Source organism: Parasedimentitalea denitrificans, from assembly GCF_011813015.1.
Taxonomy (GTDB): Bacteria; Pseudomonadota; Alphaproteobacteria; order Rhodobacterales; family Rhodobacteraceae; genus Parasedimentitalea; species Parasedimentitalea denitrificans.
The window spans coordinates 40329-134036 of sequence record NZ_QHLQ01000013.1 but is presented as its reverse complement, the minus strand read 5'-3'; the positions used below and the strand labels follow the sequence as shown (position 1 = coordinate 134036).

The following is a 93708-nucleotide window of genomic DNA, read 5'->3' as shown; positions in this document are numbered from 1 at the left end:
AATCCAGGCCAAAGCCGCAGCGTGAAACAGAGGCGGGAACACATTGTCCCGTTATACGGACACGCGAAAACTTCGAGTTTTTCAACAACATTAGCCCGAAACGAGCTTCCCAATTTCGTTGACGCGTCCCTGTGGAAAGAGGCTGCCTCAGAGTGTTATTGAGACCAGCATTGGTGATTTGTCGCGCTGCGTGAGTTTCCTAGTCTTTAACTGCAGAAGTCCAGCGTCATCTCGACATTGCCGATATCGGGACCATAGAACCGTTCGACGTAGTAATACGGCTCGCCCTCGTTCACGGGCATCCAGTAGGTCCCGTCGTTGGGGGCCTCGGCGCTGAATGTGACGATGATGTTACCATCGTCGTTCGGAGACGTGTTGTAAGCGTTGTAGACGTCGATCCGGTCCGGAAGCGTGTTTCTTGTGAGCGCGCTGTACCGGGTGATCGACCAGAACTCGCTGACGGCGTTCTCATAGGGAAGCGTGACCTTGTACGGGCTCGAGCCGTTCAGAAGCTCACCGTCGCAGTTGTTGAAAATGCCAGTGTAGAAGGCGTGATGTACCGGCAAGCCCAGATGTCCGACGATCGCCGCGGCCCGAACCCTCGGGTCGTTTGAACCCGGCTCATTGCTGTCGATCGGGCCAAACATGCCGGTGTTGTCCGTGATACTCGTTGCAAAGTATTCGCCAGCCCACTCAAACATCCTTTGGTGATCTTCGGCGCTATACGCCATGTCCGGCTCAAGTATACCTTGGTTTCCGCCATATACATTATGTGTATCGAGGGTGAATGCGATGGGGTCTTCAAACCCCAAAGTACCCACTTCTCCTTCGATGGAAATCTGATCCTGGATGGCGAGTGTATTTGGCAGGTCGTCCGGGGTCTTGACCTGGGTTCGGATGAACACGTGCGGATAAAGGCTCCGATTGTTGATTTTCTGTCCGTCAGGAATTTCGCCGGACCAATCGTCATGAACGAAGACGTACCTGCCAGCAGGCCGGATTTCTTCATAGATCACGTAGTGTTCCTGATCAGTCACCATGATCGAAAAGTACCTATCTTCGGGCACCTCTGGCATCGTGATGACCACCGGGCCGTTTGTGAGGTCGACGACAGCCTTGGTGTAGAGATGATCCAAAGCCGGGGTCACGACCGGGTCCGTTCCCTCGGTCGGGAGGGTCTTCGTGTGAAGAAGGACGTTCGTCCCACCCGCCTCAGCCGCCGTCTTCTCCAGATAATCGGCGTGGTGGACGACCTTGTATGCATGTAGCTGAGGTATCGACGGCTCGAAGGCTTTTGCCATGGATGGTCCAAGCATCAGAACCATGCAAGCGCTGGAGATGGCTGCGTTTATTAAGTTCGATCTAGCAGAAGACATCGTATTCCGATTCAAATAAGTTCTTCGAATTTAGCTTTTTGGGGCCAAACGGCTTCGGGAGAACGTGGCAGAATGCTCGATGAAGCACAAGAAAATTTACCGAAACAACGAACTCAAGCGCAGAGGGCACAAGACTTGACCGTGCACTTTGTCTGTGACCCAGCACGCCTCAAGCTTTCAAACTTCGGCATTGCGGCAAACGCTACAAATGCCCTCATGACCGACATTGGCCGAAGTTAAAAAATGAAACCCTTCGGGAGAATGTTTTGGGAGGTTTTTTGAATAATCCGGCACCAAATGACCAAGGCTGACACACGTAGACATCAGTACTTCTAACAAAAAGGCCCCCAAATCGGGAGGCCTTCTTCCTTTTCACTACCAATAACTTAGCTGTGAATAGCGCCGTCACCACAGGCCAAGGCCGCCTCACGCACCGCCTCGGAATACGTCGGATGCGCGTGGCAGGTTAGGGCGATGTCTTCGGCGGAGGCGCCGAATTCCATGGCTACGCAGATCTCGTGGATCATGTCGCCGGCGCCGGGGCCGATGATGGCTGCGCCCAGCACGCGGTCGGTTTCCTTGTCGGTGATCAGCTTTACAAAGCCCTCACCCTGGTGAACCGCCTTGGCGCGGCCGTTGCCCATGAACATGAACTTGCCGATCTTCAGCTTGCGGCCCTCGGCCTTGAGCGCGTCTTCGGTCTGGCCCACGGTGGCAACCTCGGGCGTTGTGTAGACCACGCCGGGGATGACGCCATAGTTCACGTGGCCATGTTTGCCTGCCAGTACTTCGGCGACCGCCATGCCTTCGTCTTCGGCTTTGTGGGCCAGCATTGGGCCTTCGATCACGTCACCGATAGCATAGATGCCTGGAACGTTGGTGGCCCATTTGGCATCTGTCGCGATCTGGCCGCGTTCGGTCATTTTCACGCCCAGTGCGTCCAGTCCCAGACCGTCAGAGTACGGCCTGCGGCCAGTGGCAACCAGCACCACGTCGGCGTCGATAACCTGCTCTTCGTCTGGTTTTTTCTTCAGCGCGTATTTGACCTTGGCTTTGGTTTTTGAGGCATCAACGCCGGAAACTGCGGCACCCATGATGAATTTCAGGCCCTGCTTTTCCAGGATCCGCTTGAAGGCCCGCTGGACGTCTTTGTCCATGCCGGGGCAGACGGCGTCCATGTATTCAACCACGGTGACCTCGGCGCCCAGACGGGCATAGACCGAGCCAAGCTCCAGACCGATGACGCCAGCGCCGATGACGGTCATTTTCTTGGGCACCTTGGGCAGGTCAAGCGCGCCGGTGCTGTCGACCACAACGCCTGCGTCGTTGTCGACGGTGACGCCGGGCAGCGAGGACACAACCGAACCAGAGGCAATCACGATGTTCTTGGTCTCGTGTACATCATCACCAACTTTGACCTGACCAGCGGCCGGGATCGAGGCCCAGCCTTTCAGCCAGTCGATCTTGTTCTTCTTCATCAGGAATTCGACACCCACGGTGTTCTGGCCGATGACGTCTTCCTTGTAGGCCTTCATTTGCTTCCAATCGACCGAAGGCGATTTGCCCTTCAGGCCCATCTTGGTGAAGTTATGTTCGGCTTCGTGCAGCATATGGGTCGCGTGCAGCAGCGCCTTGGAGGGGATACAGCCCACGTTCAGGCAGGTGCCACCCAGGGTTTCGCGCCCTTCGACGATGGCGGTTTTCAGGCCCAGTTGGGCGCAGCGGATGGCCGATACATAGCCGCCGGGGCCTGCACCGATGATGATGACGTCATAACTTGCCATTGATAAATCTCCTTTTGCCCTGTCAGGGCCTGGTCAATACGGTTGCGCCACAGGCGGGCAGGTCAAGGTGCCGTGCCACGCGCGGGCGGTGTTTGTTGTCTGTTCCTGCCAGGGGCCGGGGTCCAGGATCTGGACATAGGCGGCACCCTCGCCGGGTTTGGTGTTTGGGCCTTCACCCACTAGCCAGACCAGTTCTGCGCGTTTGGCGCAAGAGGGGCAGGTTAGCTGTTCGGGGTCGCGATAGGCCATGTGTGTCTTTCAGTGGTGATCGGGGAAGGGGCGCTGCCCCCGGCCCATGTGGGCCTCCCCTGGGATATTTGGGGCCAGATGAAGGGTTTTCAGCGCCATTTGTCGGGTTCAAACCAAGGCCAGAAGAAATAAACCCGAGCCATTTCATCGTCACTCAGGTTTTCTCCGTTCAAAGAATGGAGGCGGTGTCGTTGTTCTTGTGCGTGAATTGGCGACCTGATCCCGGCAAAAGCAGCTGACATTGCAATGAGGAAAAAGGCGCCTTGGATTACACCAAACAAGGGCGCGTATAAAAGCGACCTTGCAGGGACTAAAACAAGGAGGATTGCCATCGACACTATGTAGATCCGGGTGTGCCAACGCGTCCACAAACGTGTGAGGAGAGGTAGCTCAAGGGAGACATAGATCGAGACCAGCCCTGCGCCTAGCAGTGCCATTCTTATGGTGTTCGGATATAGTTGCACGCTTGCGATCGAGTAGGCACTGTCGATTACGAGAAGAGAAAATATGAGAAGGAGTGCAGTGTACTTCAAACGAACCTTCGGTATGTTTGCACGCCTATTTTCGTCGAGTGTCTGCCGGACCAAATGCTCATATGCTTCTGAAAAATCCATATCGGATTCTTTTGCTAAACGAACTGCTTCGCGGTGCACTTTCGCAGAGTCGACAGTCATGGCTCTCTCCAGCTCCCTCTCTGCAACGATGGTGATATTCCAAAGATGCAGAGAGGCAAACTATAGCTATCCTTACAGATCCATCAACAAGCGACGTGGATCTTCCAGCGCTTCTTTGACCCGCACCAGGAAGGTTACGGCGCCTTTGCCGTCGACAACGCGGTGGTCATAGGACAGCGCCAGATACATCATCGGACGGATCACAACCTGACCGTTGATCGCCATCGGGCGGTCCTGGATCTTGTGCATGCCAAGGATACCCGACTGTGGCGGGTTCAGGATCGGCGAGGACATCAGCGAGCCATAGACACCACCGTTAGAGATCGTGAAGGTGCCGCCCTGCATTTCAGCCATCGACAGCTTGCCGTCACGGGCGCGTTTGCCTTTTTCCGAGATCGCTTTTTCGATATCCGCAAATGACATCGCATCAGCATCGCGGATCACCGGAACAACCAAGCCAGTTGGGGTGCCGGCCGCAACGCCCATGTGGACGAAGTTTTTATACACGATGTCGGTGCCGTCGATTTCAGCGTTGACCTCGGGGACCTCTTTCAGGGCATGACAGCAGGCCTTGGTAAAGAAGGACATAAAGCCAAGACGGGCGCCGTGTTTCTTCTCGAACTGGTCTTTGTACTGTTTGCGCAGCGCCATCACCTCGGTCATGTCGACCTCGTTATAGGTGGTCAGCATCGCGGCAGTGTTCTGCGCCTCTTTCAGGCGGCGGGCGATGGTCTGGCGCAGGCGGGTCATCTTGACTCGTTCCTCGCGCGACGCATCGTCAGCGGCAACTGGTGCACGTGGGGCTGGTGCGGGAGTTGGAGCAGCCGGAGCAGGGGCTGGTGTGGCTGCAGCGGCGGCAACCGCGCGGGCAACGTCGTCTTTCATGATGCGACCATCGCGGCCAGTGCCAGTAACAGCAGCGGCAGACAGACCGGCTTCGGCCATGGCTTTTTCCGCCGATGGCGCATTGGCGACGTCTTTGCCTGCGGCGGCCGGAGCAGCAACTGCAGCGGGGGCAGAGGCTGGCGCCGCCGCTACGGCTGCACCAGCACCCGAGATCACGCCCAGTTTGGCGCTGGCATCTACGGTGGTGCCTTCGGCGGCAGTGATTTCAGTCAGGACACCAGCAGCGGGGGCAGGGACCTCGACGGATACTTTGTCGGTTTCCAGCTCACAGAGCATTTCGTCCTGCGCCACGGCGTCGCCAACCTTCTTGAACCAGGTTGCGACAGCAGCTTCGGTCACGGATTCACCCAGTGTCGGGACCATGACGTCGGTTGTACCAGCACTTGCACCAGCAGCGGGCGCGGCGGCTGGAGCGGCAGCGGCTGGGGCCGCTGATGCGCCACCCGCCGAAAGTGTTGCCAGCAGGGCGTTGACGCCAACGGTGTCGCCTTCGGCAGCGATGATGTCACCCATGGTGCCAGCGGCGGGGCTGGGCACTTCGACAGTGACCTTGTCGGTTTCCAGTTCGCAGAGCATCTCGTCGATTGCAACTGCATCGCCGGGCTTTTTGAACCAAGTGGCAACCGTGGCTTCGGTCACCGATTCACCCAGGGTGGGCACACGAATTTCGGTAGTCATGGATCAGTTTCCTTCGATGCTCAGCGCGTCGTTCACGAGCGCAGCTTGTTGGGCTTTGTGTTGGCTGGCCAGACCTGTTGCAGGCGAGGCCGATGTGGCGCGTCCGGCATAGACCGGGCGAGTGTTTTTGGCGCCGATACGGGTCAGCACCCATTCGATGTTGGGCTCAATAAAGGTCCAGGCACCCTGGTTCTTGGGCTCTTCTTGACACCAGACCATTTCGGCCCCTTTGAAGCGTCCCAGTTCCTTGACCATCGAGATGGCCGGGAACGGATAGTATTGTTCGACACGCATCAGGTAGACGTCGTCGATACCGCGGGCATCGCGTTCGGCCAGCAGGTCGTAGTAGACCTTGCCCGAACACATGACGACGCGCTTGATCTTGTCGTCTGCGACCAGTTGCGTGTCAGAGTTGCCGTGCTGGGCATCATCCCAAAGAACACGGTGGAAGCTGGAGCCTGTGGTGAACTCTTCCGCAGTGCTGACGGCCAGTTTGTGACGCAGCAGCGATTTTGGGGTCACCAAGATCAACGGCTTACGGAATGACCGGTGCATCTGGCGGCGCAGGATGTGGAAATAGTTCGCAGGCGTTGTACAGTTCGCCACAATCCAGTTGTCCTGACCACACATTTGCAGGAACCGCTCCAGACGCGCCGAGGAGTGCTCGGGGCCCTGGCCCTCAAACCCGTGTGGCAGCAGTACGGTCAGACCGGACATCCGCAGCCATTTGCTTTCACCTGACGAGATGAACTGGTCGAACATGATCTGCGCACCGTTGGCAAAATCACCAAACTGAGCTTCCCACAGGGTCAGCGCGTTGGGTTCTGCCAGCGAGTAGCCGTATTCGAAACCCAGTACCGCATATTCCGACAGGGCCGAGTCGATGACTTCGTACTGCGACTGGCCGGCGCGGATGTTGTTCAGCGGGTAGTAGCGTTCTTCGGTGTTCTGGTTGACCAGGCCCGAGTGACGCTGAGAGAAAGTACCGCGAGTTGCATCCTGACCGGACAGCCGTACAGGGAATCCTTCTGTCAGCAGCGAGCCAAAGGCCAGTGCTTCGGCGGTGGCCCAGTCAAAGCCCTTGCCGTCGGCAAACATCTTTTGCTTGGCGTCCATCAGGCGGCCAACGGTTTTGTGAACCGGGACACCGTCGGGCAGATGCGACAGGGCCTTGCCAACTTCGGCAAAGGTCTCGGGGTTAATCGACGTCTGACCACGCTGATAGTCTTCGTCTTTGGTATCCAGGTGCTTCCAGCGGCCATCCAGCCAGTCGGCCTTGTTTGGCTTGTATTCCTTACCAGCTTCGAATTCGTCGTTCAGCTTGGCCTGAAAAGCGGCCTTCATGTCTTCGATTTCGCCTTCGGGGATCAGGCCATCTTTGACCAGACGCTCAGTATAGAGCGACAGGGTGGTCTTGTGGGTCTTGATTTTCTTGTACATCACCGGGTTGGTGAACATGGGCTCGTCGCCCTCGTTGTGACCAAAGCGGCGGTAGCAGAAGATATCCAGCACAACGTCTTTGCCGAACTTCTGGCGGAACTCGGTGGCCACTTTGGCGGCGTGGACTACGGCCTCGGGGTCGTCACCATTGACGTGGAAGATAGGCGCTTCGACCACCAGAGCGTTGTCGGTGGGGTAGGGAGAGGAACGCGAGAAGTGCGGTGCGGTGGTGAAACCGATCTGGTTGTTCACCACGATGTGCATGGTGCCGCCGGTCTTGTGACCCTTAAGGCCAGACAGTGCGAAACATTCAGCCACAACACCCTGACCCGCGAAAGCAGCATCGCCGTGCAGCAGGATTGGCATCACCCTAGTGCGGTCGGCGTCACCCATCTGGTCCTGCTTGGCGCGGACCTTGCCGATCACAACCGGGTTCACAGCCTCTAGGTGGCTGGGGTTGGCGGTTAGTGACAGGTGCACTTTATTGTTGTTGAACTCGCGATCCGAAGAGGCGCCAAGGTGGTATTTCACATCACCCGAACCATCAACGTCTTCGGGTTTAAAGCTACCGCCCTGGAATTCGTTGAAGATCGCGCGGTAAGGCTTCTGCATCACGTTGGCCAAAACCGACAGGCGGCCACGGTGCGGCATACCGATCACGATGTCCTGAACACCCAATGCGCCACCGCGCTTGATGATCTGTTCCATCGCCGGGATCAGGCTTTCGCCGCCGTCCAGACCAAAACGCTTGGTTCCCATGTATTTCACATGCAGGAACTTCTCGAACCCTTCGGCCTCGACCATTTTGTTGAGGATCGCCTTGCGGCCTTCGCGGGTGAACTGGATCTCTTTGCCCAGACCCTCGATCCGCTCTTTTAGCCACGAGGATTCAGCCGGGTTAGAAATGTGCATGTATTGCAGCGCAAAGGTGCCGCAGTAGGTACGTTTTACGATGTCGACGATCTGGCGCATCGAGGCGAGCTGCAGGCCCAGCACGTTGTCGATAAAGATCGGACGATCCATGTCGCCGTCGTTAAAGCCGTAGGTGCGCGGGTCCAGCTCTGGGTGTGGTGTGGTCGAACGCATGCCCAGTGGGTCCAGATCGGCAACCAGGTGACCCCGGATCCGGTAAGCGCGGATCAGCATCAGGGCGCGGATGCTGTCCAGCACGGCACGTTTGATCGCATCGTCGGAAACTTCGACACCGGTCTTGGCGGCTTTCTCGGCGATTTTCTTGCCAGCGGCCTTGGTCTCAACCGGGGCAGCCCATTCACCGGTGAGGGCGCTTGTCATCTCATCATCTGGCTGCTGTGGCCAGTCATTGCGCGCCCAGGACGGACCAGCGGCCTCGGCCTTTACGTCAAGATCAGCGTCGCCCATCTGGCGAAAGAATTCGGCCCAAGCTGCGTCCACCGCATTGGGGTCATTGGCATAACGGGCATATAGCTGCTCCAGATACTCAGCATTGTGTCCCTGCATAAAAGAGGACGCATGGAAGACATCGTTGGGGCTTTGCTCGGTCATTGGGTTACCTCGTGCAGAGTGGGACCGTTGTTTAAGGGACCTAGGGTCATTTGGGGCAGCGTTGCTGCCAGACGTTTCGATTTGGTGAAACGCAAGGCAGATCCTGCGGCAAAAAGAGCCGATTGGGCGCTTTTGGCGACAAGATCTTGGGAAATATGCGGAAATTTGGAGGGAGTGGTTGCCCGGCGGTAGAGCCGGGCAGCGCCCGACCCTCCCCACGGGAGGGCGCTTTGCACCCCCCCAGGGTCAGGCGCTGCCCTATGGGCATATGCCTGAGCAGACAGCATGATTAGCCGATCGCCTTCAGAACAGCTTCGCCCAGGCCGGCGGGGCTGTCGGCTACAACGATGCCAGCGGATTTCATCGCTTCGATCTTGTCTTCGGCACCACCTTTGCCACCGGCAACAATCGCGCCAGCGTGGCCCATGCGGCGGCCTGGAGGGGCTGTACGACCCGCAATGAAACCAGCAGTTGGCTTCCAACGGCCTTTCTTCTTCTGCTCGGCCAGGAACTCAGCAGCTTCTTCTTCTGCGGAACCACCGATTTCACCGATCATGATGATCGACTGAGTTTCGTCGTCGTCCAGGAACATGTCCAGCACGTCGATGTGCTCGGTGCCCTTGATCGGGTCGCCGCCGATGCCCACAGCAGTGGACTGGCCCAGACCGATGTCAGACGTCTGCTTGACGGCCTCATATGTCAGAGTGCCGGAGCGCGACACAACGCCAACCGAACCACGTTTGTGGATGTGGCCGGGCATGATGCCGATTTTGCAGGCGTCAGGCGTGATCACGCCGGGGCAGTTAGGGCCAACCAGACGGGACTTGGAGCCGTCCAGCGCGCGCTGAACGCGCATCATGTCAAGCACCGGAATGCCTTCGGTGATGCAGATGATCAGTTCCATCTCGGCATCGATCGCCTCGAGGATCGAGTCAGCGGCAAAGGGAGGAGGCACGTAGATGACCGAGGCGTTGGCTTCTGTAACGTGCTTGGCCTCGTGGACCGAGTTGAAGACAGGCAGGTTCAGGTGGGTCATGCCACCTTTGCCGGGTGTGACGCCGCCAACCATCTTGGTGCCGTAAGCGATGGCTTGCTCAGAGTGAAAGGTACCCTGCGAGCCTGTCAGGCCCTGGCAGATGACTTTGGTGTTTTCGTCGATGAGGATTGCCATTTGGCGTTCTCCTTAAATTCTTTCATGGGGAAAGGTGGGTTGGCACCCACCCCAAGGATCAGCCCTTAACCGCTTTCACGATCTTCTCGGCTCCGTCCGACAGGTTGTCGGCTGCAATCACGTCGAGACCAGAGTTGTTGATGATCTCTTTGCCAGCTTCGACGTTTGTGCCCTCAAGACGGACAACCAGCGGAACCTGCAGGCCGACCTCTTTCACCGCGGCAACAACGCCCTCGGCGATTACATCACAGCGCATGATGCCGCCGAAGATGTTGACCAAGATGCCTTTGACCTTGGAATCCGAAGTGATGATTTTGAAGGCCTCTGTGACTTTCTCTTTGGTGGCGCCGCCGCCAACGTCGAGGAAGTTTGCAGGCTCGGCACCGTACAGTTTGATGATGTCCATGGTGGCCATCGCCAGACCAGCACCGTTCACCATGCAGCCGATTTCGCCGTCTAGAGTGATGTAGTTCAGGTCATACTTCGACGCTTCCAGCTCGTTGGCGTCTTCTTCGCTCTCGTCGCGCAGCTCAGCAATGTCAGCGTGACGGTACAGGGCGTTGCCGTCGAACGATACCTTGGCATCCAGCACTTTCAGATCACCAGAGTCGGTGACGATCAGTGGGTTGATCTCCAGCATCTCCATGTCTTTTTCAAGGAAGGCTGTATACAGCTGGCCCATCAGTTTGACGCACTGTTTTACCTGAACGCCTTTCAGGCCCAGCGAGAAGGCGATGCGGCGGCCGTGGAAGGCTTGGTAGCCTGTAGCCGGATCAACAGAGAACGACAGGATCTTTTCAGGGGTTGCTTCGGCAACCTCTTCGATGTCCATGCCACCTTCGGTCGAGCAGACAAAGGAAACCTGCGATGTCTGGCGATCAACCAACAACGCCAGATACAGTTCGGTTTCAATGCCCGAGCCATCTTCGATGTAGATGCGGTTCACTTGCTTGCCAGCAGGACCAGTTTGGTGCGTGACAAGGGTGCGGCCCAGCATCTTCTTGGCTTCGTCTGCGGCTTCTTCAACCGATTTGGCCAAGCGAACACCGCCCTTTTCACCAGCGTCGGCTTCTTTGAAAGTACCTTTGCCGCGGCCACCTGCGTGGATCTGTGCCTTGACCACCCAAAGCGGGCCGTCCATTTCGCCTGCGGCGGTTTTTGCATCTTCTGCCTTGAGCACAACGCGACCGTCTGAAACCGGTGCGCCGTAGCTGCGAAGGAGGGCCTTGGCCTGGTATTCGTGGATGTTCATCTGAAACTGTCCCGTCTGACTACGATTGTCGCGTTTATACGCTGCGATAGCACCTGTGGTTAAAGGGTTATTTTGCAGGAGGCCACGAATTCGCGGTGTTTTTTGGATTTTGTGATCACACCCCAGAAAGCTGTGATCACATATTACCAATTCGTTCACGGAACTGATTCGCGCGTAACATTTTTCAAAAAAAACAGGTTTCGGTGAAGACTATTGTAGGAAAAGGCACAGGAAAACAGCCGCGCCCACTATTTGGGAGGGCTTATGGGTGGTGGTCAAAATCTCTTTGTTTCCTTAGGTCAAGGCAACTTAGATGGCTCTGAATAGAATAAAGTTCGGGTGGCTAGGGTCAAAACTGTCAGATATTTTTCCTGATCCCACCCACAGGCGCGAGTACTGTGTTCCCAATTGCTAACGGATAGCATGGTCCACAGCAGATCAGTGGCGTCATCCGGGCTAAAGCTGGGTGACAGCGTTCCATCAGCGTTCAGCGCATCGATCGCTGCTGCACAGCCTTCCCGCATATCTTGCATACGGTTTTCCCAGGCGGTGGCAGCGGCCTTATCCGTTTTGCTGAGTGATATCAGAACGGTGGCAATCTTGTAGATTTCCGGAATGTAACCGCCCCAGGCGGCGACAAAGGCCTGCAACCGCTCTAGCCCGGACCGGGCATTGCGACTGGCGGCAAGGCGGGCTTTGGTATCCAGCGTTTCGTCGAGAAAATGGGTGGCGGCGATCAGTAGGTCTGTTCGGTTTTCGAAATGGAGGTAAACCGCTTGGCGCGAAACGCCTGCCTGCGTGGCAACATCTGACATGCGGGTTTTTGAAGGTGGATCAGCAAACAAGAGATCGAGTGTCGCCTGCAGAATCTTGGTTCGGGTGTTGGGGGGGGAGGTTGACATAGTGTCAAGTTGTCCATATTTCGGAATTTGTCAACTTTACACAGTGTAAAGTTGGGTGTCTTGTTGGGTGAAAGGAATTTGAGGCAATGAAGAATACTATCGGAGAAAAAGGGGTTCTGGCTGTTGCTGGTGGTATTGCCATTGGTATCGGTCTGTTGGTGGGGTTTTCGCCCGTAGCCTTTTATGCGTCGTCGGAAATTGCTCTTGGAGACAACGCAAGCATGTTGAGCGAAGTCAGAGCGCCGGCGATGGCGTTGACGGTCTTCGGCCTGATCATGTTGGCATCAATCGGGCTGCCAAAAATTCGGACCGCTGCGCTAGCTGTGGCCGCGATGCTATATCTGTCTTATGGAGGAGGGCGGGTAATCAGTCTTGCCATCGATGGGGTGCCGCATTCCAACTTATTGTTCGCGTTGGCATTGGAGATTGGCATCGGTCTGATGTGTGCGTTTGTTTTTTGGCGCCGAGTTGACCCTGTTTGATTTGGCGGACAGGCATCTATCATTAAAAAAGGCCCGCAAATGCGGGCCTTTTTAGTTGGCTGTCGATAATTGCTTAGCTCAGCGAGTTGTCGATGTCTTTGCAAGCGGCAACCAAGCCTTTGACAGCATTGACGGAACTGTCGAACATGGCCTGCTCGTCGGCGTTCATCTTGATGTCGACAACACGCTCAACACCACCGGCGCCGATGACGGTTGGAACACCAACATACATGCCGTTCAGACCCAAAGCGCCGTCAACGTAGGCTGCACATGGCAGAACGCGTTTCTGGTCTTTCAGGTAAGCTTCAGCCATTTCGATGGCAGAGGTCGCCGGGGCGTAGAATGCGGAACCGGTTTTCAGATGCGCAACGATTTCGGCGCCGCCGTCACGGGTGCGCTGAACGATGGCGTCCATGCTTTCCTGTGTGGTCCAGCCCATGTCGATCAGATCTGGCAGAGGAATGCCAGCAACGGTGGAGTAGCGTGTCAGTGGAACCATGGTGTCGCCGTGGCCGCCCAGAACAAATGCGGTGACGTCTTTCATCGAGACCTTGAACTCTTCGGCCAGGAAGTGACGGAAGCGAGCGGAGTCGAGAACACCAGCCATGCCGCAGACTTTGTTGTGTGGCAGGCCCGAGAATTCGCGCAGAGCCCAAACCATGGCGTCCAGCGGGTTGGTGATGCAGATGACGAATGCGTCCGGTGCGTGGGCTGCGATGCCTTCGCCCACGGATTTCATCACTTTGAGGTTGATGCCCAGCAGGTCATCGCGGCTCATGCCGGGTTTGCGTGGAACACCAGCGGTGACGATGCAGACGTCGGCGCCAGCGATATCGGCGTAGGACTGGGTGCCCTTCATATCGGCGTCAAAACCTTCGGACGGACCGGATTGAGCGATGTCGAGGGCTTTGCCTTCCGGGGTGCCTTCGGCAATGTCGAAAAGAACGACGTCGCCAAGTTCTTTCATTGCAGCGAGATGGGCTAGGGTGCCACCGATCTGACCTGCACCGATAAGGGCGATTTTGGGTCGTGCCATGGGATTATATCTCCGGTCCGGTTGAAATTTGCCGGACGCCTACGGTGTTACGGCCCCCCGCGCAAGAGTTCTGCGCTGCAGTGCCGCATCGCAGAAACCTGAGGGGTTTGTGGCTGATAACGTTAAATAACTTGTATACTAGGGGGTTACGGGTCGGGCGAAATGCCGACGGGCACGATAATGTTTTTCGATTTTGTGATCGCAACTGCGGGGGTGTCAGAGAATTCATGCAAAAAACGGCGCCAAATCTGGGCGCAGATCGCAATTGATTCTCGTGCTAGTTGTCGCTGATTATTGGACTGTGGTCAGGCTCTTCGACTATGCGCAAAACTGCGTTTATCGAGCCTGAACAAATGGATCCAATGGACTGGTCTGTTTGTTGGGGAACATGGGCGGGCACTGTTGCCCGCTACCAATGTCAGTTTGAAGCGGTGGCTGGCTGGTGGCTTGCGCCACCTTAAACCAGTCTCCGGTTCTGATCGTTTTTAAGCGTCGTTGCCTTGTGGGGGCAGTGCTTCGGCCAATTCTTCCCAAGACTGTCCAGACGCCACCAGGCACGTTAGGCCGTTCGGAGTGGTCACAGTGATGGTCCAAGTGCCGGTATCTGAAGAGGCGAAGGTTTCGATAACCATACCTCGTTCACCCAGTCCGATGCTCTGTCGGCTTTCACCATAGGTGCTGGCAAGACGGTCAACGACGGCCTCGCGAGGAGCGCAATTTCTGTTTTGTTGAGCAGTTGCCTGCTGAGTTGCCATTGCTATGAAGCCTAAGCTTATAGTCAGTTTAATCATCGTCTTCATCATGGGTTTTACCCTTTTTTCCGGAGCGGCCTGTACTACGTGAACTTGTATCACGCACTACCCTCGATAGTTCCGTAGCGAGCCGGTTTCTGACTTACATCGAACCTTGAGCCGTTCTAACCTCGATCTTCGCCGTTCTGGCTGGAAGGTAATGGGTTCGATGTAACTAGTGTGTTCAAAAGGTGCTGAAAAAGTATTAACACGCCGTTCTGGCCCTTATTTTTATGGGTTTAGCCATTGAGAAGCTTGAATAATAAAACTCAAATGCTGCGATGCAGAATGTTTTTTCTTGTAATTTAATGACCGAATCGCTATCGATTCCGCAACTTTACAACCTGGAGAGATAACATGGATATCCGCTCGCGCCCCTTTCGTTCGGTGTTGTATATTCCCGGCTCAAAACCGCGGGCTTTGGATAAGGCAAGGGGATTGCCGGTTGATGCGGTGATCTTTGATCTTGAGGATGCGGTGTCGATTGCGGAGAAGGTTTCGGCACGCGAGACCTTGGCGCAAGAGTTGCAGCAAGGCGGATACGGAAACCGGATGCGGATTGTGCGCATCAACGGGTTCGATACCGAATGGGGGGTCGCCGATGCCAAGGCCGTGGCGCAGATGGACTGTGATGCGGTGTTGTTGCCCAAAGTCTCATCTCAGGCGGATCTGGACTCGTTGGCCGAAATCACAGGTGACTTGCCGATCTGGGCAATGATGGAAACGCCGCGTGGTATGTTGAACGCAGCCGAGATTGCCGCGCACCCCAAGTTGCAGGGTATGGTCATGGGGACCAATGATCTGGCCAAAGAGCTGCAAACCCGGTTCCGGGCGGATCGTTTGCCGCTGATGGCTGGGCTGAGCGTTTGTCTGCTGGCGGCCAAGGCCGAGGGGCTGGTGATCGTTGATGGTGTCTACAATGCATTCAAGGATGCCGAAGGTCTGGCCGAGGAATGTAATCAGGGTCGCGATATGGGATTTGACGGCAAGACGCTGATCCATCCAGCGCAGGTTGATGTTGCCAATACCGCCTTTGCGCCGTCAGATGCTGAAATGGAGCTGGCCAGCCGCCAAATCGCTGCCTTTGAAGAGGCCGAGGCCGCAGGGCAGGGGGTTGCCGTGGTGGATGGCAAAATCGTGGAAAACCTACATGTGGCCACCGCGAGAGAGATAATCGCAAAAGCAGATGCAATCGCTGCAGTTTCCGCTTAGGCGTTGGGTCGATGCGTTTCGACTGGAAGCGCTTGAGTTAACACAATGGGAAAACTGAAATGACGTTAATGGTCATAGGCATTCTGCTCTGGATTGGGGCACATCTGTTCAAACGGGTCATGCCCGAAGCGCGGGCCGCGTTAGGCAGCAAAGGTCAAGGGCTGGTCGCAGTGACGCTGCTGGCAAGTGTTGCGCTTATGGTTGTCGGCTATCGCGCCGCGCCTTTTGTCAACGTGTGGTTCCCGCCGAGCTATCTGACGCATGTGAACAATCTGCTGGTGTTGATTGGTATATGGGCGATGAGCCCGGCCGGCACCAAGGGCATGCTGCTGTCGCGTGTGCGCCATCCGATGCTGATGGGGTTCCGTCTGTGGGCCGTCGCTCACCTGCTGGTCAACGGCGACATGGCGTCGATCGTGCTGTTTGGTGGGTTGCTGATCTGGGGTGTGGTCGAGGTTGTTGTGATCAACCGGGCTGAACCAGACTGGACCCCTCGCAAAGATGGCTCGCTGGCTAAGGACGGTATGTTCTTTGCTGCTTCAATCGTGCTGCTGGCCGTGATCGGCTATGTGCATGGACTAATCGGGCCTTCGCCCTTTCCAGGATAAGATACTATGAAACTATATCGTTTTTTGAGCGAAGATGACACTTCGGCATTCTGCCACAAGGTCACAGACGCGCTAAACAAAGGGTGGGAGCTGTACGGCGATCCAACCCAGACCTTTGACCCGGTCAAAGGTATCATGCGCTGTGGCCAGTCCGTGGTGAAAGAGGTCGAGGGCACTTACACCCCTGAAACCAAGCTTGGAGCGCACTAAGGCGTTTCCAAGATGTTGAATTCACTCACCCCGGCAATACTCATGCCGGGGTGGGTGAATGTCCAAATCCAGTTATATTGGAAACGCTAAAATGACTAAGACCAGTTCGGCCAAAACAAACTCTGGACGTTTTTTTGAGGACTACGCGGTGGGTGATGTGTTGCATCACGCGGTGCCGCGTACGGTGTCAGGCGGGGAGCGAGCGTTGTATCATGCCTTGTATCCAGCTCGTCACGCGCTGTATTCTTCAGATGAGTTTGCGCGCCAGTCTGGTCTGCCGAAATCGCCGCTGGACGATCTGGCGGCGTTTCATGTCGTGTTTGGCAAGACGGTGCCCGATGTGTCGCTGAATGCGGTGGCCAATCTGGGTTATGCCGAGGGGCGGTGGCTGCTGCCGGTCTATGAGGGCGATACTCTGCGGTCTGAATCCGAGGTGATCGGGGTCAAGCAGAACTCAAACGGGAAATCCGGTGTGGTTTACGTGCGTACGCGCGGGCTGAACCAGCGGGATGAGGTCGTGATGGAATACGTGCGCTGGGTGATGGTTCGTAAGGGTGATCTGGATGCGCCGGCACCGGAAACGGTGATCCCCGAGTTGAACAAGATAATCCCGGCAGAGGATCTGGTGATCCCCGAGGGGCTGGACTTCTCAGATTATGATTTTGGTCAGGCGGGTGAGGCGCATCGCTGGGGTGACTATCAAGTGGGCGAGATGATTGACCATGTGGATGGTGTCACCATTGAAGAGGCTGAGCACATGTTGGCCACGCGGCTGTGGCAGAACACAGCCAAGGTGCATTTTGATGCAACAGCCCGCCCGGATGGATCGCGGCTGATTTACGGTGGTCATGTGATTTCAATGGCGCGGGCCTTGTCGTTCAACGGGCTGGCTAATGCTCAGATGATTGTGGGCCTAAATGGCGGCGCACATGCGAACCCCTGTTCGTCGGGAATGACCGTGCGCGCGTGGTCTGAGGTGCTGGGCAAGGCCGAAACATCCGCGCCCGGAGTTGGCGCCATACGACTGCGGTTGGTGGCAACCAGCGGGGCGGAGCCGTTTACCCTAAAAGGAGACGACGGTAAGTACTTGCCGGGCGTGCTGTTGGATCTGGATTACTGGGCATTGATGCCGATCTGAGTGGAGATGTAATTTGGCGCGCGCGATTTATCTGACCCATCCCCAAGTGGTGATAGATCCTAACTTAGCGGTGCCAGACTGGCGGTTGAACGAAGTTGGAGCGCAGCGCGTTCAAGCCTTGGCTCAGCGGCTGGATTTTGCAGGACATCTGATTGTTTCAAGCGCTGAACGAAAGGCGCTAGAGACGGCTTGGCCGTTGGCGGGGGCTGCTGGCAGCGCTGTTGTTGTCCGGCCGAAGATGCATGAAAATGGCCGCTCGGCCACCGGTTTTTTGGCTGGGCCGGAGTTTGAGGCGACGGCGGATGCCTTTTTTGCTGAGCCTGAGAAATCGGTTCGAGGTTGGGAGCGTGCGGTTGATGCGCAGGCACGTATTGTGGCCGAGGTCAGCGCGGTACTGGAGAAGAGTTCGGGCTGTGATGTCGTGTTCTGCGGTCACGGCGCGGTTGGTACGCTGCTGTATTGTGCGCTGTTGGGGCTAGAGATCGACCGCAAGTGGGATCAGGTCGACGGGGGCAGCTGGTTTGCCTTTGATACCGTTGCGATGAAGCCGGAGGCGCACTGGCAGGGGATGGAAGATCTTGTCTAACTAGGCTGGGGGCGCTGCCCCCAGACCCCCGGGATATATTTGGCCAGATGAAGAGCGGGGCGGTGCGCTGGGCCTGGGATGGCGAAAAAGTGATCGGTGTTTCGCCTGTTGCTTGCTACGTTACGCACATGTTGTTTTTTCGGTCTTTGCTTTTTTCGGTTTTGTTTGGGGCGCCTGTTGGAGGCTTTGCCTGTGATCTGGCGTTGGTTCTGGCGGTGGATGTATCGGGGTCGGTGGATGCCGATGAGTACCGCATTCAAATGGATGGTCTGGCAGAAGGTCTGCGCGATGGCATTGTGGCAGAGGCCCTAGTGCGGGGCAAAGCGCAGGTAGCGCTGATACAGTGGTCGGGGTCCACCCGCCAAGAGGTTAGTATTCCCTGGGTCGAGATCGACGATTTTTCTGCGCTTAGCGGGCTGGCAGATCGCATCCAAAGGGTTGAGAGGCCCTGGCGCAATTATTCAACAGCTATTGGTCGGGCGCTTTTGCTGGCCGTGGAACAGTTTGAGCTGGTGCCGGATTGTAAGCGGCGGGTGGTTGATGTGTCTGGTGATGGGACATCAAACGAAGGGGTGCTGCCGGGGAATCTGCGTGAGGAATTGAGTTCGGCGGGGGTAACTGTAAATGCGCTGGCCATTGAAGAGAGCGATGCAGACTTGACCAGCTACTTTTTTGAGAATGTAATCCATGGTGACGGGGCCTTTGTTGCCACCGCCGAGAGTTTCGCCGATTATCCCAGTCGCATACGTATGAAGTTGCTGCGAGAGGTGGCACGACAGACTGCGCGCTTGGAGGATGGGTAGAGTTTTGAGATAAAAAGCTCGATTCTATTGGGCTTCAGGATTTTGATATTATGTGATCACAAGGTCGGAGGCTGTGATCACAATTGTGATTTTTTAGCGCCAACATGTGAAATACCATGAATATTTATCATTCGTTTGGGTGACAGCACGTAAAAATCCGCTAAAACACCGTCAGCCAACCGAAGAGGAGCCAACATGGCCGATGTTAATCCGGGTGATCGCCCGCTTTCGCCTCACCTGAGTATCTATCGCCCGCAGCTGAGCTCGATCACGTCGATTCTCACGCGGATCACCGGCAACGCTCTGATTGTTGCGGTGGTGCTGGTTGTCTGGTGGTTGTTTGCCGCTGCGACCTCGCCTGAGTATTTCGAGATGGCGAACGGTCTGATGACCTCTTGGTTTGGTGATCTGGTAATGACGCTGGCCCTGTGGGGAGTTTGGTACCACTATCTGGCTGGTTTGCGGCACCTGTATTTTGATGCGGGCCACGGGCTGGACATTCCAACAGCTACAAAACTTGGCTGGGGTGTCGTCATTGGGTCGGTTGTTCTGACCATCATCACCCTGTTTTTGGTATAAGGAGGCGAACATGCGCTATCTGACAGCCCGTAAGCGGGCCGAGGGCAATGGGGCCTCGGGAACCGGCACTGCCCATCACTGGTACATGCAGGTGAGCGCCGTTGCGCTGGCCTTTATGGTGCCGACCTTTCTGTACATTTTGGGCAATGCCCTTGGCGGCACCCATGAAGAGGTGCTGGCCACATTCGCGCGACCTTTCCCGGCGATACTGACTGGGATGACACTGTTTGTGGGTGTCATGCATTTCAACAAGGGTGCGCAGATGATGATCGAAGATTATGCGCGCGGGTCGATGCGCAGAGCGCTGATTATGCTGGTGATCTGCATCAGCTACGCCACCATCGCCACCGGGCTTTTTGCGCTCGCCAAAATCGCGCTGTGAGGATTTAAAACATGGCTTCTTACGAATATGAAACCCACGACTATGACGTAGTGGTGGTTGGCGCCGGCGGTGCTGGTCTGCGCGCAACATTGGGTATGGCTGAGCAGGGGCTGCGTACAGCCTGTGTGACCAAGGTTTTCCCAACCCGGTCGCACACTGTTGCGGCACAGGGCGGCATTGCGGCGTCGCTGTCGAACATGGGCCCTGATAACTGGCAGTGGCATATGTATGACACCGTCAAGGGGTCAGACTGGTTGGGTGATACCGACGCGATGGAGTATCTGGCGCGTGAGGCCCCCAAGGCGGTTTATGAGCTGGAGCACTATGGTGTGCCATTCAGCCGGACCGAAGAAGGCAAGATCTATCAGCGTCCGTTCGGCGGCCACACCACCGAATTTGGTGAAGGCCCCCCGGTACAGCGGACCTGTGCTGCAGCTGACCGGACTGGTCACGCGATCCTGCACACGCTGTATGGTCAGTCGCTGAAGAACAACGCCGAATTCTATGTTGAATACTTTGCCATCGACCTGATCATGTCCGAAGACGGTCAGTGTCAGGGTGTTGTCTGCTGGAAGCTGGACGACGGCACCATGCATGTGTTCAACGCCAAGATGGTGGTGTTGGCGACCGGTGGTTATGGTCGTGCCTACTTCTCGGCCACGTCTGCCCACACCTGTACGGGTGACGGCGGCGGCATGGTGGCCCGTGCGGGTCTGGCGTTGCAGGATATGGAATTTGTTCAGTTCCACCCAACAGGTATCTATGGCTCTGGCTGTTTGATCACCGAGGGTGCGCGCGGTGAAGGTGGTTATCTGACCAACTCTGAAGGCGAACGGTTCATGGAGCGCTATGCGCCCCAGTATAAAGACCTTGCCCCGCGTGATTACGTATCGCGTTCAATGACAATGGAGATCCGCGAAGGTCGCGGTGTTGGCGCCGAGGGTGATCACATTCACCTGAACCTGTCGCACCTGCCACCTGAGGCTTTGGCAGAGCGTCTGCCGGGTATTTCCGAGTCGGCCAAGATCTTTGCCGGTGTAGACGTCAACAAAGAGCCGATCCCAGTTATTCCAACTGTGCACTATAACATGGGTGGTATTCCTACCAACTATTGGGGTGAGGTGATGAACCCCACCGCCGAAGACAGCAATGCTGTTGTGCCTGGCCTGATGGCCGTGGGTGAAGCAGGCTGTGCCTCGGTACATGGTGCCAACCGTCTGGGCTCAAACTCGCTGATCGATCTGGTTGTGTTTGGTCGTGCCTCGGCCATTCGTGCTGGTCAGGTTGTGGATGCGGATGCCCCCAACCCTGTGCTGAACCAGGCTTCGGTTGATGCTGCCTTTGATCGCTTTGACGGTCTGCGCCATGCAAAAGGCAACGTTGCCACCGCCGAGCTGCGGTTGGAAATGCAGAAAACCATGCAGGCCGATGCAGCTGTGTTCCGGACTTCGAAAACCCTGACCGAGGGTGTCGAGAAGATGACTGGTATCGCGGCGAAGATGGATGACCTGAAGGTCACTGACCGCTCGTTGGTTTGGAACTCGGACCTGATGGAAACATTGGAACTGACCAACCTGATGCCCAACGCGCTGGCCACCATCCACGGTGCCGAAGCACGTAAGGAAAGCCGTGGCGCCCATGCGCACGAGGACTTTAGCACCCGTGACGACGAAAACTGGCGGGTTCACACCATCAGTCGTGTTGAAGGCAACAAGGTTGATCTGTCCCACCGTCCGGTGGTTCTGGATCCGCTGACCAAAGAAGACCAAGGCGGCATCAGCCTGAAGAAAATCGCGCCCAAAGCGCGGACTTTCTGAGGTCGCTGCCTGATGGCTTTGTGGGATAAAACAATGGAAATGCCGGGACGCCTTGCGCCCCGGGCTTTACCGGTTTGTTCAGATAAAGCTGCTATTTGCGGTGCTTTTATCCCCGAGGTTAAGCAATGACAGCTGTGGATCGCCAATTTGATGCCGGTATGCCGATGGAATGGACCCGTCTGGGATACGTTCCGGGACAGGTGCTTCGGATGTTTGGGATGCGCCGTTCTGGAAACCATGCCATCGCCAACTGGCTGCAGCGCAACGCGCCTACTGGACAGTCGGTGTTTTTGAACAACTGTAAGCCCAACACTGACCCGCTCAATACGTTCCGTTCGATCGAGGTGGATGGCAAAATCGCTCCCCATCGCAGAGCGCTCAGGAACCTGTCTTCGATTGCGGGCCGGGTCGATGACAACGCAATGTTGCTGTTCTCGTATGAGGACGTGACACCGCAGATGTTTGCTTCTGTGCAGGCAGTATCGGGGCCATTTGACGAAACGCTGCTGACTGGCGATGTGTTGGTTTATCGGAGCTTCCTGAATTGGGCTGCGTCTTTGCTGAAAAAGATGCAAGCCAATGACTCATACAGTCTGCTTCGTCGCAATGCGATCCTGTTGCAGGCGATCGACCACTACGGCGTGCTGCTGCAGCAGGTGGAAGAGGCCGATGAGCTGGGCTTTACCTGCATCTGCTATGACGACTGGGTGCGCAGCGCGAAGTATCGCGAGATGGTTCTCGACCAGCTGGACCTGCCTTTGCGAGACAATAGTCTTGGCCAGGTGCAAAGCTATGGTGGCGGTTCGTCGTTTCAGAAACAGGCAAGCAGTGCTGACGAGCTGGAGACAAGCCGTCGGTGGCAGAAAATGGCGGAAGATCCTGAATTTGCCGCGATACTGAACCTTGCGGCGCATGATGCGAAACTGACCCCTCGGCTTGAACGGCTGTTCCCGCGTGATGCGGCGCTGCTGGCCCGGATCGTGGGCGCAAACCCCTCGCCTGAGAAGGGTACGTCGTGATGGGTTTGTCCGCCTGCATGTGCGCGCCTGTTGGGGTCTTTGATCCAGAAGAATACACTGTCTGCGGAAACGCAGGCCAAAATTACGCGCTCGGGACCGCCAGTACATTGGCGCGGGCATCGGAAAAAATGAACATCTGTCAGCAGGGCTCGGCTCTGTTGGTGGGCGGCTAAGCAAGGAGACAATCATGGTCGAATTCGCACTCCCGAAGAACTCAAAGATTACAACGGGAAAGACCTGGCCGAAACCCAGCGGGGCCACCAACATCCGCAAGTTCCAGATCTATCGCTGGACCCCGGATGACGGCAAGAACCCACGGGTCGACACCTATTTCCTGGACATGGACACCTGTGGTCCGATGGTTCTGGATGCGCTGATCAAGATCAAGAACGAGATTGACCCGACCCTGGCGTTCCGCCGGTCCTGCCGCGAGGGCATCTGTGGGTCCTGTTCGATGAACATCGACGGCATCAACACTCTGGCCTGTATTTATGGCATGGATGAGATCAAGGGCGACGTGAAAATCTACCCGCTGCCGCACATGTCGGTGGTGCGTGACCTGATCCCGGATCTGACGCATTTCTATGCCCAGCACGCCAGCATCATGCCGTGGCTGGAAACCAAGACCAACCGTCCGGCCAAAGAGTGGAAGCAGACCATTGATGACCGTAAAAAGCTGGATGGTCTGTATGAATGTGTGATGTGCGCAAGCTGCTCAACATCCTGCCCCAGCTACTGGTGGAACAGTGATCGTTACCTTGGACCAGCTGCGTTGCTGCACGCCTACCGCTGGATCATCGACAGTCGCGATGAGGCAACAGGCGAGCGTCTGGACGAGCTGGAAGATCCGTTCAAGCTGTACCGCTGCCACACCATCATGAACTGTACCAATACCTGCCCCAAGGGTCTGAACCCGGCCAAGGCGATTGCAAGCATCAAGAAGATGATGATCGAACGGACGCTGTAATCTGGCGCCTTAGTTTGGAAGCCATACCGTTGAAACGCCGCCCCAAACAGGGCGGCGTTTTGCGTTTGTGAGGCTGCACACCCGTCGCCAGAAGTGCCATGTTGTCAATGCATGGCGACACTGCAATATCACGCGATGTCAAGCCGGTCAGACGCGCCTATGTTTTCTGCAAGAACAATCATCCATGTCCTTTTGGGAGAGTATTGATGCAGAAAATCACACAATTGCCGAACAAAGAGTCCCAAGATGCGTTGAAGCATCTGGAGCAAGCTTGGGCGTATTATTCAGCTGAACCGACGGTGACACGTGATGTTACACAGGTGCGTCCAGATCAATCCGAAGATCCGATTGTTCCATATTACACGGCTGCCTGATCTGGTCACTTGTGTCTGCTGGTGCTTGCCGTGTGACGGCATGAGTTAAGGGTATTGATGCAGTCCAGTTCTAGGGCAGGGAAAGCGCCCCCAATGTCTCCCGCCCATCGTTGGTATCTTCGATACCGGCATTTCGTTGGGCGTGCGGGCGCGGGAGATACTGATTTCGCCTATTGGTTGAATTGCTTGCGATAATCCGCCAGGCTAAGTGCATGTACACCTTGAGGCCTGGAACGAAGAAGAACCCTGTGCGCAGGTGGTCGCTGCCAGATCGGATTTTCTTTGGCTACGGAGCTTGTGCAATACTGGCTGGCACCTACCTGCGTGATCCACCCCTGCCGGGGTTCTATGCTGAGCGTATCGTACCGGTGGGTGACATGCCCGGAAACCATACTTATGTGACCAATGGTGTGATTGCGTTTGATTACCACGGGTATTCAGTCAGGCAGAACATTCTTATCCATCATAAGAAGTGTTGGGCAGGCGAGCATAGAGGCTGGAGCTATGATCTCGAAACCGTTGAGTTTGATCTGCTGTCTACACAGGATTTGAATGCGCATAGAATGTTGGGTCCTGACCAGTATCTGCACGATCCAATCCAGCGGGCCCAGACGTTCATTTCAAGGATTGACCACGCATCATGTTTTGCGAAGGCTGCTAGCAAAGCCTTGATCCACACGGGTATACCGAGCTAGCGGCAAAAAACGACCTTTCCATGTGCCAATTGGGCTTGCACAAGGGTACGGGCAGGGCGTTGATAGCACAAAGCAATTGGAGACACCTGATGTGTAGTGCAAGCAATAGCCTTGGTCGTGATCACTCAACCTCATCCCCCAAAGACGCTGACGCGCGCCGTGCCGTGAAGCCGGTGATCTGCTACCCAAACGAGACACTGCCTCCTGTAGATCTGGAGCTGTATGGCCGGGCACGTGCCGGTGCGGTCAAGACAGATGAAGTCTTGGTTCCTGCGCGCGATGCCGCTTGTTTTGAGGTGCCAGCCGGGCATTTCTTTCGCATCAGCTCGGTCGAGGGTGCGCAGGTGGGCGATCTGAACCTGTGGAACCGCAATGATCTGGCCGAGCGGTTTTATTCCGGCAAGACACGTGCGCTTCATGGGACGCATATCACTGCCGGAGAGCAGATGTGGACCAGCTTTCCTAACCTCCGGCCAATGGCAACACTCACCGACGATACACTGGGGTGGTACGGTATCGATGAATACGGTGGATCGGTTCATGATGTGATCGGCACACGCTGTGATCCCTATACGGGGAACCTGCTGGCAGGCAGCCAGTACCACTACTGTTGCCATTCGAACCTGACCCGTGCGCTGGCAGATCATTTAGGTGTATCGCTGAGTGAAGCGGAACCGCATGTGCATGACGTGCTGAATGTCTTTATGTGCACTGGCTTTACCCGTGATACGGGGCAGTATTTCATGAAGGCCTCGCCCGTGCGCCCCGGTGACTATCTGGAGTTCTTTGCCGAGCTTGATCTTTTGGGTGCGCTGAGCGCCTGTCCGGGGGGCGATTGCAGTGCGCAACATTCCAGTGATACGGCGGCCTGCTACCCGCTGCTGGTCGAGGTGTTCGCACCGGCGGATGGAACGCTAGAGGGCTGGGTCTGCCCGCAGGTCAACGGATATGATGGTAGCCACGGGCGTTAGCCTGTGCCGTTGGCTGTGTTTCTGCCACATGGCTAATCCTTTCCGGCTTCGAGGGGGATTATCCCCGAGTAATTGTTGATGAATGAAAGACCGTTGATGCCACTCCCTAAGCCCCCTTTCGCAGGCTCTTGCCTTTGCGGATCAGTACAAGTCAGCATAACTGCACCTCCGCTTTTGACTTTGGCGTGCCATTGCCGCGACTGCCAGAAACTTTGCGCAAGTGCGTATTCGCTTACCGCCATGTTCCCAATCGACAGTTTCTCCTGCATCGGAGAGTTGATCAAAGGCGGCCTAGGCTCCGAAGGGCGAGAGCATTATTTCTGCAAATCATGTTTGAATTTCGTGTTTTCAAAAATTGGAGCGGCGCAACGGATCAATCTCCGTACGTCGGTGTTAGACGACGCGGCGTCTTTCGAGCCGTTTGTTGAAATTATGACCGATAAGAAAATGCCATGGGTAAATATTCCGGCCGCGCATAGTTTCGCTGGGTTTCCTGAAACTATCGAAGACCTTCAGGCGCTGATGGACGAATATTCACAGCGGTGAATAGCGGTGCGGGATAAAAAAACCGTGCTGGACGGGGTCCGGCACGGCTAATGTTGTATCTTCAGAAACGCGTCGACCCAATGGGTGAACGCGTAACTGGCGATTAGGCAAAGGCCGCCTCTAGGGCGATTTCTACCATGTCGCCAAAGCTACGCTCACGTTGATCTGATGGCATTGATTCACCCGTTAACAGGTGGTCCGAAACGGTAAGAACAGCCAAGGCCCGGCGCCCGTGTCGAGCTGCCAGATTGTACAGCTCGGCTGCTTCCATCTCGACACCCAGGATGCCGTGGCGCACCATTTGTTCATTCAGATCGGGGCGCTCGTCGTAGAACACATCCGATGAATAAATCCCGCCAACATGGGTATCTGTGCCCTTGGCTTCTGCCGCTTGCACAGCTGCGCGCAACAGGCCCCAATCGGCACAAGGAGCAAAGTTGAGCTCTTTGAAAATACCACGTGATGGGGTGCTAAGGGTGCTGGCAGTCATGGCCACGATAACGTCACGCAATTTGACTTGTTCCTGCATGCCACCACAGGATCCGATGCGGATCAGCGTTTTGGCATCATAGTCACGGATCAATTCGTTGACGTAGATCGACAGCGAGGGCATTCCCATACCGCTGCCCTGGATCGTCACGCGATTTCCATTCCAGGTGCCAGTGAAACCAAGCATGCCGCGAGTTTCATTTATCAGGCGCACGTCCTGAAGAAATGTTTCCGCAGCCCATTTGGCGCGATATGGATCGCCAGGCAAAAGGACGGTTTCCGCAATATCTTCTTTTGCGGCACCAATATGAATTGTCATTTAAGCGCTCTCCGTTTCTGGATCAGATTTCCAGATCAGAGATATCAGCGCCCGATGTCAAGGCCGTGTGAATCCAATGCGGTTTGCGACCGCGCCCAGTCCAGGTTTCTTCTGGGTTTGCTGGATTTCTGTATTTAGGAGCCGCCTTTGAGCGTTTACCGGCTGAACGGCCACCATTGGCAATTTCATCTAGTGAAAACCCGAATTGTGCGGCCGCGTCCTCTGCTGCCTTAAGCGCCTCAAGACGTTCACGTTGTTCGGCTGATTTCAGCGCCTCGTCAACGTCTGTCTTGAGTTGCAGAAGATCTTTACGCGACATTTCCGCAAGGTTGAGGGTCATTTCAGTCTCCAGTTTGTAGTACCTAGGCTAACGAATTAGCGCGTAACTGGTTTTGGCCCAATTGTCAGATGCTTTTTGTCTCGTTTTTTGCATTTTTCGCGATGCCACGTATTGTTTGATATTGACATTCAACTCAATGGGGTGATGCGAGCTCGGTAATTTCCTTCATGATTGAATTCAGTTCAAAATCTTTTGGTGTATAAACGCGGGAAACGCCCATTTCCCTTAAACTTTTTGCGTCATCATCTGGAATGATCCCCCCGACAATCACCGGGATATGCCCCAAGCCAGCGTCGCGCATGCGGTTCATAGTCTCTTCTACCAGTGGGAGATGGCTACCAGATAGGATTGACAGACCAACAACATGGGCCTCGTCATCAGCAGCTGTGGCCACCAATTCTTCGGGTGTTAGGCGGATACCATCGTAGGTAATATCCATTCCACAGTCACGGGCGCGAAATGCAATTTGCTCGGCGCCGTTTGAATGGCCGTCCAAACCGGGTTTGCCGACCAGCAGCTTTAGGCGGCGGCCCAATTTGTCGGAGACTGCATCAACTTGGCTGCGCAGATCATCCAGACCTTCGGTCTTGTTCGACATCGAACCCGAGACGCCGGTGGGGCCCCGGTATGTGCCATGAACCTGGCGCATCTCTTCGGCCCATTCACCGGTGGTAACGCCGGCTTTGGCTGCCGTGATAGAGGCAGGCATGATATTGTCGCCATTCTTAGCTGCTTGGCGCAGTGCGGCGAGCGCGCTCTGGACTTGGTCGTCGTCGCGTTCGTTTCGCCACTGGTTCAGGCGTGCGACCTGTTCCTGCTCGACCGCCGGGTCGACAACCATGATGCCGCCATCTTCGGTCTGCAACGGCGAGGGTTCGCCTTCGGTCCAGCGGTTGACGCCGACGACGGTGGTTTCATTGCGCTCAATCCGGTTCAGACGTTCGGCATTTGAATCCACTAGGCGGGATTTCATGTATTCGATCGAGGCCACTGCGCCGCCCATGCCATCAAGGTTGCTCAACTCGGCGCGGGCCCCGGACTTTAGCTCTTCGACCTTGGCATCCACAACAGTGTTTCCGTCGAACAAATCGCCGTATTCCAACAGGTCGGTTTCATAGGCCAAGATCTGCTGCATACGCATCGACCATTGCTGGTCCCAGGGGCGGGGCAGGCCAAGCGCCTCGTTCCAGGCAGGAAGCTGTACAGCGCGGGCGCGGGCCTTTTTCGACAGCGTTACGGCCAGCATTTCGATCAGGATACGGTAAACGTTGTTTTCCGGCTGCTGTTCGGTCAGGCCCAGCGAGTTGACCTGCACACCATAGCGGAAGCGGCGGAACTTAGGGTCTGTGACGCCATAACGTGTTTCGCAAATCTCATCCCACAGATCGACAAAGGCCCGCATTTTGCACATCTCGGTAACAAAGCGGATGCCGGCGTTGACGAAGAACGAAATCCGACCGACCAACGCAGGAAAATCCTCGGCGGGGACTCTTGGTCGCAGCTCATCCAGGACTGCTTGGCCGGTCGCCAAGGCAAAGGCAAGCTCTTGTTCCGGTGTCGCACCGGCCTCTTGCAGGTGGTAGGAACAAACATTCATCGGGTTCCATTTGGGTACGTTGCTATAGCAATACTCGGCCACGTCAGCGATCATTTTCAGGCTGGGCTTGGGCGGGCAGATGTAGGTGCCGCGGCTCAGGTATTCCTTGATCAGGTCGTTTTGCACAGTGCCCTGCAGGCCGCGCACATCCGCGCCTTGTTCCTCGGCCACAGCGATATAAAGCGACAGCAACCACGGCGCCGTGCCGTTGATGGTCATCGAGGTGTTCATCTGCTCCAGCGGGATCTTGTCGAACAATGCGCGCATATCGCCCAGATGGCATACCGGTACGCCAACTTTCCCGACTTCACCGCCTGCCAGAGTGTGATCGCTGTCGTATCCGGTTTGGGTCGGCAGATCGAAGGCCACCGACAGGCCGGTTTGACCCTTGGCCAGGTTGCTACGATACAATGCGTTTGAGGCGGTGGCGGTAGAGTGGCCAGCATAGGTACGGATCAGCCAGGGGCGGTCTTTCTGCGTCATCGGAGCCTCGTAAGTGATGCGGTAATTTTATTTCGCTATCGACTTGATACGGGGAATATTGTGGCGCTGTCAATTCGCTGCATTGCGGCAAAATGACGATTTTGCATTTAAAAAGCGCGCCAGACCCAGGTCGGCGCGCTAACTGTTGGTCGGATCGAGTGAAACCATCAATTATAGGTGTAGGTGCCGATCTCGCAGATGTTTACGCCTTTACGGGTCAAAACATCTCCGTCGTCAAAAACAGCCTTGAAGTCGAACATGCAATAGCCGGTGCCATCGTCAAAATTGACCATGACCGATTGCCCCGAGCGTAGAACATCCGGACCCAAAATGTCTTCCTCCCACGAGGTCGATCCTTTGTTTGAGCCGTAGAACTCGACCAGCACGTAGCCGGTATCATTTACAATTCGGACCCGTCTATCCAAGGCAAATGCAGGAATCGCGGAGGTTGCTGTGACGGCCAAAGCGGCCATTGCGGTGACTATGTTACGTCTGGAAAACATGACATTCTTTCTTTGAAAAGGACATTTTTCATTGAACGTCAAAACGCCCAACGGGTTCGGTGAGTGGTCTTACAGTTGCAGAATAGTGTGAAAATAGTGTGTGGCAACAAGCTGTTGCTTGGGAAGTTGAAGATGTGCATGGTTATGAACGGGCGAGTGGTTACATATCTCGATGGTTTTGTGATGGTTGCTCAGGTGGCGGGAATGAGTTGTCTGGGAATTTTTTCCATCCGCAGCAAAGCATCGTTGAGAGTGTCCTATTGAGCTGCTTGGCCATGTAGATTCTGCATCTGAGCCACGTTGTGGCGCACCAAACTTTCTGCACCTGTCGGAAAAGTTAAGGTCATAAAGTTTCAAAAAAATAGTATTTACGGTTGCTTTATTGCTCGACCATTTCTATCTCGTAAAGAGCTCTGCGATTCTGCACTGCGGCGAGAAGAGGCAAAGAGGAGGCCGATATGGCTTTGGACACCAATCCTGAAGTGTTGTCGTACGAGGCGCCTGAAAAGGACCTGTATGAAATGGGTGAGATGCCGCCGATGGGCTATGTCCCCAAACAGATGTACGCTTGGGCCATCCGCAAAGAGCGCCATGGCAACCCAGACAGTGCAATGTTGCAGGAAGTGGTGGATGTACCAGCCATAGACAGCCACGATGTGTTGGTTTTGGTGATGGCTGCCGGCGTCAATTACAATGGTGTTTGGGCCGCATTGGGCAAGCCAATCAGCCCCTTTGATGGACACAAACAGCCATACCACATTGCCGGTTCCGACGCGGCGGGTATTGTATGGGCCGTTGGTGACAAGGTCAAGAAGTGGAAGGTCGGTGACGAGGTCGTGATCCACTGTAATCAGGATGACGGTGAAGACGAAGAATGTAACGGCGGTGATCCGATGTATTCCCCCAGCCAGCGTATCTGGGGCTATGAAACACCTGACGGATCTTTTGCTCAGTTCACCAATGTTCAGTCTCAGCAGCTGATGCCACGCCCCAAGCACCTGACCTGGGAAGAAAGTGCCTGTTATACACTGACACTGGCGACCGCCTATCGGATGCTTTTTGGCCACGAGCCGCATGACCTGAAACCGGGACAAAATGTATTGGTATGGGGCGCGTCTGGCGGTCTGGGCTCTTACGCGATCCAGTTGATCAACACTGCCGGTGCCAACGCAATTGGCGTGATCTCGGACGAGAGCAAGCGTGATTTTGTGATGGGACTGGGGGCCAAGGGTGTCTTGAACCGCAAGGACTTCAATTGCTGGGGGCAGATGCCAACGGTGAATACACCAGAGTATGCCGCATGGTTCAAAGAAGCCCGCAAATTCGGTGCCGCGATCTGGGCGATCACTGGTAAGGGCGTGAATGTCGACATGGTGTTCGAACATCCCGGCGAGGCAACATTCCCGGTGTCGACCTTTGTCTGCAAAAAGGGCGGCATGGTGGTGATCTGTGCAGGCACCACGGGGTTCAACCTGACCTTGGATGTGCGTTATATGTGGATGCACCAGAAGCGTCTGCAAGGCAGCCACTTTGCCCATCTCAAGCAGGCGGCCTCGGCAAACAAGCTGATGCTGGAACGCCGTCTGGATCCTTGCATGTCAGAGGTGTTCTCTTGGGCTGATCTGCCAGATGCGCACATGAAGATGCTGCGCAACGAGCATAAACCGGGCAACATGTCGGTCCTGGTCCAGGCGCCTAAGACAGGCCTGCGAACCCTAGAGGATGTGCTGGAAGCCAAATAAAGACGTCCGTCTATATGGCCCATCCGGCCTGCCTTTAACCGCCCAAGCGGTCGCCCACGAATCATTCACTATGGTTCGTGGGTTTTTCCATTCTTTGACTCATATGTTTAGTTTCAGAGGCTTGGAAATCGCCCCCTCGCTATCTTAGGGGAGGTGCTGGCGTTGAATATTGACATTTCAGACACATGTTAAGTTTATTTCGCGTGATACTTCGGGGATTACGGCGGGCCAGGATCCAATATCACTGGATGCTGGATCTTGGCGTTGACCTTCGGTCACATACTGCTGCAGATTGCGCGAGGAGCCATGCAGACCACTTAAGCGAAACGCTTGAGATGGCAAAGTTAGTAGTGGCTTCGTCGGAAGAAAAGGCTAGTGCACAAACGGATGGCGAACAGAATAAATTTGGACAAAATTCTAAAGATACTGGAGGCTGCCGGTACTCTTGAAGAAGTTCAGAGCATTATTGAAAAGGTCCGGGACCTTTTTGAAATAGATCACATCGTCTACCATTGGGTCGACAGCGCCGGTGAGCAATACGGGTGCGGGACATATTCGGATGAATGGGTAAAGCGCTACATTGAGCAGGGGTACCTAAGGACCGATCCGGTTGTCACGGGATGTTATCAACGGTTTCACCCGGTGGATTGGAAGCGACTGGACTGGTCAACCAAGGCTGCCCGTACTTTCCTGGATGATGCGTTGAAACATGGTGTTGGCAATCAGGGGTATTCAATTCCGATCCGTGGCCCAAATGGTCAATTCGCACTCTTCACGATTAGCCATAATTGTGACGATGCGACTTGGGAGAAATTTACCGAGAAATACAGTCGCGACGTGATTTTACTGGCACATTACATCAACCGTAAAGCGATAGATTTTGAGCCCAACCGAACACCTGAGGGTTCGCGCAATTTGTCACCCCGTGAGGTGGATGCCATGACCCTTTTGGCTATGGGGTACAGCCGCGCAGAAGTTGCTGAAACGCTGTCGATTTCTGAGCACACGTTGCGGGTTTATATCGAAAGCGCCAAGACTAAACTTGGTGCTCAGAATACGACACATGCCATTGCACGGGCCATAAGTAGGGGGCTGATAGTCGTCTAACGACTTGTCCCCGATGTGCCACCAATGTGGTTCGATTGATCACTTGGTGGGAATGCTACAATCACTGGCGATGAGCGCTTGAAAACATCATGGAAACGCGGGGCGGGCTCTGGTGAAGCGGGCCCTGCGTCTATAGTGTCTGGGAATGACCACACTTCCCATCCAGTTCTCTGAAGACCAAGCCGCTGCCTTTGACAGCGTAACTGAAATGCTGCGCACGGCCGGAGTCGATCTAGACGATAGTCAGTTGTTGCAGCAGCCAAAAGGCGAAAGCGGCGTGATGGCCCTGATGGGCAAGGCCGGATCGGGTAAAACGCTGTTGTTGGCCGAACTGTACAAGGCGCTGGAGCAATCCGGCGTCGAAGTGGTCTCTGGTGATTATGAGAGCCGCAAAAAGGGCGATCGTCGTACCTTGGCGATTCTGGCGCCAACCAACAAAGCCGCCTCAGTCCTGCGCTTGCGTGGGGTTCCGGCCACGACCATCCACCGCATCTTGTACACGCCGATGTATGACCCCGAGTATGAAAAACTGGCCGAGTGGCTGACAGGCGAGGGAGAGCAGCCCGAGATCGAAGGCCTGACCGAAGAGGCGCTGGCGCGGGCTGTGGCGTTCTACGAGCGGAACAAATCCATTCCCGGCGCTTTGGCGTCGGCAGGTTTGCGCGGGTCTGACTTCATTACAGGCTGGAAACGACGGGAAGAGCCGTTGGACATTGGGTTTGTTGATGAATCCTCGATGTTGGATGACCGCCAGTTCAATGATCTGAAAGAGATTTTTCCCAACCTAGTGCTGTTTGGTGACCCGGCCCAGTTGGCCCCTGTGAACCAATCCGGGGCCATGGTGTTCGATGCCTTGCCCGAAGAGCGCAAGCTGGAACTGCACCGGGTTCACCGTCAGGATGCCGACAACCCGATCCTCGATCTGGCCCATGCTTTGGCCGATCCACAACTGTCGTTTCACGATTTTGAGCGGATGATCGAGGATGTTGCACGGCGCGATGACCGGGTTGTTTGGGGGCAACGGGTAGAGGTCGATCTGATGGCGCGATCTCCGGTATTGGTCTGGCGCAATGCGACACGGATCAAGTTGATCAACGCCTTTCGCAGCGTTCACGGCGCGCCAGAGGATGCGCTGATGGAGGGTGAGCCGCTGATCTGTGATGGCATTGAACTGCCAATGAAGCATAGGAAAAAGCGGTTGGACCTAGAGGCGCGCGGCCTGATCAAAGGCGCGCAGGTGGTCTATCTTGGATCTGGTCGCAAGCCCGGTTTCTCGCGGCTGCACGTGATGGGCGCCGAAGATCCTCAGGTCAGCGCAGCCTCGATTGTGAAGATTGAAAAGCCGGACGAAGAAGAGCCATTCATTCCATTTGCTGCCCGGATGGGGGCAACGTTCCTGCACGGCGCAGCCGTGACTATTCACAAGGCGCAGGGATCGCAATGGGACACCACGCAGGTGTTTGCGCCTGATCTGTATGTGGCAGCCCGCATGGGCCGTGTAGAGGCCGGACAGCCACTGTGGAAGCGGTTGGCATATGTTGCCATCACGCGGGCACAAGAGCGGTTGATATGGGTTGTGCGTAACCGCCTATCAAAACCCAAAGAACCACTTCGGGTGGATGATTTGCGCGCCGCACCAGTGGCGCTGAAACTGGAGAGTGAAGGCGGATGAAGACGATTGTGATCACCGGTGCTAGTTCAGGCATTGGCCGGGCCGTTGCGGAGTTGTTTCTGGCCGAGGGTTGGCAGGTTGGCCTGCTGGCACGGCGGCAGGACGCGTTAGAGGAAGTGGCCGAGGGCCATACCAACGCCGTTGTCCTTCCTGCAGATGTCACTGACCCGGCAGCAGTAGATGCTGCGTTCAACAGCTTTGTCATGCAGGCGGGGCATCTGGATGTGATGTTTAACAACGCTGGCATCTTCACCGCCAGTGGCACTATCGACGAAATCGCGTTGGACGATTGGTTTGCATCTGTGAATGTGAACCTCAACGGCATGTTCCTGGCAGCCCGCGCAGCGTTTCGCCAGATGCGCCACCAGTCACCACAGGGTGGGCGTATCATCAACAATGGGTCGATCGCAGCGCATGTGCCGCGCCCTAATTCAGTCCCTTATGCCACCACCAAGGCGGCGATCACCGGGTTGACCCGCAGCCTGTCATTGGATGGACGGGCATTTGATATCGCCTGCGGCCAGATCGACATCGGCAATGCCCGCACGCCGATGGTCGAAGATCTGATCTATCGGCAACAGCAGGATGATCCTAACGCACCGCCAATGGATAGCTTTGCGGTTGAAGATGCTGCCAAGTCGGTTCTGCACATGGCGCAGCTGCCACTAGAGGCCAACGTGCAGTTCATGACCGTGATGGCCACCAAGATGCCTTATATCGGCCGCGGGTAAGAGGGGCGCGCTTAGTTATATGCTCTGCGTGCGAACTGTAAGACGGGCGTAGAACGCCCGCCTTTTGGACCCATAGTTCAATGGAATGTGGGGGTTGGCTTTAGTTGTTTCGCAACAAACGGAATGCAGCCGAGGCACCCCAGCCAGCGGCGATGGCAATGGCCAGTGACATTATCCCGTACCAAAACGGCTGCTCCCGCGACATTACAAATAGAAACCGCTCTAGCCCCACCTTGCGCACGTCAATAGAGGTCTCATACTGCGACACGACTTCGCCACCACGGGTTAGGAAAATGCGGGCAGTATAGTCGCCTTCGGTTAGGTCGGCAGGCATTTTAATCGCAGTGCGGAACAGGGTCTGTTGGTCAACAGCCACAGTGTTTTCGCGGATAGAATACAGATCCCGGTTCTCGCGGATCCGGATCACTGCATCTGCAAAATCCTGAGCGCCGCGGATATGCATGGCGGCGCCAACGGATCGGATCGCCCGTTCAATGGAAATCCGGTAGCGCAGGTCTTCGGTGTCGGTAATCACATCGCCAAAGGGGCCGCTTGTTGCGACGGCATAGAAGCTGGGCGCGGAATCCACCAGAACGGAATCGACATTGACCCAGATCCCTAGCTTGCGCTCTTTGCGCCGCACCAGAACCGGTTCCTGGGGGCCGGATACCGTGACGATAACTTGCAAAGGGTCCGTGTCGGGAATAGGGGACTCGCGTTTTACGGCACCAAAGATCAAGATCTCATCGCCGTCGAAATCAGCAGTAATAGCAACACGATCCTGGCTTAGACCAAGCACGACCTCTTCTTGGCCAGCCTGAGCTGGGAGAGCGAATACCAGAGCGGCAAGGAGCAGGGAGCGTAGCATGATCAGTGCCCTCCGCCAGCGCCGAGCGAGAATATCTCGGACGGGGTAAGCAGCAGATCCAACGCCAGTTTACCACAGACCAGCAGCACCATAAGTGCCAGCAGGATACGCAGCTGTTCGGCCTTCATGTAGACGCCAATACGGGTGCCGATTTGTGCCCCGATAACGCCGCCGACCAAAAGCAGTACAGCCAGAACGATGTCCACTGTGTAGTTGGTAGTGGCATGCAGCATGGTGGTAAAACCGGTCACCATAATGATCTGGAACAGCGAGGTGCCGATAACCACTTTGGTGGGCATGCCGAGGATGTAAATCATCGCCGGAACCATGATGAAGCCGCCGCCAACACCCATGATCGCAGCAAGGATACCAACGCAGATGCCGACAAGAATGGGCGGAATGACAGAGATATACAGCCCCGAAGTGCGGAACCGCATTTTGAAGGGCAGGGCATGGACCCAGCTGCGCTGACGCCGTGCGGCAGGCGCGCCACCGGCTTTCTTGGATTTACGGATCGCGTTCAGGCTCTCGATGAACATCAGTCCGCCGACAACGCCAAGGAAGACCACGTAGCAAAGCTTGACCAGCAGATCGACCTGACCAATGGCTTTTAGGTAGTTAAAGACCAAAACCCCCAGCGCAGCGCCTATCAAACCGCCGATCTGGAGTACTACCCCCATTTTGATATCAACCGTTCGCCTTCGAAAATGCGCCAGAACCCCAGAGAAAGAGGAGGCCACGATCTGATTCGCCTCTGTGGCGACTGCCACGGCGGGTGGGATACCAATAAAGAACAGCAGCGGCGTCATCAAAAAGCCGCCGCCAACGCCGAACATGCCGGACAAAATGCCAACGATTCCCCCCAATCCGAGGAGCAGGAAGGCATTGACCGAGACCTCGGCGATAGGAAGGTAAATTTGCATAAGGTTTAGTTAGACCGGAGATTTAGGTAAAATCAACTGCCGATGCCGCTCTGCAGCACACAGGACTGACCTTCGTGGCAAAACTGGACCTATCTGAAGTAGCTATAGTTGCCTCGGCGGGCTCCCGCGGTTGCAGGGTGCACCGGCTATGCCGGTAAACCCTGAACAAACTTGGGCGTAGCGCCGGGCAAGGCCCGGCGCTACGCCCAACGGGAGCGGGCATCGCCAGATGCGCAGGCGACGGGCGGGAGACTTTGGTGGTTAAAAGAAAACGCCCGGCACTGGGCCGGGCGTTGATGGTGTTCGAGTGGGGTGTTGGCCCTTAGCGTTCTTTTACATAGGGCTCGCCGCCGGCCTTGGGTGGGATCGCCTTGCCGACAAAACCGGCCAGGATCACTACGGTCAGGATGTAGGGCAGGGCGTCCATCATCTGGACTGGGATGGTGATGCCACCCAGCTCTATATTCTGGAACCGCAGTGCGACAGCCTGCAACAGACCAAACAACAGGCAGGCCCCCATCGCATGCCAGGGGCGCCACTTGGCAAAGATCAGAGCGGCCAAAGCGATATAACCACGGCCTGCGGTCATATCCTTGACGAAACCAGCCTGAAGCGAGGTGGCAAGGTAGGCGCCAGCCAAGCCGCAGAGCAAGCCACAGATGCCGACAGCGGCAAACCGCAGACCGACGACGGAAATACCAGCGGTATCCACGGCCTCGGGGTTTTCCCCAACCGCGCGCAGGCGCAGGCCGAAACGGGTGCGATACAGCAACCACCAGGTTGCAGGCACTGCGGCAAAGGCCAGGTAGACTAGGATCGAGTGACCCGAGAGTAGTTCGGAGTAGATTGGACCAAACACCGGCACGTCCGATACCGCCTCGGCGAACGGCAAGTTGATCGGGCCAAAGCGGCCTTCGGTCAGCAAGGATGGCGTGCGCCCGCCCTGTTGGAACCATCTTTGTGCAATCACCACTGTAAAGCCTTGGGCCAGCATGGTAACCGCCAGCCCCGAGATCAGCTGGTTGCCGCGAAAAGTGATCGAGGCCAACCCGTGTATCCCGCTGAGAACCAAAGAAGAGGCAACCCCAGCCAGCAATCCCAGCCACACGTTTCCGGTGACGGCTGCAACGGCTGCCGAGAAGAACGCGGCGGCCAGCATCTTGCCCTCAAGGCCGATATCAAAAATGCCTGCTCGTTCTGAAAATAGGCCGGCTAGGCAAGCCAGAAGCAGTGGAGTGGCCAGACGAATTGTGCTGTCCAGCACCTGGATAAGTGTCAGGAAATCCATCAGGCTTTTCCCTTCCGCAGTGCAACGAAGATTTTTTCAAGTGGCATCCGGACCATGTTGTCTAGGGCTCCGGTGAACATAATAACCAAGGCTTGGATCACTACGATCATTTCGCGAGGGATCTTGGTCCACAGGGCCAGTTCTGCGCCGCCTTGGTACAGGAAGCCAAACAGGATTGCCGCAAGGAAGACGCCAAACGGGTGCGAGCGTCCCATCAGGGCCACCGCGATGCCGATAAAACCAGCGCCTTCGGTCGAGTTCAGAACCAGTCGTTCGGCCTCGCCCATGACGTTATTGGTGGCCATCATGCCAGCCAAAGCACCCGAGAGCAGCATGGCAATCATGGTGATCTTAAATGGTGAAATCCCAGCATAGAGCGCGCCTTGCTCGGACTTGCCATAGGCACGGATTTCATACCCTAGTTTGGTGCGCCAGATCAGCAGCCAGACAAAGACACAGGCGGCAAGGGCCACCAGAAAGCTGACGTTAGCCGGTGCAGCTTTGGAGAATTCGATGCCCAGCGGGGCAAGGACTTCGTGTAGGCTAGGCAGGTGGACGGCTTCTGGGAAACGTGCCGTGGCCGGATCCATCGACCCAGCAGGGCGCAGCAGGTTGACCAGCACATAGTTCAACACCGCAGCAGCGATAAAGTTAAACATGATGGTGGTGATCACGATGTGGCTGCCGCGTCTGGCCTGCAGGTAGGCCGGAATAGCGGCCCAGGCTGCGCCAAAGATGGCCGCGCCAATTGCGCCGCCAGCCAGTGCCATCGACCAATGTGGCCAAGGAATATACAGGCAGACAAGCGCAGCACCCAGGCCCCCCAGCATCGCTTGACCTTCGCCACCGATGTTGAACATACGGGCGTGGAACGCGACGGAAACCGCCAGGCCAGTGAACAGGAAGTTGGTGGCGTAATAGAGCGTATAGCCCCAGCCATAGGTCGACCCCAATGCGCCGTCGATCATCAGTTTGACCGCGGCAACCGGGTCTTCACCTATGCCGAGGATCACCAGGGCGGAAATAATAGCGGCCAGCAGCAGGCTGATCAGCGGGATCAGCACCACGTCGGCCCATTTGGGCATCTTTTCCATCTTATGCGGCCTCCCCGGCGACACCGGCCATCAGCAGGCCAAGTTCTTTTTCGTCTGTTTCATGCGGCAGGCGTTCGCCCATGATGTGGCCATCAAACATAACGGCCACACGGTCGGCCAGCGACAGGATCTCTTCCAGCTCGACGCTCACCAGAAGGATTGCTTTGCCCTGATCACGCAGTTCGACGATTTGTTTGTGAATGAATTCAATCGCGCCAATATCGACACCGCGGGTGGGCTGGCCGATCAGCAGCAATTCCGGATTGCGCTCAATCTCGCGTGCCACAACGATTTTCTGCTGGTTCCCGCCCGAGAAGTTCTTGGCAGCAAGCCATGGGTCAGGGGGGCGCACGTCGAACTTTTTCATCTTGGCTTCGGTGTCGGCGCGCAGGGCGGCGTTGTTCATCAACATGCCGGACTGGTAGGCAGGATCTCGGTGATAGCCAAAGGCGACGTTTTCCCAGGCGTGAAAGTCCATGATCAGACCTTCGCGTTGCCGGTCTTCGGGAACGTGCGCGATATGAGCGCGGCGACGGGCCTGACCGTGAGAGCCGGGGCCGTGCAATGGCAGCTCTGCCCCCTGCATGCGAATTGTTCCTGTGCCGCCGCGCATGCCGCCTAACACTTCGAGAAGTTCCGACTGGCCGTTGCCAGCTACACCAGCAATGCCCAGAATCTCGCCCGCGCGAACCTGCAGGTTGATGCCTTTGACACGTTCTACGCCGTCCTCATCGCTGACGGACAGGTTTTCGATTTCCAGCACCGGTGCGCCGGGCTTGGCTGGGGTTTTGTCGACTTGCAACAGCACCTTACGGCCCACCATCAGTTCAGCCAGATGGGCTGGGTTGGTTTCAGATGTCTTGACCGTCGCGGTCATCTCACCACGGCGCATCACCGACACCGTGTCGGTGGTTTCCATGATCTCACGCAGTTTGTGCGTGATCAGGATGATGGTTTTACCTTCTTCGCGCAGGCGATGAAGAATGCGGAACAGCTGGTCTGCCTCGGCTGGTGTCAGAACCCCGGTGGGTTCGTCCAGAATAAGGATGTCCGCCTGACGGTACAGCGCCTTGAGGATTTCGACCCGCTGCTGCTTGCCAACACCGATTTCATCGATGCGGGCGTCAGGGTCGACGTTCAACTCATATTCGGCGGCCAGTTGTTTCAAAGTGCGGCGGGCCTTGGCCAGGGAGGGTTTCAATAACCCTCCGTCCTCGGCTCCGAGGATGATGTTTTCCAGTACGGTGAAGTTTTCCACCAGTTTGAAGTGCTGGAACACCATGCCGATGCCAGCAGAGATAGCGGCTTGGCTGTCTGGGATCACGGTGTTCTTGCCGTTGATCCAAATCTCACCTTTGTCGGCTTTGTAGAAACCGTACAGGATGCTCATCAGGGTCGATTTGCCAGCGCCGTTTTCGCCGATGATACCGTGAATCGTACCAGGGGCGACGCTGATCGAGATATCCTTGTTGGCCTGGACCGGGCCAAAGGCTTTGGAAATGCCTTTTAATTCAATGGCTGGGGATGTGGTCATTCACCAGTTCCTGTTCCGACGGCTGTCTCGTTCTGCGTGCATGTGCGGCCATTGGTCAGATCAAAGGTATCAGAATCTGACCTTGGAAACAGTGACATGCAAGCGCTGCTAGGGAAAAGGGCCGCGCAGAGGTGCGCGGCCCTGAATTTTTGTTTGCGCCTAAACTTAGAAGTTCAGAGCTGGGCAGCTGTCGTCGGACATGTAGTTGTGCACAGTCAGCTCGCCAGAAGCGATCTTGGCAGATGCGGCATCTACTGCAGCCTGCATGTCTGCGCTGACCAATGCGGCGTTGTTGTCGTCCATTGCATAGCCGACACCACCATTGGCGACACCCATGTGAACGTTCCCGGCTTCAAGGTCTACACCCTGCGAGAAGGCGTCAAATACAGCGTTATCCACGCGCTTCATCATCGAAGTCAGAACCTTGCCTGGGTGCAGGTGGTTCTGGTTGCTGTCGACGCCGATGGACAGGATGTTTTCGTCGGCTGCAGTTTGCAGAACGCCTACACCAGTACCGCCAGCAGCAGCATATACAACGTCAGCGCCTTGGCTGATCTGTGCTTTGGTCAGCTCAGAGCCTTTTACCGGATCGTTCCAAGCAGCTGGTGTCGTACCAGTCATGTTGGCAATGATCTTGGCATCTGGGTTCGCAGCCATAACGCCCTGGGCATAGCCACAGGCGAATTTGCGGATCAGAGGGATATCCATGCCGCCGATAAAGCCAACAGTGCCGGTCTTGGATGCCTGAGCAGCCATCATGCCAACCAGATACGAACCTTCGTGCTCTTGGAAACCAATGCCGCGTACGTTTGGCATGTCCAGCCAGTCAACGTCGATGACAGCGAACTTGGTGTCTGGGTAGTCAGGGGCTACCTGGCTCAGAGCGTCAGAGAACGCAAAGCCAGCCATGACGATTGGGTTGGAACCCGCTTCAGCGAAACGACGCAGAGCCTGCTCGCGCTGAGCTTCGGACTGCAGTTCTACTTCACGGAAGGTGCCGCCAGTTTCTTCGGCCCAACGGGTCGCACCAGCAAAGGCTGCTTCGTTAAAGCTTTTGTCGAACTTGCCGCCAAGGTCAAAGATGATGGCCGGATCGGCCAGTGCAGCGCCAGCGGACAGAGCGATAGTTGCAGCCGCTCCCATCAGGGATTTCATCAGAGTCATGTGGGTACTCCCAGTTGTTGTTTTTTGTTTGGGGTGACATTTTGTATCAGCCACCCAATCAGAGATATTTCTTAAAAGGTGAAACGATTAAGGCCGTAGCCCGGCCAAGGGGTCAACCGCTTTTTGACCATTTGGTGTGATTTCGGGTGTTGGCCTAAGGTTAAGAGCTATTTGTCTGTCGGTAAGGCCTGTCTCATGAGGATGGCGTCCACCGCAGGGCCGTTTTGGCGGCTGTAATAACCGGGGCGATTCCCGCAATTTGAAAAGCCGCAAGAGGTATAGAGCTCGCAGGCAGGCGCGTTGTCGGCGGCGACCTCCAGAAATGCGGTTTCGGCACCTCGTTGGGTGGCCACCGTGCGCCAAACCTGCATCACTGCACGTGCCAAACCCTGCCGTTGGTGGTCTGGATGGGTGGCTATGGTCAGCAGCTCGGCCTCGTCCACGATCACCCGCACCAGCGCAAAACAGCGTGCATCACCCACGGTAAAGGTGAATGGGCTGTCCAACAGGTCAGTGAATTCGGCCTCAGACCAGGGGCGCGACTGGGTAAAGGCCGCAGTATGAGTGGCGGCCATCTCCGCTGGCGAAGGTAGATTAGCCATCTATCAGCGCCGGAGGGACATCCCTAGATGGTGCCGCGTCGGCCGCGCGCATATATAGCGGCGCTGGGGCGGCGGGGTTGTCGTTAGCACGCAATGCTGCGTGGCGCGCGATGGCTGCGGCGAGTCCTTCTGGGCTTGCCTCTGGCGCAAACGATAGCCCGGCACCGCGTGCGGCTTCGGCAGCTTCAGATGCTGGCATCAGACGCGGTGCTTGGTCTGGCAGTGCGGCATAGACCTGCTCTCTGGGGGCGGGGATCGCTGCGAGTGTGCCATCAGCCTGTCTGGCCTCAAAACCGTCAACGCCCACAGCCGGTATGTCCAGTCCCAGCGCCAATCCTCGCGCAGCAGAGACTCCAATGCGGATGCCTGTGAAGTTCCCCGGCCCAACGCCTACGCCAATTGCTGTCAGGTCTTTCCAACTGGCACCAGCTTCGGCCAGAACCTCTTCCAGCAAGACCATCAACCGTTCTGCCTGGCCACGCTTCATCAGTTCCAGCCGTTCGGCCATGATCTGATCGCCGCGCAGCAAAGCGGCCGCGCAATGCGCGGCCGATGTGTCAAATCCCAGTATCAGTGGCTCAGACGGCAACGGGGCGAACCTCGGTCACTTCGGGTATGTAGTGGCGCAGCAGGTTCTCGATGCCCATTTTCAGGGTCAGCGTCGACGAAGGGCAACCTGCGCAGGCGCCCTGCATGTGCAGATAGACAACACCGCGGTCAAAGCCGTGGAACGTAATGTCGCCACCATCCTGCGCAACGGCTGGGCGCACGCGGCTGTCCAGCAATTCCTTGATCTGGTCAACGATTGCACCGTCTTCGCCGGTATGTTCCGCATGTCCGGATGCCGGGGCTGCGCCATCGTCTGCCATGACAGGCTGGCCGGACTGATAGTGCTCCATCACCGCGCCCAGAATGGCCGGCTTGATGTGGTCCCATTCAACATTTTCGGCTTTGGTCACGGTGACAAAGTCGTTGCCAAAGAACACGCCAGCAACACCGCTGACCGCAAAGATGCGTTCTGCCAGAGGCGATTTGCCTGCGGTGTCAGATGTGGGGAAGTCAGCAGTGCCAACTTCGAGCACGGTCTGACCCGGAAGAAATTTCAGCGTCGCCGGGTTGGGCGTGGATTCAGTCTGAATGAACATATCGGGTCTCCGTAAAGCTGTCACCGATATGCGCCTGACAGCCGGGCAAGTCAAGGATTAGAACGATTCTAAATTAGACGGCCCAAGAGTATCAGGTGATCGCTTCCAGTTTTTCTTTGGACAGATCGCCGGGCACAATGGTGATTGGAATAGGCAGGCTGCCCGAGGACCGGCTGAGCTGGCTTACCAGTGGGCCGGGACCTTTGCGATCATCGCCAGCGCCAAGCACCAGTACACCGATGTCAGGATTGGTTTCGATGTGAGCAATAATTTCCTGCAGCGGCTCACCTTCGCGGATCACCAGCTCCGGATCAATGCCCTGACGGTCGCGCATCCATTTGGCAAAAACCTCAAAGTGCGCATGGATGCGTTCGCGTGCTTCTTCCTTGATCACTTCGCTGACGCCAATCCAGTGATTGAACTCATCTGGTGGGATAATCGACAGAATTTCGACACCCGCACTCGTATGGGCCGCACGCATCGCCGCAAAACGCATGGCGTTCAGGCATTCGCGGCTATCATCCAGTACCACAAGAAATTTGCGCATTTCGGTCCTCCACAATCTTAGCCAATCTGCCCGAGAGCATGGCCGCTGTCCATCAGTTTCCTCAGCGCGATTTTCGGTGAAGATTTGTGGCATAGCTGGTCAGGATAACCGCGAGGATGAGCAGGCGGAACACATGAGCCGCTGCAACAAAGCTTGGATCGGCGCCAACTGCGGCTGCCACAATGATCATGGTTTCCAATCCGCCTGGCGCAAATCCAAGCAACACATCCATGATGGGCAGCCCGGAAAGCTGGGACGCTGGAATGGCAAGTAGCACGGCAAGACTTGATGTCAGTGCGATAATAGACAGGCCGGCCAACAGGCTGCGGCGCAGTTCACGCCAAGACATGCCGCTAAACCGCGTGCCAATAAGGCTTCCCATCAGTACCAGCGATCCCTGCGCCAGCCAGTTGGGCAGGGTACCAGTGGTCATAGAGGACAGATGGGTGGTCGCAGCCACCAAAATTCCGGCAAGGAGTGTCGAGGCTGGCAGTTTCATCCAGTGCAGTACAGGCGACAGAGCCAGAGCCGCAGCAATCTGTATAACGAGCCAGATCCATGGTGTGGATACAGCACCGCTTGGCAGGCCGGGTCCAATGTCCATTCCGGCAGCCTGCGCGGCCAATGGGATAACCAGTGTCAGCACCATCAGACGTATCGACGCCAGAACCACCGGCCGCGTCAGTGAAAGTGACAGGCTGTCCGCCAGCGCAATGACCAGACTCAGATGGCCGGGGGCAGCGGCTAGAAATGCTTCGTCTTTGCCAAATGGCAACACGCGTGGAACCACCCATCGACCAATCCATGGGGTCACAAATGTAAGAATTGCCAGCAGGGAAAAGGCGATTGGCCAGCGGATCATTGCTTGGATGCTTTCTGGGCCAATCAATGATCCGATGCTTAGCCCGACTAGCAGAAATCCCACGTTTCTCAGCTGTGTTGCGATTCCTGTCTTAATCCCCCTCAACCCTGCAATCGCAACTGCAACGGCAGGCCCGGCGAGTAACGCAACAGGCATTTTTAGTGTAATGGCAATCAGTGCGCCGAGACCCCCAATAATAAGGGTAACTGCGCTTTGGCGTAGTTCAGGCATTCGAATGTGCCCAGTCCCAATACATTTCACGCACCTGTTTCGCGATGGGGCCAACTTGATATTGGCGATCGTCAAAGGCAGTGACCGGGGTGACCTTGCTCATATTGCCGGACATGAACACTTCATCAGCGGCCTCGAAATCGGCGTATCCCAGAACCGTTTCGTGCACCGTGACACCTTCGGCACGCAGATTAGAAATATGGCGCGCGCGTGTAATGCCGCTTAGGAAAGTGCCATTGGCGACGGGTGTGAAGACCTCGCCATCACGTACCATAAAGATATTGGCCGTCGCGGTTTCAGCGACATTCCCCAAAGCATCCAGAACCAAAGCGTTGGAAAAGCCCTTGGACTGCGCTTCGCGGATCATGCGGGCGTTGTTGGGGTACAGGCAGCCAGCCTTGGCGTCGACGACCGAACTTTCTAGCACCGGGCGGCAAAACTGAGTGCGGGTCAGGGTCGCGCTGGCGCTGGCCGGGGCCATTGGGACTTGCTCTAGGCAGATCGCAAACCCGGTGGTGTCGGGCGACGGGCCAATGGCAGATCCATCACCGTCAATGCCCCAGTACATTGGCCGGATATAGACCGCCGCATCCTTGTCGTAATGCGCCAGACCTTCGCGGGCTATGGCCACCATGTCAGCGGTAGTAACCGTTGGGGTCAACATTAGGGCCTTGGCCGAGCGGTTCACACGGTCGCAATGAAGATCCAGATCTGGGGTCAACCCATCAAAGAACCGTGCGCCGTCAAACACCGACGAACCAAGCCAGGCTGCGTGGTCGGCGGCGCGCATGATTGGGACATTACCATCATGCCAGCTGCCGTTGAAAAAGGTGCGGATATTGCTGCCAGTTGCCATTAGGTGCCTCAAGAATGAAATGGATTTCAACAAAACCTAGGCAGCAATGGGTCAGTCGTCCAGACCCTTTTTGTTGCGACCCAGGCCACGAAGAAACTCGGCAGGGCAGGGAAATTGTGACGCTCTGCTTAGTTGTAATCTATACGCCGGTCTCGGGACCAAACAAAGGCTGCCTATACCTCAGCCTCGTTTGTGACCCATTGATATTTCTTCACGCTCTGCAAGCCGCTAAGCGGCTGGTTATTGAGACGGCGATTACGGATTTCTAGCATAATTTTTGCAGCCTCGCCAAGCATCGGCGGGATGACATCGCGTTTCACATCATCATTAAAACTCAACCCCGGGCTTTTCTGGACCTCTAGTAGCCAGGGGGTCAAGTTCTCGTCGAGCATAAGGTCAGCGCCAAACACTGCAAAACAATCACCCTGTTCCGGGTAGTGCATTTTCAGTTTTTCGCGCGCAGCCAAAGAGATGGTCAGCAGAATACGGCGGATCTGAGGGATAAGCTGCACCTGAAGATAGTCGGCATCCACGATCCCCAGCTCTTGCGATAGATACCGACCAAAGTCCTCGAACTTCCATTTCAATACAACGCTCGGGTCATATCCGGGGTGGTTCTTCTGTTGATAGACATTGGTCACGTGGACCAGCTGGTTGTCAAAATCGTCCAGCTTGTAGGGCAGGCTGTTCAGCCGCACTGTTGTTTGCGGATAGATCAAAACCATCAACGGATCGACGCTGGCGACCAACCAATAGACACGCAGTTCAGATTTCCGACCTTCCAGCAGCAGCGGATTATGTATGTAGCGCTGGATAATCCCTTGTTCACGCTTGCTGGTGATGGGGCGATCCCCGAATGCCGCATATTTTTCCCGCAGCTCATCAAATTCCCACAGGATCTTGATCCCACGACCGCGTGAATTATTGCCGGGTTTGTAGATCCAAAGATTGTCCGGCGTGTCGACCTTGGGCAACTGGGCAAAGAACCGTGCTCTCTCTGTCGGATCATAAAGGCGATAACTTTCCCGGTAGAACTGCGACATCGGCAACGAGCCTTCAGTCCGCCGCTGATCATATTGCGCCAGCGTATCTGTCAGATACCCCTTATTGATGATCGCAGATTCAGTCTGAAAATGATTGATCAGCTGGTGCTCTGCCAGATGATTGATCTTGCGCTTGTAGTTCTTGCGAAGCCAAAGAAGCGCAGCAGCGCGATGGTCGGAGGTTTCCTCATGACCTTGCAATAGCATGGCTTTTCGGGCGGCCTTGGAACTGTTGTCAAAAAAGATCTGTTCTAAAGTCATGCGGGTGCCTTGGCGCCAATGAGTTTTGAAAACTCCTAGGTGGCAACAGGGCAGCCGTCCAGATTTTTATGCATCCCAAATGGGCAGGCCAGGCGCGGCCCGGTGTTCCACCGGGCGGAGCACTTGCGTTGCTTTAGCTTCAAACACCTGAGCCGTTGAACCTGCGCGCAAGTTGTTAAACAGCAGGCATTAATCCATATGCGGCCAGCGCAGCGGTGGCCTGTTCCTGCCAGCGGGATTTCTGCGCGGCGTTGCTCTCTTTTCGCAGGCCCATCGCTTTTAGCCCGTCGAGTTTTTGCGAGCTTTCATCCCCGAAACTAGCCGCAACGCGCGGCCACCAGTAGTTGACAGCGTCCTGCAGGGCAGAGCGGTCGCCGTTTTCAGACAGACGCGCCAGCCCTTTGTCGGCCAGTTCGGTATGCGCGGCCTCGATGGGGGCGATTGTGCGAAAGGCCTCGGCCAGTGGTTGGTATGAGATCTGCGATAGCTCTTCCAGCTGTACGGCGGCGGCATGGCCCATCAGCAGGTTCATCACCACTGCATCCGCCCAGCCTTGCAATGGGTAGTTGAACACCGACAGGCGCATATCATGGTCGCCGCGGCGCTGGCCAATGTCGGCGTCGCGGGGCAGGCGGGTGGTCCAAGGGTGGTGGCTCACGTAACGCTCAGTATCAGCGCCAAATTCGCCCATCAGCTCCAGCACCCGATTAGCGTTGCCGGTTTTCTCCATCACGATCTGCGCCGCCGCCATGCGGTCTCGCACGCCGGGGCCGGCGTTGATCATCTCGGCAAAGCCAGCCGCGCCGGCCAACTCGCTATCGATAAAGATCGCCATAATTTTCAGCAGTTCAGCCCGGTAGCGGGGCGGAGTATTGCTGGGGCTGGTTAGAACGCCGCCAGCGGCAAGGTAGCTTTCAATGCTCATGTCTTCTGCCATGGTCGCGTCCTCTCTATTGGTCGTAATCTACAACAACCGTGTCGGTCACCGGATAGGCCTGACAGGACAGCACATAGCCCTTTTCGACCTCGTAATCCTCTAGTGCGTGGTTGGCGGCCATCTCCACTTCACCTTCGATCACCTTGCAGCGGCAGGTCGAACAAACCCCAGCTTTACAGGCAAACGGCGCGTCCATTGCGTTGCCCAATGCGGCGTCTAGGATCGACAGATCCTTGCCCATTTCGATGGTGCGGGTAGAGCCATCCAGAGTGATCGCCGCCTTGGTCTGGTTGCCGCCGCTGGCTGCATCCGCTGCGCTGACCTTACGTTTGGCGCGGCCGGGTTGGGAACTGGCGAACAGTTCAAACTTGATTTGGGCATCGCCCATACCCGCAGTGCGCAGGGCGGATGCAATCCCCAGCATCATCGGCTCGGGGCCGCAGATAAAGGCGGTGTCGGTGTTTTCAATGTCGATCCAATGCTCAAACAGCTGGGCGCATTTTTCCTCCGTCACGAGGCCGGTGAACAGGTCGATTTCCTGCGCGTCGCTTTCCAGAATGTGGATCACATTCAAACGCCCCATATAGAGGTTCTTGAGATCCTCCAGCTCCTCGCGGAACATGATCGTGTTCACGCCTTTGTTGGCATAGACCAGTGTAAAGCGAGAGTTTGGCTCAGCCGTCAGTGTGGTTTTCAGGATCGACAGCACTGGGGTGACACCCGACCCACCCGCAAAGCCAAGATATTGTTTGTGCGCGCCGTCTTCGAGTGGGGTGAAAAAGCTACCCATCGGCGGCATCGCTTGCAGGGTATCTCCCACCTTCAGCTCGGTGTTGGCCCAGGTCGAAAAGGCCCCGCCGTCAACGCGTTTGATCCCCACCTGCAGGATGTCTTCGTCCTTGCCCGCACAGATCGAATAGGACCGGCGTAGTTCTTCGCCGTCAAAGTCGCGGCGAAAGGTCAGGTATTGACCTTGGGTGAAATCAAAATGCTCAGCCGCGCCATTGACGGGCTTGAGTGTCACCACGACGGCGTCGCGGATGGTCTTGTGGATGTCTGTAACAGTCAGGTCATGAAAGCGCGCCATGGGTGTCTCCTCAGATGCACTTGAAATAATCAAAAGGTTCAAGGCAGTCCTGGCAGCGCCAGTGGGCCTTACACGGGGTCGAGCCGAATTGGCTGACCTTGGTGACGTTATTGCTGTGGCAGTTGGGGCAGCGCTCTGGCCCACCTGCGGGTTGTGGTGGCGCGATGCCGTATTCTTCTAGTTTGGCTCGGCCTTTGTCGGACAGCCAATCGGTGGTCCAGGCTGGGGAAAGCTGTCGTTTCAGCTGCAGCTTTTCGATGCCGTGGTCGCGCAGGGCGGTTTCGATATCCAGATTGATGATCGAGGTGGCCGGGCAGCCCGAGTATGTGGGGGTCACAGCGACGGTCAGGGTGTCATCGTTCCATTTGATGTCGCGAATGATGCCCAGATCAACCAGCGAGATCACAGGAATTTCCGGGTCTGGCACGGCCTCTAGCCACTCCCAGATCTGGGTCACACTTGGCTTTTCTTGCAGTTGGCTCATGTGATTACCTTTACCCTTGATGCCTGGCCCGGCTGATAGGTCGGGCAGCGCCCGACCCTCCCCACGGGAGGGCGCTTTCGCACCCACCCAGGGTCAGGCGCTGCCCTAAGTTTTTACCAGTTCGAACCTGGATAGGCGCGTTGCAGCCACTGCATTTGCGTTAGCAAATGACCCAGATGTTCGGTGTGCATCTTACCAGTGCGCCCACCTTTGTGGCCAAAGCGGCTGTCCGGAATAGTCAGCGTCGCATCGGCCAGAATACGGGTGATCAGCGCATCGTAGTCGTCGCGCAAGCTGGCTGGGTCCGGAGCAATCCCGGCAGCAACCATCTCGGCGTCGACTTCATCCGACTGGAACATCTCACCCACATAGGGCCACAGGTAATCCAGCGACTCTTGCATGCGGCGATGGCTTTCCTCGGTGCCGTCACCCAGACCAACCACGGTGTCAGCCGAGCGTTCGAGGTGATAGGCGACCTCTTTGCTGGCCTTTTCTGCAATGGCCGCCACCCGTTCATCCGACGATTTCATCAGATGGCCCAACTGGATCGAATGCCAAGCATCGAACAGGAACTGGCGCATCAGGGTGCGGCCAAAGTCACCATTTGGCACCTCGACCAGCAGCAGGTTGCGGAAATCCCAGACGTCACGCAGAAACGCGATGTCATCGGCGGACTTTCCGTCGCCTTGAACTTCACCAGCCAAGCCCAGCCAGAACTGTGTCTGACCAATCAGATCCAGCGCGGTGTTGGCCAGCGCGATGTCCTCTTCCAACACCGGTGAATGGCCACACCATTCGCTGACCCGGTGGCCAAGGATCAGAGTGTTATCCCCCATCCGCAGCAGAAACTGCAGGAATGCCTCGTCACGAGTCATTACATGGCCCCCACTTCATCAGGGATGTCGAAAAAGGTTGGGTGGCGGTACACCTTGCTCTCGCTGGGTTCATACAGCGGGCCTTTGTCACTGGGGGATGAAGCGGCGATGTGGTTCGCCTCGACCACCCAGATCGACAGACCTTCGTTGCGGCGAGTGTAAACATCGCGCGCGTTCTTGATCGCCATTTCCGCATCCGGGGCGTGCAGGCTACCGACGTGACGGTGGCTCATGCCATGTTGTCCGCGGATGAACACTTCCCAAAGGGGCCATTCGTTTTTCATGTCATTTCCTCCTTGAGAACTTACTCGGCTGCAACCGATGCAGCGGCTTTTTTCTTGGCGTGGGCCATCAACCCGTCGCGCACCCAGGCGCCATCGTCCCAGGCCTTGTTGCGGGCGGCGAGACGGTCGGTGTTGCACGGGCCGTTGCCCTTGATCACGTCAAAGAACTCAGACCAGTCGGGGTCGGTATAGTCATAGTGGCCGCGCTCTTCGTTCCACTTGATGCCCGGATCTGGCAGGTCGAGGCCTAGGAATTCGATCTGCGGAACAGTCTGGTCGACGAACTTTTGACGCAGCTCGTCATTGGTGTTCATTTTGATCTTCCAGGCCATCGACTGCTCGGAATGCACCGACTCTTTGTCGGATGGGCCAAACATCATCAGCGCCGGGAACCATAGGCGGTTCACGGAATCCTGTGCCATTTTCTTTTGCTCGGGCGTGCCCTCGGCCATCTTGCGGATGGCGTCAAAGCCTTGACGTGCGTGAAAGCTTTCTTCCTTACAAACCCTGATCATTGCCCGGCTGTAGGGGCCAAACGAGGTCCTCTGCAGCGGCACCTGATTGATGATCGCCGCACCATCGACCAGCCAGCCAACTGCGCCAATGTCCGACCAGTTCAGGGTGGGGTAGTTGAAGATCGACGAGTATTTCATGCGGCCATCCAGCAGCATCTCGGTCAACTCATCCCGGCTCACACCCAGCGTTTCAGCAGCACAGTACAGATACAGCCCGTGGCCAGCCTCGTCCTGCACCTTGGCCAGCAGGATCGCCTTGCGTTCAAGGGTTGGCGCGCGAGTGATCCAGTTGCCCTCGGGAAGCTGGCCAACGATTTCGCTGTGGGCGTGCTGACCAATCTGACGGATCAGAGTTTTGCGATAGGCCGCAGGCATCCAGTCCTTGGGCTCGATCTTTTCGCCCGCATCAATCCGCGCCTGAAAAGCGGCGAGCTTTTCTGGGTCGTCTTGGGCTGCTTCGGATTTTACCATCTGTGCATACATAGTCAGATCTCCCTTATACGCGTTCCAGGATCAGGGCGGTGCCCTGTCCAACGCCAACGCACATGGTGCACAGCGCATAGCGCCCGCCAGTCCGTTGCAACTGATAAGCAGCGGTCAGCACCAGCCGAGCGCCAGACATCCCCAGCGGATGGCCAATCGCAATGGCACCTCCGTTGGGGTTAACATGGGGTGCGTCATCGGCGAGGCCAAGTTCCCGCAGCGTGGCCAGACCCTGCGATGCAAAGGCCTCGTTCAATTCTATCACATCCATCTGCTCAATGCTCAGCCCTGTGCGGGCCAGCACCTTGCGGGTGGCTGGGACAGGGCCAATGCCCATCACACGGGGTTCAACCCCGGCGGCGGCCATGCCAACAATCCGCGCCATCGGCTTTAGGCCGTTCTTGGCGGCGGCAGCTTCGTTCGCCATCAAAATAGCGGCGGCACCGTCGTTGACGCCGGAAGCATTGCCCGCAGTCACAGTCAGGTCAGGGCCATTCACACCGCGAAGCTTAGCCAATTTATCAGCGCCAGTACCGGGGCGGGGGTGTTCATCTGTGTCGACGACAATCGGGTCACCCTTGCGCTGAGGCACAGAGACCGGAGTGATCTCGTCTCCAAACACACCAGCCTCATGCGCAGTGGCCCAGCGGGCTTGTGATCGCGCGGCAAAGGCATCCTGATCTTCGCGGTTGATATTGTAGTCTTCGGCGACGTTATCGGCAGTCTGTGGCATCGAGTCAGTGCCGTACATCTGCTCCATCTTCTTGTTCACGAAGCGCCAGCCGATGGTGGTGTCGTAAACCGCGTTGCTGCGGCCAAAGGCTGCGGTCTGCTTGGGCATCACAAAAGGCGCGCGGCTCATGCTTTCGACGCCGCCAGCAATCGCCATGTCATAGTCGCCAGCGCGGATCCCGCGGGATGCCATGCCAACTGCATCCATGCCCGACGCACAAAGCCGGTTGATGGTGGTGCCGGGCACATCTGTCGGCAGACCTGCCAGCAACGCAGCCATACGTGCCACGTTGCGGTTGCTTTCGCCGGCCTGGTTGGCATCGCCGTAGATTACATCGTCAATGCTGGCCCAGTCCACCTGAGGGTTGCGTGCCTTTAGTGCGGCTATCGGGGCGGCGGCCAGATCGTCGGTGCGGACCGAGGATAGTGCCCCGCCATAGCGGCCAATTGGGGTCCGGGTTGCGTCGCAGATAAATGCATCCATGGGGGTCGCGTCTCCTGTTGCGGCGATTAATAAGCCGACCGTTAGGTCGGTAATAAGAAGTAATACGATTCGCGGCAAGATAAATATTACATAAAATGACGGTCGTCATATTTCCTGTAACGTATCGACCTGTCTAACTCAGGTCATAGACCTTGCGAACGGCGCCTTCGATTGTCTCGTAGGTGCGAAAGCCTACTGACTCATAATAGGCCAAACCGCCGGTATTGTAATTTTGGATCGTTGCGTCGATGTGTTTTAAATTGGCCTTCACAGCTGCACTTCGCGTCGCGGTGAACAGCTTGCCACCAATGCCTTGTCGGATTGCCTCTGGGTGAATATGAGTGCCAATGACACCCCAACCGGGTGTCACCCCGTATTGGTTTCCCTCAACCGCCATTAAAAGGGCCTGAAAACCCAGAATAGAACCTTCTGCGTCAGTCGCCACGCTGCATTCAATCCCGTTTGGATTTTCGATGTAGTTGCTAAGGGCAAAACCGGTGTCACTTAGCGTTCGGCGAAGTCCGGCGTCCGTTAAGGCAATCAAAACGCGACTGATGCCAGCTGCATCCGAGGGTGTAGAGGGTCTGATAATCATGTGTTGTCCTGAATGATTGGCGCGGTCAGCGGGCAGGTATCAAGACCTCATTGCAGTACCGCTGATCCTCGATTTCAAAATGGGTTTGGCCGATTATCGCAAAGCCATGTTTGGCGTAGAACCGAAGCGCTGGTTCGTTTTCAGAGTTGGTGGCCAGCCACGGCGTGTCCCATCCCAGTTCCTGGCACAGCGATAACCCGGCGTTTAGTAGTTTTTGCCCAATACCTTTGCCGTGATGCCGGGGCTGTACATAGAGCGTAGTGATTTCAGTCTTCGATGGATGTTCGCAGGGGCAGGGCAGATTGTGGCTGACGCGAATGTAACCGGCAATTCCATTAGAGCTCTGCCAAACCAACAGCTTCTCGCTTGGATCTTTCAGTGCCTTGCTGAACTGATCAGCCGTATAATGCGCCAGCACGTAATCCGCGAAAAAGGCATTCACGCCCTCTCGGATATAGGTGCTCAGCCAGACCTCGATCGACAGGGCGGCCAGGCTGGAACAGTCGCTGGCGCGGGCAGGGCGAATGGAAGCTGCGGCGTCGAGAGGTGACATGAATAAACTCAGATATGGATGGTGTTTAATAACGGCAGGCGAGAGTGGCGGCGCGGGCCCGAAGCAAAGCTTCAGGCCCGCCATGGTATCTGGTGGCACCCGACCTGCGGCCGGGTGCGGTTGTGGCAAACCGGCAGGTCAGGTCAGGGCTGCAAACCCAGTGTCCAGCGCGGTAAGGATAACATTGACGTCTTCGGCATTCAGTACAAGCGGTGGCGACAGGATAATATTGGGGCCTGAAACCCGCACCATGGCCCCAGCGCGATAGGTCTCTTGTTGGATCTGAGTGATTGTTGCCTTGTCGATGGCGGCTTTGGAGGAGCGGTCCGACACCAGCTCCATCGCGCACATCAGCCCATGTCCGCCACGCACATCGCCGATCAGCTCATACTTTTCCTGCAGCGCAAGCAGGCCTTGATGCAGTTGCTGGCCACGGGCCGTCGCGTTTTCCGGCAGGTTGGTTTTCTGGGTTTCTGCAAGACAGGCCAATGCCGCTGCTGCGCCTACGGGATGACCGGAATAGGTGTAGCCGTGGCCAATGGCGGCCTTGCCACTGGTGTCATTTTCAAACACCTCAGCAATGGCCTCGGCGATCATGACCGCGCCAAATGGGAAATACCCATTGGTGATAGCCTTGGCGGTGCACATCAGATCTGGCTGCGCCCCCCAGTGACGCGAGCCGCTCCATGATCCGGTGCGCCCAAAGGCGGTGATGACCTCATCCGCGATTAGCAGAATGCCATTGCGGCTGCAGATCTCTCGTACGCCGGGCATGAAACTGGCATGTGGCGGGATCACGCCACCAGCGCCAAGTATGGGCTCCATGATAAAAGCGGCGATGGTGCTTGCCCCCTGAAAGGCGATCTCATCCTCCAGTGCTTGCAGGCACAGCTGCGCCAACCGTTCGGGATCGGATTCATTGAAAGGGTTGCGATAGGTGTATGGGGCAGGGATGTGGTGGCAGCCCGGCAGTAGCGGTTCATACTGGGTGCGGAAGTTGGCATTTCCATTGACTGAGGCGCCGCCCATGTGGGTGCCGTGATAGCCCTTTTTCAGGCTCAGGAACTTGGTGCGCCCGGCCTCGCCACGGATTTTGTGATACTGACGTGCAAGGCGCAGCGCCGTTTCCACTGAATCAGACCCGCCCGAGGTGAAGAAGGCGCGGCTTAGCCCGTCGGGTTCAAAGAACCTGCGCAGTTCTTCGGCCAGTTGGATCACCTGATCGTTGGTGGTGCCGCGAAAGGTTGAGTAATAGGGCAGCACATCCAGCTGCGCTGCGATGGCGTCTTTGATCGGCTGGCAGGAAAAGCCCAGATTGGCGTTCCACAACCCGCCAACCGCGTCGACGGTTTCATGACCGTCGATATCGGTTATGCGAACGCCCGATGCCCCGGTGATGATGGCGGGCGGGTTGGCGAGGCTGTCGGCCGGATGCGCCATTGGGTGCCACATCGACTTGGCGTTCATTTCCTTCAGGAAATTGGAATCTTTCATCGGGCTTGCTCCTGAATGTGGGGATCAGATTGAGCGGATTTATGGCTCAGGTTTTGGTGAATACTGGATAGCTGGCAGGTGGCATGCCGCCAGTACTGTGGGTTAGGGAGGCTCCAGCACGGTGCAGCGCCTGTGGGATCAGATCTTTTTGCGCTGCAGTCATGCGGGATGCCGGGGCCGCAACGGCAAGGGCGCCAATAGGCTGGCAATCAGGCCCGAACACCGGCACCGCATGCGAGTGGACTTCAGCTTCAAACCCACCAATCGATTCCGCGATGCCACAGGTCCGAACCTGATCCAGTTGCGCGCGGATCTTACCTGGCTGGGTGATTGTATCGGGGGTGTGGCTGCTGAGTGGTGACGTCAGGATTGCGTCGATGAATGCTGTATTTGAATAGGCCAGAACCGCCAGCCCTGATGCGGTGGCGTGAAAGGCCAGCACTTCGGCGTCTTCCAGCATCACCTTGGTGGCGTGGCGGGGGGAATAGGCGTGTGACAAGGAATTTAACTGCATCCCCTGTACCAATGACAGGTGGCAAGTCTCGCCGACCTCATCGCTCAGATCGCGCAATACCTGACGTGACACGGACAGGATCGGCACCGCCGCCTCGCGCAGCGCCGCCAGCCGCAAAACCTGAGGACCCAGCCGATAAGAACGGTCGGCGCCTGTCTGTTCTACAAAACCTGACTGCTGCAGCTCGCTCATCATGCGAAAGACGGTGGCCTTGTTCATACCAGAGAGGCGCGTCAGATCACTCAGCCCGATTTCGGATTTGTCGCAGCTAAAATGCGCGAGCAAGGACAGGGCTTTTGATACAGTTCCCATGGTGCGGCGTAGGGTCCATTCTGTTGATGTGGCGATCTTTGAGGGTAAAGGGCGCCGGGTATGCAATTGTGTTGACAGACTAGGGATTGCCGGTCAATCTAATTTTAAACCGCCTGTTCAAATAATGAACCATGCGGACAAGGGGGCTATATGGCGGATCAAACTCAAATCGACAGACTTCGGTTGCGTGATATTGCACCGCAGAGCCTATTTATTGATGGTGCATGGCAGCCAGGGGCGGGTGGGGAGCTTGATGTTGTGTCACCCATTGATGGGGCAACTCTGACGACACTGGCGGTGGCCTCTGCAACAGATGTTGAAAATGCTGTCGCCTCGGCGCGGCGGGCATTCGACGATGGGTGCTGGTCTCGCCAGTCCCCCGCCGCACGGAAGAAAGTTCTCTATGCTATCGCCGACAAGATAGAGGCCGAGGCCTTGGAACTGGCGGTTCTTGGCGTGCGCGACAACGGGACCGAGTTCAACATGGCGTTCAAGGCAGAGCCGGGATCTGCCGCTGGAACGTTCCGCTATTATGCCGAGGCCTTGGATAAGGTCGCGGGTGAGGTGGCGCCAACTGCGTCGGATGTGCTGGCGCTGGTCCATCGGATGCCGGTGGGTGTGGTTGGTGCGATTGTACCGTGGAACTTCCCGCTGATGATCGCGGCATGGAAACTGGCACCTGCTCTGGCGATGGGCAATTCCGTGGTGCTCAAACCAGCCGAGTCGGCCTCACTGTCGCTGTTACGTCTGGCCGAGATCTGCTCTGAGTGCGGATTGCCGGATGGGGTGTTGAATGTGGTCACCGGGACCGGCGCTGAAACCGGGGCTACCTTGGCCAAATCAATGGGCGTTGATGTCTTGGCCTTTACCGGGGCGGGCACCACCGGGCGACGCCTGCTAGAGGCCTCGGCTGCGTCCAACCTGAAACGCTGTTACCTAGAGCTGGGGGGCAAGTCCCCCAATATCGTGTTTGCGGATGCGCCGGATTTGGCCAAGGCCGCCAAAGTTTCTGCGATGGGGATTTTCCGCAACTCTGGTCAGGTCTGTGTTGCCGGGTCGCGATTGTTGGTCGAGGCCTCGATCCATGATGAATTTGTCGAAGCCCTGAAGGCAGAGGCAGAGGCGCTGCGTGTTGGTGATCCGCTGGATCTGACCACACAGGTTGGTGCGGTGAATTCCGAGGAACAGCTGCGGCGCAATCTGTCCTTTGTGGACATGGCGCGGGCCGAGGGGGGACGGGTGCTGACAGGGGGGAACCGTATTCTGCAGGATTTGGGCGGCAGCTATATGGCGCCGACCATTGTGACTGGTGTGACCCCTGACACGGCCCTGTTCCAGCGCGAGGTGTTTGGGCCGGTTCTGGCAGTGACCAAGTTTGAAACCGAAGAACAGGCTCTAACACTGGCAAATGCGACGAGTTTTGGACTGGCTTCGGCTGTCTGGACTGCGGATCTGAGCCGGGCCCATCGTATGGTCGCAGGCATTCGCGCAGGTCTGGTGCATGTGAACACCTATGGCGGATCGGACAATACGGTTCCGCTGGGTGGGGTTGGTCAATCTGGCAATGGTCACGACAAATCGCTGCATGCGCTGGACAAATACGTTGACCTGAAAACCGCATGGATTCAGCTATGAGTAAGACAATCTTGGTTGTCGGAACCTATGACACCAAGGAGGATGAACTGGGCTATCTGGCCAAAGTGATCCAGAGGCAGGGCGGCAAAGTGCTGACCATGGATGTCAGTGTGCTTGGTGATCCCAGCGCGCCTACGGATGTCAGTAAACATCAGGTGGCCGAGGCTGGCGGCAATTCCATTCAGGCAGCTATCGTCTCGGGTGACGAAAACACCGCGATGCAAATCATGGCGCGTGGGTCTGCTGCCAAGGCTGTGGGGCTGTATCGCGATGGCAAGATCGACGGTGTGATTGTGCTGGGCGGCACCATGGCCACCGATCTGGCGTTGGATCTTTGCGCGGCCTTACCGGTCGGAGTGCCCAAGTACTTTGTTTCGACGGTGGCCTTTTCACCGCTATTGCCTCCCGACCGTATACCTAGTGACGTGCAGATGATCCTCTGGGCCGGGGGGCTCTACGGCTTGAACTCGATCTGCAAGGCATCACTGTCTCAGGCCGCAGGTGCGGTTCTGGGGGCTGCCCGTGCAGTTGAACCACCTAAACGTGATCGCCCTCTGATTGGCATGACATCGTTTGGAAAAACGGTTTTGCGTTACATGGTGGACCTTAAACCAGCGCTCGAAGCACGTGGGTTCGAGGTGGCGGTGTTCCATGCCACCGGCATGGGCGGCCGCGCGTTCGAAAGCCTTGCGGCTGAGGGTGCCTTTGCCGCCGTGTTTGATTTTGCCCCACAAGAGGTGTCGAACCATCTGTTTGGTGGATTGTCGGCGGGTGAGGATCGGATGACCAGCGCGGGTCGTGCAGGTGTGCCGCAATTGGTGGCGCCGGGCTGTTATGACCTGGTTGATCTGATTGGATGGCAACCGACTCCAGACAGCCTGTCGGACCGCCCTGTCCACGCCCACAACCGCTTGCTGACCTCAGTCGTTCTGGACGCAGATGAACGTCGACAAGTTGCGGCGACCATTTGCGATAAACTCTCCAACGCCACGGCTCCTGTTGCCTTGCTGTTGCCAACCGGTGGCTGCAATGAATGGGACCGGCCCGGAGCGGATTTGCATGATGCGGACGGGCTGGCCGTCTTCTGTGACGAGATTAAATCCTGCTGTCCTGACGCCGTGGATCTGCATGTTTTGGATTGTCATATCAACGATCAAGAATTCACCACGGCTGCGCTGAAGGTGTTTGATTTCTGGCTGGAAAACGGGACAGTAAAAGCGGGGTGAAATTGGGGCAATGTGGTGCACATTTCACAAAGCTTGCCAAATTAAGTAGTTTCGCTACAGCTTGCGGGTAAGACACTAACTTCGGATTCTCCCATGCAAATTGACACTACTCCAAACCTGCCGTCCTATGATGTTGTGATCATTGGTGGCGCCATGATGGGCGCCTCGGTGGCTTGGTTTTTAGCGAATAACCCTGGCTTTGATGGGTCGGTTCTGGTGGTCGAACGCGACCCCGCGTACGAGCAAAGCTCGACCGCGCATAGCAACAGCTGCATTCGCCAGCAGTTCACCCAGCCGATTAACGTGCAGGTCAGCCAGTTCGGTGCGGACTATGTACGGAACTTCCGCCAGTACATGGGCGGTGACCCCGATGTACCCGAGCTGCACATGCAGAGTTTTGGCTATCTGTATCTGGCGTCAACGGTCGAGGGTGAACAGGTGCTGCGGGCGGCGCAAAAGATGCAGGCAGCCGAGGGTGCGGGTACGCAGATCCTGACACCTGAAATGCTGGCCGAAAAGTTCCCGTTCTATAACCTCGATGGTATTCGCGTCGGCAGCCACAACCCGGTGGACGAGGGTTATTTTGACGGTGGCTGCATGTTCGACTGGTGGCGGCGCAAGGCACGCGCTGCTGGTGTGGAATATATCCGAAATGAGGTGACAGGCATTTCCACCTCTGCGGGCCGTGTCACTGGCGTGACGCTGGCAGATGGCACCCAGATTGGTGCTGGGCATGTGGTGAATGCGGCTGGTCCACGGGCTGGGCTGGTTGCACAAATGGCTGGGGTTTCGCTGCCAGTTGAGCCTCGCAAACGCTATACCTATGTGTTTGAGGCAGCCCGTCCGCTGGACGTGGACTTGCCGCTGACTGTTGATCCATCCGGTGTGCATGTGCGCAGCGACGGCAAATACTACATGGCCGGTTGCCCTCCGCATGAGGACCCGGCGGTTGCACCGGATGATTTCATTGCCGACCATTCCCTGTGGGAAGAAAAGGTCTGGCTCGCCATTGCGGAACGCATTCCACAGTTCGATGCCTTGAAGCTTATGCAAAGCTGGGTTGGGCATTATGCTTATAATACGCTGGACCAGAACGCGATTATCGGGCCGCATCCCGAGGTCGAGAACTTTATGCTGATCAACGGTTTTTCGGGGCATGGGTTGCAGCAGGCGCCAGCGATGGGGCGCGGACTGGCCGAGTGGATTGTGTCGGGCCGGTATGAGACACTGGACCTGTCGCCGTTTGCCTTTGATCGGATTCCGGCAGGGCGTCCATTGCTAGAGCAGGCCGTCATCTGATCAGGCTGACGCTAGGGCAGGTAATTTGCAAGTGACGTAGGGTTCGCCCCCCAACGTCCGGCCAAGGGGCTTGGCCCGATGGGTCATCCATGGCTAGTTAAGGACAACACCGGGGCGCAACAATGTTGCGCCCCTACTGATAAGGGGAAAACAAATGAGCGATGCCATCAGATATGAGCGGGTCGGAGATATTGCAGTTCTGACGGCGCAGAACCCGCCGGTGAATGCTTTGGGTGTCGATGTGCGCAAGGGCCTGCTGTCAGGGATTGAACGCGCCGAGGCAGATGGAGCCAAGGCAGTTCTGATCTATGGCGATGGTCGCACTTATTTTGCTGGCGCCGACATTCGCGAATTTGGCAAGCCGATGTTGGACCCTGGGTTGCCGGATCTTGGCAGCCGGATCGAAGCCTCGCCGTTGATCGTGGTGTCTGCCATGCACGGCACTGCATTGGGCGGTGGGCTAGAGATTGCTCTTTGCTCGCATTACCGCATCGCGGTTCCCAGCGCCAAAATGGGCCTGCCCGAGGTGAACCTGGGTATTCTGCCCGGCGCTGGCGGCACCCAGCGTTTGCCCCGCGTTGCAGGAACTGAGGCCGCGCTGGACATGATCACCTCTGGTCGTCCGATCAAGGCACCCGAAGCCTTGGATAAAGGTATCATTGACCGAGTGACCGAGGGCGAACCGCGCGAGATCGGTCTGGCCTATGCGCAGGAACTGCTGGACGCTGGTGCCGCACGTCGTGCGGTCTGTGACATGCCAGCCCCCGAGATGATTGATTTCGATACCCGCTATGACGCAGTGCTAAAGAAAGGACGCGGTCAGATTTCCCCTGCAACCGCGCTTCGTTCTGTGCAGGCCGCCTGTGAAGCTGACAATTTTGAGGCCGGTCTAAAGCGTGAGCGCGAGCTGTTCATGGAGCTGATGAACTCGGACCAGCGGCAGGGTATGGTTCATGCCTTCTTCTCGGAACGTGCGGTTTCCAAACTGCCCGAGTTGAAAGGTGTTACCCCACGCACGCTGGCGCAGATCGGCGTGATTGGCGGCGGCACCATGGGGGCAGGCATCGCCACTGCGGCGCTGCTGTCTGGACTAAAGGTCACCATGCTAGAGATGACGGACGAGGCCGCCGCAGCAGCCAAAGGCCGGATCGAAGGCAACCTGCAAGGGGCGCTGAAGCGTGGCAAGATCTCTCAGGATCAATTCGACATCCTAACCCAGCAGTCCCTGGTTCTGGCGACAGACTATGCCGCACTGGCCGAGGCCGATCTGGTGATCGAAGCGGTGTTCGAGGACATGTCAGTCAAAAAGACTGTGTTTACTCAGCTGGACGCCGTCTGCAAACCGGGTGCAATTCTGGCCAGCAATACCTCCTATCTGGATGTGAACGAAATCGCCGCCTGCACCTCACGCCCTGAGGACGTGATTGGTCTGCACTTCTTCTCGCCTGCCCATATCATGAAACTGCTAGAGGTCGTGGTGGCAGATAAGACTGCCATTGATGTGGTCGCCACCGGCTTTGCACTGGGCAAGATGCTGAACAAGATCACTGTGCGGGCCGGGGTCTGTGATGGCTTTATCGGCAACCGCATTCTAGCCACCTATCGCAGCTGCGCGGATCAAATGATCCTGGATGGGGCCAGCCCTTATCAGATCGACGCTGCGATGACCAAATTCGGCTTTGCCATGGGGCCCTATGCGGTGTCTGATCTGGCAGGTCTTGATATCGGCTGGGCCTCGCGCAAACGTAAACGCGCGGCAGGCATGGACCCACGCGCCCGCGACAGCGTCTATGCCGACAAGCTGTGTGAAGCAGGACATTTCGGCCAGAAAACCGGCAAGGGCTATTACGTCTACGAGGCTGGTAAACGTGGCGGCACGCCGAACCCGGAAGTGGCCGCACTGATCGAGGCCAACCGGGCTGAGCTGGGCATTACCCCGCGTGAATTCACGGACGAGGAAATCACTCGCCGTTACATGTGCGCTATGGTGAACGAGGCTGCCAAGGTGGTGGGCGAAGGCATTGCCCGCCGTCCATTGGACGTCGATATGACCCTGCTGTTTGGATATGGCTTCCCACGTTATCACGGTGGGCCGCTGAAATGGGCCGATATTCAGGGATTGGACGGCATTCTGGCCGACATCAAAACCTATGCTCAGGAAGATGATTACTTCTGGCAACCCGCACCGCTGCTGGAACAGCTGGTGGCCGAGGGCCGCAGTTTCGATGATTTGAACAAGGGAAGCAATTGATATGAAACAAGCAGTTATCGTCTCAACCGCCCGTACTGGCCTGGCCAAATCGTTTCGCGGTGCGTTCAACATTACACACGGTGCCAGTATGGGTGGCCATGCGGTTCAGGCTGCGGTGGAACGGTCCGGACTGGACCCCGCCATGATCGAAGACTGCGCCATTGGCTGTGGCTTTCCTGAGGGCGAAACTGGCAACAACATTGCCCGTCAAATTGCCCTGCGCGGGGGCTTGCCGATTTCGGCATCGGGTCTGACCGTGAACCGGTTCTGTTCGTCTGGTCTGCAAACCGTCGCCCTTGCCGCCAATGCCATCACAGCCGAGGGCGCAGGCCCGATGGTTGCCGGTGGGGTCGAAAGCATCTCGATGGTGCAGCCCAAGCTGCGCTCACCTCAGGATCCTTGGATCGCCGAACACAAGCCTGCGATCTACATGCAGATGATCGAAACCGCTGATATCGTCGCGGAACGCTACGGCATCACCCGCGAGCAGCAGGACGAATACGGCCTGCGCAGCCAACAGCGGATTGCTGCGGCGCAAGAGGCCGGTCTGTTCAAGGACGAAATCGTGCCAATGCAGACCACGATGGCGGTGAAGGATAAAGAGACTGGCGAGATCTCGATGCACGAGGCAACCGTGGACCGCGACGATTGCAATCGTCCTAACACCGTGATCGAAGGCCTGCGCGGTCTGAACCCCGTGCGCGAAGGTGGCTATGTCACTGCCGGTAATGCCTCGCAACTGTCGGACGGGGCCGCCGCGCTGGTTCTGATGGACAGCAAACAGGCTGAACAGCAGGGGCTAGAGGCCATGGGGGCCTTCAAAGGGTTCTGTGTTGCGGGCTGCGAACCTGATGAGATGGGCATCGGCCCGGTCTTTGCGGTGCCACGTCTGCTGGAGCGCCACGGGCTCAAGGTCGATGACATCGACATCTGGGAGCTGAACGAGGCCTTTGCCAGCCAGGCGATCTATTGCCGCGACAAGCTGGGCATCGATGACGAAAAATGCAACGTCAACGGCGGCTCCATCGCCATCGGCCATCCCTTTGGCATGACCGGTGCCCGCATGACCGGCCACATCCTGCGCGAAGGCAAGCGGCGCGGCGCCAAGCTTGGTGTTGTCACCATGTGCATCGGCGGCGGCATGGGCGCGGCTGGGTTGTTCGAGATCTACTGATCCGCCAAGGGGGAGCGCCCGCCCGGCCCATCGAAGGCCGATTGGGCGCTGCCGGGCCTGGCGGCCGGGCTGGCACAAATTCTTACGAAACTCTTTGTGGCAAGTCAGAGCTATCGTTTCTATAGGTTTTGTTAACGCATTTCCCGCCCGGAGCATTACCGTGACCGCAAAGCACCCTGTCCACATCCTTGAGATCAACAACCCCGGCTGCCAGCAACTGGTGGGCTATCGCACCCTAGTGGATACGCGGGATGGGTCGTGTGAGGTCTCGTTGGACCTAAATCCAAGCCACCTGAACGGGCTGGGGGTGCTGCACGGCGGCATCGTTGCAACATTGCTGGACGTGGCCTGCGGTAATACTGCTGCGAGCTTTTTCGACCGGGAAACGCATCCCAGTCTGGTGACTGTTTCGCTCAACACTACTTATATCGCCGCCGCAAAATCCGGGCGCGTGACCGCCACGGCTCAGGCCACGGGTGGGGGACGCAGTATCGCCTATGTGAATGGAGAGCTGCGCGACGAGACTGGTGTGTTGCTGGCGACCGCAACGGGGGTGTTTAAGCGGGTGCGTAAGGCTACTCGGCGAGCAGTCGACTAAGAGTCACTGGCTTTCGGCAATCGAACCAGCAAGGATGATGCCCATGCCAATTGCACAAACGACCGCGCCTACTATGTCCCAACGCGTCGGCACCTGTCCTTCGATCACCCAAAGCCAGACAAGCGAAGCGCCAATGTAAATTCCGCCATAGGCAGCGTAGGCTCGGCCTGCAAAAGCCACATCGGCGCGGGTGAGCAGAAACGCAAAGAGTACAAGTGAGGCAAGACCGGGGATCAGCCAGAGGATGCTTCCATTGGCACGCAGCCAGGTCCAAAAGGCGAAACATCCCGCGATCTCTGCAAGAGCGGCCAGTACATATACCCCAGTTGTCCAAACGAGTGTGGTCATGTTCTCTCTTCGCAATTGTCTTATGTGTCAGGGGCTGGAATTTGCCCACAACCGGGTTTCCGTCATCAGACCCTTTTCCCAAGGTAGACACCACACCCATTCCACGCAAAGATCAGCATATTGGTTACGTGAGGGATAAATATGCGTTGGCTATTTGCACTTTTGATCAGCTTTTCCGCCACCAGCGCTGTGGCTGACGGGGTCGATCGCGCCGCCATCTGCACCGAGCTGGCGCAGGAGTATGTCGAAAAACACCAGAAAAGCCGCGACTACCGGCTGTTTCGCATATTTGATTTCTACAGCAGCAAGATCGATGCCTGTATTCATGTTGAGGCCAAGCTATTTGGCACCCATGTGCAGGTGCGCGACTTGACCGGGGTTGTATTTGCCGACCACCAGAACCTGCTGCTCGATTGCGACGCCAGTGGCATAGATGTGGTGAGCATAGACACAGTGCGCCGACATCGTGGCGACGTGGCTGAGCTGCCGGAAACTGACTGGCTGTCCGACGGTCAGGGTGGGACGGCAAAGTCTGTGAAAACAGCGGCGACACCGCTAACCCGCAAAGACTGCGAAGCCGCGCTGGAACACTGGCTGGTCAGGTGGAGTAGTTGAGCGAGGCCGTGAACGCCCCGCGCTTCTTCTTGTTTTAAATACCTCCGCCAGAGGCAGCGGGTTTTGCCGCTGGCAAAACCCGCTTTTAATCAGGCCCAGACGCCTTCAGCCGCAGCACGGATATTGCGGATGTTTTCGCCGTACGGGGCTGGGTTGCTGACCGAGCCGCCTTTGAAGACCGCTGAACCTGCGACCAGTACATCTGCACCAGCCTTGGCCACCAGTGGGGCAGTGACGGGATCAACACCGCCATCAATCTCGATATGGATCGGGCGATCACCGATCAGCGCACGCAGCTGTTTGACCTTTTCGATCTGGCTATGAATGAACTTTTGCCCGCCAAAGCCGGGGTTCACAGTCATCACGCAAATCAGGTCGACCATGTCGAGGTGATACTCAACTTCGGATACTGGGGTGCCGGGATTCAGCGCCAGCCCGGCTTTAACACCAGCGTTACGGATGGCCTGCAGGGTGCGGTGGGTGTGCGGTCCGGCCTCGGCATGGGCGGTGATCACATCGGCGCCCGCCTTGGCAAAACCTTCGATATACGGATCAACTGGTGCGATCATCAGATGCACGTCCATCACGCCCTTGATATGCGGGCGGATCGCAGCGCAGGTGGCGGGGCCAAAGGTGATGTTTGGCACAAAATGCCCGTCCATCACATCGACATGCACCCAGTCGGCGCCCTGGGCTTCGATGGCCTCACACTCGGCGCCAAAATTGGCAAAGTCGGCGGCTAGGATAGAGGGGGCAATTTTGATCTTGCGGTCAAAGGACATCGGGCAGCTTCCTTTAGCATTGGGGTTTGAGGGGCATATAACCGCTCTTTCCGCATCGCGATAGAGGCTATGGGAGCTGGGGTGCGAAAACTGACTCGATCAGTCGTTGGTGCCATCGCCAGAGATCGACACGTCGTCAATCCCGTGGGTAAAGGTGCTGCGCGATCTGAGCTTTTTGGGCTTAGTCGGGTTGGAAAACATCCCATACAGAATTGCGGCAACTACAGCGCAGGCAAATAGCAGCGCCAGCCCGGCGTACACATATTCCATGAACATAAATCAATCCCCCCAAACAATCCCTTGGCTGTGCAAATTTCAAAGCACTATAGCCATGATTGTTCAGAGGACCAGAACCGAGTGGAGTAGGCCTTAGGCTGCTCGGTAAAACATATAACGTCCCGGTGCGATGCCCTTGGGGCTGTCCAGTTCCTCAAATCCGACCAGCGGTTGTCCCGATACGATAATGCCTCCGGGGACCATGACCGAGGCGATGATGGGCGATAGGCGGGCAGCTTCGGCCACGTCTTTTTCTTTCACACCAAAGCCAAAGTCATAGTGGGCCAGCACAATTTCGTGGCCCTGTTCCACCAGCCGGTTGATCATCGGCTCGGCCTCGCCTTGCAGGAAATCTGCCTCGGGCGGAACACAGGACGGGTGGCATTGCAGGATCCGGTCGATCACCCAGACACGGCGGTTTGGCAGGATTTCGCGCAGGTGGTCATAGGTGCGGCCATTACCCAGCCCCATGTCCAATGCGTCACCCGATAGCGATGCGATCTGGTCCGCGGCCCAGTTCAGCCCATCACGTTGGGCGGTAAAGCGGCGGAGCATGGAATCCAATCGGCTCATGGTGCGGTCCTTTGTGGGTGTGTCCAGATGGTGGCAGGGCCAGTCAGCAAACGGCCTAGCAGAGCTTCGGTGAAGTCCCATATTGCGCTGTCATGGACAAGATGATGGGTCAGAATGCCATAGGGTTCGATGTTGTCGGCCAGTCCGTTACGGCGGGAAATCAATTGTTGGGTGACTTGATCTACCAGCTGTTGGGGCGGCACTAGCGAACGGCTGCCCTTCCAGTGGATCGGGTCAAGGTGGGTGTTGATCTGTTGCAAACCGGGGGCCGCTTCGGCGGCGGTGCGCGGCTTGAATGTCGACAGGCTCGTGTATCCCATTCCTGCCAGTTCCTGAACCACATCATCGCTAATCCGGTTCCATGGGGGAACAAACATAGGGGTCACGTCCTCGCCTAGCAAAGCGCGCAGTGTCTCCAGACCGCGACCAGCATCAGCCACTGCCTGTTCTACTGGGCGATGGGCGCCGAATTCAGCTTTCTTTTCACCCTGTGGTGCGTGGTTCTGATGAGCCCAGCCGTGCACGACAGGGATAAGTTGTGACGAGGTCGCGAGGTGATTGGCCAAGGCCTGTGTCGCATCGCGGGGGATGACCGCCAAATGTACGGGAAGGTCTAGTTTCTCCGATAGCTCGGTCAGATGATCTAGGTGTGGCGTGGGTTCAATGGCATCATCGTCGCGCCACCACAGGGGTAGGGTGAGCCCCTGATCCTGCCAGCTTTGCAATTCCTGATCCAAACCTGTCCAGTCAGCGTTCATGCCCGTTGCTCCGCCAGTTCAATCGCGATCTTTACCGCTTGGTTTGCCCCGTCAAAATGCAGGTTGGCAGTGTCGCGGCGTGGTGCTGATATTGCGTCTTGGATCGCTTGGCACAGGCTATCTGGCGTCAGGTCGGCGCTGGTGACAACCTCGAAACCGGGCATCGGTTTCAGGCTTTGCGCGCGCAATCCCTGCTCAACCTCTTTGCCCGCATCAAACGGGATTAGTACCGCCGGGGTGCCGCATTGTAGCAGGTCTAGCGCGGTGTTGTAGCCGCACATGCTGACCGAGGCGGCAGCCAGAGGCAGCATCTGGCGGAAATCGGGCCTGGCAGGTTCGATCACCGCAGGCGATCCGATGGCCTGCAACCGTTCGATCCGTTGGGCCGCATCACTGCCGCCAACCAGCAGTCGCCACCGGGTATCCGGCATCTGCGCGACAGCAAGACAGGCGGTTTCAAACAGCGCATCGCCCACGCTGCCGCCACCGGCACTGACCAGAACCTCGCCATTTCCTGCGCGTTGTGGATGCTCGGTTGGTGCGGGTGGGGCCACATAGCCGGTGTATTGTAGCTTTTCCCCTAGCATCGCAGACACCGGCCAGCTGATCTCTAGCTGGGTAGCAGATGGGTCAGAGTGCACCAGAACCGCGTCGTAGTATTCGGCAATCACTGCATCGGCCTGAACGGCCTTTTTCGGTTTGGATGGTGGCGCCAGGATATCGCGGATCGAGGCCAGAACGACAGGGCGGCGCGGCATCGCATGGGCGGCAGACAACAGTGCCTTGAACTCCTCTGCCAGGCTTCGGCGGCCAAAGGGGTAGAGTTCGGTGATCAGGATGTCCGGCTGCATATCAGCCAGCGCGATGCACAGGGCGTCTTGTCGCTTACTGTAGTAGGCCGCGTCAGCGACCTCACCTGATGCGGTTAGCAGTCGGGTGAAATCAACACCGTCAGAACGCAGGGGCGGCAGTTGTAGCAGATCAACCCCATCCGCGTTCAGCTGCGGCGCGGCAAAGCCACCTGATGCAACACAGACCTGATGACCTGCCGCAGCAAAGGCGCGGCCCAGGGTCAGGGCGCGGCTAAGGTGGCCGGTGCCCAACAGGTGAGTGACTGCAATCAGGACTTTCATACAGCATCTGCGCGCTTGGACAGGCGCACTGGCTCGGCAATCGGGGTCAGGCTGTCGCCGTCAATTTCCACTACAAACAGCCGGTTGCGTTTGATGCGGAAGGGGGCAGGGCCGTCAAAACCCCAGCCATAGGCACGTGCAAGGATCATACGCATGATACCGATGTGACAGACCGCTAGGGTGTCGCGTTGCAGGGTATTCACCCAGGGTTCAATTCGGGCCCAAACCTGTGCTGGCGTCTCGCCGCCGGGTGGTTGGAAATCCCAACCCCAGTTTTCAATATCGCGAAAGCCGCTGTTTGGGTCGGCCTTTAGATCCAGCCCATGTTTGCCCTCCCAGTCTCCCCAGAACATCTCGGTCAGTTCGGGGGCAGTCTTGGGCTCGCGCCCTGAGACAATTTCGGCCGTCTCAACCGCACGTTTCAGCGGGCTGGACCATAGGTCAGCCTGATCCCAGGGCGCGGGCAGGGTGAAACCCGACAGGTCAGCGCGGGCTCCATCGTCGAGTGGAATATCGCTGCGGCCCTGAATACGGCCCGCGCGGTTCCAGTGCGTATGTCCATGGCGCAGCAAGGCAAGACGGATCATTGGGGCTTCTCCAGTAAGGGGGGCACGGCGGACCAAAACCGTTGGGTGGCAGCGGGGGCCAGATGGGTGGCGGCAATAAAGGTGCGGGCCTCGGCGCCGCGTTTGACACTTAGATCACGATCGCCAAGCAGTTGCGAGATCTGATCTGCCATCGCCTGTGGGCCTGCTTCGGGTGTTGGATAGGATCCGGGCGCCAGAACATCACGCAGGCCAGGACGGTCCTGGGCCACTACGGGCAACCCGTGGCTTTGCGCCTCAAGATAGACCATGCCAAAGGCTTCGTTCACGCCGGGCCAAAAGAACAGGCTGGCTTGGGCATAGGCCTGCGCCAGATCCGCGCGGTCGAGTTGACCAAGCAAGGTGACGCGATCCCCATAAGGGGCCATCAGCGTCTCGACCTGTGATCTGGCAGGGCCGTCGCCGGCTATGTGTAACTGCCAGTCGCCTGACAGGTGGGCTAGGGTCTGTGCGATGAGGCTGTAAGAGGCCAGTTTGTCGCCCTCTCGCATCATGCCGGTGGCCAGCATCGGACCATTCAATGTCGATGCAGGGGGCAGTGTGTCGGTGGGCAGAAAGGGCGGAAGGTGGACCAGTTGCTGATCGCCATATCGGTCGCGTTTCAGGGTCTCTAGATCATATTCGGTCAGGTAGAAAACCGCATCGGCCGCATCGCAGGCGTAGTGAGCGGACTGGGCAAAGCTGGCCCATGGACCGGTCAGGCGACTGGTGGCGCGGGTGGATTCGATCTGGACATAGGGAATGTCGCGTGCGCGGGCCACTGTGGGGCCAATCAGGTCGGGCGCTTTGTAGTAGTTGTGGTAGGTCACCCAGAGATCTGCCGGGGGCATGTCGCGGATCAGGCGTGTGGCCTCGGCCTCGGCTTGGCTGCGCAGGTCTTGCTGCACATCACTGTCGCCGTGTTTGTCGTAGATCCTTAGTTCAGACACCAGATCGACCTGTGCGCCATTTGCGCCGATTACATTGATCAAGTTGCGGGCCATTTCACGATCACCCGATGGCACCGGGTGATGTGGCGACTTCATTGGCGCATAAAAGGCAACTCTTTTGCCTTGGCCCTGTGTCATTTGCCCGCCAGCATCGCGGTCAGGCGTTGTGACAGGCGTGCGATACCGGGAGGCATGCCAAAGTCGGACTTCAAACGCGCGAGTGCGGCCTCGGCCATGTCGGCAGTCTGGTCCGGATTGTTGGCCATTTGCGCGATGGCCTGAGCCAAGGACTGCGGCGCATCGTCGGCCAGCAGGCCGTGGGTGCCGCTGGTGATGAACTCAGGGATCGCTGAAACTGCGGTGGACAGGATTGGCAGACGCTGCGAGGCGGCCTCCATTAGCACATTGGGCAAGCCGTCACGATCACCGTCGGCGGCAATGCGGCTGGGCAGGACAAACAGATCAGCGGCGCGCATGGCAGCGATGACTTCGGGCTGATCACAGGCTCCGCACCAAGTGATCCGGTGGTTTATTCCGGCCTCTTCGGCCATGGCAGTCAGCTTGTCTTGTAGTTTGCCACCGCCGATTTGGGTCCAGTGCCAGTCAAGATCAGCAGGCAGCAGTGTCAGGGCTGCAATCAGGTTGTCAAAACCCTTTTTCTCGACCAATCGGCCAACAGACATCAGGTGCAGCGGGTCAGTGGCCTTACGCCAGACCCGATCAGGGGCAGCGGGAAAGCGGGTCAGGTCCAGACCGTGGTAGATCAGATCAACGCGGCTAGGGTCATCGGACATTTCTTGTAGGTGCTTGGCGCCAAAGCCGGTGCAGGTCGCGCCAAAGGCCGCGCCGTGGTGGGCGCTGGACAGTTTTTCGGAAATCTCCCAGTCGGGCGAGGTCCAGATGTCTTTGGCGTGGGCGGAAAAGCTCCACGGTAGTCCGCGCATGATTGCGGCGTAACGTGCCACGGATGACGGCGTATGCAGGAAGTGAGCGTAAAGCCCCAGCACCGCGTCAGGCATTTCGGCGGCCAGAACACAGGCCTGACCAAACCGGCGGATGCGGTTGTGGCTGGGGTCGCGTTTCAGATCAGCGCGCCAGATCCGGTAGGCCTCGGCATAGCCGGGCAAGGACTGGGCGATGCTGCGGGCATCCCAAACGCGCTGTGGTTCCTGATACAGGTATTCGGGCAGGTATTTCACCGATGCCTGAAGTTGTTCGTGCAGGGGGTGCCGTTTGACGTCTGTGGGGTGGCGCAGCGACCAGATCTCAAACGCATGGCCTGCCGCTTCGAGCGCAACCAATTCCTGCGCGATGAATGTCTCGGACAGCCGTGGCCAGCCTTTGACCAGAACCGCCAGCGGCGGCGATGTATTGATCATTCAGCGGCCTCACGTGCTGCACCAGATAGCAGCTTGTTCACACGGTCGGTAACGTAGTCGAGGCCGTCGAGCAGGCCCGGAGTAAAGGCGGCCGAAGGTGGTTTCTGCTGCTCCAAAGAGCGGATGGCGCGAATCATGGTTTCGGCTGTCATGCCATCGCGGTTTTCATCCAGCATCGCGATCAGGCCCAGTTGCTCGGCCCGGCTAGCGCGGATCCATTGTTCCAGACGCGGTGTGGTACGGGGCACGATCACGGCGCGTTTGTCAAAGGACAGGACCTCGCAGAACGTATTGTAGCCGCCCATGCAGACAACGCCCTGAGCACCGGCAAACAGGGTTTCGATTTGGGATTCAAAACCAACTGCCGTGACCCGGCCATTCAGCTGTTCAACGCGGGCCTCAAAGGCTGCGCGGGTATCGCCGGACAGAAATGGGCCATAGACTAGAATAGCACGCGGGTTCAGATCTGGATCGCGTTCATAGGCTGACAACACAAGATCAACCATGGCTGCGCCGTCGCCTCCTCCACCGGGGGTGATCAGAACATAGGGCTGTTCCGGGGCCTCACCGATCGTTCCCAGATCGCGGCGCAGATAGCCGGTCCAGTGGGTGCGGGCCTGAACCTCTGGGCTTAGATCAAGCCCGGCGGTTGGGTCATAGATGTCGCGCTGACCATAGACCCATAGCTCATCATAAAAGCCTTCTGTAGCTGGGATGGCGCCTTTGCGCTCCCATTCGGCTGCTAGCACTTTCGGTTCGTCGAGCACGTCACGCAGGCCCAGTACCAGTTTTGCCCGGCCACTGGATTTCAGCATGTCCAGTGTTGGCAGCAGTTCGCCGCGAAAGCCGGTGGGCTCTTTGTCGACGATCAGAACATCTGGATCGTATTGCTCGGCGGTAGAGCGGATCAGGCCCGATCGTAGGCTTGTCGTTTCATCAATGCTCATCCCCATTGTGCGCGAGGCGTAGGACCCATCAGAGAGCTTGGTGACGCCGGGCAGGCGAACATGGTCCACGCGTTCAGGAAATGCAAAACGCCCGGCAACGGGTGATCCGGTCAGGATCAGGGCCGAGGCGGAAGGGTCGGCTGCGGTGATGGCGCCAGCCAATGCACGCGAGCGCCGCAGATGGCCAAGGCCAAATGTGTCGTGACTATAGAGCATCACGCGCGGTGCGCGGCGGGCATTGTCCGTGTTGGAAGTGGTTTGGACTGTCATGGTTAGGCCTGAACGAAGGGGGCGAGAAAGTGGAGAGCTGCGGTAGGTGCAGCAAGAGAAGAGTTCAATCTGAACGTTTGCAATGGGCGCACAGACAGAGACCGCAGGGATCGATTTGCCGACAAAACCGGCACCACTGTAGGTGTGGGAAAAATCCCTATCTGCTCGGCCATTGTTCGCCTCAGGTTGCGCAGTCAGCTCAAGAAAAAGCTGGGTCTGGCACGGTCCGTGTTTTTCATCGCGTTTCTCCGTGTTTTGCCATCGGCCAAACTGTTTGCTGGCAGGTGTCCTGTCACGGGGTATTAGCGACAGAAAGTATATAGCCTGCGTGAAAATAACATGCAATCAACCGAGGGACACATAGGTGCAAAACTGCGTGTGTTTATGGGGTTTGCGCTCTTGTAGCAGCTGCGGTAATTTTGCGAAAACACGCGGGGACCCTCTTTCAAATGATGCATCTGATTTATCGATTTTTGTTGAGTGGCCTTCTGGCGCTGATGTTGGCGATGCCCATTGCCTCTTCATTGGCGGCGCAAGAGAGCGACAGTGCTGGCGCAGAGGCGCTGGCTAAAGCCATTGAACAGGCGGCTGACAGTGGCGTTGGCGTTATCGTTCTGGATGGTCGTGGACAGCTGGTAACCGAGCTTGCTGAGACCGACGGGACAAAGGAGCCGGTCGACACGATGGGTGGCCCTTCGGCGCTGATGCAGGCGCAATCTGAGGTCGACAAGTTTCGCCAGGAACTGCGGAGCCGGTTGGCGGCACTGCCCTATGCCAAAATCGAAGTTGCCTACATTCTGAAACAGACCAGCCCGGATGGTCGTATCCAGACCTATGTGGAAATCTTGGGCTGGAGTGTGCTTCTGCTGTTGATTGGGCGGTGGCTGTCGATTGAGATCTACGGCAAGCGGATAGCCAAGCGTCTGGTTGTCGGGCGCGTTAAAGCCGAGCCAGTAGGCTATCGAGAAAAAATGCCATTTCTGGTGTTTCGGTTTGCCATGGGGATGGGCGCCACCATCTTTGCCATGATTTTTGCGGGGTTGGCGGGTTATTTAATCTTTGGACCAACCGAGGATAGCTCGGTCAAGTTTACCGTGACAGCCGTGTACACCGCCTATTTTCTAGCTTGCACGGCGTCGGATCTGTGGCGCATGGTGCTGTCCCCGTATCTTAGCCAGTACCGTATCCCTGTTTTCTCGGATCGGGATGCCAAGCGTCTGTTTCTTTGGGCATCGATTTTGGCGACCTATGATATTTGTTCGATCCTATTTGCCACTTGGGTTGGTGACTTTGGACTGAACTACAACCTGTATGCATTGGTGCATGGTGTGCTGACCTTGGTCGCGACCATCGGCAATCTGGCGATGGTACTGTTCAACGCCCGCGCCATTACCAATGCGATCCGCGCTGGCAAGCAAAAGGCCGAGTGTAGCTGGTTGGTGCAGGGGCTGAGCACAGTTTGGGCCCCGCTGGTGATGGCCTATATGGCGTTTGGTTGGCTGAACCTGGCCTTTGATCTGGTGCTGGAACGCGAGGCTCCGATCCCATTGATGGTTGGGACCTATATGGTGCTGACGTCGATCCTGATTGTTTATGGCGTCATCAACTATGTGATCGAACGCTTCTTTGATCGGTCCCGCCAGGTGCAGCAGATGAACGAGGATCTGGCCGAGGCTGAAGCCCTAGATGGGATGCTGGATGACGAGGGCGTTCTGCCGGTGCGTCCGGTGCATCCGATGGCCACATTTGAGGATCTGGCGCGCCGGGTGGCGGGTATTCTGGCCTTTGTGGTGGGTTCATTTGCCCTGATCCGGATTTGGAACCCAGATGTGAACTGGATGGCGGGTTCGATGGCCGAACGAGCTGTAGATGTAATCTCGATCCTGTTCATCGGCTATATCGTTTATCACCTATTCCGGATCTGGATCGACAGTAAGATTGCCGAAGAAACCCCTGATGCAGATGAAGCTCAGCCGGGAGATGAGGGCGGGGCCTCGGGGGCTAGCCGATTGGCAACGCTGTTGCCGCTGTTCCGGGGGGCCATTTTGGCTGTTGTGGTTGTGTCGATTGGTCTGATTGTTCTGATGGAGCTGGGCATCAACGTCAGCCCGCTGTTTGCGGGTGCTGGTGTTGTTGGTCTGGCCATTGGCTTTGGCTCGCAAACACTGGTGCGCGATATCTTCTCGGGGGCGTTTTTCTTGGTGGATGATGCGTTCCGTAAGGGTGAGTATATCGACATTGGCGATGTGAAGGGCACGGTTGAGAAGATCTCGGTTCGGTCGTTCCAGCTGCGTCACCATCTGGGTGCGTTGCAGACCATTCCGTTTGGTGAAATCCGGGTGCTGACCAACTATTCCCGTGACTGGGTGATGATGAAACTGCCGCTGCGGGTGACCTATGACACCGATGTGGAAAAGGTGCGCAAGCTGATCAAGAAGTTGGGCAAGGAGTTGCTGAACGATCCGGTGATCGGCGACAACTTTATCCAGCCGCTGAAATCGCAGGGTGTGATCGAGATGCAGGATTCTGCGATGATCATTCGGGTCAAGTTCATGACCAAACCGGGGGATCAGTGGTTGGTGCGCAAGAAGGTCTACGAGGAAATCCGTCAGTTGTTTGAGCGAGAAGGCATCCACTTTGCCCATCGTGAGGTGACTGTGCGTTTGGCCGAAGGCAAGGCCGATGATCTGAGCCAGAGCCAAAAACAAGCGGTGACCGGAGCGGTTCAGGCTGCGATTGATGAGGATATGATTGACGTCCCAAACGGTGGGGATGATCGGTAGGTTCACCCCCGTCTGCATCGCCCGGCCGAAAGGTCAGGCGATGCCCTTGGCGGTCAGTCTGACCACTTAGCAACATCACTTCCACATTGCTGCGCGGGTAAATCCCATTGCATTTGGGTTGATGACAAATGCAGTGGTGGAAGCAGGCGTTGGCCGGGGCCCCAGCCGCTGTGCTCGGGCGATGTGCTGTAGTCTGTATCGTTGGATGTCGTGATATCCGGGCCGCTGGTGGTTTTCCGTAGCTGGCCCAGCAGGGCAGCTGTGCGGGCAAGGGACAGGCGGGCCTGTGGGGCGGGTTCACCCTGCGTTGCAGCTGTCAGCGCAGACAAAACAGCGGCGGCCATCAGGTAGCCAGTGGCATGATCCAGCGCCTGCACGGGCAGCGGGGTGGGGCGATCTGTCTTGGCCCAGTGTTGGCCGGTCTCGGCAATGCCGCTGCTCATCTGTACCAGACTGTCAAAGCCACGCCGCGTGGACCAAGGGCCGGTCCAGCCATAGGCATTCAGGGTGACGTCGATCAGGTTGGGGGCCAGTTGGCGGCGGGTGTCTGCGCCATAGCCCAAGCCACCCAGCGCGCCGGGGCGGTAGCCGTGTACCAGTACATCGGCCTGCGACAGCAGAGCTTCGAATGTTATGCGGTCTTTTGCGTTGTGCAGGTCTAGATAGGCGCAGCGTTTGCCGAGCGAGATATCCGGGATCACGCCGGGTTCGTCCCAGCCGGGGGGATCAATGCGCAGGACCTCGGCCCCGAAACCGGCTAGGGTGCGGGTGGCGATGGGGCCAGCCAGAACGCGGGTCAGGTCGAGGATGCGCAGACCGGCGAGAGGGCGTGCGGCGGTTGCCTTGGGGCGGTGGCGTAGGGTGATCTTTCGGCTGCCAACCCAGTCGATCAGAGGTTCAGCTGTGACAGCCTGACCCTGCAGGTGGGCGAGCCATTGGGCTGTGCTGCGCATGGCTGCGGCGACGCCGCCTTGTTCCACAATGGCTGCTTCGAGGGCATCGCCTTGCCATGTCCTGACTGCGGTTGCGACGGCATCACGGGTGTTGTCACAAGCCAGCACCCGTAGGGCAGCGGCGCGGTGGTGGGGCAGGTTGGTGTGCAGGCGGATCCAACCGTCTGCAGTCTGGTAGTCTCCCGCGATGGCATCCCACAAGTCAGGCATCTCCCATCCTGTGGGGCGGAAGCTGTAGCCGAACCACAGCGAGGCGAGGCGTTGGTTGACGGTGACTGCGGGGCGGTCTGGAGTGAGGTTCAGGGCCTGAAGCAATCCAGCCAGTTGATCGCCAACTGCCGCGACGGAGGCATTGGCGAGCTCCGATACCGCAAAGGCGCTGGGGCGTTGGCCTGATCCGGTGACATGGTAGCTCGCCGGATCAGGAAGGGCGCTGAGCTGGGTCAATGCTGATAGGGGTCAAGACTGTCGCGCAACCCGTCGCCAAGGAAGTTGAAGGCCAGAACCACGATGATGATCGGCAGCATCGGGATTGCGGTCCAGGGGTAGATCTCGATCGAGGCCAAGTTCTGGGCGTCATTCAGCATCACACCCCAGCTGACAGCCGGTGCACGCAGGCCGAGGCCAAGGAAGGACAGTGCCGTTTCGCCAAGAATCATCGCCGGGATCGACAGGGTGGCCGAGGCGATCAGGTGCGACATGAAGTTCGGTAGCATGTGCTTGCGGATCACCCGACCGGGTTTCGCCCCCATCATTTCAGCGGCGCGGACGTAGTCCTCTTCTCGTAAGCTCAGGAACTTGGCGCGTACCGATCTGGCCAAACCGGGCCAATCGAGGATGCCAAGGATCACCGAGATGATGAAGAACACCGCGACCGGCCCCCAGTTCGATGGCACTGCAGCCGACAGGGCCAGCCACAGGGGCAGCTCTGGTAGCGAACGCAGGATTTCGATCACTCGGTTGATGCACCAGTCGATACGACCACCAAAGTAACCGGCGATTGAGCCGAAGGAGATGCCCAGCAGGAACGACACGGTGATGCCGATGATGCCCACGGTGAGCGATAGTTGCGCACCATACAGGATGCGGCTGAACACATCGCGGCCCAACCGGTCTGATCCCCATAGGAATATGGTGGCGTCACCGGGCGCGCAGAACAGATGGGTGTCAGTAGGGATCAGCCCAGCCAGACGGTATTCCTTGCCCTCGCAGAAGAATTCAAGCGCGGCAGGGTTGTCGGTGTCGGGGACAAATTCCCATTGGAAGGTCTCTAGGTTTGCCTCTGATGTCATCGGGTAGATAAAGGGGCCTATGAATTCGCCTTCGTGGTACCAATTGACCGATTGCGGTGGCGAATACAGGTGGTCGGGGTGCCGCTCGTTTGGGGTGTAGGGGGCGATGAAGCCGGCAAAGGGCAGCATCAGGTAGCTGAACAGCAGGAAGATGCCAGAGATCAGGCCCAATTTATGGGTCTTGAACTGACGCCAGATCAGTACCCAGTTGGGGGCATCCAGATCACGTCTTTCCAGTTGTTGCAAAGAGGCTTGGGCGTCAAAGGGCGCGTCGTCGAGGTAGCGGCCGTCGGGTAACTGGGTCATGTCTCACGCCCCTCATAGCGAATGCGGGGATCTAGCAGAACCAAGAGAACATCGGAGATCATAGTGCCGATCAGCGTTAGCAGGGCGACGAACATCAGGACAAAGGCCGATAGGAACAGGTCTTGGGTTTTCAGTGCGGTCAACAGGGTGGGGCCGATGGTTTGCAGGCCCAGAACGACCGAAACCAGAACAGAACCCGAGACCATCGAGGGCAGCAGGTTGCCGATGTCGGCAACAAAGGGGTTAAAGGCCATGCGCAGCGGGTATTTGGTTAACATGCGGGCTGGGGCCATGCCCTTGGCCACGGCGGTTTCAACATAGGGTTTGCCCAGCTCATCCAGCAGGTTGGCACGCAAGCGCTGCATCATTGCGGCCGCTCCGGACGTGCCGATGACAAAAGTGGGTACGATCAGATGGATCAGGATCGATTTGACCTTGTCCACGGACATTGGTTCGCCTTCATAGATCGGGTCCATCAACCCGCCGATTGGCAGGTCGAAGTATTTGTGGCCGTAGTAAAACAGGATCAGGGCCAGCAGGAAGTTGGGTGTGGCCAGGCCCAGATAGCCGACGAAAGCCGAAGTGTAATCGACCCAGGTGCGCGACCGCGCCGCCGCGATAACGCCAAGAGGGAGCGCTACAAGATAGACGAACAGTACAGCCGCAAGATTGACCAGCACGGTCAGCCATAGGGTGTCGCCAACGATGTCAGCCACCGGTTGGTCAAACTCAAACGACCAGCCATAGTTGCCTTGGATCAGGCCGGAAAACCCATGGGGGCCGGGCATGAAGCCAACCCAAATCAGGTACTGTTGGTAGAGTGGTCGGTCGAGCGAGTATTCGGTGCGCAGAAATTCAGCCTTGGCGACGCCAGCGGATTGCCCCGAGGCGCGTAGCTCGGCGATCTGGTTGCTAAGATAGTCACCCGGCGGCAGGTTGATGATGGCAAAGACCATCACCGAAACCACCAGCAGTGTCAGCAACATAGTGCCAAATCGGTAGATCGCGTAGCGCAGGATCTCCATTAGCCGTCACCACCTTCAAAATAGAACTCATCCGGGCGGTGGACACCAAAATGAGCGCCGGGATCCCAGGCCCAGATGCCTTTGGTTGGGACGTTGCGCAGGTTCTTGTTGACCACGACGGGTTGCGGAGCGCCGGCAAGGATGCCGATGCCGTAGACTTGGTCAGCGTGGATTTTCAGCATTTCTGTCCAGGCTGCTGTGCGTTCCGCATCTGAGGTGGCACGTTCCCAATTCTTTACCAGCTCCATCAGCCGCTGTGCTTCTGGCAGGTCGGGGGCTTCGCCGGCTGCGCCGCTTGTTTGGTGGAATTGACCCCATTTAGGCCAAGCCAAGAAGACCTGATCCGTCGGAGCGAGATAGGCGGGCGAGGTATAGGCGCGGGGCAAGCCGTTGTCCCAGCCAAACCAAACCGAGGCCATGGAGGTGCCAGAGAAAACCCGGTTGCGCAGGATATCACGATCAAGTGGTCGCATTATCAGTTTGACGCCGACATCACGCCAGTCATCGGTGATGATCTGCAGTGCGTTTTCGACCTCTTGGCGTTCACCGGCGGTTTCGATCACCAGTTCCATGGGGCGGCCATCAGGCAGTTTACGGATACCGTATCTGTCCTTTTGGACAAGCCCCGCAGCGTCGAGCAGTTCATTGGCCAGATCGGGGTCAAAACTCGCCCATGCATCACGCAACTCTTGATCAAAGAAAGGACTGGCTTCGAGCACGGACATCGCGCCGGGTTTAGCCAGTTTGAAATAGAGCGCCTTGTTGATGGCGGCGCGGTTGATGGCAACCGAGAGCGCACGGCGTACGCGGACGTCGCGCAGCAGTCCGCGCCAGACATCGTCGTTGACGTTCAGGTTTGGGTAGATGGCGATCTGCGAAGCAGTGCCTGTGCTCCACAGATATGTTTCGTAGTTGCCGCCGTCGGCTTCGCCCTTGCGCAGGATCGGAATGTCGCGAAAGCCGAGGCCACGGGCCTGTAAATCGACCTGGCCTGCGTTGGATTTGGCTGCGACCAGCCCGCCCGAGACGATCTCCATCTCGACAACGTCGATATAGGGCAGTTGCACGCCGTTCTCGTCGATGCGGTGGTAGTAGGGATTGCGCACAAACAGGTGACGGATCTTTTTGCCGGACGTGGAGTTGATCCAGGGCTGCAGTGTCGGCAGTTCGTGATTGTCGAACTTGTACATGTTGTCGCGTTTATTGTGCAGGGCTGCCCAGCTTTTGACCCGTGCATCGTTGACCTCAAAGGCGAGGTCTTCGGGGTTCGCGTATTTAATGTGATACTTTTTCAGGAACTCAGCTGGGCGAAAGATGAACGGAGGTCGCGCCTGTGCCAGGCTCTGCAGAAAATCAGGGTTCGGATGGGACCATTCATAGATGACGGTTTGCGGGTCCGGAAAGCTAACGCTGGGCAGTTCGCCTTCGACCCGCAGAAAATCGGGTGGGCCGGTTGGGTTCAGCAACTCGTTGTTGGCAACGTCTTCCCACCAGTATCTAAAGTCACCCGAGGTAAACGGATCGCCATTCGACCATTTGTGCCCAGGACGCAGGTTCAAAGTGAAACGGCGATTTTCCTGGTTTTCAAACGACATCAGAATGTCAGGCCGCAGTTCGTAGTCCGCGTCATATCCAATCAACCGGCTGTAGCCGTAGACAACCATCTGGCGGATGTCCTTAGAGCGGGTGATCATGGTGTTCAGGGTGCCGCCCTGTACGCCGGGTTCACGGCCGCGGGCTGCCAGATCGACGGTCAACGGAACATCAGGAAGGCGCTCGGCGGCGGGTGGCAGATTGCCTGCCTCAACCTCTGCCTGCCAGAATGTACTTTCCTGCACCGTTGGCGATGAAATTGCTGCAAGGGGCGTCAATAGCACTGCTATGGACAGTGATAATATCTGTTTTGGGGTCTTAAACATGGCAACGTACCTTATGTCCTGGTTCCACTTGCACCAGTGACGGTATCATGGAGTCGGAGAAACGAAAATCCTCGGGCCAGCTGCTCGGAGAGCCAGCGCCTGATGCGACCAGCTTTAGATCGATCGGCCGGTCGATGTCTGGCTCTGGCTGAGCCGCAATCAATGCCTTGGTGTAGGGATGCTTGGGGTTGTAAAATAGAGTGTCTGGGGGGGCTTGTTCGACAACCAGACCAGCACGCATCACGGCCACTTCGTCGGCAATGCGTGCGACCACTGCAAGGTCATGGCTGATAAACAGGTAGGATAGGTTCTCGCGCTCTTGGATTTCTTCCAGCAGGCGCAGGATTTGCTCCTGCACCGAGACATCCAACGCCGAGGTGGGTTCGTCGCAGACAATAAGCGATGGGTCCAGCATCAGGGAGCGGGCAATCGACAGCCGTTGCCGCTGACCGCCGGAAAAGGCGTGTGGATAGCGCAGCAGCATGTCTGGCCCGAGGCCAACCAGTTTCAGCATTTTTTCGGCCCGATCACGGCGATCGCTCTTGGAACCGATGCCATGAATCTCAAGCGGTTCGCACAGCGCATCCAGAATCCGCATTCTTGGTGAAAGCGAGGAATAGGGGTCCTGAAACACCATCTGCGCCTCGCGCTGGAACGCGGTGCGGGCAGCACGAGACATTTGATGGACTGCGATTGGATTTGATTGCGGAGTGGCGCGGAATAGTACTTCGCCGCCCTCGTCGGGTAATTCAGCGCCCAGGGCGATACGTGCAGCAGTGGTTTTGCCTGAGCCGCTTTCGCCAACAATTGCAAGGGTCTTGCCGCGTTGCAGTGAAAAGTCGATGCCTCGGCAGGCATGGATTTTGGTTTCAGGTTGCCACGACTTGCCCGCCCGCATCGAATAGGTCTTGGAGACGGATTTCATTTGCAGGATCAGATCATCCTGCGGCAGTTCCGGCGCGAGTTGCGGGTGTGCCGGAATGGCTGGCGCTGCGTCGAATAGCTGTTGAGTGTAGGCATGGGCCGGTGATCGCAGTAGTGGTTCGGCTGGGCCAGCCTCCATCACGCGCCCCTTGTGCATGACCACCACCTGTTCGGCCATATTGGCCACAACGCCCAAATCATGGGTGACTAGGATCATCGCCATGCCGGTATCGCGCTGCAATTCTTTCATCAGCCCCAGCACCTGCGCTTGGGTTGTGACATCCAGTGCGGTGGTTGGCTCATCGGCAATCAGTAGGTCGGGTTTGGCTACCATCGCCATTGCGATCATCGCCCGTTGGCGCATGCCGCCGGACAGTTCAAAGGGGTAGGAGTCGTAGGCCCGTTCAGGATCGGGGAACCCGACCCGTTCAAAACACTCGAGCACGATTTTGCGCGCGGCAGGTTCGCGCATGCGGCCGTGAAGCCACAGGACCTCGGAGATTTGGTTGCCGATCCGGTGCAGCGGTGACAGCGAATGCATCGGTTCTTGGAAGATCATCGAGATCGCATTGCCGCGCACATTTCGCATCTGGCGTTCGCTGAGGGAGGTCAGCTCTTTGGACCCGTTGCTTCCGTTTAGTCGGATGGTGCCAGAACGGATACGTGCAGCGCGGGGAAGGATCCGCAAAACAGATCGGCAGGTGACTGTTTTGCCAGACCCACTTTCCCCGACAAGGGCTAGGGTTTCACCGGGTTGCACCTCAAAACTGACATTGCTGACCACCGGGGTCCCAGTGCCAAATCCAATGCTGAGATTGTCTACTGACAGCAAAGGCCGCATTCAGGTCCACCCAACCAGCTTTGGTGCCGCTGTCATTATTCTCTCCCTTATTTTTTGCCACCATCGCGTGACCAGACCTGTCTAGTCAAACCCAATTACTAGATGCACCTGATTGGAAACACGGAAATCGTTGATGCGACACAGTAAAACCACAAAGTCACATGTGATTTCACGCTTATTTGAGCAGAACACGCCACTGGAGCCCATATGGCAAGCACCATAGGGTTAGGCTCTGGCAAGCGTTCTATCCTGCCAGTGTCGGTCAGAAGATGATGTAAAGTACTCAATTTAGTAGAGAGAGGCGGTACCGCCAAAGCGGAAGCGGACGGGGATCAAACCCCGCGTGCTAAACGTTGTCTCTGCGCGCCCCAGTCTTGATGGGGCCCTGTTCCAAGTGCCGGGGATGTCAGGCCCGGCGGTGATCGCGATCGGACATGTTTTGCCCTGGAAAAGAGAACTTGGCGTTACAGGGGCGAACGCTGGGTGCGCAACGCCCCAGTTGCCAGCCTGTCCCGCGCGGCGACGTTATGCGGTGAGTATTTGGGGCAAAAAGAAACAGGGGGCTACACACCGCTAGGGCTTCTTTTTGCTGAAAACACTCAAATTCAAAGGCTTGCGACAATCATCGCGCTGTGGGGTGGACGTGTCCGGTGCGCTGGGCCTAATCTGCGTTTAATTGGTTAGCGATAAGGAATTGTTGAATGAAGTTTTATGACTGTTCCACCGCGCCCAACCCGCGACGGGCACGGATGTTTATCGCGGAAAAGGGGCTGGAGATTGAAAGTCAGGATATTTCGATTGCCAAAGGAGAGCAGCTGAGTGACGCGTTCAAGGCAGTGAACCCGCAGGCGATGGTTCCGGTCTTGGTGACAGATGATGGGACAGTTTTAACCGAAAACCTTGGCATTGCAGGTTATCTAGAGGCCTTGCAGCCCGAGCCGCCATTGATGGGGCGCACGCCTGAGGAAAAGGGGCTGGTGTTGATGTGGAATGCCATTGTCGAGCAACAAGGCGGGGTGCCCATTGCTGAGGCGCTGCGCAATACACATCCTGCCTTTGAAAACCGTGCTATTCCCGGCCCGGTTGGTTATGCTCAGGTGCCAGAACTGGCGACCCGTGGATTGGATCGGACCGATCGGTTTTTTGAGCTGTTAGAAGAGAGGCTGCAGGTCAGTCCATTTCTGGCGACCGATGGATTTACTCTGGCGGATATCACAGCCTTTGTTTTTGTTGAGTTTGCACGGGTTATCAAAAAACGTATCCCAGAGGAAAATGCCGCCAGTCAGGCTTGGCATGCAGCGATCAAGGCGCGCCCCAGTGCGCAGTTGTGAAAACGAACTGCGCTTGGATACGGTGATAAGAACATAGAACAATAAGAAAGAAGCCCAATGCCACAGAAACCTATCCTGCACCGCGATGATCCCATGGCGGAACCGTTGGTTGGCAACATCAAAGTCACCCGAGAGGACTGGCTGAATGTCGCAATGGATGTGCTGATTTCGGACGGGGTGGAACAGGTCAAGGTGCTGGCATTGGCCGAGCGCATGGGTGTTTCGAGGTCTTCGTTCTATTGGTATTTCAAATCACGTCAGGATCTGTTGGATGCTTTGCTGAAAACCTGGGAGCAAACCAACACTGCAGGGCTTGTGGGGCAAGCGGGCACTTCCGCCGAGACGATAACGGCGGCAGTTCTGAACGTTTGGCGTTGTTCTGCGAACCCTGAATTGTTCAATACGGCGCTGGATTTTGCAGTGCGGGACTGGGCCCGGCGGTCGGGGCCTGTGCGTACCGTGTTGGACCAGTCTGATGCGCGTCGGGTTGAGGCGCTGACCCAGATGTTTCAACGCTATGATTTTCCCGAGGTAGAGGCCGTGGCCCGTGCCAAGGCGCTGTATTACATGCAGCTTGGCTATGACATGGCGGGGTTGAACGAAAGCGGTAGTTACCGATTGGGCATGACGCCGGAGTACCTGAAAGTGTTCACCGGGCAAGAGCCCCAGCCCAGGGAATTGGAAGAGTTTGCTGAATATTCGGGACGGTTCTGGGACGTTTAGGAACTGCCGGTTATTTGAGCAAGGGGTGTGCCTGACCTTGGGAGGTGCGAAAGCGCCTTCCCGGGGGGAAGGTCAGGCGCGGCCCGGCGTTGCCGCCGGACTCGATGACAAATACAAATCACTGCTATGCTAACATCTGCTGCCTTAGTTCAGAGCCGATCAGGATTTCCTATTTCAAACTAGCCAGCTCTGCATTGGCGGCCTTCAGTACTTTCTCGGCGGCCTGCAGTCTGACAGGCCCATAGCCGCGGATCTCCATCGGTGCGGTCAGGATGGAAAGGCAGCTATCGTGTTTCTCCTTGCTAAAACCAGTTGCGACTTGATCCAGTGTCGTCTCAAACCAACTTAGCAGATTGCGGTGCATCTTGGTTTCGGCGTGGTAGGCGAAGATGTTGAAACGACTGTCGCGCCAGCGTTTGCATTTGGCCAGATACCCAAGCACCGGTTTCAGCCACGGGCCGTAGGCACGTTTGAGTGGACGGCCGCGAGTGTCTTTGCGGTGGCTTAGCAGCGGTGGGGCCAAATGGTATTTCACCGTGTAGTCGCCTTCGAATTCCCCCTCGACCTGACGGGCAAAGGCAGCGTTTGTCATGAGCCTCGCCACTTCGAATTCATCCTTGTAGGCCATCAGTTTGAACAGTGACTTGGCAGCGGCTGTCGTCAGCTCTTCGGTAACATCCTCGGGCAGAGACTGGCGGAACTTGGACAGGGTCTGGGTGTAGCGTTTTGCATAGTCCACATCCTGATAGCCGGTCAGAAAGCTGACCCGTCGGGCGATGATATCGTCCAAGGTTTCTTCGTCTTCTGGTGTTTCCTCGTAATGGTCGCTGACCAGTTCGGGGTTCACGGCCATGGCACGCCCGATGGCAAAGGCAAGGCGGTTCTTGTCGATGGCAACGCCGTTCAACACGATGGCCTGATCCAGCGCGTCGGTGCTGACAGGGACCAACCCCTGCTGCCAGGCAAAGCCCAGCATCATCACATTGGCCAGAACCGCATCGCCCAGCAGGGCCTCGGCGGCGGCGTTGGCGTTGAAACCGGTCAGATTGTCGATGCCAACCACGCTGGCAATCGCAGCTGTGCGGGCGTCGGTCATCAAGTCGGCATCGCGGCGCAGGACCAGATCGCCAGTTGGCATCTCGGCGTGGTTCAGCACGATGCGGGTGTCGGCATTGTAATGGGCTGAGGCCTTAGGCGCGGAGCTAACCACAACGTCGCAACCAATCACCGCATCCGCGCCGCCGTTGTCGATGCGGACCTGGTTCACCTGATCCGGTTTGGCGGACAGGCGGATGTAGCTGAGCACCGTGCCAAATTTCTGCGCAAAGCCGGTAAAGTCGAGCACACTGGAGCCTTTGCCTTCGATATGTGCGGCCATGGTGATCAATGCGCCAACTGTAACAACGCCAGTGCCGCCAACGCCGGTGACCAGCAGGTCAAAGGGCTTGCTAAGCGTTGGCACCTGCGGTTGCGGCAGATCGGCCACAAGCTTCATTGCATCCAGACCGGCGGGTTGTTTCTTGCGCCGGGTTGCGCCCTCGACGGTGACAAAGCTGGGACAGAAGCCGTTGAGGCAGGAGAAATCCTTGTTGCAGGAGGACAGGTTGATCTTGCGCTTGCGGCCAAAGGGGGTCTCTTTGGGCTCAACACTCAGACAGTTGGATTCCACAGAGCAATCGCCGCAGCCCTCGCAGACCAGATCGTTGATGATGGCAAAGCGTTTTGGGTCTTCCATGGTGCCGCGCTTGCGGCGGCGGCGTTTTTCGGTGGCGCAGGTTTGCTCGTAGATCAGCACCGTGACACCGGGGATCTCGCGCAGCTCACGTTGCAACGTGTCCAGTTCGGCGCGGTCGTGGAAGGTGGTGCCAGATGGGAAATCACCATGGCGGAATTTGCCGATGTCGTCAGACACCAGTGCGATCCGCTGCACCCCTTCGGCACGGCAGGTCTGGGCGATGCCGCTGACGCTGACCGGGCCATCCACCGGCTGGCCGCCAGTCATGGCGACGGCATCGTTATACAGGATCTTGTAGGTGATATTGGTTTTGGCCGCGACCGCCTGCCGGATTGCAAGGCTGCCGGAATGATACCATGTGCCTTCACCCAGATTCTGAAAGATATGCTTGTTGCCGTTGAACTTGGAGGTGGCCGTCCAGGGCACCCCTTCGCCGCCCATTTGGGCATAGCCTTCGGTTTCGCGATCCATCCAGCTGGCCATGACGTGGCAGCCGATGCCGGATTTGGCCTTGCTGCCCTCGGGCAATTTGGTCGAGGTGTTGTGCGGGCAGCCCGAACAGAAATACGGCGTGCGGGCGGCACCTGGCACATTCAACAGCTTGGGGGGCTGTTCGGTCAACGCTTTGGCGGGCAGGCCTTGTTCAGGGAAGAAGGCATGCAGGCGGGCGGCGACGATGGGGGCCAGTTGCAGTGGGCTCAGCTCGCCGGTCCAGGGGATCAGAGGCTCACCATGGCTGTCGTATTTGCCAACCATTTTCTCTGGTTTGTTGCCGGGCCAGTCATAGAAATATTCCTTAAACTGGCTTTCAATGATGCCGCGTTTTTCTTCGACAACCAGCACCTCTTTCTTGCCATTAACAAAGCGCAGGGCGTTGCGGCGGGCTAGGGGCCAGACCATGCCAACCTTGTAGATGTCGATGCCCAGCCGACGGCAGGCGTTCTCGTCCAATCCCAGCAGGCGCAGCGCCTCCATCAGGTCCAGATGGCCCTTGCCGGTGGTGACAAAGCCAAATTTGGCGTCCTCGATGTCATAGACGCGGTGGTCAATCGGGTTGGCCTCGGCAAAGGCACGCACGGCCCGCAGTTTGGCCTGAATGCGGGTTTCAATCTCGGGGCTGGGCAGGTCGGCACGGCGCACGTGTAGGCCACCAGGGTAGTCAGGCAGGTCGGGCAGGGTGAACTGGCGGTCAGGTTGCAGTTCGACCGAGCGCGCACTTTCCACGGTTTCCGACACCGCCTTGAACCCAACCCAGGTGCCCGAGTGGCGCGACAGGGCAAAGCCGTATTCGCCATAGGTCAGGAACTCTTCTACGGTGGCCGGGTTTAGCACCGGCATGAACCACGACATGAATGCCACGTCGGACTGGTGCGGCATAGATGAACTGACACAGCCGTGGTCATCGCCTGCCACCACCAGCACGCCGCCCTTGGCCGAGGAGCCATAGGCGTTACCGTGTTTCAGCGCATCGCCTGAACGGTCGACGCCGGGGCCTTTGCCGTACCACATGGAAAACACGCCCTCGACCTCGCAATGCGGGTCCAGAATGGCCTGTTGGGCGCCCAGAACTGCGGTGGCACCCAAATCTTCGTTCACGGCGGGCATAAATGTGACGTTGTTTTCCTCCATCCGGACTTTGGAACGCCAGAACTCAAGATCAACGCCACCCAATGGGGAGCCGCGATAGCCCGAAACAAAACCGGCCGTATTCATTCCGGCCTCGCGGTCACGCCGCGCCTGATCCAGCATGACGCGGGCCAGCGCCTGGGTGCCGGTTAAAAATACCCGACCTTTGTTCAGTTTGTATCGGTCATCAAGCTGGTAGCTGCGAAACTCGTGGCTTTGCTGGGTCATTGGGACATCTCTTACGCGCGTTTGTACTTGCCGAAAGAATAAACCGTATTGCGTGGATATTTTTGCCAGATTATCTGTTCTGCAATGAAATGTAGAATTAATTGACCATTAATCAGGTCGCTTCCGGAGTGAAATTTCAGATTATGGTGATCGATGATCGTGACCGAAAAATTCTGACGTTGCTGCAACAAGATGCACGCATGTCGAATGCGGATCTGGCCGAGGCCGTCGGCATGTCAGCCTCGGCCCTGTGGCGACGGGTGCGCGCGCTTGAAGCCGCCGGTGTGATTGAGCGCTACGGCGCGATTGTGAACCCTTCGGCAATGGGGCTGGGGTTTCAGGCGATTGTGCACGTTCACCTAACCCGCCACGACCCGGACAAGCTGGATGAGTTTATCTCAGGGATAGAGAGCAGCCCGCTGGTTCAGGAATGTTATGCCACCACAGGTCAAGCAGACTATCACCTAAGGGTGCTGGCCCCCGATCTGGATGCATATAACCGTTTTCTGGAACAGTTTTTGTTTCGCCTGTCTGCAGTGGCGAGTGCTCAGACAAATTTGGTTCTTCGCACGCTAAAACAAAACCAGCCCGTGCTTCCCTGAGAAGAATCCGCTTTCATCTGGCTAAAAATATCCCGGGGTTTGGGGCAGAGCCCCAACGGGTCGGCTATATTCTGTAGGTGCCGATGCAAGTGGCCGCTGCGATCACAAAACCGCGTATTCCATCCAGGCCCATACCATCGCCAGATATGTGAAATGGTGCAGAGCCTGATCTGTTCCTACCGCGCGCCAGAACCCTGCCATATTCGGCATCAGTTGCTTTGCGTCGGAATAGCTTGCCTTGCAGTAGTCGATATTGAAATGAACAAACCATTCCAACACGCATAGTACCAATATGAATGGCACAGGAGCTTGGAAAAGCAGGAAAACCAGTACAGATCCCAACGCATGTATCCCGGCGTGCTGAGCCCGACCCATGTGAAAGTACTCGCCTCGTCCACATAGCATTTTGGGCGTCTGCATATAGAAATCAGCAAACATGTGTTTCAGCTGCAGCAAGCCGAGCAGCAGCAGAACAGATCCGACATATTCCGGCAAAATGTGAGCTCCTATCAATCACGCGTAAGGGGAGCTTACGGATTTTTTCGCGACAGGCAATCGCATGTTAAATAACTTCCGCAACGGACATCTGTTGCTAAACCATTGCCTGCGACTGTGGAACCGCGCTAGGCATTAGGTTACATTAATTTGCCCTTGTCACACTGGAGGCTTTCCATCGAACGCTCTCTTTTTCGTTTCATCTGGAAGTATTCCAAACGTGATCAGCTGATTTTACTGCTGGTTACTACCACGCTCTTCCCGCTGTTGTTCCTGACGCTTGAATTACCCAAGCGCATAATCAACGACGCCATTGGCGCGCAGACATCCTCCATCGATGTGTTTGGCTACTCGGTGGATCAGTTGACATTCTTGTGGCTGCTTTGCGGTGGTTTTTTGCTGTCTGTGACGGCGCATGGTCTGATGAAGATGCGCATCAACACCATGAAGGGGATCTTGGCCGAGCGGATGTTACGTCGGTTTCGCTATCAGTTGATTGCGCGCGTTCTTCGCTTTCCGCAGCCTTATTTCGAACGGGTCAGTCAGGGCGAGCTGGTGTCGATGGTCACCGCCGAAAGTGAGCCTATGGGCGGTCTGATGGGGGATGCAATCAGCCAGCCTGTGCTGCAGGCCGGGCAGATGATTACCATCTTGTCGTTCCTGTTTTTGCAAAACGTCTGGTTTGGTCTGGCGGCGGTTGCGCTGATCCCTTTGCAGGGTTGGTTGATCCCGATGCTGCAACGGCGCATCAACCTGTTGAACAAAAAACGTATCAAGCAAGTTCGCGCCTTGGCATCCGAGATCGGCGAAAGTGCTGCTGGTGCCTCGACGTTGCGGATCAACGGTGGCTGGCGCTATCGCATGGCGATTATCACGGCGCGTCTGGGGCGGTTGTATGATATCCGCCTAGAGATCTACCACAAGAAATTTTTCATGAAGTTTATCAACAACTTCATCACACAGCTCACACCATTTTTGTTCTATGCGATCGGCGGTTTCCTTGTATTGAAAGGATCGGTTTCATTGGGTGCGCTCGTGGCAGCGCTGGCGGCATACAAGGACCTGGCGTCGCCGTGGAAAGAGTTGCTGGCCTATTATAACCAGACCCAGGACATGAGCCTTCGCTGGGAAGTGATCATGGAACGGTTTGCGCCATCCGGTATGATCGACAAGTCTCTGATGGAAGGCGAGCCAGACGAGCTGGTGCGGCTGGAGGGCGACGTTGTCCTGACCAATGTCAATGTCCGCGATGCTGACGGAAATTTGGTGCTAGAGGATCTGAGCGCGCGGTTGCCTGCAGGCAAGGTGGTTGGAATTTCTGCGCCATCAGAGGAAGACCGCCGCGCTATGGGTGAACTTTTAACCCGTGAACTGCTGCCATCTGCGGGGGTGGTGTCCGTCGCGGGACATGATTTGACCAAACTGCATCAGGCGGTGATTGCGGCACGGATTGGCCATGCAACGTCACGTCCGATCCTGTTTCAGGGGTCTTTTGGCGATAACGTCATGATGCCCATGCGGCCACGACCGTCAGGAGAGGCCGAGGATAACGATCAGTTTCAAAAGGCATTAAAGGCTGGCAACAGCCCTGATCCCTATGATGCGCCCTGGCTTGATCCGTCGTTGGCCGGGTTCTCAAACGAGGATGATCTGCGGGATTGGTGGTTGCGACTGGTTGAGGGCATTGGATCAGAAACGGCTTTGTTCCGGCGCGGTATGGAGCAGACATTTGACGGCCAGACCCACCCCATATTGGCCGCCCATCTGGTAAAGCTGCGCGGTCAGGTGCAACAAGCGGTGCGGGATGCCGGGTTGCGCCAGCACGCGTTTTTTTTGAAGCCGGACGAATATAATCCGGCGCTGCCAGTGGCCGAAAACCTATTGTATGCAACGCCACATACGCCAATTACCGAAGCGGTTTTGGCAGAGCAGACTGATTTCCTGAATCTGATCAAAGAACTGAACCTTGACGAAGACCTAGTGGCGCTGACGCAAGACGTTGTTGATATGTTGCGTCAGATCTTTGGGCTGGATGGCACGGATCACCCCCTGTTTCGCAAACTCGGGCTAGAGCCATCGGCCTATGAAGTGGCGCTGTCGTTGGTAGAAAAGACACGGTCCAGCGGTGCGGATGTGTTGGATCAAAAAGAACTGGCGCAGTTGTTGATCGTTCCGTTCCGGATTTCGGCAGAGCAGATCGGCCCGGCCTTTAGCGAGGAAATGCAGGGTCGGATTCTGGAGTTCAGGCAAAGCCACTCGACTCGGTTGATGGCGACGCTGGGTGATTTGTTTGTACCGCTGAGCATTGATGAGTTTGCGCCCGGCTTTACGGTTCTGGAAAATGCCCTGTTTGGTAAAGTGTCAGACCTGGCCGGCGCCAAGGGCGACGAATTGCGCAAGCTGGTATCCGAGTTGCTGGTGCAGAACGGGGTACGCGATCTGGTGGTCGAGCTGATCTTTGAACTGCCGATTGCTTTGGGTGGTCAAGGACTTGCCGCTAGTTTTGCTGAACCGTTGGCCTTTTCGCGGGCCACGATTAAGCGACCGAATATTCTGATCATGGACTCGGCGATGGCCAGCTATGATATGGAAACCCGCGTTTCTGTGCACAAAAATCTACGCAAGCTGCTGCCGGACACCACGCTGATCTATCTGGGTGACAGCTTTGAAAACCCTGAGGTGTTTGATGTTCACTATGAGTTGAGACAGGGGCGGCTTGTCAGTGACGAGGCAGAGCAGGCGGCTGTGGAAGACGGCGCTGCCAGTGCTGACTTGGGCCGTAAACTCCGGGCGCTGGAGCAGACAGCCCTATTCTCGGGGCTGAACCGTCGTCAGCTGCGCCTGCTGGCCTTTGGGGCGCGTTGGTATCACGCTGAGGCTGGAGACGTGGTCTTTCTGAAAGACGATGATGCAAGTGACGGTGCCTATATGATCCTTGAGGGTGAGGCCGGTTTGTACCTACCTGTTGAAGGGCAAGAAGACCGGCTGATCGCCAGCGTTGGGTCTGGCCGCTTGGTGGGCGAATTGGGTCTTATCCGCAAGGAACCACGGTCGCTGAGCATGGTGGCGCAGACGGATCTGACCTGTCTTCGTATCGGTGAAGAAGAGTTCTTTGCCGTGGTAGAAAACGACGCGGCAACCGCATTCAAGTTGCTGCAGGTTGTTGCCGGTTACGTGTCGAACTGATCAGGCAGCACAGTCACTA

At 57.0% G+C, this 93708-nt stretch carries 89 protein-coding genes; 33 read left to right on the top strand and 56 right to left on the bottom strand.

Features of this window, described 5'->3' with window-relative positions; all coding sequences use genetic code 11:
• Positions 1-206: 206 nt before the first annotated feature.
• Positions 207-1301 carry a DUF1254 domain-containing protein gene (locus tag DL239_RS13995; protein ID WP_167684720.1) on the bottom strand — a complete coding sequence of 365 codons (1095 nt, stop codon included), beginning with the start codon at positions 1299-1301 and terminating at the stop codon, positions 207-209.
• 147 nt (positions 1302-1448) lie between these two features.
• Here DL239_RS13995 and DL239_RS13990 point away from each other — a divergent pair, with 147 nt between their 5' ends.
• Entirely contained in the window at positions 1449-1616 is a 168-nt protein-coding gene (locus DL239_RS13990; RefSeq protein WP_167684719.1) for a hypothetical protein, read from the top strand.
• Between the two features lie 146 nt (positions 1617-1762).
• Here DL239_RS13990 and lpdA read toward each other — a convergent pair whose 3' ends face one another.
• The 8 genes from lpdA to DL239_RS13950 form a co-directional block, all read right to left on the bottom strand.
• On the bottom strand, positions 1763-3160 hold the full coding sequence (gene lpdA, locus DL239_RS13985; RefSeq protein WP_167684718.1) for a dihydrolipoyl dehydrogenase: 1398 nt from the start codon (positions 3158-3160) through the stop codon (positions 1763-1765).
• A gap of 33 nt (positions 3161-3193) precedes the next feature.
• Positions 3194-3409: a hypothetical protein gene (locus DL239_RS13980; RefSeq protein WP_167684717.1), complete on the bottom strand. Its 216-nt coding sequence runs from the start codon at positions 3407-3409 to the stop codon at positions 3194-3196.
• Between the two features lie 89 nt (positions 3410-3498).
• On the bottom strand, positions 3499-4083 hold the full coding sequence (locus tag DL239_RS13975) for a hypothetical protein (protein ID WP_167684716.1): 585 nt from the start codon (positions 4081-4083) through the stop codon (positions 3499-3501).
• A 72-nt stretch (positions 4084-4155) separates the two neighbouring features.
• Positions 4156-5667 (bottom strand): 2-oxoglutarate dehydrogenase complex dihydrolipoyllysine-residue succinyltransferase, encoded by a 1512-nt coding sequence (gene odhB, locus DL239_RS13970; RefSeq protein WP_167684715.1) that lies wholly within the window; start codon positions 5665-5667, stop codon positions 4156-4158.
• 3 nt (positions 5668-5670) lie between these two features.
• Positions 5671-8631: a 2-oxoglutarate dehydrogenase E1 component gene (locus DL239_RS13965; protein WP_167684714.1), complete on the bottom strand. Its 2961-nt coding sequence runs from the start codon at positions 8629-8631 to the stop codon at positions 5671-5673.
• A gap of 289 nt (positions 8632-8920) precedes the next feature.
• Positions 8921-9802: a succinate--CoA ligase subunit alpha gene (gene sucD / locus DL239_RS13960; protein WP_157021388.1), complete on the bottom strand. Its 882-nt coding sequence runs from the start codon at positions 9800-9802 to the stop codon at positions 8921-8923.
• 58 nt (positions 9803-9860) lie between these two features.
• Positions 9861-11054, bottom strand: a complete 1194-nt coding sequence (gene sucC / locus DL239_RS13955; RefSeq protein ID WP_157021386.1) for an ADP-forming succinate--CoA ligase subunit beta — start codon at positions 11052-11054, stop codon at positions 9861-9863.
• 299 nt (positions 11055-11353) lie between these two features.
• On the bottom strand, positions 11354-11956 hold the full coding sequence (locus tag DL239_RS13950; protein WP_167684713.1) for a TetR/AcrR family transcriptional regulator: 603 nt from the start codon (positions 11954-11956) through the stop codon (positions 11354-11356).
• Between the two features lie 86 nt (positions 11957-12042).
• On the opposite strand from DL239_RS13950, the gene DL239_RS13945 reads away from it, so the two are divergent.
• Entirely contained in the window at positions 12043-12438 is a 396-nt protein-coding gene (locus tag DL239_RS13945; RefSeq protein ID WP_167684712.1) for a DUF4345 domain-containing protein, read from the top strand.
• Positions 12439-12511: 73 nt separating this feature from the next.
• On the opposite strand, the gene mdh is transcribed toward DL239_RS13945, so the two are convergent.
• A complete protein-coding gene (gene mdh, locus DL239_RS13940) occupies positions 12512-13474 on the bottom strand; it encodes a malate dehydrogenase (protein ID WP_167684711.1) in 963 nt (320 codons plus the stop codon).
• Between the two features lie 485 nt (positions 13475-13959).
• A complete protein-coding gene (locus tag DL239_RS13935; protein WP_240931868.1) occupies positions 13960-14229 on the bottom strand; it encodes a hypothetical protein in 270 nt (89 codons plus the stop codon).
• Between the two features lie 393 nt (positions 14230-14622).
• Between DL239_RS13935 and DL239_RS13930 the strand changes: the two genes are divergently transcribed.
• From DL239_RS13930 to DL239_RS13860, 15 genes are all read left to right on the top strand, one after another.
• Complete coding sequence (locus DL239_RS13930; RefSeq protein WP_167684709.1) at positions 14623-15477, top strand: HpcH/HpaI aldolase/citrate lyase family protein; 855 nt, start codon at positions 14623-14625, stop codon at positions 15475-15477.
• Positions 15478-15536: 59 nt separating this feature from the next.
• The gene (locus DL239_RS13925; RefSeq protein ID WP_167684708.1) at positions 15537-16085 is read left to right on the top strand and encodes an NnrU family protein; all 549 of its coding nucleotides are present in this window, start codon (positions 15537-15539) and stop codon (positions 16083-16085) included.
• Between the two features lie 6 nt (positions 16086-16091).
• Positions 16092-16295, top strand: a complete 204-nt coding sequence (locus tag DL239_RS13920; protein ID WP_167684707.1) for a DUF1737 domain-containing protein — start codon at positions 16092-16094, stop codon at positions 16293-16295.
• A 91-nt stretch (positions 16296-16386) separates the two neighbouring features.
• Positions 16387-17433: a MaoC family dehydratase gene (locus DL239_RS13915; protein WP_167684706.1), complete on the top strand. Its 1047-nt coding sequence runs from the start codon at positions 16387-16389 to the stop codon at positions 17431-17433.
• Between the two features lie 13 nt (positions 17434-17446).
• Positions 17447-18019, top strand: a complete 573-nt coding sequence (locus DL239_RS13910) for a histidine phosphatase family protein (protein WP_167684705.1) — start codon at positions 17447-17449, stop codon at positions 18017-18019.
• Between the two features lie 128 nt (positions 18020-18147).
• Positions 18148-18822, top strand: coding sequence for a DUF1194 domain-containing protein (locus DL239_RS13905; protein ID WP_167684728.1), 675 nt, complete (start codon positions 18148-18150; stop codon positions 18820-18822).
• A 195-nt stretch (positions 18823-19017) separates the two neighbouring features.
• A complete protein-coding gene (gene sdhC / locus DL239_RS13900) occupies positions 19018-19401 on the top strand; it encodes a succinate dehydrogenase, cytochrome b556 subunit (RefSeq protein ID WP_167684704.1) in 384 nt (127 codons plus the stop codon).
• Between the two features lie 10 nt (positions 19402-19411).
• Positions 19412-19783, top strand: coding sequence for a succinate dehydrogenase, hydrophobic membrane anchor protein (gene sdhD / locus DL239_RS13895; RefSeq protein ID WP_167684703.1), 372 nt, complete (start codon positions 19412-19414; stop codon positions 19781-19783).
• A gap of 11 nt (positions 19784-19794) precedes the next feature.
• Positions 19795-21600, top strand: coding sequence for a succinate dehydrogenase flavoprotein subunit (gene sdhA, locus DL239_RS13890; protein WP_167684702.1), 1806 nt, complete (start codon positions 19795-19797; stop codon positions 21598-21600).
• 125 nt (positions 21601-21725) lie between these two features.
• A complete protein-coding gene (locus DL239_RS13885; protein WP_240931867.1) occupies positions 21726-22619 on the top strand; it encodes a hypothetical protein in 894 nt (297 codons plus the stop codon).
• Positions 22620-22806: 187 nt separating this feature from the next.
• Positions 22807-23586, top strand: a complete 780-nt coding sequence (locus DL239_RS13880; RefSeq protein ID WP_167684701.1) for a succinate dehydrogenase iron-sulfur subunit — start codon at positions 22807-22809, stop codon at positions 23584-23586.
• Positions 23587-23792: 206 nt separating this feature from the next.
• Positions 23793-23960, top strand: coding sequence for a hypothetical protein (locus DL239_RS13875; RefSeq protein ID WP_167684700.1), 168 nt, complete (start codon positions 23793-23795; stop codon positions 23958-23960).
• A 248-nt stretch (positions 23961-24208) separates the two neighbouring features.
• On the top strand, positions 24209-24655 hold the full coding sequence (locus tag DL239_RS13870; protein WP_206188462.1) for a hypothetical protein: 447 nt from the start codon (positions 24209-24211) through the stop codon (positions 24653-24655).
• An 89-nt stretch (positions 24656-24744) separates the two neighbouring features.
• Positions 24745-25626 carry an urea carboxylase-associated family protein gene (locus tag DL239_RS13865; RefSeq protein WP_167684698.1) on the top strand — a complete coding sequence of 294 codons (882 nt, stop codon included), beginning with the start codon at positions 24745-24747 and terminating at the stop codon, positions 25624-25626.
• Between the two features lie 78 nt (positions 25627-25704).
• Positions 25705-26172 carry a GFA family protein gene (locus DL239_RS13860; RefSeq protein WP_369410572.1) on the top strand — a complete coding sequence of 156 codons (468 nt, stop codon included), beginning with the start codon at positions 25705-25707 and terminating at the stop codon, positions 26170-26172.
• Positions 26173-26275: 103 nt separating this feature from the next.
• On the opposite strand, the gene deoD is transcribed toward DL239_RS13860, so the two are convergent.
• The 4 genes from deoD to DL239_RS13840 all read right to left on the bottom strand — a co-directional run bounded on the left by deoD (position 26276) and on the right by DL239_RS13840 (position 29903).
• On the bottom strand, positions 26276-26980 hold the full coding sequence (deoD, locus tag DL239_RS13855; RefSeq protein ID WP_167684697.1) for a purine-nucleoside phosphorylase: 705 nt from the start codon (positions 26978-26980) through the stop codon (positions 26276-26278).
• A 22-nt stretch (positions 26981-27002) separates the two neighbouring features.
• On the bottom strand, positions 27003-27320 hold the full coding sequence (locus tag DL239_RS13850; RefSeq protein ID WP_167684696.1) for an H-NS histone family protein: 318 nt from the start codon (positions 27318-27320) through the stop codon (positions 27003-27005).
• 133 nt (positions 27321-27453) lie between these two features.
• Positions 27454-29400, bottom strand: coding sequence for a protein meaA (locus tag DL239_RS13845; RefSeq protein ID WP_167684695.1), 1947 nt, complete (start codon positions 29398-29400; stop codon positions 27454-27456).
• A 167-nt stretch (positions 29401-29567) separates the two neighbouring features.
• Complete coding sequence (locus DL239_RS13840) at positions 29568-29903, bottom strand: hypothetical protein (protein ID WP_167684694.1); 336 nt, start codon at positions 29901-29903, stop codon at positions 29568-29570.
• A 458-nt stretch (positions 29904-30361) separates the two neighbouring features.
• Here DL239_RS13840 and ccrA point away from each other — a divergent pair, with 458 nt between their 5' ends.
• The 4 genes from ccrA to DL239_RS13820 all read left to right on the top strand — a co-directional run bounded on the left by ccrA (position 30362) and on the right by DL239_RS13820 (position 35155).
• Positions 30362-31645 carry a crotonyl-CoA carboxylase/reductase gene (gene ccrA / locus DL239_RS13835; protein ID WP_167684693.1) on the top strand — a complete coding sequence of 428 codons (1284 nt, stop codon included), beginning with the start codon at positions 30362-30364 and terminating at the stop codon, positions 31643-31645.
• Positions 31646-32032: 387 nt separating this feature from the next.
• Positions 32033-32752 (top strand): helix-turn-helix transcriptional regulator, encoded by a 720-nt coding sequence (locus DL239_RS13830; protein WP_167684692.1) that lies wholly within the window; start codon positions 32033-32035, stop codon positions 32750-32752.
• 145 nt (positions 32753-32897) lie between these two features.
• Positions 32898-34424 carry an ATP-dependent DNA helicase gene (locus DL239_RS13825; protein ID WP_167684691.1) on the top strand — a complete coding sequence of 509 codons (1527 nt, stop codon included), beginning with the start codon at positions 32898-32900 and terminating at the stop codon, positions 34422-34424.
• Positions 34421-35155, top strand: a complete 735-nt coding sequence (locus DL239_RS13820) for an SDR family oxidoreductase (protein ID WP_167684690.1) — start codon at positions 34421-34423, stop codon at positions 35153-35155. Before DL239_RS13825 ends, DL239_RS13820 begins: the two co-directional genes overlap by 4 nt.
• A gap of 100 nt (positions 35156-35255) precedes the next feature.
• Here the strand turns inward: DL239_RS13820 and DL239_RS13815 are convergent, their stop codons facing one another.
• From DL239_RS13815 to DL239_RS13700, 24 genes are all read right to left on the bottom strand, one after another.
• Positions 35256-36023, bottom strand: a complete 768-nt coding sequence (locus tag DL239_RS13815) for a TIGR02186 family protein (protein ID WP_167684689.1) — start codon at positions 36021-36023, stop codon at positions 35256-35258.
• A 2-nt stretch (positions 36024-36025) separates the two neighbouring features.
• Positions 36026-36946 carry a sulfite exporter TauE/SafE family protein gene (locus tag DL239_RS13810; RefSeq protein ID WP_167684688.1) on the bottom strand — a complete coding sequence of 307 codons (921 nt, stop codon included), beginning with the start codon at positions 36944-36946 and terminating at the stop codon, positions 36026-36028.
• Between the two features lie 322 nt (positions 36947-37268).
• Complete coding sequence (locus tag DL239_RS13805) at positions 37269-38234, bottom strand: ABC transporter permease (protein ID WP_167684687.1); 966 nt, start codon at positions 38232-38234, stop codon at positions 37269-37271.
• Positions 38234-39328 carry an ABC transporter permease gene (locus DL239_RS13800; protein WP_167684686.1) on the bottom strand — a complete coding sequence of 365 codons (1095 nt, stop codon included), beginning with the start codon at positions 39326-39328 and terminating at the stop codon, positions 38234-38236. Before DL239_RS13800 ends, DL239_RS13805 begins: the two co-directional genes overlap by 1 nt.
• A 1-nt stretch (position 39329) precedes the next feature.
• Positions 39330-40862 (bottom strand): ABC transporter ATP-binding protein, encoded by a 1533-nt coding sequence (locus DL239_RS13795; RefSeq protein ID WP_167684685.1) that lies wholly within the window; start codon positions 40860-40862, stop codon positions 39330-39332.
• A gap of 165 nt (positions 40863-41027) precedes the next feature.
• Positions 41028-42026 (bottom strand): BMP family lipoprotein, encoded by a 999-nt coding sequence (locus DL239_RS13790; protein ID WP_167684684.1) that lies wholly within the window; start codon positions 42024-42026, stop codon positions 41028-41030.
• Positions 42027-42193: 167 nt separating this feature from the next.
• Positions 42194-42628 (bottom strand): GNAT family N-acetyltransferase, encoded by a 435-nt coding sequence (locus DL239_RS13785; protein WP_240931865.1) that lies wholly within the window; start codon positions 42626-42628, stop codon positions 42194-42196.
• On the bottom strand, positions 42621-43217 hold the full coding sequence (gene tsaB / locus DL239_RS13780) for a tRNA (adenosine(37)-N6)-threonylcarbamoyltransferase complex dimerization subunit type 1 TsaB (protein ID WP_167684683.1): 597 nt from the start codon (positions 43215-43217) through the stop codon (positions 42621-42623). The genes DL239_RS13785 and tsaB overlap by 8 nt, the downstream gene beginning before the upstream one ends.
• A complete protein-coding gene (locus DL239_RS13775; RefSeq protein ID WP_167684682.1) occupies positions 43207-43773 on the bottom strand; it encodes a NifU family protein in 567 nt (188 codons plus the stop codon). Before DL239_RS13775 ends, tsaB begins: the two co-directional genes overlap by 11 nt.
• A 91-nt stretch (positions 43774-43864) precedes the next feature.
• A complete protein-coding gene (locus tag DL239_RS13770; protein WP_167684681.1) occupies positions 43865-44320 on the bottom strand; it encodes a universal stress protein in 456 nt (151 codons plus the stop codon).
• A gap of 61 nt (positions 44321-44381) precedes the next feature.
• On the bottom strand, positions 44382-45413 hold the full coding sequence (locus DL239_RS13765; RefSeq protein WP_167684680.1) for an AbrB family transcriptional regulator: 1032 nt from the start codon (positions 45411-45413) through the stop codon (positions 44382-44384).
• Complete coding sequence (locus DL239_RS13760; RefSeq protein ID WP_167684679.1) at positions 45406-46269, bottom strand: branched-chain amino acid aminotransferase; 864 nt, start codon at positions 46267-46269, stop codon at positions 45406-45408. The genes DL239_RS13765 and DL239_RS13760 overlap by 8 nt, the downstream gene beginning before the upstream one ends.
• A 173-nt stretch (positions 46270-46442) precedes the next feature.
• A complete protein-coding gene (locus tag DL239_RS13755) occupies positions 46443-47573 on the bottom strand; it encodes an ATP-grasp domain-containing protein (RefSeq protein WP_167684678.1) in 1131 nt (376 codons plus the stop codon).
• Positions 47574-47748: 175 nt separating this feature from the next.
• Positions 47749-48510: a Phenylacetic acid catabolic protein gene (locus DL239_RS13750; RefSeq protein WP_167684677.1), complete on the bottom strand. Its 762-nt coding sequence runs from the start codon at positions 48508-48510 to the stop codon at positions 47749-47751.
• A 13-nt stretch (positions 48511-48523) separates the two neighbouring features.
• Complete coding sequence (locus DL239_RS13745; protein WP_167684676.1) at positions 48524-49597, bottom strand: 2Fe-2S iron-sulfur cluster-binding protein; 1074 nt, start codon at positions 49595-49597, stop codon at positions 48524-48526.
• Positions 49598-49607: 10 nt separating this feature from the next.
• A complete protein-coding gene (paaD, locus tag DL239_RS13740; RefSeq protein WP_167684675.1) occupies positions 49608-50081 on the bottom strand; it encodes a 1,2-phenylacetyl-CoA epoxidase subunit PaaD in 474 nt (157 codons plus the stop codon).
• A 113-nt stretch (positions 50082-50194) separates the two neighbouring features.
• On the bottom strand, positions 50195-50956 hold the full coding sequence (gene paaC / locus DL239_RS13735; RefSeq protein WP_157021342.1) for a 1,2-phenylacetyl-CoA epoxidase subunit PaaC: 762 nt from the start codon (positions 50954-50956) through the stop codon (positions 50195-50197).
• Entirely contained in the window at positions 50956-51240 is a 285-nt protein-coding gene (gene paaB / locus DL239_RS13730; protein ID WP_138161472.1) for a 1,2-phenylacetyl-CoA epoxidase subunit PaaB, read from the bottom strand. The genes paaC and paaB overlap by 1 nt, the downstream gene beginning before the upstream one ends.
• Positions 51241-51260: 20 nt before the next feature.
• The gene (paaA, locus tag DL239_RS13725; RefSeq protein ID WP_167684674.1) at positions 51261-52238 is read right to left on the bottom strand and encodes a 1,2-phenylacetyl-CoA epoxidase subunit PaaA; all 978 of its coding nucleotides are present in this window, start codon (positions 52236-52238) and stop codon (positions 51261-51263) included.
• 13 nt (positions 52239-52251) lie between these two features.
• Entirely contained in the window at positions 52252-53454 is a 1203-nt protein-coding gene (gene pcaF / locus DL239_RS13720; RefSeq protein ID WP_167684673.1) for a 3-oxoadipyl-CoA thiolase, read from the bottom strand.
• A gap of 133 nt (positions 53455-53587) precedes the next feature.
• Entirely contained in the window at positions 53588-54049 is a 462-nt protein-coding gene (locus tag DL239_RS13715; RefSeq protein ID WP_167684672.1) for a GNAT family N-acetyltransferase, read from the bottom strand.
• A gap of 25 nt (positions 54050-54074) precedes the next feature.
• Positions 54075-54602, bottom strand: coding sequence for a GNAT family N-acetyltransferase (locus DL239_RS13710; protein WP_167684671.1), 528 nt, complete (start codon positions 54600-54602; stop codon positions 54075-54077).
• Between the two features lie 138 nt (positions 54603-54740).
• Positions 54741-56096 carry an aspartate aminotransferase family protein gene (locus DL239_RS13705; RefSeq protein ID WP_167684670.1) on the bottom strand — a complete coding sequence of 452 codons (1356 nt, stop codon included), beginning with the start codon at positions 56094-56096 and terminating at the stop codon, positions 54741-54743.
• 46 nt (positions 56097-56142) lie between these two features.
• Positions 56143-56922: an IclR family transcriptional regulator gene (locus DL239_RS13700; RefSeq protein ID WP_167684669.1), complete on the bottom strand. Its 780-nt coding sequence runs from the start codon at positions 56920-56922 to the stop codon at positions 56143-56145.
• A 150-nt stretch (positions 56923-57072) separates the two neighbouring features.
• Between DL239_RS13700 and DL239_RS13695 the strand changes: the two genes are divergently transcribed.
• From DL239_RS13695 to DL239_RS13670, 6 genes are all read left to right on the top strand, one after another.
• Positions 57073-58557 carry an aldehyde dehydrogenase gene (locus DL239_RS13695; protein ID WP_167684668.1) on the top strand — a complete coding sequence of 495 codons (1485 nt, stop codon included), beginning with the start codon at positions 57073-57075 and terminating at the stop codon, positions 58555-58557.
• The gene (locus DL239_RS13690; RefSeq protein WP_167684667.1) at positions 58554-59783 is read left to right on the top strand and encodes a Tm-1-like ATP-binding domain-containing protein; all 1230 of its coding nucleotides are present in this window, start codon (positions 58554-58556) and stop codon (positions 59781-59783) included. Before DL239_RS13695 ends, DL239_RS13690 begins: the two co-directional genes overlap by 4 nt.
• A gap of 93 nt (positions 59784-59876) precedes the next feature.
• The gene (locus DL239_RS13685) at positions 59877-61082 is read left to right on the top strand and encodes an NAD(P)/FAD-dependent oxidoreductase (protein WP_167684666.1); all 1206 of its coding nucleotides are present in this window, start codon (positions 59877-59879) and stop codon (positions 61080-61082) included.
• A gap of 154 nt (positions 61083-61236) precedes the next feature.
• Entirely contained in the window at positions 61237-63333 is a 2097-nt protein-coding gene (locus DL239_RS13680) for a 3-hydroxyacyl-CoA dehydrogenase NAD-binding domain-containing protein (RefSeq protein WP_167684665.1), read from the top strand.
• Between the two features lies 1 nt (position 63334).
• The gene (locus DL239_RS13675; RefSeq protein WP_167684664.1) at positions 63335-64507 is read left to right on the top strand and encodes an acetyl-CoA C-acyltransferase; all 1173 of its coding nucleotides are present in this window, start codon (positions 63335-63337) and stop codon (positions 64505-64507) included.
• A 160-nt stretch (positions 64508-64667) separates the two neighbouring features.
• Positions 64668-65105, top strand: a complete 438-nt coding sequence (locus DL239_RS13670) for a PaaI family thioesterase (protein WP_167684663.1) — start codon at positions 64668-64670, stop codon at positions 65103-65105.
• 3 nt (positions 65106-65108) lie between these two features.
• On the opposite strand, the gene DL239_RS13665 is transcribed toward DL239_RS13670, so the two are convergent.
• The gene (locus tag DL239_RS13665; RefSeq protein ID WP_167684662.1) at positions 65109-65453 is read right to left on the bottom strand and encodes a YnfA family protein; all 345 of its coding nucleotides are present in this window, start codon (positions 65451-65453) and stop codon (positions 65109-65111) included.
• 141 nt (positions 65454-65594) lie between these two features.
• Between DL239_RS13665 and DL239_RS13660 the strand changes: the two genes are divergently transcribed.
• A complete protein-coding gene (locus DL239_RS13660; RefSeq protein WP_167684661.1) occupies positions 65595-66068 on the top strand; it encodes a hypothetical protein in 474 nt (157 codons plus the stop codon).
• 89 nt (positions 66069-66157) lie between these two features.
• On the opposite strand, the gene rpe is transcribed toward DL239_RS13660, so the two are convergent.
• From rpe to DL239_RS13615, 9 genes are all read right to left on the bottom strand, one after another.
• A complete protein-coding gene (gene rpe, locus DL239_RS13655; RefSeq protein ID WP_167684660.1) occupies positions 66158-66850 on the bottom strand; it encodes a ribulose-phosphate 3-epimerase in 693 nt (230 codons plus the stop codon).
• 99 nt (positions 66851-66949) lie between these two features.
• Positions 66950-67126 carry a hypothetical protein gene (locus DL239_RS13650; protein ID WP_167684659.1) on the bottom strand — a complete coding sequence of 59 codons (177 nt, stop codon included), beginning with the start codon at positions 67124-67126 and terminating at the stop codon, positions 66950-66952.
• Positions 67127-67219: 93 nt separating this feature from the next.
• Positions 67220-67699 (bottom strand): class I SAM-dependent methyltransferase, encoded by a 480-nt coding sequence (locus tag DL239_RS13645; RefSeq protein ID WP_167684658.1) that lies wholly within the window; start codon positions 67697-67699, stop codon positions 67220-67222.
• Positions 67696-68457 (bottom strand): polysaccharide deacetylase family protein, encoded by a 762-nt coding sequence (locus DL239_RS13640; protein WP_167684657.1) that lies wholly within the window; start codon positions 68455-68457, stop codon positions 67696-67698. The genes DL239_RS13645 and DL239_RS13640 overlap by 4 nt, the downstream gene beginning before the upstream one ends.
• Complete coding sequence (locus DL239_RS13635) at positions 68454-69590, bottom strand: glycosyltransferase family protein (protein WP_167684656.1); 1137 nt, start codon at positions 69588-69590, stop codon at positions 68454-68456. The genes DL239_RS13640 and DL239_RS13635 overlap by 4 nt, the downstream gene beginning before the upstream one ends.
• Entirely contained in the window at positions 69587-70177 is a 591-nt protein-coding gene (locus tag DL239_RS13630; RefSeq protein WP_167684655.1) for a histidine phosphatase family protein, read from the bottom strand. Before DL239_RS13630 ends, DL239_RS13635 begins: the two co-directional genes overlap by 4 nt.
• The gene (locus DL239_RS13625; protein ID WP_167684654.1) at positions 70174-71262 is read right to left on the bottom strand and encodes a glycosyltransferase family 4 protein; all 1089 of its coding nucleotides are present in this window, start codon (positions 71260-71262) and stop codon (positions 70174-70176) included. Before DL239_RS13625 ends, DL239_RS13630 begins: the two co-directional genes overlap by 4 nt.
• The gene (locus DL239_RS13620; RefSeq protein WP_167684653.1) at positions 71259-72503 is read right to left on the bottom strand and encodes a glycosyltransferase family 4 protein; all 1245 of its coding nucleotides are present in this window, start codon (positions 72501-72503) and stop codon (positions 71259-71261) included. The genes DL239_RS13625 and DL239_RS13620 overlap by 4 nt, the downstream gene beginning before the upstream one ends.
• Positions 72500-73720 (bottom strand): glycosyltransferase family protein, encoded by a 1221-nt coding sequence (locus DL239_RS13615; RefSeq protein WP_240931864.1) that lies wholly within the window; start codon positions 73718-73720, stop codon positions 72500-72502. Before DL239_RS13615 ends, DL239_RS13620 begins: the two co-directional genes overlap by 4 nt.
• Positions 73721-74169: 449 nt before the next feature.
• On the opposite strand from DL239_RS13615, the gene DL239_RS13610 reads away from it, so the two are divergent.
• Entirely contained in the window at positions 74170-76503 is a 2334-nt protein-coding gene (locus DL239_RS13610; protein ID WP_167684652.1) for a mechanosensitive ion channel family protein, read from the top strand.
• Between the two features lie 53 nt (positions 76504-76556).
• On the opposite strand, the gene DL239_RS13605 is transcribed toward DL239_RS13610, so the two are convergent.
• The 5 genes from DL239_RS13605 to DL239_RS13585 are packed head-to-tail and all read right to left on the bottom strand — an operon-like array spanning position 76557 to position 83763.
• Positions 76557-77903: a CoA transferase gene (locus tag DL239_RS13605; protein WP_167684651.1), complete on the bottom strand. Its 1347-nt coding sequence runs from the start codon at positions 77901-77903 to the stop codon at positions 76557-76559.
• The gene (locus DL239_RS13600) at positions 77900-79054 is read right to left on the bottom strand and encodes an ABC transporter permease (RefSeq protein WP_167684650.1); all 1155 of its coding nucleotides are present in this window, start codon (positions 79052-79054) and stop codon (positions 77900-77902) included. Before DL239_RS13600 ends, DL239_RS13605 begins: the two co-directional genes overlap by 4 nt.
• Positions 79051-80079, bottom strand: coding sequence for an ABC transporter permease (locus tag DL239_RS13595; protein WP_167684649.1), 1029 nt, complete (start codon positions 80077-80079; stop codon positions 79051-79053). The genes DL239_RS13600 and DL239_RS13595 overlap by 4 nt, the downstream gene beginning before the upstream one ends.
• Entirely contained in the window at positions 80079-81998 is a 1920-nt protein-coding gene (locus tag DL239_RS13590; RefSeq protein ID WP_167684648.1) for an ABC transporter substrate-binding protein, read from the bottom strand. Before DL239_RS13590 ends, DL239_RS13595 begins: the two co-directional genes overlap by 1 nt.
• Complete coding sequence (locus DL239_RS13585) at positions 81991-83763, bottom strand: ABC transporter ATP-binding protein (protein WP_167684647.1); 1773 nt, start codon at positions 83761-83763, stop codon at positions 81991-81993. The genes DL239_RS13590 and DL239_RS13585 overlap by 8 nt, the downstream gene beginning before the upstream one ends.
• A 701-nt stretch (positions 83764-84464) precedes the next feature.
• Between DL239_RS13585 and DL239_RS13580 the strand changes: the two genes are divergently transcribed.
• Together DL239_RS13580 and DL239_RS13575 are read left to right on the top strand one after the other, a co-directional pair.
• Positions 84465-85094 carry a glutathione S-transferase family protein gene (locus tag DL239_RS13580; RefSeq protein ID WP_167684646.1) on the top strand — a complete coding sequence of 210 codons (630 nt, stop codon included), beginning with the start codon at positions 84465-84467 and terminating at the stop codon, positions 85092-85094.
• Between the two features lie 57 nt (positions 85095-85151).
• On the top strand, positions 85152-85817 hold the full coding sequence (locus DL239_RS13575; RefSeq protein ID WP_167684645.1) for a TetR/AcrR family transcriptional regulator: 666 nt from the start codon (positions 85152-85154) through the stop codon (positions 85815-85817).
• Positions 85818-85986: 169 nt separating this feature from the next.
• Here DL239_RS13575 and DL239_RS13570 read toward each other — a convergent pair whose 3' ends face one another.
• A complete protein-coding gene (locus DL239_RS13570; RefSeq protein ID WP_167684644.1) occupies positions 85987-89406 on the bottom strand; it encodes an indolepyruvate ferredoxin oxidoreductase family protein in 3420 nt (1139 codons plus the stop codon).
• Positions 89407-89549: 143 nt separating this feature from the next.
• On the opposite strand from DL239_RS13570, the gene DL239_RS13565 reads away from it, so the two are divergent.
• Positions 89550-90008, top strand: coding sequence for an Lrp/AsnC family transcriptional regulator (locus tag DL239_RS13565; RefSeq protein ID WP_167684723.1), 459 nt, complete (start codon positions 89550-89552; stop codon positions 90006-90008).
• A gap of 102 nt (positions 90009-90110) precedes the next feature.
• On the opposite strand, the gene DL239_RS13560 is transcribed toward DL239_RS13565, so the two are convergent.
• Positions 90111-90503: a DUF3307 domain-containing protein gene (locus DL239_RS13560; RefSeq protein WP_167684643.1), complete on the bottom strand. Its 393-nt coding sequence runs from the start codon at positions 90501-90503 to the stop codon at positions 90111-90113.
• Positions 90504-90731: 228 nt separating this feature from the next.
• Between DL239_RS13560 and DL239_RS13555 the strand changes: the two genes are divergently transcribed.
• On the top strand, positions 90732-93689 hold the full coding sequence (locus tag DL239_RS13555; RefSeq protein ID WP_167684722.1) for an ABC transporter transmembrane domain-containing protein: 2958 nt from the start codon (positions 90732-90734) through the stop codon (positions 93687-93689).
• The last annotated feature ends 19 nt before the right edge of the window (positions 93690-93708 follow it).

What these genes read in the sequence shown, in the direction of transcription:
- sdhA (WP_167684702.1), top strand. Translation starts at nt 19,795, where the DNA reads ATGGCTTCTTACGAATATGAAACCCACGACTATGACGTAGTGGTGGTT.
- DL239_RS13580 (WP_167684646.1), top strand. Translation starts at nt 84,465, where the DNA reads ATGAAGTTTTATGACTGTTCCACCGCGCCCAACCCGCGACGGGCACGG.
- DL239_RS13625 (WP_167684654.1), bottom strand. Translation starts at nt 71,262, where the DNA reads ATGACACAGGGCCAAGGCAAAAGAGTTGCCTTTTATGCGCCAATGAAG.
- DL239_RS13840 (WP_167684694.1), bottom strand. Translation starts at nt 29,903, where the DNA reads ATGTTTTCCAGACGTAACATAGTCACCGCAATGGCCGCTTTGGCCGTC.
- DL239_RS13715 (WP_167684672.1), bottom strand. Translation starts at nt 54,049, where the DNA reads ATGATTATCAGACCCTCTACACCCTCGGATGCAGCTGGCATCAGTCGC.
- DL239_RS13980 (WP_167684717.1), bottom strand. Translation starts at nt 3,409, where the DNA reads ATGGCCTATCGCGACCCCGAACAGCTAACCTGCCCCTCTTGCGCCAAA.
- DL239_RS13690 (WP_167684667.1), top strand. Translation starts at nt 58,554, where the DNA reads ATGAGTAAGACAATCTTGGTTGTCGGAACCTATGACACCAAGGAGGAT.
- paaC (WP_157021342.1), bottom strand. Translation starts at nt 50,956, where the DNA reads ATGACTCGTGACGAGGCATTCCTGCAGTTTCTGCTGCGGATGGGGGAT.
- DL239_RS13860 (WP_369410572.1), top strand. Translation starts at nt 25,705, where the DNA reads ATGAATGAAAGACCGTTGATGCCACTCCCTAAGCCCCCTTTCGCAGGC.
- DL239_RS13935 (WP_240931868.1), bottom strand. Translation starts at nt 14,229, where the DNA reads ATGGCAACTCAGCAGGCAACTGCTCAACAAAACAGAAATTGCGCTCCT.
- DL239_RS13750 (WP_167684677.1), bottom strand. Translation starts at nt 48,510, where the DNA reads ATGGCAGAAGACATGAGCATTGAAAGCTACCTTGCCGCTGGCGGCGTT.
- DL239_RS13710 (WP_167684671.1), bottom strand. Translation starts at nt 54,602, where the DNA reads ATGTCACCTCTCGACGCCGCAGCTTCCATTCGCCCTGCCCGCGCCAGC.
- DL239_RS13830 (WP_167684692.1), top strand. Translation starts at nt 32,033, where the DNA reads ATGGCGAACAGAATAAATTTGGACAAAATTCTAAAGATACTGGAGGCT.
- DL239_RS13810 (WP_167684688.1), bottom strand. Translation starts at nt 36,946, where the DNA reads ATGCAAATTTACCTTCCTATCGCCGAGGTCTCGGTCAATGCCTTCCTG.
- DL239_RS13990 (WP_167684719.1), top strand. Translation starts at nt 1,449, where the DNA reads ATGCTCGATGAAGCACAAGAAAATTTACCGAAACAACGAACTCAAGCG.
- DL239_RS13700 (WP_167684669.1), bottom strand. Translation starts at nt 56,922, where the DNA reads ATGGGAACTGTATCAAAAGCCCTGTCCTTGCTCGCGCATTTTAGCTGC.
- DL239_RS13815 (WP_167684689.1), bottom strand. Translation starts at nt 36,023, where the DNA reads ATGCTACGCTCCCTGCTCCTTGCCGCTCTGGTATTCGCTCTCCCAGCT.
- DL239_RS13845 (WP_167684695.1), bottom strand. Translation starts at nt 29,400, where the DNA reads ATGACGCAGAAAGACCGCCCCTGGCTGATCCGTACCTATGCTGGCCAC.
- DL239_RS13755 (WP_167684678.1), bottom strand. Translation starts at nt 47,573, where the DNA reads ATGACTTTAGAACAGATCTTTTTTGACAACAGTTCCAAGGCCGCCCGA.
- DL239_RS13875 (WP_167684700.1), top strand. Translation starts at nt 23,793, where the DNA reads ATGCAGAAAATCACACAATTGCCGAACAAAGAGTCCCAAGATGCGTTG.
- DL239_RS13585 (WP_167684647.1), bottom strand. Translation starts at nt 83,763, where the DNA reads ATGCGGCCTTTGCTGTCAGTAGACAATCTCAGCATTGGATTTGGCACT.
- sdhC (WP_167684704.1), top strand. Translation starts at nt 19,018, where the DNA reads ATGGCCGATGTTAATCCGGGTGATCGCCCGCTTTCGCCTCACCTGAGT.
- DL239_RS13565 (WP_167684723.1), top strand. Translation starts at nt 89,550, where the DNA reads ATGGTGATCGATGATCGTGACCGAAAAATTCTGACGTTGCTGCAACAA.
- DL239_RS13765 (WP_167684680.1), bottom strand. Translation starts at nt 45,413, where the DNA reads ATGCCTGAACTACGCCAAAGCGCAGTTACCCTTATTATTGGGGGTCTC.
- DL239_RS13795 (WP_167684685.1), bottom strand. Translation starts at nt 40,862, where the DNA reads ATGACCACATCCCCAGCCATTGAATTAAAAGGCATTTCCAAAGCCTTT.
- DL239_RS13745 (WP_167684676.1), bottom strand. Translation starts at nt 49,597, where the DNA reads ATGGCGCGCTTTCATGACCTGACTGTTACAGACATCCACAAGACCATC.
- DL239_RS13695 (WP_167684668.1), top strand. Translation starts at nt 57,073, where the DNA reads ATGGCGGATCAAACTCAAATCGACAGACTTCGGTTGCGTGATATTGCA.
- DL239_RS13705 (WP_167684670.1), bottom strand. Translation starts at nt 56,096, where the DNA reads ATGAAAGATTCCAATTTCCTGAAGGAAATGAACGCCAAGTCGATGTGG.
- DL239_RS13575 (WP_167684645.1), top strand. Translation starts at nt 85,152, where the DNA reads ATGCCACAGAAACCTATCCTGCACCGCGATGATCCCATGGCGGAACCG.
- DL239_RS13770 (WP_167684681.1), bottom strand. Translation starts at nt 44,320, where the DNA reads ATGCGCAAATTTCTTGTGGTACTGGATGATAGCCGCGAATGCCTGAAC.
- DL239_RS13635 (WP_167684656.1), bottom strand. Translation starts at nt 69,590, where the DNA reads ATGAAAGTCCTGATTGCAGTCACTCACCTGTTGGGCACCGGCCACCTT.
- deoD (WP_167684697.1), bottom strand. Translation starts at nt 26,980, where the DNA reads ATGACAATTCATATTGGTGCCGCAAAAGAAGATATTGCGGAAACCGTC.
- lpdA (WP_167684718.1), bottom strand. Translation starts at nt 3,160, where the DNA reads ATGGCAAGTTATGACGTCATCATCATCGGTGCAGGCCCCGGCGGCTAT.
- DL239_RS13620 (WP_167684653.1), bottom strand. Translation starts at nt 72,503, where the DNA reads ATGATCAATACATCGCCGCCGCTGGCGGTTCTGGTCAAAGGCTGGCCA.
- DL239_RS13650 (WP_167684659.1), bottom strand. Translation starts at nt 67,126, where the DNA reads ATGTTCATGGAATATGTGTACGCCGGGCTGGCGCTGCTATTTGCCTGC.
- DL239_RS13850 (WP_167684696.1), bottom strand. Translation starts at nt 27,320, where the DNA reads ATGACCCTCAACCTTGCGGAAATGTCGCGTAAAGATCTTCTGCAACTC.
- DL239_RS13790 (WP_167684684.1), bottom strand. Translation starts at nt 42,026, where the DNA reads ATGACTCTGATGAAATCCCTGATGGGAGCGGCTGCAACTATCGCTCTG.
- DL239_RS13805 (WP_167684687.1), bottom strand. Translation starts at nt 38,234, where the DNA reads ATGGATTTCCTGACACTTATCCAGGTGCTGGACAGCACAATTCGTCTG.
- DL239_RS13760 (WP_167684679.1), bottom strand. Translation starts at nt 46,269, where the DNA reads ATGGCAACTGGCAGCAATATCCGCACCTTTTTCAACGGCAGCTGGCAT.
- DL239_RS13775 (WP_167684682.1), bottom strand. Translation starts at nt 43,773, where the DNA reads ATGTTCATTCAGACTGAATCCACGCCCAACCCGGCGACGCTGAAATTT.
- DL239_RS13885 (WP_240931867.1), top strand. Translation starts at nt 21,726, where the DNA reads ATGACAGCTGTGGATCGCCAATTTGATGCCGGTATGCCGATGGAATGG.
- DL239_RS13600 (WP_167684650.1), bottom strand. Translation starts at nt 79,054, where the DNA reads ATGACCCAGTTACCCGACGGCCGCTACCTCGACGACGCGCCCTTTGAC.
- DL239_RS13660 (WP_167684661.1), top strand. Translation starts at nt 65,595, where the DNA reads ATGCGTTGGCTATTTGCACTTTTGATCAGCTTTTCCGCCACCAGCGCT.
- DL239_RS13950 (WP_167684713.1), bottom strand. Translation starts at nt 11,956, where the DNA reads ATGTCAACCTCCCCCCCCAACACCCGAACCAAGATTCTGCAGGCGACA.
- DL239_RS13610 (WP_167684652.1), top strand. Translation starts at nt 74,170, where the DNA reads ATGATGCATCTGATTTATCGATTTTTGTTGAGTGGCCTTCTGGCGCTG.
- DL239_RS13865 (WP_167684698.1), top strand. Translation starts at nt 24,745, where the DNA reads ATGTGTAGTGCAAGCAATAGCCTTGGTCGTGATCACTCAACCTCATCC.
- DL239_RS13880 (WP_167684701.1), top strand. Translation starts at nt 22,807, where the DNA reads ATGGTCGAATTCGCACTCCCGAAGAACTCAAAGATTACAACGGGAAAG.
- DL239_RS13975 (WP_167684716.1), bottom strand. Translation starts at nt 4,083, where the DNA reads ATGACTGTCGACTCTGCGAAAGTGCACCGCGAAGCAGTTCGTTTAGCA.
- DL239_RS13945 (WP_167684712.1), top strand. Translation starts at nt 12,043, where the DNA reads ATGAAGAATACTATCGGAGAAAAAGGGGTTCTGGCTGTTGCTGGTGGT.
- pcaF (WP_167684673.1), bottom strand. Translation starts at nt 53,454, where the DNA reads ATGGATGCATTTATCTGCGACGCAACCCGGACCCCAATTGGCCGCTAT.
- paaD (WP_167684675.1), bottom strand. Translation starts at nt 50,081, where the DNA reads ATGAGCCAACTGCAAGAAAAGCCAAGTGTGACCCAGATCTGGGAGTGG.
- DL239_RS13615 (WP_240931864.1), bottom strand. Translation starts at nt 73,720, where the DNA reads ATGACAGTCCAAACCACTTCCAACACGGACAATGCCCGCCGCGCACCG.
- DL239_RS13820 (WP_167684690.1), top strand. Translation starts at nt 34,421, where the DNA reads ATGAAGACGATTGTGATCACCGGTGCTAGTTCAGGCATTGGCCGGGCC.
- DL239_RS13640 (WP_167684657.1), bottom strand. Translation starts at nt 68,457, where the DNA reads ATGAACGCTGACTGGACAGGTTTGGATCAGGAATTGCAAAGCTGGCAG.
- DL239_RS13920 (WP_167684707.1), top strand. Translation starts at nt 16,092, where the DNA reads ATGAAACTATATCGTTTTTTGAGCGAAGATGACACTTCGGCATTCTGC.
- odhB (WP_167684715.1), bottom strand. Translation starts at nt 5,667, where the DNA reads ATGACTACCGAAATTCGTGTGCCCACCCTGGGTGAATCGGTGACCGAA.
- DL239_RS13785 (WP_240931865.1), bottom strand. Translation starts at nt 42,628, where the DNA reads ATGGCTAATCTACCTTCGCCAGCGGAGATGGCCGCCACTCATACTGCG.
- DL239_RS13570 (WP_167684644.1), bottom strand. Translation starts at nt 89,406, where the DNA reads ATGACCCAGCAAAGCCACGAGTTTCGCAGCTACCAGCTTGATGACCGA.
- paaA (WP_167684674.1), bottom strand. Translation starts at nt 52,238, where the DNA reads ATGTATGCACAGATGGTAAAATCCGAAGCAGCCCAAGACGACCCAGAA.
- DL239_RS13685 (WP_167684666.1), top strand. Translation starts at nt 59,877, where the DNA reads ATGCAAATTGACACTACTCCAAACCTGCCGTCCTATGATGTTGTGATC.
- mdh (WP_167684711.1), bottom strand. Translation starts at nt 13,474, where the DNA reads ATGGCACGACCCAAAATCGCCCTTATCGGTGCAGGTCAGATCGGTGGC.
- DL239_RS13645 (WP_167684658.1), bottom strand. Translation starts at nt 67,699, where the DNA reads ATGAGCCGATTGGATTCCATGCTCCGCCGCTTTACCGCCCAACGTGAT.
- DL239_RS13680 (WP_167684665.1), top strand. Translation starts at nt 61,237, where the DNA reads ATGAGCGATGCCATCAGATATGAGCGGGTCGGAGATATTGCAGTTCTG.
- sucD (WP_157021388.1), bottom strand. Translation starts at nt 9,802, where the DNA reads ATGGCAATCCTCATCGACGAAAACACCAAAGTCATCTGCCAGGGCCTG.
- DL239_RS13800 (WP_167684686.1), bottom strand. Translation starts at nt 39,328, where the DNA reads ATGGAAAAGATGCCCAAATGGGCCGACGTGGTGCTGATCCCGCTGATC.
- ccrA (WP_167684693.1), top strand. Translation starts at nt 30,362, where the DNA reads ATGGCTTTGGACACCAATCCTGAAGTGTTGTCGTACGAGGCGCCTGAA.
- paaB (WP_138161472.1), bottom strand. Translation starts at nt 51,240, where the DNA reads ATGAAAAACGAATGGCCCCTTTGGGAAGTGTTCATCCGCGGACAACAT.
- rpe (WP_167684660.1), bottom strand. Translation starts at nt 66,850, where the DNA reads ATGTCCTTTGACCGCAAGATCAAAATTGCCCCCTCTATCCTAGCCGCC.
- DL239_RS13630 (WP_167684655.1), bottom strand. Translation starts at nt 70,177, where the DNA reads ATGATCCGTCTTGCCTTGCTGCGCCATGGACATACGCACTGGAACCGC.
- DL239_RS13930 (WP_167684709.1), top strand. Translation starts at nt 14,623, where the DNA reads ATGGATATCCGCTCGCGCCCCTTTCGTTCGGTGTTGTATATTCCCGGC.
- DL239_RS13925 (WP_167684708.1), top strand. Translation starts at nt 15,537, where the DNA reads ATGACGTTAATGGTCATAGGCATTCTGCTCTGGATTGGGGCACATCTG.
- DL239_RS13665 (WP_167684662.1), bottom strand. Translation starts at nt 65,453, where the DNA reads ATGACCACACTCGTTTGGACAACTGGGGTATATGTACTGGCCGCTCTT.
- sucC (WP_157021386.1), bottom strand. Translation starts at nt 11,054, where the DNA reads ATGAACATCCACGAATACCAGGCCAAGGCCCTCCTTCGCAGCTACGGC.
- DL239_RS13905 (WP_167684728.1), top strand. Translation starts at nt 18,148, where the DNA reads ATGTTGTTTTTTCGGTCTTTGCTTTTTTCGGTTTTGTTTGGGGCGCCT.
- DL239_RS13675 (WP_167684664.1), top strand. Translation starts at nt 63,335, where the DNA reads ATGAAACAAGCAGTTATCGTCTCAACCGCCCGTACTGGCCTGGCCAAA.
- DL239_RS13965 (WP_167684714.1), bottom strand. Translation starts at nt 8,631, where the DNA reads ATGACCGAGCAAAGCCCCAACGATGTCTTCCATGCGTCCTCTTTTATG.
- DL239_RS13825 (WP_167684691.1), top strand. Translation starts at nt 32,898, where the DNA reads ATGACCACACTTCCCATCCAGTTCTCTGAAGACCAAGCCGCTGCCTTT.
- DL239_RS13590 (WP_167684648.1), bottom strand. Translation starts at nt 81,998, where the DNA reads ATGTTTAAGACCCCAAAACAGATATTATCACTGTCCATAGCAGTGCTA.
- DL239_RS13915 (WP_167684706.1), top strand. Translation starts at nt 16,387, where the DNA reads ATGACTAAGACCAGTTCGGCCAAAACAAACTCTGGACGTTTTTTTGAG.
- DL239_RS13595 (WP_167684649.1), bottom strand. Translation starts at nt 80,079, where the DNA reads ATGGAGATCCTGCGCTACGCGATCTACCGATTTGGCACTATGTTGCTG.
- DL239_RS13995 (WP_167684720.1), bottom strand. Translation starts at nt 1,301, where the DNA reads ATGGCAAAAGCCTTCGAGCCGTCGATACCTCAGCTACATGCATACAAG.
- sdhD (WP_167684703.1), top strand. Translation starts at nt 19,412, where the DNA reads ATGCGCTATCTGACAGCCCGTAAGCGGGCCGAGGGCAATGGGGCCTCG.